Origin of the sequence: Pseudomonas sp. LS1212, assembly GCF_024741815.1 — a bacterium.
Taxonomy (GTDB): Bacteria; Pseudomonadota; Gammaproteobacteria; order Pseudomonadales; family Pseudomonadaceae; genus Aquipseudomonas.
Genome location: NZ_CP102951.1, coordinates 2,999,674 through 3,115,016 on the forward strand (window position 1 = coordinate 2,999,674; position 115,343 = coordinate 3,115,016).

Consider the following 115,343-nt stretch of genomic DNA (forward strand, 5'->3'; position numbering starts at 1 on the left):
GGCGCTCGACGGTGTGGACCTGGCGTGGGTGGTCGGGTTGCTGGTGCCGGCGCTGAGTTACTACGGCTTGATGACCCTGCGCGGTCGGAGTCGTCAGCGCAGCGTGAGTTAAGGTTTCTCTCGCCCCCTCGTTCCCACGCGCCGCAACACTAGTGTCCGGTAAAAATGAGGGGGTGGGAGTGGGATGGTATTGGCACACGGATTTGTGGGCAGATCCGGATGGTGTAGCGGCCTGACTGGCGGGTTCCGCCCTTACGGCGGGTCACTTTTGACTGGGCAAAAGTAACCAAAACCCCTGTCCCTGCATCCGGCCCTACGCTGCGCTTCGGGTCCCTTCACTCCGGCATTGCTCCCGCCGGGGCGCACCGACGGGCCGTCCCTGGCCCTTCGGTGCTTGCTCGGCTCCTGCCTCGCACCCAGCTCCGCAATACCTCCGTTCAGCCTCCTGAAGGGACGTTCGGCGGTGTCTGGACCATCGCGGAAATCAAAAGCACTCGAAGCAAAAGCAGATCCGGACTTTTGCTTTTTGCTTTTTTGCTTTTTGGCTTTGCTTCTAGATGCGCGCACTCGCAGACGACATCGATTGTCCCTTCAGGAGGCCGAGTGGAGTCATTGCGTAGTGGGGTGCGAGGCAGGAAGCCGAGCAAGCGCCGAAGGGCCAGGGGCGGCCCGTCGGCGCGTCCCCACGGGAGCAATGACGGAGCGAGGGAACCCGGAGCGCAGCGCAGGGCCGTATGCAGGGACCGGGGGTTTTGCCTACTTTTGCCCCAACAAAAGTAGGCCGCCGTAAGGGCGGAAGGGGCCAGCAAGACCACTACAGCATCTGGATCTGCCCCACAAAACCAAGTCGCAACGAGCCGAGCAAGACTCAAACCCAGACAGCGCAAGGGATAAAGAGCTTCCCCTACATTTTTAACCGGACACTAGTGACGCGCCGCAAAGGAATGCAGTGTCTGACGCTCCAGCGTCACGACGCGGTGCGTCAGGAAAGGCATTCCCACGCGAGCGTGGGAACGAGCCCCCCTGTCACGCCAATTTGAATCGACTCACCAGCGTTTGCAACTCCCCTCCCAAACGGGCCAGGTCGCTGCTCGCCGCGGAGGTTTCTTCTGTGGCCGCAGCCGACTGCTCGGCGACATCGCGAATACTCGCAACGCTACGATTGATCTCTTCGGCCACCGAACTCTGTTGTTCGGATGCCGTAGCAATCTGCTGATTCATCTGCTGGATGCTCGACACCGCGGCGTTTATCGCCACCAGCACGGCACCTGCCTGCTTGGCCGACTCCACGGTACTGCCCGCTTCGACACGGCTCTTGCCCATCAATTCCACCGCACCTTGCGCGCCACCTTGCAAGGCACCGATCAGGCCTTCGATTTGTGCAGTCGATTCCTGGGTTCGGCGGGCCAATGCACGAACCTCATCGGCAACGACGGCGAACCCACGACCGGCTTCACCGGCGCGCGCAGCTTCAATAGCGGCATTGAGTGCGAGCAGGTTGGTCTGGTCGGCAATGCTTTTGATCACATCCAGTACCGTGCCGATGTTGCTGCTGTCGTGTTTCAGGCGCTCGATGGATTGCGCCGAGTGTTCCACCGACATCGCCAGGCTTTCGATGCGCTCTATGGTCTGCTGAACCACGAAAGTCCCCTGCTGCGCCTGCTGGTCAGCCTGATCGGCCGAGTTGGCGGCGGTTTCGGCGTTGCGCGCCACATCCTGGACGGTGGCGGCCATTTCGTTCATGGCAGTGGCAACCTGTTCGGTTTCCATTCTCTGCTGGGTGATACCCGCACTGTTTTGCTCGGTCACTGCCGACATTTCCTCGGCCGCGGTGGCCAGTTGCTCGATGCTGCCGCTCAAGCGAGTGAGCAGGTTGCGCAGGCTGACGGTCATGGCCTGCATGGCTTGCATCAACATGCCCAGTTCATCCTTGCGGTCGCTACGGATGTCATCCGAGAGATCGCCGTCGGCCACTTTGCGGGCCAGGCCGACGACTCGTTGCAGGGGCGCGACAATCATCTGGGCGATCAGTACGGCCGCGACCAGACCAATCACGAACCCCACCAGTGTCGCCGCACCCAACATGGTTTTGGCTTCGCGGGCTTCGGCTTCGAGGATTTTCATCTGCAGATTCAAGGCCTCGGTAGACGCCGCGGAAACCAGTCCGGCCCGCTCGCTCATTTCATTTTCGGTATTTTTCCGGCTTTGGAAGCTTTGCTGCAGTTCGCCGAAACTCTCCTGGTAGTGTGCCAGCTGCTGGAGCGCCGCATCGATGTCGCTCTGGGCGGCAGGGTCACTGAGGTTGGCACGCAATTGCTGGCCGACCTTGTTCAGTGAGTCGAAGTGGCCGCGCAGGGTGTCGGCATACTGCTGTTCGCCGCGCAGAATGAAGTCTTTTTCGCGACGGCGTGCACTGAGCATTTCCTTGGTCAAGGCACTGGCCTGGTGAGCAAAGTCCAGGGCTCGAATGCTGCTTTCATCACCGTTGGCGCGAATCTGGCTGACCGCTGCGGCATTCAGGCGGGTCTCCAGTTCATCGAATTGTTTCAAGGCCTCCCGTGCCGCTTCTTCCATGGCTTTCTGTGTTACACGGTTTTGCACCGTCGCCTGGCTGAGCTCAACCAGTTTGGCCTGATAGCGGTTGACGTCCTGATCAACCTGCTCCATCAGGACGATGGTTTCCGGGATGCGCATGACTTTCAAGGTATCGGCTGCGATATGCCTGATCTCCTGGATTGTCTGCGTGGCGCTTTGGATGTAGCTGTCATCACCGCTGATAATGAAGTTCTTCTCGTTCTGCCGAACCTGGTAAAGCTTGGTGTCGATGTCATTGACCTTGAGCAGTGTGTCAAAGCGCTGGAGCGTGCTCTCCAGGGCGGTGAAGCTGACCCAGGCAATCAGCAGGCTGATCATCAAGACCAGGCCGAAGCCTGTGAGAAGCTTTTTGCGCACGTTCATATCAAGGAAAAAGCTGGCGAAAGAGGAAGCCATGGTCGAATCCTTTATGGGCACTTTTTTGAGTTCGTGTGTACGCGCAGGTCGCAATCAGGGCGGAGCCAGTTGCTGATAGGGAAAATGTTCAGAGATGGGAGGGAGTTGCGGCATGAGATGCGACGTCCTGTCGAGCTTGTCCTTGACCTCCGGCTGGAGGCCATATGCCACCACACTCTATACGAACAATACCGGACCAGCCATGCATGGGCCGGAAAAATTTAGTTATGATCCTATAACCTCGAGGATCGGCAAAAAGGCCTGAAGTGCGGCCTTCGCCAAGCACGTTCCTCCCCTTTCGTCAAAGCGAGATGACAGCGTCAATGACCTATTCTCCAAGCCGCCGCACCTTGCTGCTGGCCGCCGCTACGGCGCCTTTGGCCCTGGCACTCACGGCCTGCGCTACCGGGCAGGCGCCCGACACCTCGGCACAAGCGCTGTTCGCAACGCTTGAACGTACTGCCGGGGGCCGCCTCGGCGTATCAGCCCTCGACACGGCCAGCGGCATGCACATTCACTATCGGGCCGATGAACGTTTTCCCTTGTGCAGCACATTCAAGGCGATCCTAGCCGGTGCGATCCTCGCGCAGAGCACCCGTGATGCCGGTTTGCTGGAGCGGCGAGTCAGGTACGGGCAGAGTGATCTCGTCAGCTACTCGCCCATCAGCTCCCAACACCTGGATGACGGCATGACGGTTGCCGAGTTGTGCCGTGCCACGGTTCAGTACAGCGACAATACCTCCGCCAACCTGCTGATGAAGATTCTCGGAGGGCCCGCCGCGGTCACCGCGTTTACGCGTTCGATCGGCGACAGCCAATTGCGCCTCGATCGCTGGGAAACAGAACTGAACACGGCCATACCCGGAGATCCGCGCGATACCACGACGCCGGCCGCCATGACCCGCAGCCTGCAATCGCTCGCCATTGGCAATGCCCTGCCGGTGCCCCAACGCGAGCTGTTGCAGGCCTGGCTACGGGGAAACACAACGGGCGCAAAGCGCATTCGTGCCGGACTGCCGGCCGACTGGCAAGTCGGCGACAAGACGGGCACCGGCGATTATGGAACGACGAACGATATCGCCGTGCTCTGGCCGCCGGCACGCGGGCCGATTGTACTGTCGGTCTATTACACGCAACCGCAGGCAGACGCGAAGCCGCGCGATGATGTGATTGCGGCGGCGACTCGAATTGCCGTGAGCGTACTGCGCTGACGTCATGACGCGGAGCGTCGCAGGGTGCATTCCCACGCTGGTGGGAACGAGTTATGCGCAGCAGCGGACCAGGGCGCATGAATTTCAGAGCCGACCAGCCAAGGGATATTCGATCACCAATCGAAGCTGATTGGCATCGAGCTCGGCCTGCGCCTTGTTCCCCCCGATGCACAGCGTGACGGAGCGTGAAGGCCAGGCGCTTCGCCGGCCCGGACTGCACCACGTATCGGGCCTGCAGGTCGCGTTCCCAGTGTTTGCGAGCGCGGGGGAAAACGCGCCCTGCTCCGTCAATCCTGACGATAGAGCCATATCAGTTACTCACGTTATCGAGAATTCAAGAGCGCAAAGGTTACATTATAACAATGCGTTACGCGACAAGTTCGTCCATGAATACGTGGATGACGTTTTCCCGGCTACTCTGCTCAGGCACGCTGCCGATAATCGGTTATCGGCTATCGATAATCGGTAGGGCGCACGGAGAGATCAGCATGACCACCACGGAAATCGAGCGGGTCGATCCCGCCACCTTGAGAAAAGTCATCAGCGCGGCTGCCATCGGCAACTTCGTGGAGTGGTTCGACTTTGCGGTGTATGGCTTTTTAGCCACCACCATCGCCCTGCAATTCTTCCCCAGCGACGATGCCAGCGCCGCCTTGCTGAAAACCTTCGCGGTGTTTGCCGTGGCGTTCGCATTCCGCCCCTTGGGCGGGATCTTTTTTGGCATGCTCGGCGACCGGATCGGGCGCAAGAAGGCCCTGGCCACGACCATTCTATTGATGGCCGGCGCGACGACCTTGATCGGCTTGCTGCCGAGCTACGCAGCCATTGGTGTCATGGCGCCCGTGCTCTTGACCCTGATTCGCTGCGCCCAGGGCTTTTCCGCCGGTGGCGAATACGCCGGGGCCTGCGCCTACCTGATGGAGCATGCCCCGCGCACTCAGCGCGCCTGGTATGGCAGTTTCGTCCCGGTATCGACCTTTTCCGCTTTCGCCTGTGCGGCGGTGGTGGCCTACGCGCTGGAGTCGTCGCTCACGGCCGAGGCAATGAGCAGCTGGGGTTGGCGCGTGCCGTTCCTGGTGGCCGCGCCCCTGGGCATCGTCGGCTTGTACCTGCGCTGGCGGCTGGATGAAACCCCTGCGTTCAAGGCAGTTGCCAAGGAAGACGCCGTTGCCCATTCGCCTTTGCGCGAAACCCTGAGCACCCACGGCGCGGCGATTTGCTGCCTGGGGGCGTTCGTGTCCCTGACCGCCCTGTCCTTCTATATGTTCACCACCTATTTCGCCACCTACCTTCAGGTCGCCGGCGGCTTGAGCCGGGCCAGCGCCCTGTTGATCTCGGTGATCGCCCTGCTGTTCGCCGCGGCCATGTGCCCGCTGGCGGGAGCTTTCTCGGACAAGGTCGGACGCCGCGCGACCGTGGTCACGGCGTGCGTACTGCTGATGGTGGTCGTCTACCCGGCGTTTCTGATGGCCAGCTCCGGGTCGTTCGCGGCCTCGGTCATCGGCGTGTTGCTGTTGGCCGTCGGTGCAGTGCTCTGTGGCGTGGTCACGGCGGCCCTGTTGTCCGAAACATTTCCGACCCGCACGCGTTATACCGCGTCGGCCATTACCTACAACCTGGCCTATACGATCTTCGGTGGCACGGCACCGCTGATGGCGACCTGGCTGATCACCCAGACCGGCAGCAACCTGTCGCCGGCCTTTTACCTGATCGCGGTCTCGCTGTTGGCCCTGGCCGGCGGCCTGGCCTTGCCGGAGACTTCGAAAATTTCCCTGCATGGCGTTGGCGATGCAGAAACCGCCGCCACTGGGCGCGCGGCAGGGTCTACCGCTTGAGTTGAGCTAAGCTGGTGGCTAGATGCGATAGGTGGCAGGAAGCCAGGGGCTGCTTGCGCCATGACGCGTTATCCACCAGCGAGTACCCCCCATGAGCCTTGCATTCGGTTTGGCCAAGTACTTTTCGGACAAGGAAGTCACCGCAACCTCAGTGCAGTTCAATCTGCTGCGATGGTTCTCCTTGGCCAGTTTCCTGATCATCACGCTCGTGGCCCTTGGCCTGGGCTTCATCGCCACCCGCTTTGTGGTCAACGAAAGCATCCAGCGCGACGCGGTGCTGACGGCGCAATTCATTCAGTCCATGGGCGCAGCCGAAGTAGGTCATCACAACCTGCCTGGTTACCAGATGGGGGAGTTGCTCGACCCACGCGACGACATCGGGCTTTCTGCCCAGGAACAGCGCAACCGGCAAGCCGCGCGCAATGAATTTCTCGATCACATCACCCATATTGCCCGGCAGCCCGACTCGCTGTTGATCAGTATCTATGCGCCTGACGACGTCGTTATCTGGTCAAGCAATCCCGAATTGATCGGCCAGAAGTTTGCCGATGACGATGAGCTCGAAGAATCCTTCTCCAGCAAGGAGCGAATCTTTGCCGTCTATCATGAGGTGCAAAATGACCGTGAAGAGCAACAGTTTGTGCGCAGGCCAGAGAATCTCTTTATCGAGAATTACATTCCGATGCTCAATTCGGCCGGCAAGGCCGTGGCGACTGTCGAAATCTACAAGGAACCGTCCGACCTGATTGCCAGGACCCAGCGCGGTTATATGCTGATGTGGCTGGCCACCTCCCTCGGCGGCGCATTGATCTACCTGGGGCTTTACTTGATCGTTCGGCGCGCCGCCGCTCTGCTGGTTTCACAGCAAAAGCAGTTGATCGAGAACGAAACCTTCGTCGCGTTGGGCGAGATGTCCGCCGCGGTGGCCCATAGCCTGCGCAACCCCTTGGCCACGATACGCTCGAGTGCCGAGCTGGCCCAGGAGCTCGCCAATCCTCCTGTGCAGAAGAACATCAGCGACATCATTGGCCAGGTCGATCGCATGTCCAAGTGGGTGCGCGACCTGCTGCAGGCCTCCAGCCCCCATGAGGGAGCGAACGAGGAAGTCGACCCGCTGGAGGCGATTCTCGAAACCCTGCACGCCTTTGAACCGCAGATTCGCAAAGCCAACGTCCTGGTCGAATTCACGGCAACCGCCGCGCCCCCCGTGTTCGGTCAACGCATCCTGCTTTCACAGGTCCTGAACAGCCTGGTTTCCAATGCGCTCGAGGCCATGGCGCAAGGCGGTCGGTTGCGCATCGATATCCAACCCAATGCTCGCAGGACCCGGCTGCATATCACCCTGCACGACACTGGCAAGGGCATGACGGAAAACCAGCAACAAATGTTGTTCAAGCCGTTTTGCACCAGTAAACAGGGCGGGCTTGGCGTCGGGCTGGTCATGGTGAAACGAATCATGGAGCGTTTCGGCGGGCAGATCAGCCTGACCAGTCGTGAAAATGAGGGGACCCAGGTGCGATTGACGTTCCGCATTGCCAAGGGTCGATAGCGCCTGCCGGAGCCTCCCGATAGCCGTCCTGGCGCGTCCGGGCGCTCATTGATTTTGCCTTGGGCGACCAATTTCGACAAAGTGGACTTTCAGGTCAACTTTGTTCTGTCAGAATTCCGCCCTTCGCAGCATCTGGAAGGGCTTCGATATGGCCTAAGCTATCCAAGACCCTAACGACATGGGCGCTCGCGCTCAGAGGATGATCCATGTCCAACCGTGATATTTCCCGTCGCTCCTTTCTTCAGGGCGGGCTGGTCGCAGGCGTCAGCGTGACGCTGGCCCCGCTCGGCAGCCGGGCTTTCGCAGCCTTGATGGAAAACAGCGTGACCGTGCCCGCCGAGCAGTGGCTGGGCAACAATGGCCAGGCGCGCTTTCGTAACGACGCCTTGTCCAAGGTCTGTGGCAACAAGGTGTTTGCCCGCGACATCCGCGCCAGGGACATGCCCGGCTGGCCGCAGCAACAGGGCCACGCCATGTTGCTGAAAACCATTCGCGCCGACCGCCTCTACGAGGGCTACGATCTGTCCTGGCTGGGCGCCGAGCTGCAACCCGATCGCATCGTCACCGCCGAAGATCTGCAAAAGGACGGCATCGTCTTCCCCGAAGAGCACGCGCCCGACCCGCTGCTGCCGACCGGAAAGGTGCCGATGTTCATCGGCCACCCGGTGGCGATCCTGATCTGGAACGATTTCGAGCGTTACCGCCAGGCCAAGACCAGGCTCCAGTTCAACGACAAGGCCATCCGCTACGGTGCCAAGGTGCCCTACTACGAGGGTGAGCCCTATGGCAGCTTCCGCTATGTGCGTGTCGGCGGTCCGACCTCGGCAGACGAAGACGAGTTCGCCAGCCTCAAGGATTCGATCCTGTTCCCGATGATCCGTGAGCGCCGCCCGGTCTGGAACTCGCAGCCCGACCTGCATGGCAACCTGACCGAGCGCGGGCTGTTTTACGCCGAGCGCATGAAGCAGCAACTGGAAACACCACCCGAAGACTGGCTGGTGTTCGATGAACGCTATAAAACGCCCTCCATCGAGCCGGCCGCTCTGGAGCCGGACAACGGTAACGGCTGGTACGACCCGGCGACCAGGTCATTGCACTTCGTCGTGGCTACCCAGTGCCCGGTGGAGGCCGCCACCGAAACGGCGAAGATGATCGCGCCGTCGCGTTTCGGCCTGGCAAAACTCAACATGCACCCCGGCTACACGGTCGGCTACGGCTCCAAGGACCACAACATCTTTGTCTACTACGCCGCCCTGGCGGCGTTGTATGGCGCAGGTGTCCCTGTGCGCCTGGCCAATGACCGTTATGAACAGTTCCAAAGCGGCATCAAGCGCCACCCCTTCGATATCCGCTACCAACTGGCCGTGGACAAGAAGGATCACAGCTTCAAGATCTTCCGCGCCGAGATGAGTGTCGACGGTGGCGGCCGGATCAACTACAGCCCGTCGGTGGCGGCGGTCGGCGCCACAGCGGCGCAGTCGATCTATTACATGCCGCAGAACGATCTACAGGTCACCGCTTACCATTCACGCGGCGTCGAAGCGGGCTCCATGCGCGGTTACGGCACCCTGCAGACCATGGCCTCCACCGAGATGATGGTGGATGAAATTGCCGGTCGCCTGGGCATCGACCCGATCGATCTGCGCAAGAAGAACGTTTTGCTCTCGGGCATGAAGAACACCCAGGGTGCAGTGCCTGCAGGCGCCCTGCGGCTGAACGAGATCCTCGAGAAGGCGGGCGCCCACGACGTTTGGAAAAACCGCGACGCGCGCAAGCAGCAATTCGATGCGCAGGATCCGGACAACTGGTACGGCGTTGGTTTTGCGATCTGCCAGAAAGACTTCGGCACCGGCTCCGAAGCGCCGATGGCCAGCGTCGAGTTCACCGCCGACGGCCATATCACCCTGCGCCACATTGGTATCGAGATCGGTACCGGCATGTCCACCTCCCAGGCCCTGGTGGTTGCCGATTTCCTCGGCAACCCGGCCAATGAAGTGACAACCGGCGTCACCGAGTGGAACGAGCTGCAACTGACCAGCAGCGGCAACCCTTACCTCATGAGCCAGGCCGAGCAGGATGCAGTGCTGCGCAATCCGCGCTGGGTCGGCAAGATCGCTTCGGCATCGTCGGCGACCAACTCGTCGTACTACTTCAGCCACGCTACCCGAGAAGCTGCGCGTGTGCTGTTCAACCACGGCTTGTGGCCGGCGGCCCTGGGAATCTGGCGGCAAGGCCCTTACGGTGGCCAGGCCAACCCCTATGTGGTGCGCCGCGAAGATGCCCACTGGGTCGATGGCAAGCTCACGGCCAATGGCATGGAGCCGCTGCCGTTTGCCGTGCTGGCCAAGCGCGCCCATGAACGCGGTCTGGTGACCGGCGCCAGCGTGCACGGTTTCAACCGCTGGAGCTGGGCCGAGTCCGAGTTCAGTATCGATGGCGTGCGTGAGCGTCTGCCGCTCGATGGCCTGGCGGTCAAGTATGGCGACGGCGCACCGAACGTGAAAAAGGCGCAAATGAGCAGCGCCGGCTTCCATCTGCTTGATCGGCAAACCGTGACCTATCCGGACACGCAGTTGAACAACGCGGCGGTGACCTACTACAGCCCCGTGGCAACGTTGGTCGAGTTGAAGGTGAACAAGGGATCGGGCGAGGTGCAAGTACTCAACCATCACAGCTGGGTCGAGTGTGGCCGGGTGCTGGTGCCTGAGTTGGTCAAGGGCCAGATCGAGGGTGGTGTCGCCATGGGCATCGGCCATGCGCTGCTCGAAGAAATGCCGCTGTATGAAGGCGGCCCGGGGGAAGGCGACTGGAACTTCAACCGTTACCGGTTGCCGCTCGCCAAGGATGTTGCGGTCTGGAAGCAGACGTCGGAGATCCTGCCGCCGCTGTCGCCCAGCGATCCGTCCAAGGGCATCGCCGAGGTGGTGATGATCCCGGTGGTCGGCGCCATCGGCAACGCCGTGGCCCACGCCATCGGCAAGCGAATTCGCGACCTGCCTGTCACCCCCGCGCGCATCAAGGAGGCCCTCAATGGCTAATCGTCCGCTGCAACTGACCCTCAACGGTCAATCCGTCGGTCCAGTGGAGGTCCCCGATGATCTGTCGATGATCGATTACCTCCACGAGTACCGCAACCTCACCGGCTCGCGCCTGGGCTGCGGCCAGGGTATCTGCCATGCCTGCGTGGTGATCGTCGACAACCCCGACGGCACCAGCGAGCAAGTGCGCACCTGCATCACCGGCGCGCACTACTTCGAAGGCAAGAAAGTGCGCACGATCGAAGGCCACGCCAAGGTTGACGAGAGCGGCAAGGTCACCGAACTCAACCCGATCCAGCAGAAGTTCGTCGACCAGTTCAGCTTCCAGTGCAGCTACTGTGCGCCTGGTTTCGTCAATGCGGCCACGGTGCTGGTGGAAAAGCTCCAGCGCCAGCCGATCAGCAAAAGCCAGATGGAACAGGTGATCGAGGAGAGTCTTGGTCACCATATCTGCCGCTGCACCGGCTACGTGCGCTATTACACGGCCACGCGTGATGTGTTGCTCGATCTCGGCCTGGTCAAGGAGGGTTGAGCATGAAGCGACTCATTTCCCGCCTTGCCGTGGCGGTCGGGCTGGCTGTGCCTGCGTTGTTGGCCCAGGCAGCAGATCAACAGCAGATCGAGCGAGGTGAATACCTCGCCCGCGCGGCGGACTGCATGGCCTGCCATACGGCACAAGGTGGCGCGCCCTATGCGGGCGGGCTGCCGATCGTCTCGCCGTTCGGAACCATCTACGGCACCAACATCACCCCCGACAAGGAGCACGGCATTGGCCTGTACAGCGGTGACGAGTTCTTCGCCGCGTTGACCCGGGGCAAACGTCGCGATGGCGCCAACCTGTACCCCGCGATGCCCTACACCTCCTATCACTTGATGCCCCGTGAGGATGCCGACGCCATCCATGCCTACCTGCAGACGGTGGAGCCGATCAACCGTGCCGCGCCCGTCACCAGCCTGAGCTTTCCGTTCAACGTGCGCCTGGGGCTCACCGGCTGGAACATGCTCTACGGCAAAAGCGTGCAACTGGCACCGGCCGATGGCAAGAGCGAAGCCTGGAAGCGCGGCCAGTACATGGTCGATGTGCTCGGTCACTGTGGCGAATGCCATACCCCACGCGGCTTGCCCGGCGCGCCGCAGCAGGACAAGCGAATGACCGGTGGGATACTCAATGGCTACCTGGCGCCGAGCCTGCTGGCCGATGATCTGGCCGCGCGCGGCTGGACCCACCAGGACCTGAGTTCGTTTCTCAAGCACGGCATGAGCGCCCAGGGCACCATGTTCAACGAAATGTTCCCGGTGTTCCATAACAGCACCCAGCGGCTCAACGACCAGGACCTGGCCGCCATGGCGACCTTCCTGCTGGGCGATCAACCGCCGCAGGCAAGGGTCCTGGTCGAGGTGCCGGTGGACAAGCTCAGCGTCAGTGCCCAGCGTGGTCGCCAGCAATACCTGAATGTGTGCGCCGGTTGCCATGGTGCTGGCGGCGAAGGCAAACCGCATATCGCCGTGGCCATGCAAGGCAATACCACCTTGCGTCTGGAAGACCCGCGCAATCTGTTGCGGGTGATCGAGGACGGCATCGGCGAGCAGAAGTTCGCCGGGTTCGAACGCATGCAACCGATGCCGGGCTTTGCCGACAAGCTCAGCAACGAGCAACTGGCCGACCTGCTCAACTACCTGCGCCAGGCTTGGGGCGGTCAACCGACCGAGCTTGCCGTCAGCCAGGTGGAGCAATTGAAAGCCGAGGCTCCCGCCGGGCACGAGGCGCGATGACATGCAGCATCTCGACCTGCAAGTGGTACGGCGGGCGCTGGCCTGGTCCGGCGCCGGCCAGTGTGTCTGGCTCTGTACGGTGCTCTGTACCTATGGTTCGGCGCCTCGTGCGCCGGGCTCGTTGTTGGCGGTGAATGATTCCGGCCAATGGATCGGTTCGTTGTCCGGCGGTTGCGTCGAAGACGACTTCCTCGCACGGGTGGCCGAGGGCGCGTTTGCCGATGCTGTCACCGTGGTGCGCTACGGCGATGGCGACGACCCGCGCTCGCAAGTACGCTTGCCCTGCGGCGGTCTGCTTGATGTGCTGGTTGAAAAGCTTTTACCCGATTGCGAGGTACAAGCGCACCTGCGCGAACTGGAATCCGCCCTGTTGGGTCAGCGCCGGCTGATCCGCGAGGTGGATCTGGCCAGCGGCGCCCGCCGTCTGGTCGCCGACCGCGAACACGGGCCGCGCGTAGAACGCGGGCCGGATCGCGTGCACCTGCGCATCGGTGCCGCCCAGCGTCTGCTGCTCGCCGGCTACTCCAGCGTGGCACAGGCCTGCGCGGAATTCGCGGTGGGCCTGGGTTTCGAGGTGATCCTCTGCGACCCGCGTGACGAAGCGCTCGAAGGCGTAATACTGGACAACGTGGAGATTCGTCGCGAACTGCCGTCGGTGTTCATTGCCCAAGGGGGTTGTCATAGCGATACGGCAGTCGTGGCGCTGACCCACGACCCGCGTATCGATGACCTGGCGATGATGGAAGCGGTGCGCACCGATGCCTTCTATATCGGGGTAATGGGGTCGCTGCAGACATCGAAAAAGCGTTTTGAGCGATTGCGCCGCATCGGCAGTTTGAGCGAGCCGGAACTGGCCCGCATCCATGCACCGATCGGCCTCAACCTGGGCAGCAAGACGCCGGCGGAGATCGCCCTGGCGGTGTTGGCCGATATTTTGCGCGTTCGCAGTGGTATTGCACGCGATCAGCTATGACATTCGGCGTATCACGGTCGGCTACATCGGTTCGCGCACCACGGTCGGCGTAGCCGCTGCCGAAGGCTGCGCTCGCGTGCGCAGCACGCGCAAGATCTCAAGATCGCCGGGGAGCCCCTTCGGGACTCCAGCGCAGCCTTCGGCAGCGGCTACAAGATGGCGAACCTCAGCACACTGTGTTTAACCGCTCACTGGTGACATTTTTTCATCTTCAATTAATAGCATATTTTTATGCTTTAATTGATTTTGTACACTCACTCACGGCAAGAGGATACCGTCATGAACATCAAGATGCTGGCTTTGCTGTTGCTCGCCTTGTGTGCCCAACCGGTCTGGAGCCAGACACCTGCCAGCCCTGCGCAACCCGTCGTGTCTGACTCTGCCGCGCTGAGCACGCGCCTGGCGCTGCGGGATTTGTGGGTGGAGCATATTTTCTGGACAAGAACCTACGCGACTGCCAACCAGTCCGGCAACAGCCAGCAAGCCACGACCGCCAGCGCTGAAGTGGTGGCCAACGCTACAACCATCGCCAACAGCCTCGCCCCGCTCTACGGACAGCCTGCAGCCGACCAGTTGCTGAAATTGCTGGCCGGGCACTGGGGGGCGGTGAAACACTACAGTGACGCCACCGTCGGCAAAAAAGCCGCGGGCAAAGAGGCTGCGGTCTCTGAACTGACCAGCAATGCCAAGGCCATTGCCACGTTCCTGGCCAAAGCCAATCCAAACCTGCCGCAGGCGTCGTTGGTGACAATACTCAGCGCCCACGGCGGCCACCATGTGGTCCAGATCGATGAATTGGCGAAAAAGGATTACGCCGCCGAAGCCAAGACCTGGGAGGCCATGCGCGAGCATATCCTGGTACTGGCCGATACCTTGACCGCGGCGCTGGTCAAGCAATTCCCGGAAAAGTTCTGAGCTGCCGTACAGGGCGCATCGCGCGCCCTGTGCCGCGTGACCGAACCGTAAGGAGATCGAATGCTTCAAGGCATGGGCCAGACCCAGCAGCAATTGTTGAGCGCGCTACTCTATCAGTCGGCGGGCATGAGTATTGATGACCTGGCCGCTGTCCTGGCAGTCACCCGTACCGCTGTGCGCCAGCATCTGGCCGCACTGGAGCGCGATGGCCTGGTCGTGCGCGGCCAGACCCGCCCCACCGGTCGCCGCCCCGAACAGCTCTACCAACTGACGCTTCGCGGCAAAGAGTTGTTTCCCCGGCAGTACCAGCTGTTGGCTGACCTGTTGATCGATGAGGTGGCGAAGATCCTCGGCCACGACGGCCTGACTGCCCTGATGCGCAGCCTGGGGCGCAAGCTGGCGGCCGGCCTGGAACAGCAGACGATCGATGAAGAGAAGATTGTCAGTCATATGAACCATGCAGGCTACGAGGCCGAAGTATTCTTCCGCTCTGGCGGCGAGCGGGAGATAGTGGCGCACAACTGCGTCTTTCATCACCTGGCCCAGGCCCATCCGCAAGTCTGCGAACTGGACCTTGCCCTGATCGGCGCCCTGGGGCACGGCGATGTCGAGCATCGGGAGTGTATGTTGCGTGGCGGCCAGGTCTGTCGCTTTCACCTCACGGCAACGCCGTCCTCGGCCGATGAAAAACCATTGGCGCAAGAAAAGGATAAGTCCGCATAACCTTACAAACGTCGCTTCATTCTTCCTGGCAAAGTTTGTAGCCCAGGCCATGCACGGTGTGAAGCAGCGGCTTGTCAAATGTTTTGTCGATCGTGCGACGCATCATGTGAATATTGCTTCTCAGGCTATCGCTGTTTGGCAAGTCGCGCCCCCACAGTGCCTCTTCGAGTTCACGCCGTTGCACAACGTGAGGGCTTCTGCGCATCGGCATCAAGCGCCTGGGACTGGAGCATGCCGCGATAATATCGCCCGGCGCCGAGCGAAACTGGTGTTACCTGTGAAAGAAGCCGCGTCCATGAAAGTAGGCAGCGAAACAGGCTGATCATTGCCAACGTTGCTTTCAAAGAAATAAAGCCCCTTGGCACCATAAAAAAATCGTCTAAAAAAATAATACCTGTCTACCCTATTTAGCGCTTTCCTAAACCCTGACTTTTTCAGAACACAACGGAGGTGCGACGATGCGCTGCATGGTAATAGTCAAGGCCACTCAGAATTCCGAAGCCGGCGTAATGCCCAGCGAAGCGTTATTGACCGCCATGGGCAAGTACAACGAAGAACTTCTGCAGGCTGGGGTTTTGCTTGCAGGCGAAGGGTTGCACCCTAGCGCCAAGGGTGCCCGTGTGCGCTTTTCCGGCCCGACCCGCAGCGTGAGTCATGGGCCGTTCTCCCCGGCGGAACAACTCGTCGCCGGATTCTGGCTTTTCCAGGTGGATTCGCTGGAACAGGCGATCGATTGGGTCAAACGTTGCCCAAACCCTTTTGAAGAGGAATGCGAGATCGAAATCCGCCCGGTATTCGAGGCCGAGGATTTCGGTGCCGAGTTGACGCCCGAACTGCGTGAACAAGAGGACCGGATGCGGGCAGCACTCGAAGCCAGGAAGCAGTAAACCATCAACCCACTACTCCAAGGAGTTGACCATGCAAATCAATCCCTATCTGATCTTCAACGGCGATTGCGAGGCGGCCTTCAAGTTCTACGAACAATGCTTGCGAGGCAAAATCGAAGCCATGATGCGCTTCGGTGAAACGCCTGCGGGCGACCACGTTCCGAAAGACTGCCACGACAAGATCATCCACACCCGTCTGGAGGTCGGCGATCAAGTCCTCATGGGCTCGGACACCACGCCAGCGCACCCCTACAAGGGCATCAGCGGCTGCTCGGTGTCCCTGAATGTCGACAGCATCGCCGAGGCAGAGCGAGTCTTCGCGGCGCTGGCGGACAAGGGCTCCGTTCAGATGCCACTGGAGAAAACTTTCTGGGCCGCGCGCTTCGGCATGTTGACCGACCGGTTCGGTGTGCCGTGGATGGTCAACTGCGAAAAAGACCAGTGACCTCGACTGGCCTGATCAAAGGCTGAAACATCATTCAGCGCCTTTATCTGTATATCCATACAGATAAAGGTTGCCTGAAGCCGCGCCACTGCGCATGCTGTGCACCCTTGAAAACCAGTAATGATTGATGGTGCCCATGCGGCTGTTTCTGTGCGAAAAACCTTCCCAAGCCAAAGACATTGCCCAGGTGCTCGGCGCCAGGCGCCGCGGTGACGGTTGCTGGGTCGGCTCGGACGTGACGGTGACCTGGTGCATCGGCCATCTGCTCGAAGCCGCACCGCCGGACACCTACGACGCCCGTTACAAACGCTGGGTGCTGGCCGACCTGCCCATCGTTCCGGGGCAATGGAAGATGCTGGTAAAGCCCAGGACGGCCGGCCAGTTCAAGGCGGTCAAGCGCCTGCTCGGCGAAGCCCGCGAACTGGTCATCGCGACCGATGCCGACCGTGAGGGCGAGATGATTGCCCGCGAGCTGGTGGACCATTGCCGGTATCGCGGGCCGATTCAACGGCTCTGGCTCTCGGCGCTGGACGATGCGTCGATCCGCAAGGCACTGGCAGCGCTCAAACCCGGAGCCGAAACCTTCAGCCTTTATCATTCGGCGCTGGGGCGCTCGCGCGCCGACTGGTTGATTGGCATGAACATGAGCCGGCTATTCACCCTGCTTGGGCGCCAGTCCGGCTATCAGGGCGTACTGCCGGTGGGCCGCGTTCAGACGCCGACCCTGCGCCTGGTCGTGGATCGCGACCGCAGCATCGCCGATTTCGTACCGGCCCCGTACTGGGCCATCGAGGTGCAGTTGATCAGCGACGGCACCTCCTTCGCTGCCCAGTGGCGCGCACCGGACGAGCAATGCGACGAACACGGACGCTGCCTGGACCAGGCGCTTGCCCAACAGGCTGCGACAGCCATGGGCAATGCCGCCAGTGCGCGGGTGGTCAAGCTGAGTACCGAGCGCATGCGCGAGTCGCCGCCGTTGCCGTTCGATCTGGGCACCTTGCAGGAGGTGTGTTCGAAAAAGCTGGGCCTTGGCGCCCAGGAAACCCTGGACATTGCCCAGGCGCTTTACGAGACTCATAAAGTCATCACCTACCCGCGCAGCGACTGCGGCTACCTGCCGCTGAGCCAGCACGGTGAAGCACCGGGCATTCTGGCTGCCCTGGGGCGCGCCGATCCTGGCTTGGCCGACCTGCTTGAACATATGCAACCACAGCGACGCTCGCGGGCCTGGAACGATGCCAAGGTCAGTGCCCACCACGGCATCATCCCGACCGCCGCGGCGATGGACCCGAGCCGCCTGTCCAACAAGCAGCGGGCCGTCTATACCCTCATACGCGCGCGCTACCTGGCGCAGTTCCTGCCCATTCACGAATACGATCGCACCCAAGCGGACTTCGACTGCGCCGGGTACTCATTGCGCGCGATGGGCAAACGGATCATCGAACCCGGCTGGCGGCGCGCCCTGCCCGAAGCCTTGACGCCGGCCAAGGGTCGCGAAGCCCCTGCGCCCCAGGCACTCCCGGCCCTGACCGAGGGCCAGGACTGCGCAATCGCAGACCTGAAACTCAAAGACCTCTGGACACAACCGCCAAAGCCCTTCACCGAAGGTGATCTGATCAAGGCCATGAAGAACGTCGCCAAACTGGTAGACGATCCGCGGCTCAAGCAGAAACTCAAGGACACCACCGGTATCGGCACCGAAGCGACGCGCGCCGGGATCATCCAGGGATTGCTCGACCGTGGCTACCTGACCAAGCAGGGCAAGGCCCTGGCCGCCACCCCGGCGGCCTTCAGCCTGATCGACGCCGTGCCCCGGGCCATTGCCGACCCGGGCACTACCGCCATCTGGGAACAGGCCCTGGACATGGTGCAGAGCGGCGAGATAAGCCTTGAGGAATTCGTTGCCAAGCAGTCCGCCTGGATGAGCAAGCAGGTCGAACGTTGCGTCGGCCTGAGCCTGACCATCACCGGGCCGGCAAGCCCGGCCGGTCGTGGCACGGCGCCCTGGAAGAAAAAGCGGACAACCGCCCCGCGCAAACCCGCCTCTCGCAAAACGGCAACCGGCAGCAAGCGCCCGGGCAAACCCACCAGCCGAGCGTGACTCAAGCGCACGCTCGGCATAAGTGTTTCATTTGGACTGCAGCACCACTGGCTGAGCGATGGTATCGATCGGTGTCACCACGTCGCTGAGGTCGATATGCTTGAAGTGTGGCTTCTCGCCCAAGCGGGCGTTGAAGCGGGTATTGAAGGTGAAGTCATCCTGGGTCGGTTGGCTGAGGGGAGTGCCATAGACCGGTTTGATGCCCGCCAGGTCATACCCCAGCAACTGCAGCAAGGTGGGGAAGATGTTGTAGTGACTGGAACGATCCTTGTTAGCCGCAAGCGCCGCCGGCCAGTCGAGGGTCTTAAGGTCAGCCCCCTGGATGACGACCAGAGGTACCAGCCCCTCCTCTGGTACCGGATCGCCCCCGCAGTGAGTGTTCAAGCCCGGGTTACCGCGCTCGTGCAGGTCCTGGCCATGGTCTGAGGTGTAGATCATCACGGCATTGCTCAGGTCTGCCTTGGCGAAGACCCGTGAAAAGAATTCACCGACATTCCACCGCAAGGTGTTCTTGTAGGCATTGCGGTACAGCGTCCAGTCATCCAGCTGCCCGCTGAAGCCGTCGCGGCTGCCGGTATCGATCACATCGTCGTACTTCCCACGCGGTAGCGCCGGCCGGTAGACCATGAAGTCGTCGGGGTATTTGTCGTGCACCGGGAAATGTGCGCCGAGCTTGTTGATGACAATCAATTGTGGCTTGCCATCATTGAGATGCTCGATCAACTGCTGCGCCGCCGCCATGTCGCGGTCGCGCACACGGGTATCGTCGAACTGGATGAACTGGTCGATGTCCTGCTTCTCGGTCTGGGTCATCAGGTTCTGCAGGTTGCCGCCCGTGCGCTGGGCATCGATGTAGACAGTGCTCAAGCCGGCCTTTTTCGCGTACTGCCAGATTGATGGCAGGGTCGAGTTGATGCGCAGGTAATCGCTGCGTGTGCCGCCGTAACGCAAGGTGATGTTGGTGTCGGCGCTGCAACTGGCGATGGAGGCGGCATAGCCGTAGTTATAGATATTCACGCCCGGGTGCGGCTGCATGAGGTTGCTGCGTACTCCATGCTCGGTACTGAGATCCAGGTAGTTGCCGGTAATGCTTTCATCGATGATCAAAACGATATCGTGGCTGACCGGCTCGGTATTGCGCGTCAGGCTGACCGCCTGACGAGGGCCCACGGTGTTATGGGCCGTCTCGTAGGCGAACAGGCTCGAATAGGCCAACGGCGTGTACATGATCGGCAGCCCCCGGGCACCTTCACCGCTACGCAGGAAGAGAATGCCTGACAGCAGCACCACACCAAGCACTGGCGCTGCGACAAGCGCGGCCCCGGGCAGGGGTAAAGACCGTTGCGGCTTGAGGGCGATCCCCACCAGCAGCAACAGCCCGCTGGCAAGTGCGCTCAGGATGATCGATTGGTATTGGTAGAAGGCTTCCTGGATAAAGCCGCCCGAGTAAACCATCGACACAAACGCGCTGTAGCTCAAATAATCGGCCGTCACGCGGGTATAGACGTCAAAAAAGACGGCGGAGGTAAAGAATAGCAACGCGAATATGTAGCGAACTAATGACTGGCGTATATACGCAGTCAACAGTAACGCAATCAGCAGAACCCCGAACAGCCCTATATACACTAGCGCCGAAGCGCTCATGCCTAACCACGATAGACGATCGAGATAATAATCATAGCTTTTGAATATATATAGAAAGATCAACAGTTCCTTCAGATAACGTGTCATCCTTTCCTCTCCTGCCTGGCTGCAGTTTCTTTTTCCGTCACGCTCGAATGCCTGTGCCAGGTACCTGGAGGGTGGACGATGCTGATCGAAACTGCCGTGTCGATGTCACGTTAGCATCACCTTTTCAAAGAGCAAGCCACCTTTTACGGGAAAGTGAAAACGCGGCATTAACAGCAATAACCCGACGTTAAAAAAGCGTCAAAAATTCGTTAAATGAGCGGACAGTTCAACAAACAATCGGTTCAGGCCTGTAACACTTTTTTGATTCGGATGGTGTTCTAAAAGTTGCCACATATACCGTTCATCGCCTCGTTACAATGATGTTCCTGGCCCCTCGTTTCTACGCAACTATCGTTCTAGAGCGGCGGATGGCATAAAGCCAAACCGCCGCATTTCTGACGCGTGAGCGAGTGATGCCGGTTCATTGACACGATGTGCCACTACTGGTCTATACCCTGATGTAACAGTCTCACCGCATTTACGTTTTTCCAATCCTGACGAGGCACGCCAACATGGACGTGAGCGTTTTTGGGACAGGTTACGTCGGCCTGGTACAAGCAGCCGCACTGGCAGATGTCGGTCACAGAGTGATGTGCGTCGACGTCGATCACAAAAAAATCCTGCAGTTACGCAGCGCGGTCTCCCCCATTCATGAACCGGGTTTGTCCGGCATGCTGGAGGACAACATCAAGGAGAACCGCCTGCTGTTCAGCACCCAGGCCAGCGACGCCGTCGCCCATGCCGAACTGATCTTTATCGCCGTAGGCACCCCGCCAGACGAGGACGGTGCGGCCGATCTGTGTCATGTGCTGGGCGTTGCCAGGGAAATCGCCAACCTGATGGAAAGCGATCGCACCCTGATCATCAAATCCACCGTGCCCGTCGGTACCGCCGACGAGGTGTTGGCCACCGCTCGCGAAGAGCTGGAACGTCTCGGCAAGGGGCATCTGCAGGTACGGATAGTCTCCAACCCGGAATTCCTCAAGGAAGGCAACGCGCTGAGCGACTGCATGCGCCCGGACCGAATCATCGTCGGCACCGACGACGAACTGGCGCAAAAGCAACTGGCCGAACTCTATGCGCCGTTCTGCCGCAACCGTGAAAAGCTGATGTTCATGGACAACCGCAGCGCCGAACTGACCAAGTACGCCGCCAACGCCATGCTGGCGACCCGTATCAGTTTCATGAACGAACTCGCCAATTTGACCGAACACCTGGGGGCCGATATCGAGGCCGTACGCAAGGGCATCGGTTCGGACCCGCGTATCGGCTACCACTTCATCTACCCTGGCTGCGGATTTGGTGGTTCGTGCTTCCCCAAGGATCTGCGGGCGCTGCTGCATATGGCGCAATACAGCGGCATGCCGATGCGCCTGTTGCAAAGCGTCAGCGAAGTGAACGACGCGCAACGCCAGATCCTTTTCAGCAAACTCGCGCCGCATTTCCCCGATGGCCTGCGCGGCAGGCACATCGCGATCTGGGGCCTGGCGTTCAAGCCCAACACCGACGACATGCGCGAGGCGCCCAGCCGCTATCTGATGGAAGCGCTGTGGCGCGAAGGCGCGACAGTGCATGCCTACGATCCCGAGGCCATGTCCGAATGTCGGCGCATCTACGGTTACCGCGATGACCTGCAACTGTGCGCCACCCGCGACGACACTCTGGAAAACGCCGATGCCCTGGTGATCTGCACGGAATGGAAGAACTTCCGCGTAGTCGATTTCGAGTACCTGGCCAAGAAGCTGCGTTCGCGCGTGGTCATCGACGGTCGCAACCTCTACAACCCCGAGCAAGTGGCAGGATTCGGGCTGCACTACACCGGCATTGGCCTGCGCCACTTCGCCCCCCAGGTGAGCGCATCATGAAAATCCTGGTCACCGGCGCGGCCGGCTTCATTGGCGCTCATTGCGTCCGGCGATTGCTGCTCGACGGCCATCAGGTCTGCGGGCTGGATAATTTCAACGACTATTACGATCCGGCCCTCAAAGAAGCGCGGGTACGCTGGGTTCAAGCCGAGGCAGGCGACTTCCCCCTCTGGCGCGTGGACCTGGCCGACAATCAAGCGATTGCCGAACTGTTCGCTCGCGAGAAACCGGACGTCGTCGTTCACCTGGCGGCCCAGGCCGGCGTGCGCTACTCGCTGGAGAACCCGCGCGCCTACCTGGACAGCAACCTGACGGGTTTCTTGAATATCCTCGAAGGCTGCCGCCACCACCCGGTGCGTCATCTGCTCTACGCGTCATCGAGCTCGGTGTACGGCGCCAACCAGCGCACGCCCTACTCCGTGCAGGATGGCGTCGACCATCCGCTTTCGTTGTACGCGGCGACCAAGAAGTCCAATGAGCTGATAGCGCACAGTTACAGCCACCTGTTCGCGATTCCCGCCACCGGCCTGCGTTTCTTCACGGTGTACGGGCCATGGGGTCGCCCGGACATGTCGCCGATGCAGTTTGCCCGGGCAATCGCCGAGGGCCGTCCGTTGAAGCTGTTCAACCATGGTCGGCACCAGCGCGACTTTACCTACATCGACGACATCATCGAAAGCCTCACCCGCCTGGTCGACCGCCCGCCCCAGGCAACGCCCGCGTGGGATCGCGAGAACCCGGACCGGGCCACCAGCATGGCCCCATGGCGTATCTACAACATCGGCGGGCATCGCCCCGTCGAGCTCATGGACTACCTCGCCCTGCTCGAGAAGCACCTGGGCCTCAAGGCTGAGGTAGAGCTGTTGCCCCTGCAGCCAGGGGATGTCCTCAACACGTGCGCCGAAGTCTCTCAACTCGAACGAGACACCGGCTTTGTTCCACGGATCGGGCTGGACGAAGGGCTTGGACGCTTTATCGCCTGGTACCGGGATTATTACTACATGCCAGTGGCCCCGGGTCCGATCGCGAATGGACTTTTGCCAACGGCAAAATCTGTAACAAAGTGGAGTGCAATATGACTGGCCCTCAAGAAGGAGCGGTACTGCAATCACTGCGGTTGGACAAGCGCCTGGACCCAGGCCACCGCATGCGCATGGATGCGGCCATCCACATGCAAGGTCGAGGCTGGATCACCGGACGCGCCGGTGGTCGGCCCTGGACCCTGTCGCGGACCAATCGGGTCGTGGCCTGCACCGGCGCGTTGATGTTGCTGGTGCTGCTCTGGCCGGTGCTGCTGGCCCTGGCGGTGATCGTCAAACTGAGTAGCCCGGGCCCTGTGCTGTTCGTGCAGAAGCGCACCGGCTATCGCGGTCGGACGTTCGGCATGTACAAGTTCCGCACCATGGTCGCCAATGCCGAAGCACTCAAGGAGTCGCTCCGGCACCTGAACAAGCACGGCGCCGATGCTATCGACTTCAAGATCGACAAGGACCCGCGCGTGACCAGGATCGGCCAGTTCCTTCGGCGCAGCAGCCTGGATGAGTTGCCCAACCTGATCAACGTAGTGCGCGGCGACATGCGCCTGGTCGGCCCTCGCCCGACTTCCTTCAACGCCTACCGCTACAAGGACCAGCACCTGGCACGACTGAGCATCTACCCGGGCATGACCGGCCTCTGGCAGATTTCCGGGCGCAGCAATATCGACTTCGACAAGCGCGTTGAGCTCGACCTGAGCTACATCGCCGAACAAAGCTTCAGTCTTGATCTGAAAATCCTGCTTAAAACCCCCTTCAAAGTTTTCAGCGGCCAAGGAGCAAGTTGAGATGGACGGTTCTACTAAGAGAAGCTTGACCATCGTGAGCCCGAGCGAGACCAACCTGGCCTCGACCGTGCTCGACCAGGAACAACAGACCCTCTTGTTGACCTCCGCCAATCCCGGCGCGGGCACCAGCACCAGCGCCATGGCTCTGGCCAATCAACTGGCGTCGATGAGCAACGGGCAAGTGTTGCTGGTCGATGCCAGCCAGTCGACGAACAACCTCAGCCAGCAATTGGGGCTGCACAGGCAACGCGGCTTTCGCGATTTGCTGTTCAACCACGACAGCCCGCCGGTGCTGGAGGACTGCATCCTGCACTTGCCCAGCCTGCCCTTCCACATGCTGCCCAATGGCCGTCAGTTGCGCAGCCAGGAACGCCTGAACCCGGAGCGGCTGCGGCCGCTGCTCAAGGAGCTCGCTGATCAATACCGCTTCGTGGTGATCGACGGCGATGCCATCTACTCGGCCAACGACACGCTGGTGCTTGGCACGTTGGTCGATGGGGTGGTGCTGGTGGTGCGCGCCGAAGATACGCGCTGGGAAGTCGCGCAGGCGGCAGCCCAGCGACTGACCCAGGCGGGCGCGAAGATGGTCGGCAGCGTCTTCAATGCGCGCAAGTACTACATGCCCAAATGGCTCTATCGCAACCTCTGAGCAGGCAAGGATGACCCGATGAAAACACAACTGTTCGCCTTGTTGTTGCTGCCACTGGCCGCCTGCACGACTCAGCAGGAAACCCAGCAGATGCCGGTACAGATCCTGACCGCCGCACCTGCCAATGCCCAGGACAGCGAATTCCAGAAGACCGAGCAAGTACTGCGTCCGCAGGATGTGCTCGATGTGATTTTCCATGTCAGCACCAGCGGCCCGCAGACTTACCGGATCCAGCCCGGCGATCAGGTCGGCCTGACCTTCACCTCGGCCAGCACCCTCAATGGCAACCAAGTGGTGCTGCCCGATGGCACCATCGAGTTGCCCGGTGCCAATACCTCGGTCAACATCGCCGGGCTGACCACCGAAGAAGCACGCCTGAAAATTCAACGTACCTACCGCAACAAAAGCCTGTTCCAGCAAAACCGCGACCAGATGTCGGTTCAGGTGCTCACCCCACTGACCAGCGAGCAGAACCTCAAAAGCACCCTCACCCACCCCAGCACCGGCTTGAGCCGGGAAATCACCGTCGGCACCGACGGCCATGCGAGCTTCCCGGAAATCGGCTCGATTCCCTTGCAGGGCATGACCGTCAACCAACTGGAAGACGAACTCAACCGACGCTATGCCGAGCTGCCCGGCCGGATGCGGGTCGATGTGCTGCTCAAGTCCACGGCAGTCAACGAAGTGTATGTACTGGGTGAAGTTGGCCAGCCCGGTGCGTACACCATCCGCCGGCCGATCTCGGTACTCGAGGCACTGACCCTGGCCCGTGGCCCCAACCTCAAGGCGCGGCTCGACTCTGTGGTGATCATGCGGCGCAATGGCAACCTGGTCGAAGCGCACAACTACGACGTCGAGCAGGCATTGAGCGGCAAAGCCCAGAAGATCGCGTTCCTGCAGCCCGAAGACATGCTCTATGTGCCCAAGACCAAGCTGGCCAATGCCGGCGAACTGGCGCGGCAACTGGCTGATGTCGTGCTGTTCCAGGGCTTCGGCTTCAGCTTCGCCTACCGTGTCGACAATAAAGACAGTAACGACTAACCATTGGCGGGTAAACATCCATGAATCCAAAAGAAAACTACCTGCATGAGTTCTTCAGGATCTTCTTCGCCAACAAGCAGTTGGTGAAACGGGTGTTCCTGGTCTTTGCAGTCATCACCTTGTTGCTTCCCCTGGTGCTCAAACAGAGTTTCGACATCACCGCCGAGGTAATCGTCCAATCGAAGAAAATCTCGCAAACCGATGCCGACACGGCGTTGGGCCATGAAACCGACAAGTTCGTTCCACCGACGCTGGCAGACATAGAGACCGAGAGCAATATCCTGCGCTCGCCCGCGCTGATCCGCCAAACCATCAGCCAACTGCGCGTCGAAGGCGACTATGCTCCGAGCCCGGGCATGCTCAAGAGGCTGGTGCTCGAGCCGCTAAGCCACCACCTGATCAACCCGTTGCGCGAGAAGGTGATAAACCCCGTGCGCAGCATGCTTGGCCTGGAAGTCGACCCGGTGCGCGACACGGTCCTGGACAGCCTTACCCAGCAAGCACTCGATGACCTCAAGATCGTGACCCTGCCCGGCTCCAACGTGATCTCGATCATCTACAGCTTCGGTGATCCGGCGGTCGGCACCCGCTTTGTCCAGCGTCTATTGGATAACTACCTGCAGAACCGCCAGAGCCTGCAATCGAACGAGCTGCCGCAGGCCTTCTACGAGCAGAAGAAGTCTCAATACCAGGTGCGTCTCGACGATCTGGAAGGCACCCGCCAGGGACTGCTCGAACAGATCAATTCCTCTGACCCCAGGGAAGAAATCACCTTTCGCCTCAACGCCATCAATACCGAAGAGCAGGCGCTGAACGTGTACCGTGACCGCCTGCTGCAAAGCCAACGCTGGCTCGACTACCTGAAAACCAACCTGCGCGCCGCCAACAGCAAAAGCACCAAATTCGAGGACTACACCTTCCCCTTCACCTTCAGCACCACCGTCGACAGCGTTGCTTTCGAGGATCGGGAGATCAAGCAACTCGGCGAGCAGTTGACCACCAGGGTCGCTCAGTACAGGGCCGACCTGGCGATTTTCCAGCCCGGCAGCGAGCCGATGACAGTGCAGCGTGAGCAGATCGGACGCGCGCGCCAGCAGTTCCTGAAAGTGGTCGACAACCGTATCCGCGAGCGTGCCAACGACCTGGCGGTCATCAGTTCAGTCATCGATCAAAAGACCAAGCGGATCAACAACTACAAAGGACGCATATACGAGCTGCAGCAAACCCAGAGCAAACTGCGCCAACTCGATACCGAGATCGACGCTTTGCACAAGGCGTTCTTCACCTACACCCAACGCTATGAAGAAAGCCGCAGCGCAGGTCTGCTCGACAACGACCTGTCCAACGCCCGCATCCTCAGCCCGCCCTACGAGCCCACCGACGCGGCCTTCCCCAAGCCTCTGCTGATCATCCCGTTTGGGTTGCTCACTGGCTTGCTGCTGGCCATTTCCCTGGTCTACGTCCGCGAGTTCTTCGACCATCGCTTCAAGCACCCGGCGCAAATCAGCCATCAACTCGGCTTGCCGGTGCTGCTCGTGATCAACTCCGAGGAAACGCAGCGGAGCAATCAGCACAGTGCCTGGTTCCTGCCGAAACTCATGCACTGGGTGCGTAATTGAACGCGCAAAACACGCCTGCCCTGCCGATCATTCACTTGATCAGCAGTGGCGGCTTCTATGGCGCCGAGCGGATGCTGCTGGACCATTGCCAGGCAACCCCGGAGCATCACCAGGTGGTGTTCCTCGATGCCCCGCCGGCACTGCTCGCGCGCTTTCGCCAAGCCGGGATCGACTGTATCGGCTGCAATGGTGCCGGGGAAACCCTGCGCCATCTGCGCAGCCGCAGGGGGGAGCGGCCCGTGCTCAACACCCATAATTTCAAGGGACTGTTGTACGGCTGGTTGGGCGCAACGCTGTTGCGCCTGCCGCTGGTCATCACCCAGCACGGTTTCACCCCGCGCAGCCCGAGGCAACGCTTCTATACCTGGCTGAGCCTGCAGCTGTGCCGCACCCCGTCGGTCAGCCGGGTGGTCTGTGTGGCGGAAAGTATCGCCATCCTGCATCGCAAGGCCAATGTACGGGCCGACAAGTTGCAGGTGATCCCCAATGGCCTGCCTGCGGCCGCCCCACCTGCCTCCAGGACGCAGAACAAACCTCGATGGCTAGCCGGCTATGTCGGCCGTTTGAGCAGCGAGAAAGGCCCGGACCTGTTCCTCGACGCATTGATCCCGCTGTGCCGGCAACACGCCGAGTTGCACGCCGTGATGCTCGGCGACGGGCCGGAACGCGAAGTGTTGCAGGCACGGATCGACGCCGCCGGCCTGCATGAGCGCATCAGCTTGCCGGGGTATCAGACCGACATGCAGCGTTGGATGGCAGAGCTGGGTGTGCTGGTGATCAGTTCGCGCACCGAAGGCACACCGATGATTCTGCTCGAGGCCATGCAGGCCGGCCTGCCGGTGGTGGCCTTCGGGGTTGGCGGGATTCCGGATGTCATCGAGCACCAATACAACGGCTTGCTGGCAACACCGGGCGACAGTACCGGTCTGGGCAATCAGATCGACATTCTGCTCGGCAGCCCTGCGCTTGCCCGTACATTGACCGAAAACGCGCGTGTGACCCAGCTCGATCGTTACCATCTGCCGGTGCTTGCCGAGCGCTGGTCAAGGCTCTATCTGAGCGCCACCAGGGAGGCCCGCGCATGATAATTCCACTCTCAGTGGTGAGTTTGTTCGGCCTGGCCTGCCTCGCCTTGCTTGCAAGCCCCTGGCCTTACCTTGCGCCTGGGGTGGTGCTGGGTCTGGTCGGTGTTGCCATCCTCTATAAGCGCCCGGCCTGGGGTTTGCTCGGCATTGTTGCGCTGGTACCGCTGGAGGGCCTGTTCAAGGGCAGCGAATTGTCCGCGGCAAAATTGCTCGGTGCTTCGCTGACAGTGATTATTGCCTTGCAGCTGGTGCTGCGGCAAATCCCCGCCGAACGCCTGCGCAGCAATTTGTGGCGCTTTCTGCGCTGGTTTTTACTGGCCTATTTGCTGAGCATACTGTGCAGCGACAACCTGGCCTTGTCCCTTGGCCATCTGCGCGAACTGAGTGTCGGCCTGCTGCTGTTCGTGATCACCCTGCTGGTTGCCCGCGAGATGAACCTGGACATGTTCTGCCGGCTGGTCAGCCTCAGTGTCGCCCTGACCTGCGCCCTGGCCATGTTTTCCAGCAAGTACCAGGACCAGGGTCGAGCCGCGGGCATGCTCGAAGACCCCAATGCCTTTGCCATGCTGATCGCCTTCGCGATTCCGCTGGCGCTGTTGCAGGTGTTGAAAAGCCCGAGCACTTTCCAGCGCCTGGGCTGGATCGCCTGCAGCCTGCTGCTGATGGCCGGCATGACCAAGACCGAATCGCGTTCGGGCCTGGTCGTACTGCTGATCAGCCTGGGCATAGGCATCTATCACTACCGCGTTCAACTGCAACGGCTGCGCCCACGCCACCTGGGCTTTGCCATGCTGGCCGTGGCTATCCTGGTTCCGACCGCAATCAGTGTGATGCCGCCGGAATATGTCGAGCGGATCAAATCCCTCAGTGTGCTCAAGGGCGGGGTCAATGCTCACAAGGACGAATCGCTCGGTCGGCGCGCTTCCTACATCCTGGTCGGCGGACAGATGATTCGCGAAAACCCGTTGCTGGGCGCAGGCCCGGGGACCTTCCCGATGCATTACTCGACCACCGGCTACGCCAAGGCGTTTTCGGCCAATCGCAAGGCTTCCGACCTGTTCCGCCATGCACACAATACCTACCTGGAAATTTTCAGTGAAGTGGGCATTCCGGGCGGGCTGCTGTTCGTCGCCATGATCGCAGCCAGCCTGTACAACATGCTCAAGGCTCGCCTTGCGTGGTTGAACCGCGGTGAAGGGGTGCAGGCGAACATCGTCACCCATTTGGGCATGGGCTTGTTGTCCTTGTCATTGTTCTTGATGTTCCTGAGCACCCCCAACCAGAAATACGTGTGGATCATGCTGGCGCTGTCCAGCGTGCTGCGCCTGCAGGCAGAACGCAGCCCGCAGGCGCAGACGCAGACGCCTGTGGAGGCGCGCACATGACCGCCATCAGCATTGTCATTCCCATGTACGACGAAGCCCGGCACATTGGCCGCACGCTGCAGGCAGCACGTCAGGCCGCGCTCGCTGCCGGCCTTGAGTGCGAACTGGTGGTGGTCGACAACGGCTCGCACGACCAGGGCCCGCAGATCGCCCGTAGCCTCGGTGCCCGGGTGCTGAGCCTGCCGGGGTTGCACATCGGTGCCCTGCGCAACCGCGGTGCCGCCGCCTCCACCGGCCAATGGCTGGCGTTTCTCGATGCCGACATTGAAGTGCCGCAGAACTGGCTCACCTTGTTGCTCGATCTTGAAGCCCATGGCCAGGCCGATGTATTGGCGCTCGATTGCGACACGCCCCGGGTGGCGCCATGGTTTGCCCGTGCCTGGCAAAGCCGCACCCTGCGCCCAAGCGTGCCAGCGGTGCACAAGGTGCAATGGCTGCCGACGCCGAACCTGTTGATGCGCCGCCCATGGTTCGATCGCGTCGGCGGTTTCGACGAGAACCTGCGCACCGGCGAAGACAAGGACCTGACCCTGCGCATGAGCCAGGCCGGTGCCCGACTTGTCAGCGTCAGCAAGCCCGCCACCCTGCACTGGGGCTACGAAGGCAGTTGGCGCGAGTGGCTGGGCAAGGAAATGTGGCGCCAGGGCAGTCATTTGCAGTTGGCGCACAAGAACGGTTTCAGCCTGCGCATGCTGCGCTTGCCCTTGTTGTCACTGACGGCCTGGCTGCTCGACTTCGTCGCCCTCGGGGCCTTGGCCAGCGGGCAACTGCGCCTGGAGTTGCTCCTGCTGCTCGTGGCGGCCTTGCCGGCGCTGGTGCTGAGCCTGCGCCAGAGCCTGAAGCACCGCAACCCGATACTGACACTGCAACTCTGGGGTCTGCACTGGATACGCCTGCACCTGGTTGGCGTGGTTTTTTTGATGAGCCTGTGTAAATGGAAAGCAAGGAGACCTGCCCGTGGCTGAATTCATTTTCTGGCTGTGCCTGGTGCTGCCGCTCTATGCCTATCTGGGTTACCCGCTGACCCTGGCTGCATTGACTCCGCTGTTTCCCCGGCGTCGGCAACCCCCTGTCACCCCCTTGTCGATCAGCGTCGTCATCGCCGCGTACAACGAAGGCCGCAATATCGGGGAAAAACTGCGGACCGTCCTGGCCCAGGACTATCAGGCGCGCGAACTGCAGATCATCGTCGCCAGCGATGGCTCGAGCGATGACACCGTGACGCGGGCGCAGAGCATCATCGATCCGCGAATCCAGGTGCTCGATTTGCCGCGCATGGGCAAGGCCGGCGCCTTGAACGCCGCCGTCTTGCAGTGCAGCGGCGACATACTGGTGTTCACCGACGCCGATAACCAGTGGGCCGGCAATACCCTCGGGCAATTGCTGGCGCCGCTGGGCGATGAGCAGGTCGGGGCTTGCGCCGGGCACATGGTGATTCCGGTACCGGGCAAGGGCCTGAGCCTGGGCGACAGCCTCTATCGCCATTATGAAGGTTGGCTGCGCCGCCTGGAGAACCGTACCGGCTGCATGGTCTCGGCCGACGGCGCCCTGCTGGCCCTGCGCCGCGAGCTCTATCAACCGATTCCGGCCCACGTCAACGATGATTTCTTTGTCAGCACCTGCGCTCCCGTGGCGGGCAAGCACATTGTTTACGTGGAGTCGGCCCAGGTCATCGACCAGGGCGTCGATGAAGCCGACAAGCAATTCCGCCGCCGCCAACGCGTCACCGTCGGCGGCTTGCAAAGCCTGGCCCAGCGCCGTGAGCTGCTCAACCCTCTGAAGCACGGCCTGTACGCAATCGCCCTGATCAGCCACAAATTGATACGTCGCCTGGCATCGGTCCTGCTGCTGCCGTTGCTGCTCGCCAACTTCTGGCTGTGGGACGCCGGCCCCTTCTACCAGCTCACCCTGCTCGCACAACTGCTCGGTTATGGCGTGGCCATGGCCGGGCTACTGGATGTTCAGCATCGCCTACCCCGCCCGTTCCGCCTGGCGGCCTTTGTACTGGTGACCCTTGCCGGCATGACCGTCGGCCTCTGGCAGTTCCTGCGCGGCCAAAGCTACGCCCAATGGAACCCCGAACAAAATCGATGAGAGCACGCCCATGCCAATCAAACAAATGTTCAAGCGCACCAGTGGCTGGCTTTATCTCAACTCGCCGGTAGGCCGCCGACAACTGCGTGGAGCCGGTGTGATCCTGATGTTGCACCGGATACTGGCCGATGACCGAAGCGCCGAACTGCCCCATCGCAACGAGTTGTGCGTCGGCCCCCAGGCCTTCGAGCAATTGTTGCGCTGGCTGAAACAGCATTTCGAATGCGTACCGTTGATGGATTTGCTGCAACAGGACGCTCCAGGCAAAACGCCTTCGCGGCCAAAAGTGGCGCTGACCTTCGACGACGGCTGGCGTGACAACGCGCTCAATGCCTTTCCGCTGTTGCAGCGCCACCAGGTGCCGGCAAGCATTTTCCTGTCTACCGACTACATTGGCAGTCACCAGCGTTTCTGGTGGGAAAGCATCGGCGAAACCCTGTGGGGGACCCATGGCACAGTGGCTCGCCAGCGCCTGGTCGAGCAACTGAAAAAAATCGGCAGGCCCTTGCCAGCCGCCTATCATATTGCCGACAACGACCAGCGCCGCAGCCTGGCGCTGGCCCATTATCTGCAAAGTTTGAAAACACTGCCGGCACATGCCTTGAGCACGCTGACCAAGCGCTGCCCGGACGAGTCACTGCCGCAAGCGCTGGACTGGCAGCAGGTGCGCGCCCTGGAAGCGTCCGGGTTGATCAGCTTCGGTCCACACGGGGCCAGCCATGCGATACTCACCGGTCTGGACGACTACCACCTGGAGCAGGAGCTCTGCCGCAGCCGTGACGCCCTGGCCAAGGGCTGCCAGCAACCCTTGCCGGTCTATTGCTACCCCAATGGCGATAACGACCTGCGGGTGCGTCAACGCCTCGCCAGCCACCGTTACTCCTATGCCCTGAGCACCCAGGCCGGTATCTGCCGCGGCAATGACGATCCACTGGCCCTGCCGCGCATTGGTGTCAGTCAGCGCAATGCCAAATGCCCTTCGCTGCTGGCCTGGCGTATCAGCCGCGGTGGCCGCGCATGAACCGTGAGCGCTACATTCGTCATCTGGTACTGAGCATGGGTACCCGCGTGGCGATGATTGCCTTGCAGTTGCTGCGAAACGTCTTGCTGGCGCGCATTCTCGGCCCCAGCGAACGCGGCCTGTTCGCCCTGCTCAGCGCCCTGCCCGACCTGATCAGCGCCGTCACCAGCGGCGGCCTGAATTCGGCGGTTGGTTACCAGGCCGCCAAAGAGCGCCCCATGGGCCTGCTGCTCAGCCAGATACTGGTCTTCGGCTGCCTGATCGCAGGTTTGCTGACACCGCTTTGCGTCCTCTTGATGCGTGAGTTCGGGACCGAACTGGATATCACCGTGCAACTCGGCCTGCTGGCCTGGCTATTGCTTCTGGCAGTGCCGTTGGCTGTGCTCAAGAGCGGGCTGTTGACCCTGCACAATGCCTCCGGCGGCGTGGTTGCCTTCAGTGCCTTGCGTCTGCTCGAGTCGCTGGCACCCTTGCTGTTGTTCCTCGGCCTGTTCTGGATGTGGCACAACGCGGCCCTCGAAGCCGCCCTGCTCAGTTGGCTGGCAGGCCTCAGCCTGGTGGTGTTGCTGGGTTTGATCTGGCTGCATCGCAACCACACCGTGAAGCTGTCCTGGGATCGCAGCAGCCAGAAAGAACTGTTGAGCTACAGCGCCAAAAGTCACCCGGAATTGCTGTTCAGGCAAGTCATGTTGCGCGCGGACTATTTGTTCATCGGCGCCATGCTCGGCAGTACCGCCCTGGGCCATTACGCCATGGCCAGCGCCGCCGCCGAACTGCTGCTGATTGTCCCGGAAGCCGTTACCACACCGCTGATGAATCGCCTGCTGCAACAGGACAGTGACATGCAGCGCGTCACCCCGCTGGCCCTGCGCCTGACAGCGACCTTGATGCTGTGCGCCTGCCTGAGCCTGGGCCTGAGCGGTGAGTGGCTGATCGTGGTGCTGTTCGGTGCCGAATACCAGCCGGCCTATCCCGCGCTGGTGGCTTTGCTGCCAGGCTTGTTTGGCCTGTGCTATGTGAGCATCCTGCGCCTGGACCTGCTGGGCAAGAACCGTCCTGGCGCCATTTCCCTGATCATGGGCTTCAGCGCGGCGCTCAACCTGGCACTCATCGTGCTGCTGATCCCTGCCTATGGCATTGTCGGCGCCGCCATTGCATCGTCGATCGCCTACCTGGCGGTGGCCTTGGCGATGCTGGTGCTGTATTGCCGGCTGAGCGGCGTGCCGCTGCTGCAGACCTTGATGATTCTGCCCAGTGATCTGCTGCCATTGCGGCAAATGCTGACAGGCAGGACTGCATGAGGTACGCCGCAGTCGCCGTTGTAGCGATCGGCCTCGCTGGCGTGGTCCAGGCCGCTCCCATGCGCTGGCCCGAGATTCGCGACGGCAGCTTTTACCTGCGCCCGGACAAGGCCGACACCCTCACCGTCAGTTGGGCCCCGGCGTGGCAGGCCGACGCCAACGAAGAGCGTATCTACCTGCTCGACGGCCAGGGGCAATTGCGTGACGAGCGGGTTATCCCGCCTACCGAGCCGCGCGGTCGGCAGGTTTGGCAACTGCCCGTCAGCGCCGCCAGTTATCGTGTGGAGATCCCGGGCTACAGCTTCCGCAACTATCGCCTCGAACATGATGGAAACACGGTCGTGCAGTTCGCCCCGGCCAAGGTGCACTTCAGTGCCAACGTCGCGGACGGCACCGAACTCTACTTCAAGGTCCGGGGCGGCGAGCAGGCCGTGCTCGCCGGCAAATTTCACGACGGCGTCAAGGCCTTGTATGCCGAGCGCCTGGCCGACGGTTTCAAGGTCGCGCTGCCGCTCAAGCCTAATCGAATCTATTGGCAGTTCGATCAGGCAGCCTTGCCTGTCACGGCCCAGGACCAGACCTGGCGACTGACCCTGGAGGGCGACGGCAAGGCCGCCTTCTGGCTGGACGGTACCGCCAATCTGTTTGCCCAGCGGCCGGAACACTTGCAACCGCTGCGTCAGGATCCGGGCCACACGCAATTGAACCTGCACGCCGAAGTGCTCGGCCCGACGCCCAATCTCGGCGTTGCCCTGCCGTATGAACTGCTGCCGCAATCAAGCCACGCGCTATTCGATGTAATCAAGCCACGCGCTGGTGGCTATTACAGTTTCGTCGACATACTGGCCGGCAGGCCACACTACGAAGATCGCTTTCGTCAGCTCTACCAGGACCGCTTCGGCATCTATCAGGACATAACCCTGCTTGCCGGCAGCAAGCGCCAGGCCGATCTCAACCCGGATGCCCAGAGCATGGCTGGCCTGGATGCCTGGCTGGCCAGCACCGTCGCACTGGGTGGCAAAGGGTTGCACTACCTGTCCTTCGCCGACGAACCCAACTACAACTACCGCGACTATGCCACCTACAAACGCTTTTTCGATGCCATGTCCCGCCAGGTCCGCGACTACCCTGGCGCACGAGAGGCGGGTGTACGCATTGCCATGCCTGCCAGTTCTCGACTGATCAATGGGCCGTTCGTTCCTGGCGGTGCCAAACGCCGAGGCATCGATTGGGCGCGACGCATGCTCAATGAGTCCGGTGAACAGATCGATGCCCTGGCCTGGCACGAATGGATGATTCGCGACCTGCTCGCCACGCGGGTTTACCGCGACAACGTGCGCCGCGCCGCGGACCTGGTCGGTCTTCAGCCAAATGGCCGCCCGCGCAAGGCACTGCTGCTGGACCAGACTAATATGTCCAGTGGCTCGAGCCTGAGCCGGTACGAACAGGACAGTCACTATGCTTCGTTGTGGTGGGCTTCGGTCGCGATCAATTCAGCCCAGGATGGACTGCTCGATATGCTCAACTGGTTTCATGCCGCCGATGAACCGGAGTACCCCAAGGGCATGGTGCGAGTGCTGGGCCCCGACCGGTACCAATTGAAACCGGTGGGCCTCGCCCAGCAATTCATCCAGGCCCATTGGCTCGACCAGGTCCAGCGCCTGGACAACAGTGCCTTCGAAGTCGATGCCCTGGCCATGTCCACCGGTCAACAACGCAGTGTGCTGGGTGTCAACAAGGGCGTACGCCTGCAACACATCAGCCTGCAAGGCACTGGCTCCACATGCCCGCTGCCGACTGCAATCCTGACCTTGTTCGGCTCCGACAGCCGTAGCCGTACAGCGCAAATCGGCTGTCAGGATGGCCGCCTGGACTTCGAAATACCTGGCGAGACGTTGTTCGCCCTGACTTGGAGCGCATCATGAGAGAGGTCACCTTCGAGTGGCGGAATTCATTGTGTACCACGGACTTCCCGTGCACGGCCTACGAAGACCTGCGTCAGCGTGTAGCCGGCAGTACACCGTTCAATACCCTGGCGTGGATGTGCGCGGCCGAACGTGCCCTGCCTGCCGGTGAACAATTGCAAGTATTGCTTGGCTGGCGAGCTGGGCAGTTGCAGTTGTGTCTGCCGCTGGTTATCGCCTGCGAGCGCTTCGGCGGCCTGCCGTTCAAGATCGTGCATCACCTCGGTTTCCCGCTCAGCGATCGTATCGCGCTACTGGCCACGCTCGAGCCCAGGCCCACCCGGCAAGCACTCAGGCAGATTCGCCGGCGCATGCCGCATGCCCTGTTGCAACTCAACGAACTGCCAGGTTCCACGGAACCGGAAACGCTGCTCAGCCAATGGGCCAGGTTCAGCTCCACCGTGGAAGACCGCCTCAGCTGCCGGGCGCCGGTGCACCTGATCAGCGACACGGACCGTCAGGAAGTGTCGGGCGACCCACGCTACAAACTGCGTCGCGCGCGCAAACGTATCGCCGCCTGCGGCGCCCAGGTGCGCAGGCTCACCCCGGATGCGACCAGCATGGGGCCGTTGCTCGACGCCATCCGCGAAGTCGAGGCGGTCAGCTGGAAGGGCGACGAAGGCGTGGGCATATTTGCCGACGCCCGCCGCCAGCAGTGGATGCGCGAAGCCTTTATCGCCCTCGCAGGCGAAGGCCGGGTGCGGGTGGTGACCCTGGAACTCGAGGGCCGCTGTATCAGCTATCGCCTCGGGCTGTTCGAGCAAGGCCGGATCTACGACTACAATTTGGCCTTCGTGCCGCAATACGCCGATCTGGGCAGCGGCCGGGTACTGCTCGAGGAGTGGATTCATTGGGGGCTCGACGAGGGCTGGAGCTGGATCGATGCCTCCCGGGTCAGCCTGGAAAACTCCAGCCATCAACTGCACGAACGCATGACCGGGCTGCTCGAACACCGTCGCTGGAGCTTCTATTCCTGGCGCCCCAGCGGCCTGTGCCTGGGCCTGGGCCTGCGCTTGTGGCAGTATCTGAAACCCCGTCTGCAAGCACTTCGGGCCAAACGCGCGGCAGCACGGGCCAGGCTTGCCGTCACTACCGACACACCTCTGGAGGGTCGCGATGCCGTACCAAGTCATAGTCAACGCTGACGATTTCGGCCTCAGTGGCAATGAAAACGCGGTGATCCTGCGGGCCTTTCAAACCGGCATGATCAGTTCGGCCACGATCATGGCCAATATGCCGGCCTTCACCACGGCCTGCGTGTTGGCACAGCAGCCTTTGTTGCAGGGGCGGATCGGCCTGCATTTCAACCTCACCTACGGCCGCCCGTTGAGCGAGGCGATCCTGGCGCAACCACAGTTCTGTAACAGCAACGGCGAATTCGACCTCGACCTGCCCCGCCATCAACTGTGGCTGGGACGAAAGGCTCGCCAGGCCGTGCGCGCAGAACTGCACGCGCAATGGCAACGTTGCCTGGACCACGACCTGCTGCCCAGCCATCTGGACTCCCACCAGCATGTGCACAATATCTGGCCGATCGGCGAGATAGTCGCGCGTTTTGCCGCCGAGAAAGGCGTGGCCGTGCGCCTGGCGCGCAACATCGGCAAGAACATCGGGCCGGCCAAATGGCTGTTCAAGACACTGCTCAATAGAAGGCTGCACCAACTCTGCGGGGCAACAGCCGGGTACGTCTGCACCCCGGCCGACCTGCGCAATCTCGAACCACCGACACAAGGCGTGCTGGAAATCGTTACCCATCCGAGCCGGCTCGGTACCGATTTCGGCGATGCCTACCTGGAGACCGGAGAGTCGCTCAAGACGTTGCTGGACCAGCGACTGTCGAATGTACCGCGGGTGGGTTACCGGGTGCTGGGCAAGGCGCCGGCCTGACGGCACCGTTCGGCGGCCATTTCATTGCTCGGGATTGACTTATCCGAAATACTGTATATATATACATACAACCAATCGCCGAGTCTGCTGTCCATTGATTGGTAAGACCCAACAAGCCAGCAGGGATTTTCATACGGCTTGTACGGTGAGTCATCACCCAAAAAGGAGGATAGGAAAATGGCCGTCAAACCCATACCCGAAGGTCAGCACAGCATCACCCCGTACCTGGGGATCGAAGGTGCCGGCGAAGCCATCGAGTTCTACAAGAAAGCCTTCGGCGCCATCGAAATGTTCAGGCTCCCCACCCCCGACGGCAAGGTCGGGCACGCGGAGTTGAAGATCGGCGACTCCACGATCATGCTCGCCGACCCTTGCGACCAGGGCGTGCTGCGCAGTTCTCAATCGCAAACCAATGGTGCTTCTGTCGCCCTGCATCTGTACGTCAACGATGTGGATGCGCAGTTCGCCCAGGCAATCAAGGCCGGCGGTACCCAGATCGAGCCAGTAAAGGACCAGTTCTACGGTGATCGTACCGGTTCCCTGAGGGATCCCTTCGGCAACGTCTGGTTCCTTGCCACGCACAAGGAAGACCTCTCGGTCGAAGAGATCAACCGGCGTGCGGCCGAGTTGTTCGGTGGTCAAAAAGGCTGATCGAAACCCACGGCCCACCGTGAGCAGCGGCGGGCCGTTTACCGCATTACATCCCGAGTGACTCTTCTCGCCATTTGTCTTACCGTGCCAGTACTCAATCGCAAGGCGTAGTGGCCGGGATCGCCCATGAGAATCATCGAAAAGAACGGCACCCTGGTGCGCACCCTGACCCCCGCCGAGGAAGTCCTGGCCCGTGGCTTTGCCGACGGCAGCCTGGAAGGCCATCGCCTGCTGCAAGTCAATCAGTTGCTGATGAAAATCCGCAGCAACGGCCAGTGGCTGGCCTGCGATTGCCGGCCCGATGTGCTGCCGGTGATGAACGTCACCCTCAACAGCAGTACCGGTACCCTGTTTCTGAAGAACAACCCCGGAACCCCGGAACACGCCGTGGACTGCGTGTTCATCAAGGATGAACGTGAAGCGGGAGCGCCGGGCAGCGATCGGGATGAACCGCCGGCCGCCTGGCTGGCGCCGGACATGCCGTTGAAACTGATCGGGGACTTTCGCAACAGCCCGGACAGCGATACCGAACGCCCTGGCGTGCAGGGCCTGGGCAAAAAGGAGCAGCATCGGCTGCTTTCGCTACTGGTCACCCTGATCGAAGCCAGTGGCCTGAATGTCTACGCCACGCACCTGAAGCAGGACCTGACCCAGCAGTTCGGCGAATTGCGCAGCGTCGCCACCCGTTACCCTTTGGTGGAGCGCGTTCCGGCCAGCAATTACCTGGAAACGCGCATCGACATGAAACACATGATGATGCTCAAGTCGCGCCTGCGTGAGTCCAGTGCGTTCGGCAACCACCGCCGCTATGGGCTTTTGCTCGACTGCATCGGTGACGTCAAGGCACGCAAGTTGTTCAACGACCGCAGCGACAACGGTTTCGATTTCCAGGGCCATCATCTGCTCTGGGGCGGCGCGAAAACCAGCGGCCCCCTGCTCGCCCTGGCCATTTACTCGCCGACCACGGCAGGTAGTCACTTCTACGAGATGATCCACGTCGCGACCCTGCCAGTGTTATCCCGGGCCCACCTGTTCCCGGTGTACCGGGACGAAGAACGCGAGCCGCTGAAAATGCTCGTATCGCTGATCGACTGGATGGCCGGCAAAGGCGTCAAGGTGATCATGCGTCGCCCGGTGATCGGCGGCGCGGTAATGGATGAACTGGTACTGAGCTCGGACCTGGACCGCGTCTTGTCGGTGTCCCTGATGAACGCGCCGCTGGGGCCGGAGCCCAGCTCCGATACCTTCAAGCGCTTTGCCGACTTCAAGAGCCTGGACACCTTCCGCAAATACGTGGCCGGGTTCTTCATGCGCGAGCGGGACTGACACATCCCGCCCGTTCCCGCGCGCGGGAACGAGGAAAGCCCTTATTCCTAACAGTTTTTAACACATGTCCTACACGACTTGGCTGTTATTGGAACCTCGAGTGCCTTAGCATGCCGGGGTCTATTATGGAAGATTCGCATGTCTACTCCCGCCCGACTCTACGCGCTTGCGCCCATCCTTGCGTTGTTCCTCACCGTCGCCGCTTGCGATTCAAAGAGCCCCCCCGAAGAAAAAAGCCCCCCGAGCAAGGTGGCCGTCGAAACCGTAAAGGTGCAGCCACTGGCGATCAGCAGTGAACTGAGCGGGCGCATTCTGGCCCCGCGCATCGCCGAGGTGCGCGCACGGGTGGCCGGCGTGGTGCTGCAGCGGGTGTTTCGCGAAGGCAGCGACGTCAAACAGGGCGATGTCCTGTTTCGCATTGATCCGGCGCCTTTCCAGGCCGATTACGACAGTGCCCGGGCCAGCCTGGCAAAAGCCACGGCCAACCGTTTCCAGGCTCGCCTGCAGGAACAACGCTACAGCGAGCTGATCGGCATCAACGCCGTCAGCCGCCAGGACTACGACAATGCCCGCGCCAGCGCACAACAGGCCGATGCCGACGTGGCCTCGGCCAAGGCCGCGGTGCAAAGGGCTCGCCTGAATCTGGGGTATGCCACCGTCACCGCGCCTATTTCCGGGCGTATCGGGCGGGCGTTGGTGACCGAGGGTGCGCTGGTCGGTCAAAACGAATCCACGCCATTGGCGACCATCCAGCAACTCGATCCGATCCATGCCGACCTGACCCAGTCGACCCGCGAACTCAATGCCTTGCGCCGGGCCTTTCGCGCCGGCGCGTTGCAGCAGGTCGGCCAGGACCAGGCCCGCGCCACATTGATCCAGGACGACGGCACACCCTACCCGCTACCGGGTAAATTGCTGTTCTCCGATATCAGCGTCGAACCGAGCACCGGCCAGATCATTCTGCGCAGCGAGTTCCCTAACCCGGACCTCGACCTGCTGCCGGGCAGTTTCATCCGCGTGCGCCTGGAGCAGGCAGTCAACCAGCAAGGCATCAGCGTGCCGCAACGGGCGGTCCTGCGCGACAGCGCAGGCTTGCCACATGTTCTGCTGGTCGATGGGCAGCAACGCATCAACGAGCGCCCGGTGCAACTGGGCGGCGTCCAGCAGGACCGCTGGATCGTGACCGAGGGCCTGGCGCCCGGTGATCAAGTGGTGGTCGAAGGCGTGCAGCACGTGCGTGTCGGTGACCAGGTGCAGATCGATGATCCGTCCCCGTCCAAGGCAACGCTCCCTATCGTCCAGACCACCGGCCAGTGAGGCCCTGACCCATGCCGCAGTTTTTCATTGACCGCCCGGTCTTCGCCTGGGTGATTGCACTGTTTATCCTGCTTGCCGGCGCCATGTCGATCCCGCAGTTGTCGGTGGAGCAGTACCCCAACGTGGCGCCCCCACAGGTGGAGATCTATGCCACCTACCCTGGCGCCTCCGCGCAGACCCTGGACGAAAGCGTCGTCAGCCTGATCGAACAGGAGCTCAACGGCGCCGACAACCTGTTGTACTTCCAGTCCCAAAGTAGCCTGGGCAGCGCCACCATCACGGCCACCTTCGCCCCTGGTACCCATCCGGACCTGGCTCAGGTCGATGTGCAGAACCGCCTCAAAATGGTCGAGTCGAGATTGCCGCAAGCCGTCATCCAGCAAGGTCTGCAGGTGGAAAAGACCTCTGCCGGGTTCCTCTTGCTGGTGACCTTGACTTCCGAGGACGGTCGTCTCGATGAAGTCAGCCTGAGCGACTACCTGGCGCGCAACGTGATGAACGAGATCAAGCGCCTCAAGGGTGTCGGCAAGGCCCAAGTGTATGGCTCTGAACGCGCCATGCGGATCTGGATCGACCCACAGAAGCTGATTGGCTTCAACCTCACGCCCGGCGACGTGAATGCCGCCATTGCCGCACAGAATGCCCAGGTAGCGGCCGGCAGCATTGGCGACCTGCCAGGCCGCTCGACCCAGGAAATCACCGCCAGCGTGGTGGTCAAGGGCCAGTTGTCGACGCCACAGGAGTTTGCCGACATCGTCCTGCGTGCCAACCTCGATGGCTCGAAAGTGAAGATCGGCGATGTCGCCCGGGTCGAGATCGGTAGCGAGGAATATCAGTACGGTACGCGCCTCAATGGCAAGCCCTCGACCGCCTTCAGCGTGCAACTGGCCCCCGGGGCCAACGCCCTTGAGACTGCAACGCTGATTCGCGTCAAGATGGACGAACTGTCGCGGTATTTCCCGGCCGGGGCCAAATACGACATTCCCTACGACACCGCTCCCTTCGTCAAAGTCTCGATCAGTCAGGTGATCTATACCCTGGCCGAAGCGATGGTGCTGGTGTTCGCGGTGATGTACCTGTTTTTGCAGAACATCCGCTACACCCTGATCCCGACCCTGGTCGTGCCCGTGGCGCTGATGGGTACGTTCGCGGTGATGCTGGCGCTGGGTTTCTCGATCAACGTGCTTACCCTGTTCGGCATGGTTCTGGCCATTGGCATTCTGGTGGACGATGCGATCGTGGTGGTGGAGAACGTCGAACGGATCATGGCCGAGGAAGGCCTGTCGCCCCGCGATGCGACCCGCAAGGCGATGAGCCAGATCAGCGGCGCGATCGTCGGTATCACCCTGGTGCTGGTGGCCGTGTTCATCCCGATGGCCTTCATGCAGGGTTCGGTCGGGGTGATTTACCAGCAGTTCTCGCTGTCGATGGCGACCTCCATCCTGTTTTCGGCATTTCTTGCCCTGACCCTGACGCCTGCCCTGTGCGCCTCGCTGCTCAAGCCGATCACCCCGGGCGAGCATCAGCAAAAGCGCGGCTTCTTCGGCGGGTTCAACCGCCGTTTCGAGGCGTTGACCCAGGGTTATCAGCGCTGGGTGGTGCAAGCGCTCAAGCACAGTGGCCGTTATCTGTTGATTTACGGGGTGCTGCTGATCGGCCTTGGCCTGTGCTTCAGTCGCCTGCCGTCCTCCTTCCTGCCGGTGGAAGACCAGGGCTATACCATCACCGACATCCAGCTCCCGCCAGGCGCAAGCAAGAACCGCACACTCCAGGTCGTCGAGCAGATCGAGGCGCATAATGCGCAGGAAGCGGCGGCAGCGAACAGTACGGTGCTGCTGGGCTTCAGCTTCTCCGGGAGCGGCCAGAATGCAGCGCTGGCCTTCACCACGCTCAAGGACTGGTCCGAACGGGCCACGGAGGACTCGGCCGCCGCTCTGGCTGAACGGGCCAACACAGCTTTTGGCGCCATCAAGGAAGCGATCGCCTACTCGGTCCTGCCGCCTCCGCTCGATGGCCTGGGCACCTCAAGCGGATTCGAGTTCCGCCTGCAGGATCGCGCAGGCCTTGGCCACGCGACCTTGATGGCCTCCCGCGACCAGTTTCTTGCGGCCGCGAAAAAAAGTCAGGTGCTGGTCAATGTGCGTGAAAGCGCCCTGGCCGAAAGCCCGCAAATCCAACTGGAAGTGGACCGCAGCCAAGCCAACGCCCTGGGCGTGGCCTTTGCCGATATCGGTACGGTGCTGTCCACTGCGGTCGGTTCTGCCTACGTCAATGACTTCCCCAACCAGGGCCGTATGCAGCGGGTCATTGTCCAGGCCGAAGGTGACCAGCGCAGCCAGATCGAAGACCTGCTCAAGATCCATGTGCGCAATGACAGTCGCAGGATGGTGCCGATTTCGGCCTTCACCCGGGCACACTGGACTCAAGGCCCGGTACAACTGACCCGCTACAACGGCTACCCGGCCATTGCCGTATCCGGCGAGCCTGCGCCTGGCTACAGTTCGGGCGAGGCGATGAGCGAAATCCAGCGGCTGATCGATCAATTGCCGGTGGGCATGGGCCTGGAATGGACCGGCTTGTCGTTGCAGGAACGCATGTCCGGAGATCAGGCGCCGATGCTGCTGGGCTTGTCGCTGTTGATCGTGTTCCTGTGTCTGGCGGCCCTCTATGAGAGCTGGTCGATACCGACATCGGTGCTGTTGGTGGTTCCGCTCGGCGTGCTGGGTGCGGTATTGGCGGTCACCTTGCGCGGGATGCCCAACGATGTGTTCTTCAAGGTCGGGCTGATTACCCTGATCGGGCTGTCGGCCAAGAACGCGATTCTGATCATCGAGTTCGCCAAAAGCCTGGTCGATGAAGGGCACGATCTGATCGACGCCACTGTCCAGGCTTCGCGCCTGCGCCTGCGGCCGATTGTCATGACCTCCCTGGCATTCATCCTGGGCGTGGTCCCGCTGGCCATCGCCACCGGCGCCAGTTCCGCCAGCCAACAGGCCATCGGTACCGGTGTGGTCGGCGGCATGCTCAGCGCGACCCTGGCAGTGGTGTTCGTACCGGTGTTTTTCGTGGTGGTGATGCGGTTGGCCGGGAAAGGCAAACCGGTGCAGCGCACGGCTGTTGATTCGCTGTAAACACCGCCAGGGGAGCCCTGCGGGACTCCAGCGCAGCCTGGCGGCAGCTGCTACATTTCGCCTTCACCCTGAGCGTGGCGGTGCAGACAGCCGATGTCGGTGTCGCCAGCCTGTTCGACTAAGCTCAACAGGTGTCCCATGCGTTGAAAAAGCCGCAAAAATCCTGTGACGAACGCAACGGGTTTGACTCCGGCCGTCACCTGACCGAAGCTGAGGCCCTTTTCGCGGCTCGGATTCACGCATGCCCAAGGCTCCACGTTATTCGACCATCAGCCTGATACTGCTCGTCATCCTGGGCGTGGGCTGGTATGTCCTGCGCGATGATGCGCCAGAACCACCCCAGACGCTCAAGCACAGTTACACCAAGGCTCTGGAGCAGGCACACAATGGCCTGCCTGGCGCTGCACGCGTGCTGTACCAGCAACTGGCCCGCAGCGATCTTTCGGACGTGCGCCGCGCCAGCCTGCACGCCGAGCTACCCAACTACCCCAGCCCGCAAGCCTTGAAGCTGGCCGATGCGGACTTGCAGCACCCCTCGCCACTGGTCCGCCAGGCTGCGATCGACAGCGTGGTCGGCCTGGTACCAGGACCGCAACGCAGCCTGTTGCTCGGCCCGTTACTGAGCGACGACGACCACAGGATACGCTTTGCCGCCGCCAAGGCCATGCTCGGCCTTGGCCCCGATGAACTCGGGTTGTATTACGGGCCGCTGCAGACGGTGCTGGATGAATATGTTCGAGTCCTCCAGGCCGAGCTCGACGACGGCCCCGCGCAACTGCTGCTGGCGCGGCTGTACCTGCATGACGGTGCCTACCCCGAGGCCCTGGCTGCTCTGCAGCGTTGCCTGACGCTCACGCCTGACGACCTCGATGCAGTGGCGCTCCAGGTCCAGGTCCTGGAACGCCAGGGGCAAACCGACCAGTCGCGGCAAGTATTGGCCGATCAACTGATCCGCCACCCGGACTCGGCGTTCCTGCAACACGAGCTGGGCCTCTGGTTGCTGCGCCACGGGCAAAGCGAGTACGCCTTGCTTGCCTTTGCCAGGGCGCTGGAGCTTGAGCCGGACAACTCCCAGTATCGCTACACCCTGGCTACCAGCCTGCACGACCTGGAACAAGTCGAGGCCGCCCAGAAACAGCTCGAAGCCATCCTTGCGCAACAACCCGCCAACCGCAAGGCACGGCTGCTGCTGATCAGCTATTGGAAGGAAACCGGGCAACTGCAGAATGTGCAGGTACTGCTGGCCCAACTGGAGCAGCAGAACCCTGACGATCCGATCCTGCAACAAGGGCTCTGAATCCGAAGTTGAACCGCCCGCAACGGGCGTGGTCCAGTGATAGAGAGCTGTTTGTTGGCCAATGCCGCCTGTCGTCACCTTTCCCCTGACCCGCGAGGGCGGGCGCTGATGACCGCCAGTGGCAAACAGGCTCAACGGCCGGTTACCAGCCCTGGCGCGCAACTGGGCAATGTGATGCTCCTGGAACGGCCCTTCCCTCCCGCTACGCTGATCAGTCTGGTAGGATTCTCCCGCCGCCAGTCGCTCGACTCAAAACCTGTGGAGCTGAACCCGTTGGTCACGGCCATGGCCGAGTTTCTGCAGGGAAGCCTCAATGAATGCATCGAGCTCCAGCTGGACCTGGGCCAGGATTTGTGGGTAGCCGAAGCCGACCCTCATCAAGTGGAAAGTGCCCTGCTCAACCTAGTGATCAACGCCCGTGACGCCATGCCCAACGGCGGGCAGCTGCGAATCCAGACATGCAATCAATACCTGGACGAGCGCTTACCCGTAACCAACACAACCTGGCGGTCGGTGACTATGTGGTCCTGAGCGTGAGCGACAACGGTTGTGGCATGCCGCAGAGCATCATCAATCGCGCGTTCGACCCATTTTTCACCACCAAGCCCATTGGCCAGGGCACGGGCCTGGGGCTTTCGATGATCTACGGTTTCTGCAAGCAATCGCAGGGGCATGCAGCGATCAAAAGCCAGGTTGGCAAGGGAACCACCGTCAGTGTGTATTTACCGCGCCATAGCGGTCAGCAAGCGATTGCCGAGCCTGCCCTGCCCCACGAGGCGCAGGATCAGGCCAACAGCTTCTGAATCTCTTCTTGCAGGATATCCAGATCAAACGGCTTGGCCAGGATCGGCGCCGTGCGCGCGATCGGGCTGCCAGATTCAAGAATCTCCTGCGGATAACCACTGATGAATATCACCTTCAAGTCCGGGCGTAGCTTCACGGCAGGCTCGGCGATCATCAATCCGGAAATCCCTCCCGGCAAACGATAGTCGGTAATCATCAAATCCAGGTTCGGTTTGCTCGCAAGAATCTCGAACGCTTGCTCACCGTTTTCTGCCTGCAGGACCCGATAGCCCTCGCCTGATAGATAGGCGGCGAGCACCATTAGAATCGCGGGCTCGTCCTCAACGATCAGGACGACATCTTCTGCATCTTCACTCATGGAAAGCCTATGTTGTCTCTATCTGCCCATACGACCATGCCAACTGAAGGAGGTTGCCTGGTCGCGGGACTTTATCAGGCCTAGCTTACAGTATTATTCGACAAGGGCAGGCTGACATGGAACAACGCCCCTTCACCGACCGCACTCTGCACGCTGATGGTTCCGCCATGGGCGGCCACGATCTGCTCGGAAATGTACAGCCCCAACCCCAGCCCGGCACTGATATGACTGGCCGAAACCCGCTCGAACTGCTGGAAAATGCGCTTCTGGTTTTCTACGCTGATGCCAATACCCTGGTCGGATACGTCGACACAGGCCATGCCCTTGTCGACGTAGACCCTGACATGAATCGGGCTCTTGGCACCGTAGCGCAAGGCATTGGTCAGCAGGTTGGCGATAACCTGCTCGATGCGGAACTCGTCCCAGGTTCCGAGCACGGGGTACGGTGCATCCAGGCTCAATGACGCATCGGCATCCGCCACCTGTGGGGCGAAGTTTTCCAGCATTCTGGCGACCAGTTTCGTCAGGTCGAAACCTGTAGGCCGGATCGACAGCTTGCCGGTGCGAATGCGCGAGGCGTCGAGCATGTCTTCGATCAAACGGATCAGGCTCTTGATCTGCCGCTCATCGCGATCGACCATGGCACGCATTTTGTCGAGGGTAAACGCATCGGCGTTGCCCCGATCCAGGTGCAACTTGCGCAACTGGGTTTCCAGGATCAACCCGTTCAGGGGCGTACGCACTTCGTGCGAGACGATGGACATGAAGTCATCGCGCATGCGCACCGCATGCTCGAGTTCTTCCTGGGTCACCTGGAGGCGCTCGAGCAGCACCTCTTGCTCCCGGCGGCTGCATTCCAACGCTTCGACTTGTCGATTGATGGCCTTGCGCTGGCGGTAGAGGTCGACAAACACACTGACCTTGCTCTTGACCGCATGGATATCCAGCGGCTTGTGCAGGAAATCCACCGCGCCGCTTTCATAGCCCTTGAAGGTGTAGTTCATTTCCCGGCCTGCGGCACTGACGAAGACAATGGGAATGCTCTTGGTCTTTGCCGTGCTGCGCATCAGCTCGGCCAATTCAAAGCCGTTCATCCCGGGCATCTGGACATCGAGAATGGCCATGGCGAATTCATGTTGCAGCAGGAGGGAAAGGGCTTCGTCGGCAGACAAGGCCTTGTAGACGGCGCGATCCTCCCCCCTGATCAGCGCCTCCAGCGCCAACAGCTTCTCTGGCAGGTCGTCGACGATCAGCAATTTCGCTTCGATGTTGCTTGGCATGGGGTTTTTTCCAGCTCGGCGAGCAAATGCCCTATGCCGTTCAATGGGAGAATGAAATCAGGCGCATGCAGCTTGAGGGCTGCCCGCGGGCACCGATGACAATCGCTTCGGGCCTGTTCATGATTTGCGGAAGATCCTTTCCTTCCTGGCCAATGCTTCGAACTGATCGGCATAGGCAGAGAAGTCCAGCGTTTCCTTGCTGCCAAGCATCAGAAAACCGCGGTGGCACAACGATTCATGGAACAGGCCGAAGGCCCGGTCCTGCAATTTCTTGTTGAAGTAGATCAGCACGTTGCGGCATGAAATCAGCTGGGTTTCGGAGAACACACTGTCGGTCGCCAGGCTGTGGTCGGCGAACGTCACGTTCTCACGCAGGCGGCTGTCGAAGATCGCGTTGCCATAGGCGGCCGTGTAATAGTCGGCGAACGAGCATCGACCACCGGCTTTCTGGTAATTCCCCGTATAGGCGCGAACGCTGTGCATCGAATAGATTCCTTGCTTGGCCTTTTCCAGTGAGCTCGGATTGATATCGGTAGCATAGATAATGGTGCGATCGAGCAAACCTTCCTCGCGCAACAGGATGGCCATGGAATAGACCTCCTCGCCCGTGCTGCAACCGGCGATCCAGACTTTGATCGAGGGGTAGGTCTTGAGCAGCGGTACCACTTCGCGACGTATCGCCAGGAAGTGCATGGGGTCGCGAAACATCTCGCTGACCGGTATGGTCAGGTACTGCAGCAATTGCCTCAACGTCGTGGGGTCGTGCAGCACCCGCTCCTGCAAGGCCGACACGGTATTGCATTGCAGTTGGTGCAGCGCATACAGGACACGGCGCTTGATCGAGGACCCGCAATAGTCGCGAAAATCGTAGCTGTACTTGAGGTAGATGGCCTCCATCAGCAGATGAATCTCGATATCGGTATTGCGCTCCGTTGCCATGTCCCTAGATTCGCTCCATTTGCGGTAACCACACCCGGATCAAAGAAAACAGCCGGTTCAGGTCGATGGGTTTGGCCAGGTAATCGTTGGCGCCGGCCTGCAGGCAACGCTCCTGGTCGTCCTTCATGGCCTTGGCCTTGGCCGTGACGGCGATGATCGGCAGCTTGCGCCAGCGCGGTTCCAGGCGGATCAGCCGGGTCGCTTCAAAGCCGTCCATTTCCGGCATCATCACATCCATCAGCACCAGATCAATGTCCTCCACTGCATTGAGTTTCTCAATGGCTTCGCGACCGTTGCGACCTATTTCGACAGTCGCCCCCTTATGCTCCAGGGCGCTGGTCAGTGCGAAAATATTGCGCACATCGTCATCGACCAGGAGGATCTTGCGCCCTTCGAAGACCTTGTCACGACTGCGCGCGGTCTTGAGCATTTTCTGGCGTTCGTGGGACAACTTCGATTCGACCTGGTGCAGAAACAGCGTCACTTCATCGAGCAGGCGCTCTGGCGAACGCGCGCCCTTGATGATGATCGAGCGCGAATACTTGAACAGCTCCGCCTCTTCCTCGCGGGTCATGTTGCGACCGGTATAGATGATCACCGGCGGGAACGAACGGATCTCCTCGCTGGACATGCGCTTGAGCAGATCGTTGCCCTGCATGTCCGGCAACTTGAGGTCGATGATCATGCAGTCGTAGACGTTCGCGCGCAGCAGATCGAGTGCTTCCTGGGCCAGGCCTACGGCGGTGATTTCGATGTCCTCGTCGCCGATCAGGCGGGCGATGCTGTCGCGTTGCAGGTCATCGTCCTCCACCAGCAAAATGTGCTTGAGCTTCTGCGTCAGCCTGGCTTCGAGGCGAGAGAAGACTTCCTTGAGTTGTTCGCGGCTGGTCGGTTTCAACGCATAGCCGACGGCCCCCATGTGCATGGCAGCCTCGACACGGTCCTCGACCGAAATTACATGGACCGGGATGTGCCGAGTGGCCGGCAGCTCCTTGAGCCGCTGCAGCACGGTCAGGCCGGAATGGTCCGGCAGGCGCATATCGAGCAGGACTGCGTCGGGAACAAAGCGCTCGGCCAGGTCGAAGCCTTCGTCGGCGGCTTGGGCGACCAGGCAGCTGTAGCCCAGCTCGTGGGCCAGGTCAAAGAGGATCCGGGCAAAATTCGGTTCGTCCTCGATCACCAGGATGCAACGATTGGCAAACGGGGCGAGCCCCCGGTCATCGGGGAACGCGGCGGCCGGCTCGGTCGCCTCGACGCTGTCGGGAACGACATCGAGCGGAGGACTGAGCGACGAAACCGGCGCTTCATCCGCTGGCGCTGGCTGATAATGTTCCGGCAACTCCAGGGTAAAGGTGCTGCCCTGCCCCAGTTCGCTGCTGACGGTGATCCGCCCGCCCAGCAGCAGCGCCAGGTCACGCGAGATCGACAGGCCAAGGCCGGTGCCGCCGTAGCGGCGGTTGGTGGTGCCGTCGGCCTGACGGAAGGCTTCGAAAATGCTCTGTTGTTGATCGTCGGCGATACCAATGCCGCTGTCGTGCACGGCAAAGGCGATGCCACCGGCAGGCAGACGAGAGACGCGCAAGCCGACATTGCCGTGCTCGGTGAACTTATGCGCATTGGACAGCAGGTTCTTGAGAATCTGCTCGACGCGCTGGCGGTCGGTGTAGAGCATTTGCGGGACGTCGGGCTCGATTTCCAGCGTGAACGTCAGCTGTTTTTGCGCCACCAAGGGTTGGAACATGCCGCGCAAGCCTTCGGCCAGGCGCACCACGCTGGTGTTTTCCGGACGCATGTCGAGCTTGCCGGCCTCGACCTTGGAAATATCGAGAATATCGTTGATCAGGTTCAGCAGGTCATTACCGGCCGAATAGATCGACTCGCTGAACCTGACCTGCTCCTCACTGAGGTTGCCCTGTGGGTTCTCGGCCAGCAGTTTGGCCAGGATCAGCGAACTGTTGAGCGGTGTGCGCAGCTCGTGGGACATGTTGGCCAGAAACTCGGACTTGTACTTGCTTGAGCGCTGCAGTTCATCGGCGCGGTCCTGGAGCAGTGCCTGGACCTCCTTCAAGTCGGCATTGCGGCGGTTCAGTGCATCGCGCTGTTCGGCCAGCGCTTCGGTACGCTCGGCCAGTTGCTCGTTGGTCTGCTCCAGTTCCGCCTGCTGCGCTTCCAGGTGCGCCTGGGACTCCTTGAGCACGCATGACTGCTCTTCGAGCTCTTCGTTGGCGGTCTTGAGTTCTTCCTGCTGCACCTGCAACTCTTCATTGAGCTGCTGGGTCTCGGCAAGGACTTCCTGCAGGCGCTGGCGATAGCGCGCTGCCTCGATCGAGGTACCCAGGTTACTGGCCAGCAGCTCCAGCAGTTCGATATCACGCTCGGCCAACTCACGCAAAAAGCCCAGCTCCACCACCCCGTTGATCTGCTCATCGTTGGTGGTCGGCACCACCAGCACACTGCGTGGCGAGCCTTCGCCCAGGCCCGAACTGAACTTGAAGTAGTCGCCCGGCACGTCGTCCAGGCGCAGCAGCCGCGCCTGCTGGACCGCCTGGCCGACGATGCCTTCGCCACTTTGCAGGGTTTGCTCCTGGGCCTCCTGCTCGCCGGAGAAACCATAGGAGGCAACCCTGCGCAGGCCGCCATGCTCATCGCGCACATAGACCGCCGCCACGACGCTGCCCAGGTAGCGGGCAAAAAACTCCAGGATGTTGCGCCCCAGCATCTGCAGGGACAGCTGGCCCAGCACCTGGTCGGCCAGTTCGGTCTGGCCGGTACGTAGCCAGGCTTGTTGTTGCAAGCGCCTGGCACTGTTCTGTTGGGACACCAGGCTGGCTGAGTAGCTATTCGACAGCTCGAGCAGATCCCGTCGGCCGAAAAAGGCCAGCAGGCAGCTGAGAACCACTACAAACAACAGGTACATCGCGCTGGCCAGGACGGTGGTGCGGCTGACATCTTCATTGCGTGCAACCCGCAGTTGCTGCTCCATCGAGACGAACTGATCGTACTCCTTGCGGATTTCATCGGTCAGGCGCTTGCCCTGGCCGGCCCGGACTGCTGCGGGGTAGTCGCCATTGCCACGGCGCAACGCAATCATCTGCCGGGCGAAGCTGTCCCATTCATTCTGCAGGGCCTGCAACCGGGCCACCCGGTCGACCTGCTGCGGGTTGTCCGCCACTCGGTCCCTGAGCGACGACAGCTCGGCAGTGATGCGCGGCCTGGCGACTTCGTAGGGATCGAGAAACTGCTCATCGCCCGTGATCAGGTAACCGCGCATGCCGGTTTCCATGTCGATGGAGAGCTTCAGCGCTTCATTGGCGTTGGTGATGACCCGGTCAGTGTGTTCCACCCATTGGATGACCGAGAGCAAGTAGCTGATGACGGCGGCGAATACCATCGCGCTCAACAGGCCTACCCCCAGGGGCAGGGACACGTTGCGGCTCAGAAGCTTGCGGAAACTGCGCTCATCAATAGCAGGAGGCTGGATCATCTTCAAAGGCCTGGACGATGTGACGATGACTGGAGTGTGCCGCACGCTGGAGCAAAAGGTGTGATGTACCGGCAAATGATCAGCTGTTCCTTACTGATTTTCTGCGGTGTCACTAGGGTTTCTAGAAGGGTATGACACTAATTGCCAGTCATTGGGCCGCAGACCGTGCTAAAAATTCCGTAGCGGTCCTTGTGCAGGCTCCTGCACAGCGCATCAGGATTTCACAAGGCCATGGGAACTTAACGGCCACCCAGGCGTATTGATAATTAACCGCCTGTCCCAGGCGTCACAATTACCTGAGCGGGATACCCAAGATGTCCGACAGCATCATACTCGTCGTCGAAGACGACGCCATTGTGCGCATGCTGATAGTCGACGTGCTTGAGGAGCTTGCGTTCACAGTACTGGAAGCTGACGGCAGTGATTCAGCGCTGAGAATAATCGAGGACCAGGGCCAGGCCATCGATCTGATGATGACGGACGTTGGCCTGCCTGGAATGGATGGCATGGCGTTGGCCACCAGAGCTCGGGAAATTCGTCCACGTCTGCCGGTGCTCTTTGCCAGTGGCTATGCTGAAAATATCGAGGTGCCGCAGGGCATGCACGTGATCGGCAAGCCCTTCTCGATCGACCAGCTGCGCGACAAGGTCAAATCGATATTGGTACCCTGACCCGGCTCAGCTCTTCTTGCGGATCTCGTTGAGACCGCTGGCCACCTTCAGGTGCCGGTAGAGCAAGGTCGACGCCCATTCCCGATCGCCCTGCTCCAGCGCATCGAGTATCTCCAGGTGCTCGCGGCAGGAGGTGCGCACCCGTTCGATATTCGACACCGTATGAAATTCCGTAAGGCGGCGCAGCCGGTTCTGCTGTTGTACGGTCTGCAGGATGAACGAGTTGCCCGAGGCGCTGGCCAGCAACTCATGGAACTCGGCGTTGGCCTCGAAGAAGCTGAGGCTGTCCGGCGTTCCCTCGAGCAGCGCCAGTTGACGCTCACGGCAACGCTGCAAGCGTTCCTTTGGCAGGTGATAAGTCGGCTCAAGCAGCCCGGCGGGCTCCAGCAGCATACGAAAGCGGTAACTCTCGAAACGCTTGGCCGGTGAGCTCAAGGTCGGCAGGAACATCCAGCCGTGGCCATGCTTGCGCTGCATCACTCCTTCGTCGGACAGGCGCAGCAAGCAACGGCGCAACACCGCCTTGCCAACCCCATAGCGCCGCAGCAGATCACTTTCCATGACCTGGTCGGGCAACGCCTGGGCAAGCCGATCATCGATCAGGCGCTGATACAAGTCTTCATCTTCACCTACCGGCAGGCTGACCTTGGCCTGTTCGGCGCTGACCGGCTGGGCGCGCACCCCGTAGCCCTGTGCCGGCAGGGGTTCGATCAAGTCTTGCGAAGCCAGGTAAGCCAGTGCGCCACGCACCGGAGAACGGGACACGCCGAAACGCTCGGCCAGTTCGACTTCCTTGAGATGGCTGCCAGGGGCCAACTCGCCGGACTGGATTGCCGTGAGGATCTCGCTGGCGACTTTAACCTGTAGCGCAGTGGGTTGAATCATTGAAACGAGTCCTTATCGACGCCGGCCTTGGCGTCAGCAGCGGAACGCTAACGCAAGCGCAGGCAAAGTTCCAGTCAATTGGCGCCACAGGCGGCGCCTGCCGGCCTTTAACGACCTTCTGTCGACTCGAAGCAGCACGAACTTGCACAGAGGGCTTGCATACACAATATTATGGTATACCATCATACAGCACGCTTACCCCCACTCTCATATGGAGCAGGTCATGAGTTTCGAAATTCGCAAAATCGTCAGCTATGTCGAAGAAACCTTCATCGAGGGCGGCAAGGCCGCCGACAAGCCCGTGACCATGGTTGGCCTGGCCGTCGTGATCAAGAACCCATGGATAGGCGGCTTCGTCGAAGACCTCAAGCCGCAAATCCGTGAAAACTGCTCAGGCCTGGGTGCCCTGATGGTCGAGCGTCTGGTCGGCATCATCGGCGGCGCCGAGAAGATCGAAGCCTATGGCAAGGCCGCCGTGGTCGGTGCCGATGGCGAGATCGAGCACGCCTCGGCGGTGATCCATACCCTGCGCTTCGGCAACCACTACCGCGAAGCGGTCAAGGCCAAGAGCTACCTGAGCTTTACCAACAAGCGCGGCGGTCCTGGCACCTCGATCCAGATCCCGATGATGCACAAGGATGACGAAGGCCTGCGCTCGCACTACATCACCCTGGAAATGCAGATCGAAGACGCGCCGCGTGCCGACGAAATCGTCGTCGTGCTGGGTTGCGCCGACGGTGGCCGCCTGCACCCGCGCATCGGCAACCGTTACATCGACCTGGAAGAACTGGCTGCAGAAAAAGCCCAACAACAATAATCGGGCGTGTCACCAAGGAGCGACCCATGATTCGGCTCACCGCTGAACGCACCCCGGCCGGCACCAGTTACCTGGCGACCGGCCAAGGCCAACCCGTGGTACTGATCCACGGCGTGGGCTTGAACAAAGAGATGTGGGGCGGCCAGATCGTTGGTCTCGCTGCGCACTACCGCGTCATTGCCTATGACATGCTCGGCCATGGCGCCAGCCCGCGCCCGGCCTCGGGCACCGGGCTGCTCGGCTATGCCGACCAACTGCTCGAATTGCTCGAACACTTGCAGCTGCCCAAGGCAACGGTTATCGGCTTTTCCATGGGCGGCCTGGTGGCACGGGCCTTCGCCCTGCACTACCCGCAGCACCTGGAGGGGCTGGTGGTCTTGAACAGCGTGTTCAACCGCACGCCCGAACAGCGTGCCGGGGTGATCGAGCGTACTGCCCAGGCCGCCGAACATGGCCCGGACGCCAATGCCGAAGCCGCCCTGTCACGCTGGTTCAGCCGCGAATACCAGGCGGCCAACCCGGCGCAGATCGCCGCGATCCGCCAGACCCTGGCCAGCAATGACCCCCAGGGTTACCTGACCACCTATGAGCTGTTCGCAACCCAGGACATGTACCGCGCCGACGACCTGGGCAATATCCAGGCACCAACCCTGATCGCCACCGGCGAACTGGACCCGGGCTCCACCCCGGAAATGGCCCGGCAACTGGCCGAGCGCATTCCCGGTGCGCAGGTTGCCGTGCTCGCCGAACAACGGCACATGATGCCGGTAGAGTCGCCGCGCCTGGTCAACCAGGTGCTGCTGGACTTTCTCAACAACGCACAAACCCTTCAGAACTCAGCAAAGGGGATAGTTGCATGACACTCGCACGTTTCCAGATGTGCATCGACGGCCAATGGGTCGATGCGCTGTCCGGCAAGACCTTCGAAAGCCTCAACCCAGCCCTGGCGCAAGCCTGGGCCGAACTGCCCGATGCCGACGAAGCCGATGTGGAGCGCGCCGTCCAGGCCGCCCAGAAAGCCTTCGAGAACCCGGCCTGGCGTGGCCTCAGCGCCACCGCCCGGGGCAAGCTGTTGCGCCGCCTGGGTGACCTGATCGGTGAGAACAAGGAGCACCTGGCGCAGCTGGAAAGCCGCGACAACGGCAAGCTGATCCGCGAGACCCGTGGCCAGGTCAACTACCTGCCGGAGTTCTTCCACTACACCGCGGGCCTGGCCGACAAGCTCGAAGGCGGCACCTTGCCGCTGGACAAGCCCGACCTGTTCGCCTACACAGTGCACGAGCCGATCGGCGTGGTCGCCGGGATCATCCCCTGGAACAGCCCGCTGTACCTGACCGCGATCAAACTGGCGCCAGCCCTGGCGGCGGGCAACACCATCGTGCTCAAGCCGTCGGAACACGCTTCGGCAACCATTCTCGAGCTGGCGCGCCTGGCCCTGGAAGCCGGCATTCCTCCAGGTGTGGTCAACGTCGTCACCGGTTATGGCCCGAGCACCGGCGCTGCACTCACCCGCCATCCGCTGGTGCGCAAGATCGCCTTCACCGGCGGCGCGGCCACGGCTCGCCATGTGGTGCGCAGCAGCGCCGAGAACTTCGCCAAGCTGTCGCTGGAACTGGGTGGCAAGTCGCCGAACATCATCTTCGCCGACGCCGATCTGGACAGCGCCATCAACGGCGCCGTGGCCGGCATCTACGCCGCCTCCGGGCAGAGCTGCGTATCCGGTTCGCGCCTGCTGGTGCAAGATGAAATCTACGACGAGTTCGTCGAACGCCTGATCGCCCGGGCCAAGCGCATCCGCATCGGCAACCCACAGGACGAAACCAGCGAAATGGGCCCCATGGCCACCGCCCAGCAACTGGCGGTGGTCGAAGGCCTGGTCGCCGACGCGATCGCCGAAGGTGCGCGCCTGCGCCTGGGCGGCAAGCGTCCGCAAATGGACAGCGCGGGCTGGTACTACGAGCCGACCCTGTTCGAATGCGATCACAACTCGATGAAGATCATGCAGGAAGAAGTCTTCGGACCGGTCGCCTCGGTGATCCGCTTCAAGGACGAGGCCGAGGCCCTGGCCATCGCCAACGACTCGCAGTTCGGCCTGGCCGCCGGGATCTGGACTCGCGACCTGGGCCGTGCCCACCGCCTGGCTCGCGATGTGCGCTCCGGGATCATCTGGGTCAACACCTACCGCGCGGTCTCGGCCATGGCGCCGATCGGCGGTTTCAAGAACAGCGGCTACGGTCGCGAGAGCGGCATCGATTCGGTGCTGGCCTATACCGAGCTGAAAACGGTATGGATCAACCTCTCGCAAGCGCCGATGCCCGACCCTTTCGTGATGCGTTAAGAGGTGGCCTGACATGATCGAACCCGGCATTTACAAAGAGGTGATGGGCTCATTCCCATCCGGTGTGACCGTGGTCACCACGCTCGACGCGCAAGGCGAGATTGTCGGCATTACCGCCAGCGCCTTCAGCGCCCTGTCGATCGACCCGGCGCTGGTGCTGTTTTGCCCCAACTACGGCTCCGACACTTACCCGGTGCTGCACCAGAGCAAACAGTTCGCCATTCATTTGCTGTCCGCTGACCAGCAAGCCGAAGCCTACGCCTTTGCCGGCAAGGGCAAGGACAAGGCCGCCGGCATCGAGTGGCACCTGAGCGAGCTGGGCAACCCGCTGCTGAGCAAGGCCACGGCGATCATCGAGTGCGAACTGTGGCGTGAATACGATGGCGGCGACCACGCCATCATCGTCGGCGCGGTGAAGAACCTGATCCTGCCCGAAGCACCGGTGACGCCGATGGTTTACCACAAAGGCAAGCTGGGCGCCTTGCCCACCCTCGCCTGACGCTTTTCTTCAGGGCCGCGCACTACCCCACACTCGGTAGCGGCCCCTTTTTATTCAACACGCCCGGAGCCGGCATGACCCCAGCAGCCTTGCAACTGTTCCGCCAGCAGGCCTATCTCGATGGCCAATGGCGCGATGCGTCCGATGGCACACGCCAGGACATCTTCAACCCCGCCACCGGCCAATGCATCGGCCAGGTGCCGAACCTTGGCGCCGTTGAAGCCCGTGAAGCCATCGCCGCCGCCAACGCCGCCTGGCCCGCCTGGCGCGCACGCACGGCCAAGGAGCGCAGCAGCCTACTCAAGCGCTGGCATGCGCTGATGCTGGAGAACGCCGAGGCCCTGGCCGAAATCCTCACCCTGGAACAAGGCAAGCCGCTGAGTGAGGCCCGTGGCGAGATTCTCTATGCCGCCAGCTTCATCGAATGGTTCGCCGAAGAAGCCAAGCGCATCTATGGCGACACCATCCCCAGCCACAAGCCCGATGCCCGTATCGTGGTCAGCAAGGAGCCGATCGGTGTGGTCGCGGCCATCACCCCGTGGAATTTCCCGGCGGCAATGATCACCCGCAAGGCCGGGCCCGCCCTGGCTGCTGGCTGCCCGGTCATCGTCAAGCCGGCGCCGGAAACGCCGTTCTCGGCCCTGGCCATGGCCGCCCTGGCGGAGCAAGCCGGTATTCCAGCCGGCATTTTCAACGTCATCACCGGCGATGCCGTGGCCATCGGCGGCGAACTGACCGCCAGCCCCGTGGTGCGCAAGCTGTCCTTCACCGGCTCCACCGCCATCGGCAAGTTGCTGATGGCCCAGTGCGCGCCGACCTTGAAGAAAGTCTCGCTGGAACTGGGCGGCAACGCGCCCTTTATCGTCTTCGACGATGCCGACCTGGAGCGCGCCGTCGAAGGCGCGCTGATCGCCAAATTCCGCAACGCCGGCCAGACCTGCGTGTGCGTCAACCGCTTCCTGGTGCAGGACGGCATCCATGACGCCTTCGTCACGCGCCTGGCCGAACGGGTGTGTGAGCTCAACGTCGGCAACGGCTTCGATGAGGGTGTCAGCCAGGGGCCGTTGATCAACGAACGCGCCGTGGCCAAGGTCCAGGAACATGTCGAGGATGCCCTGGAACAAGGCGCACGACTGCTCTGCGGCGGCGAACGGCATGCCCTGGGCCATGGTTTCTTCCAGCCTACCGTGCTGGCCGAGCTCACCACGCAAATGAAGGTCGCCCGCGAGGAAACCTTCGGGCCACTGGCGGCGGTGTTCCGCTTCAGCGACGAAGCCCAGGCCGTGCACATGGCCAACGACACCGAGTTCGGCCTGGCCGCCTACTGCTACACCCGCGACCTGGGCCGGGCCTGGCGCATGAGCGAGGCGCTGGAGTACGGCATGGTCGGGATCAACGAAGGGCTGATTTCCACGGAAGTCGCGCCCTTTGGCGGTATCAAGTCTTCCGGCCTTGGCCGCGAGGGCTCCAGGTACGGCATCGACGATTACCTTGAGATCAAATACACCCTCATGGGTGGACTGTAACGCGGCAGGAGGATCAGCACATGAGCAATGAAAAATACGAAAAGGGCCTGGCCATTCGCACCCAGGTGCTGGGCGAGGCGTACGTGAACAAGTCGATCGAGAATGCCGACGACTTCAACCGCCCTCTGCAGGAGATGGTCACCGAGTACTGCTGGGGCCACGTCTGGGGCCGCGAGGGTTTATCGCTCAAGGAACGCAGCATGATAAACTTGGCGATGATTTCGGCGCTCAATCGCCCCCATGAACTCAAGCTCCATGTACGCGGCGCCTTGCGTAACGGCCTGAGTCGTGAACAAATACGTGAAATTCTGCTTCAGGTCGGTATCTATTGCGGTGTACCCGCGGCCGTAGACAGTTTCCGTCTCGCTCGCGAAGCCTTCGCCGAGGCCGACGCTGAGGCATCCAGTTAACGAATGGCTGTTTGAACATCCGGCAGCATCTGCGACAGCCATTATTAGAGCGGACCCAATGAAACGCCAGCCACTCGACGACAGCTTCAAGGTCAATCGCAACCCCGTCACCCTGCGCGAAATCGTGCTGGACAAGCTGCGCAGCGCCATCATGAGCTTTCAATTGCTCCCGGGCGATCGCCTGGTCGAGCGCGACCTTTGCGACCGTCTGGGCGTGAGCCGGACCTCGGTTCGCGAAGCCCTGCGCCATCTGGAATCCGAAGGGCTGGTGGAATTCGCCGATGCCAAGGGCCCGCGGGTCGCCATCATCACCCTGGAGAATGCCCGGGATATCTACGAGCTGCGTTGCGTGCTCGAAGGCCTGATCGTCCAGCTGTTTACCCTCAACGCCAAGGCCAAGGACATTCGTGCCCTGGAAAAGGCCCTCGAGGAGAACCGCAAGGCCCTCGAGGAGGGCGAACTGCAACAGGTGCTCGAATCGGTGCAGGGTTTCTACGACGTGTTGCTCGAAGGTTCGGGCAATGACGTCGCTGCCCAGCAACTGCGCCAGCTACAGGCACGCATCAGCTACCTGCGCGCCACGTCCGTGTCCCAGGAAAACCGTCGTGGCGCCAGCAACCAGGAAATGGTCCGCATCGTCGAAGCGATCAAGAGCGGCGACCCGCTGGCCGCGCACCAGGCCTCGGTCGACCACGTGCGCTCCGCCGCCAAGGTGGCACTGGAATACCTGCGCCAGAAGCAGAATGAAACCGGCAAGGTGCGCGACATCGCCTTGCCAATCGCCCTCAAAGAACCTCGCATAGGCCACTGATCATGCCCAGCCCGCGCTTTTGTCCGCAATGTGGTGGCGGTGAGCTGGTCAATCGCCAGCCCCAGGGCGATACCCATGAGCGCCTGATGTGCGAAGGCTGTGGCTACATCCATTACATCAACCCGAAGATCATTGCCGGCTGCATCATCGAGCAGGACGGCAAGTACCTCTTGTGCCAGCGCGCCATCCCCCCGCGCCCCGGCACCTGGACGTTGCCGGCAGGCTTCATGGAAAGCGGCGAGAGCACCGAACAGGCGGCCTTGCGCGAGGTCTGGGAAGAAAGCGGCGTACGCGCCGAGATCCTCTCGCCCTACTCCATCTTCAGCGTGCCGAAGATCAGCGAGGTGTACATCATCTTCCGCGCCGTCGCCCTGGAAATCACCGGCCAGTATGGGCCCGAGACCCTGGACTACCGGTTCTTCGCGCCTGAGGAGATTCCCTGGGAGAGCATCTACTACCCGGCGATCCGGCAGATTCTCGAGCGGTATATCGAGGAGCGGCAGGCGGGGGTTTACGGGATTTACATGGGCAATGATGATACCGGGAAGGTGCATTTCATCCGTTAATGTTGTGTTGGATTTACCGGCCTCATCGCGGGCAAGCCCGCTCCCACAGGGACTGCGCCGAACTCTGTGGGAGCGGGCTTGCCCGCGATGAGGCCCGCACAGCCACCATCAGGCCTCAAATCCCTCGACAATGATCACCTCCGCCCGCGCCACCCCCTGCCGATACCGGCACGCCTCCTGATACTCCGCCGACCGATAACACGCCACCGCCTGCTCATACGACTCGAACTCGATCACCACACTGCGCTGTGGCGTAGGCCTGCCTTCCATCGCCTGCGAACGCCCAGCCCGGGCCAGCACCTTACCGCCGTACAGGGCGAACGCGGCCGGTGCACGCTGGGTGTATTGCTGGTATTGCTCGGGGTCGGTGACGTCTACGTGAGCGATCCAGTAAGCCTTCATGTGCAACCTCGCTGATTCGTCGATAATTGGTATTATGGTATACCAAATATCTCGTCTCTCGTCATCAATCTCCGCTGCGCGCCTGCGGTCGCGCACGACCCGGAAGGACCGCCATGGCGGTCCGATCAGAAATTCGCAGGCGTGTTCGCACTGATGATCTCGGCCTCGTCCTGGCCGATATTGCGGAAGCGATGGGGCAAGGTGGTCGGAAAATAGTAACCGTCGCCGGCATTGAGCACGCTGACTTGCCCGTCGACCGTCAGCTCGATGGTCCCGCGCGTCACCAGACCGCACTCCTCGCCTTCGGTATGCACGATGGGTTCCTCGCCGGAGCTGGCGCCCGGTGCGTACTGTTCGCGCAGAAAACGCATCTGCCGGCCCGGTATCGGCGCACCCACGAGCAGCAGGCGCAGGCCATGGCGGCCCAGGTCGGGCTGCTCGTTGGAGCGGAATACGTAGCGATCTTCCCGAGGGGGTTCATCGAAGGTGAAGAAATCCGATAACGACATCGGAAAGCCTTCGAGCAGCTTCTTCAGCGAACTGACTGAAGGGCTCACGCGATTCTGTTCAATCAAGGAGATTGTGGCATTCGTAACGCCGCTACGCCTGGCCAGCTCGCGCTGGGACAGCTTGTAGTTTTCGCGTACGAGTTTGAGACGAGTCCCCGTGTCCATGGCAGCCTTATGTGAAAGATACTTGAAGGAATTGGGAGTGGTTCACAGACGATGACGTCATTGCCCCCCATTTTCCCCGACCCAGTGGCTTGGGCGTCAAGTATTAAATCACGTTTGCTCTCACAGCTGCGCCAATTGCACGAACGAGGGGCAAAAAGAGCGGCGGCCAGCACCAGGCTGGCCGCCAAGTGAGGTAAATCGAATGGATTTAAAGCTTGATCCAGGTCGCCTTGAGCTCAGTGTATTTGTCGAACGCGTGCAACGATTTATCCCGACCGTTGCCCGACTGCTTGAAACCACCGAAGGGTGCGGTCATGTCGCCACCGTCGTATTGGTTGACCCAGACACTGCCTGCACGCAGGCCGCGGGCAAAGGTGTGCGCCTTGCTCAAATCGCGCGTCCAGACGCCGGCAGCCAGACCGAAGATGCTGTCGTTGGCGATTTCCAGCGCTTGTTCAGCCGTGTCGAAGGTGATGACCGAGAGCACCGGGCCAAAGATCTCTTCGCGCGCGATCGTCATCGCATTGGTCACGCCATCGAAAATCGCCGGTTCCACATAGAGGCCACCGGTGTCCTCGAGGGTACGGCTGCCGCCGGCGATCAACTGAGCGCCCTGCTCCTGGCCGACCTGAACGTAACGCAGCACCGATTCGAGCTGGCGGGAATCGACGACGGCACCCACGGTGGTCGCCGGGTCCAGCGCGTGGCCTGGTTTCCAGGCCTTCAGCGCCTCGACCAGCATCGGCATGAACTGATCCTTGACCGAGCGTTCGATCAGCAGGCGCGAACCCGCGGTGCAGACTTCACCCTGGTTGAAGGCAATGGCACCGGCAGCCGCCTGGGCGGCGGCCTGCAAGTCCGGCGCATCGGCGAACACGACGTTGGCGCTCTTGCCGCCCGCCTCCGCCCAAACGCGTTTCATGTTGCTTTGCCCGGCATAGATCATCAGCTGTTTGGCAATAGCGGTCGAACCGGTAAAGGCCAATACATCGACATCGGCATGCAAGGCCAGCGCCTTGCCGACCGTGTGACCAAAACCTGGCAGCACGTTGAAGACGCCTTTCGGGATCCCCGCGTCCAGTGCCAGCTGGGCCAGGCGGATCGCCGTGAGCGGCGACTTTTCAGACGGCTTGAGAATGAACGAGTTACCCACTGCCAGCGCCGGTGCGAATTTCCAGCTGGCCATGATCATCGGGAAGTTCCACGGCACGATGGCCGCGACTACGCCCACCGGTTCGCGGGTGACGAGACCCAGCTGGTCCTGCGGAGTCGGCGCGACTTCGTCGTAGATCTTGTCGATCGCCTCGGCGGTCCAGCGGATCGCATTGGCGGTCGCCGGCACGTCGATGGCCAGCGAGTCGCTGATCGGCTTGCCCATGTCCAGCGTTTCGAGCAGGGCGAGCTCCTCTTTGTGCTCAAGAATCAGATCGGCGAAGGCAATCAGGATGCGCTTGCGCTCTGCCGGGGCAAGGCCGGACCAGACGCCGGAGTTGAACGTCTGGCGGGCGACCTGGACCGCTGCCTCGGCATCGGCAGCATCGGTACTGGCGACCTTGGCAAGCAAGCGTCCGTCGACCGGGCTGATGCAATCGAACGTAGCGCCGTCGGCTGCCGGGCAGTATTGGCCGTCGATGAATGCCCGACCTTCAATTTCGAGGGACTGGAAGCTCTGCTCCCAGTCGTTGCGATTTTTAGCCATGAAATAAACTCAACGCAGGTAATGGGGTCGGTCGTCAGACCGTGTGCAAGTACCAGTTGTACTCAAGGTCCGAAATGGAGTTTTCAAACTCGGCGAGTTCGCTTTCCTTGCAGGCGACAAAGACATCGATGTACTCGGGATCGATATAACGCGCCATGATTTCGCTGTCGTCCAACTCGCGCAGGGCATCGCGCAGGTTGTTCGGCAGGCTCTGCTCATTCTGCTCGTAGGAGTTGCCTTCTACCGGCGCACCAGGCTCGATCTTGTTGGTCAGGCCGTGGTGCACGCCTGCCAGCACCGAAGCCATCAACAGGTACGGGTTGGCATCGGCACCGGCGACGCGGTGTTCGATGCGCACCGAGTCCGCGGAACCGGTCGGCACCCGCACCGCGACGGTACGGTTGTCGATACCCCAGCTCGGCGAGTTGGGCACGTAGAACTGTGCGCCGAAACGGCGGTAGGAGTTGACGTTCGGGCAGAGGAAGGCCATCTGCGCCGGCAGGGTCTCGAGCACACCGCCGATTGCATGGCGCAATGCGGCGTTCTGCTCGGGATCCTCACTGGAGAAGATGTTATTGCCGGCTTTGTCGAGTATCGAGATGTGCACGTGCAGGCCATTGCCGGCCTGGCCCGGGTAAGGCTTGGCCATGAAGGTGGTGTCCATCTCATGGTCGTAGGCGATGTTCTTGATCAGACGCTTGAGCAGTACCGCGTAATCGCAGGCCTTGATCGGGTCGGCAACGTGATGCAGGTTGACTTCGAACTGCGCCGGCGCACTTTCCTTGACGATGGCGTCGGCCGGGATGCCCTGCTCCTTGGCGCCTTCGAGGATGTCTTGCAGGCAGTCGACGTATTCGTCGAGGTCGTCGATCAGGTAGACCTGGGTCGATTGCGGACGCTTGCCGGAGATCGGCGAACGTGGCGACTGCGGACGACCGTTCACGTTGTCCTGGTCGATCAGGTAGAACTCCAGCTCGAAGGCGGCGCAGATGGTCAGGCCCAGCTCATCGAACTTGCTGACCACCCGGCGCAACACTTCGCGCGGGTCGGCAAAGAAAGGGTCACCTTCCAGTTCATGCATGGTCATCAGCAATTGCGCGGTTGGACGTTTTTGCCAGGGTTCCACGCAGAGGGTGGTGGGGATCGGATAACAGATTCGGTCAGCGTCACCGATGTCCAGGCCCAGGCCGGTGCTTTCCACCGTCGAACCGTTGATATCCAGGGCGAATAGGGAGGCCGGCAGGTTAATGCCTTTCTCGTAGACCTTGTGGAGACTGGTGCGCTCGATGCGTTTGCCACGCACCACGCCGTTCATATCCGCAATCAGAAGGTCAACGTACAGAACCTCAGGATGTTTCTTAAGGAATGCGTTCGCTTCGTTAAGCTGAACGGCACGCAGAGGTACCGACATGATGCAACACCTTTGTTGTTAAAAATAATATGCACTGCCCTTTCACTAATTCAGTCAATCCGAAAGCCCTGAGGAAGTCAATAGCGGCCAAAACTGCAATATATTGGATTTTTTTGTCGCATTGAACGGTTTCTTGAAACGCTCAGGTCCTGAGAAGCCCCCGAAGACACCAAGCGCCCCCATCAATCCGTGTAGAATTTTTTACAGGACGGTTGTTAATTAAAATCAACAAGGCTAAGCTCTGAAAAAGCTCGTTCAAGTGTGTTTTCCGAGGTGAATAAAAATGGCAACCAAGCCATTGGTCGGTGTGACTGCGTGCGTTAAAGAAATCGGGGCCAAGGCCTACCATGTGAGCGGAGACAAGTACTTGCGCGCCGTGTGCGAGGCCGCACAAGGACTTCCAGTCATTGTTCCGTCCCTGGCTGAGTTGACTGATATAGATGGGCTTCTCAAGCATTTGGACGGCCTGTTGTTTACCGGTTCGCCCTCCAACGTCGAACCCTTTCATTACCAGGGCCCGGCGAGCGAAACAGGCACTGCGCACGACCCACAGCGAGATCGCACCACCCTTCCCCTACTGCGCGCAGCCGTGGCTGCCGGCGTGCCGGTGCTCGGCATTTGCCGGGGTTTCCAGGAAATGAACGTGGCGTTCGGCGGCAGCCTGCACCAGAAGGTTCACGAAACCGGCACCTTCATGAACCATCGCGAAGCAGACCACCCGAACGTGGAAGTCCAGTTCGCGGCGGCTCATGCGGTCCATGTGCAACCTGGCGGCGTGTTCGCGGCGCTCGAGCTGCCGCCGGTCATCCAGGTCAATTCCATCCATGCTCAAGGCATCGACCGGCTGGCGCCTGGCCTGCGGGCCGAGGCAATCGCCCCTGACGGACTGGTCGAAGCGGTTTCCGTCGAAGGCAGCCAGACATTTGCCGTCGGCGTGCAATGGCACCCGGAATGGCAGGTTCTATCGAACCCCGCTTATTTGAGTATTTTTCAAGCCTTTGGCGACGCCTGCCGACAGCGTGCGGCGCTACATAGCGCACGCTGACAGGCGCCTGCCGGACTCTGGTAACCAAGACAACATTCAAAGTTCCCATCGCTACTGTGCCGTGGCTGCGCGTCAGCGCGTGCCCCACACAGCAGTCTGGGTAATGACGACAACAAGAAGCAGCGTTGGGCGGCAAGGACAGCTGCGCTGGATGAACCCGCCGCAAGCGGGTTTGTAATCAATCTATTAGGTCAGGCCGTATTGGCTCGACTATTAACACCTGTTGGGAGTTTCACATGGCAACCGCCTCCAGCATTTACAGGAAGACCCTCGAAGGCAACCCGCACCCCAAGAAGGTGCTGGTCAAAATCGACCGGGTCACGAAGAAGTTCGACGAGACGATTGCCGTGGACGATGTGTCCCTGGAAATCCATCAGGGTGAAATTTTCGCATTGCTGGGGGGGTCTGGTTCAGGCAAATCCACCCTGCTGCGCATGCTGGCCGGCTTCGAGCGCCCGACCGAAGGCCGAATCCTTCTCGATGGCGTGGACATTACCGATATGCCGCCCTACGAGCGGCCGATCAACATGATGTTCCAGTCCTACGCCTTGTTCCCGCACATGACCGTGGCGCAGAACATTGCCTTCGGCCTCAAGCAGGATCGCCTTCCCGCCAGCGAGATCGAAGCCCGCGTGGAAGAAATGCTCAAGCTGGTTCACATGACCCAGTACGCCAAGCGCAAGCCGCACCAGCTCTCCGGCGGCCAGCGCCAGCGTGTGGCCCTGGCCCGTTCGTTGGCCAAGCGGCCGAAGCTGTTGCTGCTCGACGAGCCGATGGGCGCGCTGGACAAGAAACTGCGCTCGCAAATGCAGCTGGAACTGGTCGAGATCATCGAGCGGGTCGGCGTGACCTGCGTGATGGTGACCCACGACCAGGAAGAGGCCATGACCATGGCCCAGCGCATCGCCATCATGCACCTGGGCTGGATCGCCCAGACCGGCAGCCCGGTCGATATCTACGAGGCACCGGTCAGCCGCCTGGTCTGCGAATTCATCGGCAACGTCAATGCGTTCGAAGGCATGGTGACCGAAGATCAGGAAGGCTACGCGGTAATCCACAGCGAGGACCTGGAACAGCGCATCTATGTCGGCCATGGCGTCAGTACTTCGGTAGAAGACAAATCCGTCACCTATGCCATCCGCCCGGAAAAAATGCTGGTCGCGACCGAACAACCCGACTCGCGCTACAACTGGTCCAGGGGCAAGGTTCACGATATCGCCTACCTGGGCGGTCACTCGGTTTTCCATGTGCAACTGCCGAGCGGGAAGATCGTCCAGTCGTTCATGGCCAACGCCGAACGCCGTGGCACGCGTCCGACCTGGGACGACAGCGTCTATGTGTGGTGGGAGGATGACAGCGGCGTGGTACTGCGCGCATGAAGACTTCCAAGAACCCGATTCTGCGGCTGATCCCGAGCGGTCGTCAGATGGTCATCGGCATTCCCTTCCTGTGGCTGTGCCTGTTTTTCATGCTGCCGTTCTTCATCGTGATGAAGATCAGCTTTTCCGAAGCGGCCCTGGCTATCCCGCCGTATTCGGAAATCTACTCGTACGCCGAGCAGAAGTTCCAGCTGCTCATGAACCTGGGCAACTACGCGCTGCTGGCTGACGACGATCTCTACATCTCCGCGTACCTGGGCTCCTTGAAAGTGGCCTTCTTCAGTACGCTGATGTGCCTGTTGATCGGCTTCCCGATGGCCTATGCCATCTCCAAGGCCCGCAAGGAATCACAGACAGTGCTGTTGCTGTTGATCATGATGCCGACCTGGACGGCCATCCTGATCAGGGTATACGCCTGGATGGGGATCCTGAGCAACAACGGTCTGTTGAATGCATTCTTGCTGTGGACCGGCGTGATCCAGAACCCCATCGAGATCCTGAACACCAATACCGCGGTGTATATCGGCGTGGTCTATGCCTACCTGCCGTTCATGGTGCTGCCGCTGTATGCCAACCTGGTCAAGCATGATCAGAGTCTGCTGGAAGCGGCGTCGGACCTGGGCTCGAGCACCTTCAACAGCTTCTGGAAAATCACCGTGCCACTGGCCAGGAACGGCATCATTGCCGGCTGCATGCTGGTGTTCATCCCGGTGGTCGGCGAGTTCGTCATTCCCGAACTGCTCGGCGGGCCGGAAACCCTGATGATCGGCCGCGTGTTGTGGCAAGAGTTCTTCAACAACCGTGACTGGCCTGTCGCCTCGGCATTGGCCGTGGTCATGCTCGCCATCCTGATCGTGCCTATTTTGCTGTTCAACCGCAGTCAAGCCAAAGAGATGGAGGGACGGGCATGAACCGTTTCGGGTTTTCACGATTGATGCTGATCCTCGGCCTGTTGTTCATCTACTTGCCGATGCTGATCCTGGTCATCTACTCGTTCAACGCCTCCAAGCTGGTGACGGTCTGGGGTGGCTGGTCGTTCAAGTGGTACGCCGGCCTGCTCGACAACAGCCAACTGATGGGCTCGGTGGTTCGCTCGCTGGAAATCGCCTGCTACACGGCCATTGCGGCCGTGGCGCTGGGCACGCTGGCCGCCTTCGTTCTGACCCGGGTGACCCGCTTCAAGGGCCGCACGCTGTTCGGTGGCCTGGTCACCGCGCCCCTGGTCATGCCCGAGGTGATCACCGGTCTGTCGCTGTTGCTGTTGTTCGTGGCCATGGCGCAGATGATCGGCTGGCCGCAGGAGCGCGGCATCGTCACGATCTGGATCGCGCACACCACGTTCTGTGCCGCTTATGTGGCGGTGGTGGTCTCGGCGCGCCTGCGTGAGCTGGACCTGTCCATCGAAGAGGCGGCCATGGATCTCGGCGCACGGCCGTGGAAGGTATTCTTCTTGATCACCATCCCGATGATCGCGCCGTCGCTGGCGGCCGGTGGCATGATGTCCTTTGCCCTGTCGCTGGACGACCTGGTGTTGGCCAGCTTCGTTTCCGGGCCGGGTTCGACCACCTTGCCGATGGAAGTCTTCTCGGCCGTGCGGTTGGGTGTGAAGCCGGAAATCAACGCGGTCGCCAGTTTGATCCTGCTGGCCGTTTCTTTCGTCACCGTTCTGGTCTGGTATGTCGGTCGTCGCGCCGAGGCCAATCGCAAGCGCGCGATCCAGGAAGCCATGGAACAGACCGCTGCCGAATCCTGGAAGCAACCTGCGCCGCAGGCGGCGGGTGCGGCTGCCTAGGCAGCCGCTTCACCACTGCAGCCAGCTATCACAAGTAAATGGAGTTGTACCCAATGAAATCGTTTGGCAGGACCCTCCTTGCCGTGTCCTTTTTGGGCGTGTTCGCTACCTGCGCCCAGGCCAATGACAAGGTGCTGCGTGTCTACAACTGGTCCGACTATATTGCACCGGAAACAGTCAGGAAATTCGAAGACGAAACCGGCATCAACGTCGTCTACGACGTGTTCGACAGCAATGAAACCCTCGAAGCCCGCTTGCTCGCCGGCAAGTCGGGCTACGACATCGTTGTCCCTTCCAACAGCTTCCTGGCCAAGCAGATCAAGGCCGGCGTCTATCAACCGCTGGATAAATCCAGGCTGCCCAACTGGAAGAACCTCAACACGACCCTGCTGGCCAACGTATCAGCCAGCGACCCCGGCAATGCCCATGCCGTCCCATACATGTGGGGCTCGATCGGTATCGGCTTCAACCCGGACAAGGTCAGGGAAGTCCTGGGCGCAGACGCCCCGGTCAACTCCTGGGACCTGCTGTTCAAACCGGAAAACGCGGCAAAGCTGAAATCATGCGGTATCAGCTTTCTGGATTCGGCCACCGAGATGCTGCCCTTGGCACTGCATTACCTCGGCTACCCGGTCAATTCCCAGGACACGCAGCAGCTCGCCGAAGCTCAGGCACTGTTCATGAAGATCCGCCCTTCGGTGGCGTACTTCCATTCGTCCAAGTACATCTCGGACCTGGCCAACGGCAATATTTGCGTGGCCGTGGGTTACTCCGGTGATGTGGTCCAGGCAAAGGCCCGTGCGCTGGAAGCCGGTGGCAGGGTCAAGGTCGATTACAGCATTCCCAAAGAAGGCGCCGGCAGCTTCTATGACATGGTCGCGATCCCCCATGATGCGGCAAACGTCGAAGGCGCGCACCAGTTCATCAACTTCCTGATGCGCCCGGAGATCATGGCCGAGATCACCAACAGCGTGGGTTACAGCAACGCCAACGCAGCTGCTACCCCCCTGGTCGACGAAGCCATTCGCAGCGACCCGGGCTCCTACCCGCCGCAGGCTGTACTGGCGACGCTCTACGCGATACCCGATCAGCCCATCAACATCGGCCGGTTGATGACACGCAGCTGGACCCGGGTAAAACTCGGCAAGTAACGTTCCCCCCTGCTATCGCCTGCCTGCCCCTCCGTTCTCGTTCCCACGCTCGCGTGGGAATGCCTCTCCTGATGCTCTGCGTCTCTTTGCTGCGCGTCTGCCACAGCATTCCTTTGCTCCGCGTGGGAACGAGAAAGCCAATTTGAGTCAATATGTAGTGAGTTAGATTTTTCACTACAAAACTGTTGACGACGCTATCTCGCCCTTGCATGATGCAGACGTCTCCCCGATCGGGAGCGCTGGTTAAAGTGATTCAAGCAGTCTCGACAAGCCGTCGAGTTGTTTTTCGGATGTGTACTGCCCACAAGGCAGATTGATGAAGCTGACCTGCATTGTCGTCCCCAATCGGGCGAGAAGCGCTGGCCAAACGTCCTCATGATGCTTGTGGCTGACCTGGTTATTGTCGGCAGTTGTATCCTGGCGTTCGCTGCCTCTCCTCGTTGTGACGCTACTGTGTAGCAGCTACCTGTCAACGCTACATAAACAGGGTCCGGGACTTCCCCCGGGACTCGACGGGCAACGTTTGTCGCCTGATTGGCGCCATATTTCGGCGAAACAACTAGATCAACGAGTGGTTAAGGAGCTTGAAAATGAATCTGAACGATCAACCTACTATCGACAAACTGGCTCGATTGTTCGCGGTGCACAAGGACACCCACGACAGCCATGTGCTGTGGATCTGCAAGTCGGGTGAAGTCCGTATCGATTGCCTCTCGCCCCACTCGGCGGAAAATGAATTCGAGCAAAACCACCCAAGCATGCTGGCAAGGCTGAAGATGTACCGCAGGGGCCAGGGTTACGTCGGCAAGAAAGCCGCAGCCGACAAGGACTTCATCGGGCGCGTGCTGCAGACCTTGAAACAGGAATGGGACCAGCTGCAAAACCGTTCCGAGGTTCGTATCCTCGACCGCTACTGCTGATTGCTGATCCGCATCGCCGGTAATCCTGGGCAAACTCAGGTTGCCGGCGATGATTGCCCTGCCTCCTCGCTTGAAAAAAAACCGTAACTGTATGGGTTCGAAGCCTGGTCACCCTGTTAAAAAACAAGGGTGAAGCCTCGACCTGCCAGGTACCCCCAATGATAGATATCTCTGCACTGCTGCTGTTCATCCCCGCCTGCTTCGCCCTCAACATGGCGCCAGGCCCGAATAATCTGCTGTCCGTGAGCAATGCCACGCGTTACGGCTTCAAGCGCTCGAGCCTGGCCGGCTTTGGGCGCCTGCTGGCCTTCGCGATCATGATTGCCCTGGCGTCGGCAGGCCTGGCGGCGGTACTGCAGACCTCGGCGATGCTCTTTCAAGGCCTGAAGATCATCGGCGCCGCCTATCTCATCTACCTCGCCATTCAACTCTGGCGAGCCGAACCTGACGCCAGTGCGCAGGCCGGCGATGTGCAGGTCAGCATGCTGCGCCTGGCCTGGCAGGAGTTTCTGGTGGCGGCCGGCAACCCCAAGGCCATCCTGATTTTCAGCGCCTTCCTGCCCCAGTTCGTCGACGTCTCCCGTCCGGTCGCGGGGCAGTTCATGGTGCTTGGCGCGATGTTCCTGTGCCTGGAGGTAATCGCCATTTGCGCCTACGCCGGCATGGGCGTGCACCTGCAGCGCTGGTTCGCCGAACCTCGTGGCAAGCGGCTGTTCAATCGCGGTTGTGCGGTGTTGCTGACGGGTGCGGCATCGATGTTGCTGGTTGCGCGGCGTAGCTGAAAGACCGTGTCGTCTGCATCGCTGGCAAGCCAGCTCCCACAAAAGGCACGCGAATCCTTGTGTGGGAGCTGGCTTGCCAGCGATAGGGCCCTCACAAACAACATAGAAATTACCGCCGGCCACGGTTGGATTACACTGTCACAGCACTCGTTCTCTACCCGGAGACCACTACATGAAAGCCTGCGACGTACTGATCATCGGAGCCGGCCCCACAGGGCTGGTGCTGGCCCTCTGGCTCAGCAAGCTGGGAATCAGCGTGCGAATCCTCGACAAGACGGCTGAACCGGGTACGACTTCGCGAGCCCTGGCCGTCCAGGCGCGCACCCTGGAGCTCTACCGCCAGCTCGACCTGGCGCAGGCGATCGTGCAAAAAGGCCACCAGGTACCGGCGGCCAACCTGTGGGTCAAGGGCGAGCAGGCCGCGCGCCTGCCGTTCGAGACCATCGGCGAAGGTCTTACGCCCTACCCCTTCCTGGAAATCTTCCCGCAGGACCAGCACGAACAATTACTGATCGAACGGCTGGCACTGTTCGGCGTCTTGGTCGAGCGGGAGAGTGAATTACTGGGCTTCCTCGATGACGGCGAGCACATCACCGCGCGCCTGATCAGCGCAGAGGGGCGCCAGGAAACATGCGTGGCCAAGTACATCGCCGGCTGCGACGGCGCCCGCTCGACCGTCCGCAAGACCCTGGATTTCGACTTCTCCGGTGGCACCTACCAGCAAGTATTCTACGTCGCCGACGTGGACGCCGAGGGCCCTGCCCTTAACGGCGAGCTGCACGTGGACCTCGACGAAGCGGACTTCCTCGCCGTCTTCCCGCTGGCCGGCACAGGGCGCGCACGGTTGATCGGCACCGTTCGCGACGAGCGCGCCGAACATGCCGAGACCCTCACGTTCGAAGATGTCAGCAGCCGCGCGATCGATCACCTCAAGGTGCAGGTACACAAGGTGAACTGGTTTTCGAGCTATCGCGTGCACCATCGGGTCGCGGAGTACTTTTACCGGGGGCGGGCATTCCTGCTTGGCGATGCCGCGCATATCCACAGCCCGGCCGGTGGCCAGGGCATGAATACCGGCATTGGCGATGCGATCAATCTGGCCTGGAAACTGGCCGCCGTACTGACCGGCAAGGCCCCCGAGAGCCTGCTGGAGACTTATGAGGCCGAACGCATCGGCTTTGCGCACAAACTGGTCAGTACCACCGACAGGGTCTTCAGCTTTGTCACCGCCGACGGGCCGATTGCCACGCTTGTGCGTACGCGCCTGGCGCCCCTGCTGTTTCCCAAGCTCACTTCACTTGAACCGGTTCGCGAGTTCATGTTCCGCACGATCTCCCAGATCACCCTCAACTACCGCTTGCAGTTCCTGAGCAGCGGCACGGCCGGCCATGTACAAGGCGGCGACCGCTTGCCCTGGGCAGCGGCCAATGGCGTCGACAATTTCGATTCGCTGGCGAACATGAAATGGCAGGTCCATGTGTATGGCACTGCCAGCGAGGCACTGGTCAAATGGTGTAGCGAACGTGGCCTGCCCCTGCAGGTTTTCGACTGGGCGCCCGCGCACGAGGCTGCGGGGCTTGGGTACAACGCTCTCTACCTGCTGCGCCCTGACACCTACGTAGCGCTGGCGGAATCGTCGGGGAACGTACAAGCCCTTGAGCGCTATTTCAGCGAGCGCTCGATTACGCCTTGAACCGGGTGATCATGAAAGCGGATACCCTGAACTACCGATACCCACGCGCCTGCAAATCGAATAACCGGGCATAGCGCCCCGCTGCCGCGATCAGGCTTTCATGGTTACCCCGCTCAAGCACCCTGCCCTGATCCATCACGATAATGTGATCGGCATTGCGCACACTGGAAAAGCGGTGCGAGATAAGCAACGTCATGCGGCCTTTGGCGTATTCGCGAAAGTGCTCGAACACTGCGGCCTCTGCACTCGCATCGAGGGCTGCGGTGGGCTCGTCGAGTATGAGGATGTCGGCATCACGGCGCATGTAGGCCCGCGACAAGGCAATTTTCTGCCATTGCCCGCCGGACAACTCCTGCCCCCCGGCAAACCAGCGCCCCAGCTGCGTGGCATAGCCCTTATCGAGATGCTCGATGAATTGCGCCGCCATGCCCTGGGTCGCCGCTTCGCGCCAGCGCCCGACGTCGCCGAAGGCATCGATGTCGCCAACGCCGAGGTTCTCGCCCACCGTGAACTGATAGCGGATGTAGTCCTGGAAGATCACGCCGATGCGACGGCGCAACGCGTCTTCGTCCCAGTCTTGCAGATCACTGCCATCGAGCAGGATGCGCCCCTCGTCGGGCCGGTAGAGCCGGGTTATCAGCTTGATCAGCGTGGTCTTGCCCGACCCGTTCTCACCTACCAGCGCCACGCTTGTGCCCGGTGCAAGGTGCAGATCGATACCCTCGAGGGCAGCATGACTCGCGCCGGGATAGCGAAAGCCGACACCCTCGCAACGCAAGCCGTCACCCGGCCGCACACCCTCGGTAAGCGTCCCGGTGTCGACAACCACCGGCTGTGCCAGATACTCGTAGAGGTCTGACAGGTACAAGCCGTCTTCGTAAAGACCGCTGATAGCGGCGAGGCTGCTGCTGACCGCCGTCTGTCCCTGCTTGAACAGCACCAGGTACATGGTCATCTGCCCCAGGGTGATGGCGCCGTTGACCGTATCGATCACCACCCAGGCATAAGCCAGGTAAAACGCCGCCGTGCCCAGCAGTCCGAGAGCGAAGCCCCAGCCATCGCGGCGCAGGGCCAATCGACGGTCTTCGGCATAGAGGCGTTCGAAGGTGTTGCGATAGCGCTGCAACAACAACGGCGCGAAACCGAACAGCTTGACCTCTTTGATATGGGCTTCCTGGGAAAGCAATACTTCAAGGTAGTTTTGCTGACGGCTTTCCGGGGCCCTGCGGGTAAACAGCCGGAACGCATCGCCGGAAAAATGCGCTTCAGCAAAAAATACCGGTAGCGCGCCAAACAACAGAATGACCAGCGCCCAAGGCGAAAAATGCACCAGCAATGCCGCGAAGCTGATCAGCGAGATCAGGTTCTGGACCAGGCCGAGCGATTTGGTTACAAACGCCAGTGGACGTGTGGACGCCTCGCGGCGCACCCGGACCAGCTTGTCATAGAACTCCGAATTCTCGAACTGGGTCAGCGACAGCGTCTGAGCCTTTTCCAGGATCAGGGTATTGACCTTCTGCCCAAGCTGCACCCGTAACAACGATTGCTGGACCGAGAGCAAACGCTGACAACCGGCCAATAGTGCAAGCACCCCGGCCTCGAACAGGACGTAGCGCAATACCGGCCACAAGGGTGCACTGCCCTGGCTGGCATGAACCTGCATGGCCGCGACGACCGCGTCGACTATGCGCTGGCCCAGCCAGGCAGCCAACGCAGGAAGTACCCCCGCGGCCAGCGTCGCCAGGACCAACCCGACGAACAAACCGGGCGACGTACTCCAGACCAGTTGCAGCGCACGCCGAGCCTGGTCGAAGAATGAGGCGAAGCGGCTGGGGCGTGTCATCAATGAGTTCCTGGCGGCAACGTTCGCGCACTACAGGGTACGCGTTTTTACTTCTTCGCACGTGCCATGCAGCGTTGACGACGCTCATCGACGCGGTTGGCGAACCAGGCGGTGGTGAGTTTGCGGGTAATCTTCGGGCTTTCCAGGGTGATACCCGGCACCACGGCGCGCGGCAGCCGTTTGCCCTCGAACTTCTCGGCCAGGGCGAACACCCGCTCATAAAGTTCCGTGTCTTCGAACTCGAGGCTATCGCCCTGTTCCAGTTGGCGCCTGATGGCGGTGTTGCTCAGGTCGAGCTTCTTGCCCAGCGTGCGCACCGCAAGCTCGGTCGCACCGGCCGTAAAAGTGCCGTGATTGATCAGGTCACCGTCGCGTGCCAGTGTAATGCCCGTGGCCAGGCTGACGGCGTTCTGGAAGGCGGCGTTACGGCTGGCGTACCAACCGGCGTTGAAATCGACGAAGCGGTAGAGTGATTTGGTGTAATGAGTGGGATAACCCAGCAAATGGGCGATGCCGAAGTACATGCCGCCACGACGACTGAACACTTCGTGGCGAATCGAGCCTTTCACAGGATAGGGATAATCGCGCGCCCGGGTCTCGGCGAAAGCAATGCTGACCTGCATCGGCCCGCCGGTTTGCACCGGATTCAAATTGCCGAACAGGCTCCGCCCCAACGGCGCCATGCCGATGAAGTCATCGAAGATGGCGCTGAGTTCCTTCTCGGTTCGCACGGTGCTCAGGCGCTGGCTGTAGGTCTTGCCGTTGGGTGATTCCAGCCCGAGCCCGGCATTGACCAGCACACCCGGGATATGCAATTTGGCGGCACGGCGGTCAATCTCCTCGCGCGCGATCCTGGCCAGCCCCGGCACCGGCGGGTCGACCTGGAAGGTCGATTCCTGCTCGGAAACCGCCAGCACCGAACACAGGTTCTCGTTGGTCGGCGCAATATCCTGGGCGGCGAATGCGGCATAAATGTCGGTCGCCCAGCCTTCACGGTCGGGGGTTTTGGCTGGCAATAGCCGAACGATCTGCGCCCGCACCTGGGCGGGACTTGGCGGCGGGGGTTCTTGGGTGCGCTGCGTACCGCAGCCGGCCAGCACGACAAGCGCGCCGAGCGACAGAGTATGGAGGGTCGATGAATTCAATCGCATGGCTTCCCGAACAGTGGTGCCCACAGGCGTTGCCACCACTATGCCTGAAGCGGCTGAAAATATTGATACGCCAACAATCAATAACCACTGCTGGACCTTGGAGCAGGCCGGGCGGCGCTGCGCCAGGGCCGGCATCAATAGCGCCGCCAGCACCTGGAAGATGGTCATGAACGCCGGCGTTGATGAACCCGGCATCGGGGGAAGTGCCACACTGTCGATCAGTACTCCACCACACAGCAGGAGAATTTGATGCCTTCGACTATCCAGCTTGCGGCACTGATCTTCGCGCTCGGCACCTGGTCCTTTGCCAACGCCTGCCCGCCCGGCGAGGTCGAAGTCTGCCTGGTGGGCTGCCTGTGCATACCCAACCCGGAGGCCATCAACAAGGAAATCACCCGGGTCGCCGCCCCGGCCCTCGAGCAATGGCTGGTGCAGTCGCGCGATGCCGCCGCCAGCACAGGCACCCAGACCATCCCGCTGGATATAAAAAGCCAACTGCAGCCCTACTACGACGACCGGGTGCTGGATGCGGCCCGCTACAAGGTCGCAGATGGCACCGAGCTGAGTGCCGTAGGCACCATGTTGCAGAACCCGGATACCAACGCTGTCACGCTGATCGATATCATCGTGTTCAGAAACGCCGATGATGCCCAGAGCAACGTGCTGCTCTGGGCGCACGAGCTCAAACACGTGCAACAGTTTCAGGACTGGAGAGTCGCCGAATTCGCGGTCCGCTATACCCGCGACTTCAACACCGTCGAGGCGCCCGCCTATGAAATCCAGGCCGAGGTCGCCCGCGCGCTCAAGGCATCGCGTCAAGGGCTGTAGTGCTATAGTCAAAGGCTTGGGGCAACGCGGGGGGTTCGCGTCGGAGGTTCGCCATGCGAAGCCTCGGTTGGATGGTCCTGGGCATTGCCAGTGGCATGCCAGGCTTGGCCGGCGCCCAATCCTGGGACAACATCATCGGCCAGGATTACTACGGCCAACCCCTGTCTGCCTTCAGCCAGGAGCCCTTATCCTATCGCTCGCCGCCGCCCAAGGCGTATGTGTCGACCTCGCCGCAGACCTTTCTCGTGGTGCCCGAGCCACACGACTTCCATGATTCCCGCTTGCCCGCGGTCGGGGATGTTCGGCCTCGCGTGCTGATCCGGACCTTTGATCCGGAGCTGAGGGTCTATGTCGATACCGAGGTTGGCAGATGACACGGTTCGGCGTACCTCGATCGGCGTAGCCGCTGCCGCAGGCTGTCGCAGTGGCGCACCATCTGGAGTCCCGCAGGGGCTCCCCCGGCGGTCTTGAGATTTTGCGCCCGCTAACGCGCGCGAGCGGCGCAGCGGCGCACCGAGCCTTCGGCAGCGGCTACGAGTGTTCGGCTCACCTCGGTTGGCGTAGCCGCTGCCGCAGGCTGCGCTGGAGTCACGCAGTGGCTCCCGGCGATCCCGGCATCCACCTCGATACCCCTATCTGAAATCCAATGGCTGAGGTAGGGTTTGCATGTTTCGACCACCCTACCCCCACAGGAGCAGCACGATGGCCGGTCACGAGCTACCGCCGGTATCCCTGACCCTCAGGTCCTATAGCGGCGAATGCGAAGCCCACGATCACGACTTCCACCAGATCGTGCTGCCGCAGTCGGGGGCCTTGGACATCGAGGTGGACGGCCTCGGCGGGCGGGTTGACTGGAGCCAGGGCGTGGTCATTCCCTGCGGCGCGCGCCACACCTTCTCGACGCGCACCTCCAACAGTTTCATCGTACTCGATGTGGCAGCGCCCCCGTGCGGCACCACCTTGAGCGACAAGACCTTCTTCCCCATCACGCCCCAGATCCGCCATCTGCTCGACTATGCCGCCCACAACGCGCAAGCCCTGGTGAGCGCTGCGCCGCTGGCCGCTTCATGGAGCACCTTGCTGTTCTCATCCCTTGCGCCTCCCGTGAAGCCACTGGAAAGTCGCAATCAATTGACCCTTGCCCGGGCCCTGGCCTACATCGAACACAACCTGGGCGCGCCCATGACCGTGCGCGATATCGCCCAGGCCTGCGCAACCAGCGAGCGTCGCCTTTACCAATTGTTCGAACAGCAATTGCAACGCTCGCCTTTCGCCTATATCGCCAGCCAGCGTTTGGACAGGGCAGTCGATCTGCTGCGTGAAACCACCCGGCCGATCGTCGATATCGCCCACAGCGTCGGCTATGCCGATCAAAGCGCCCTCACTCACGCCTTGAAGAAATCCAGAAACACGACCCCGGCGTCCATTCGCAAAGCCTCGCGCAATGCCTGAAGCTGCGCAGGCTTGAACAAATTCCTGGCGGTTTTCATCAATACCGATGGCACCACGCTGTTTAGCATTGTCTGATCAAAGACTTCGATCAGGCATTGGATAAATGACAGACACAGCGCAGGCCAACAAGGCCTTTTACCCAACCAGGACTGCAACCTCGGCAACGGCCATCGGCGTCGTCGCCGTCGTACTCTGGTCCTGCCTGGCCTTGCTGACCACGCTCACCGAGGGCATTCCTCCCTTCGAGCTGCTGGCGCTCAGTTTCGGCGTAGCCTTTCTGGCGAGTTTGTTCGTGATCGGGCTTCGCGGCGCTGCCGGCTTTCAGGCCTGGCGCCAGCCGCTGTCGGTGTGGACCGTTGGTTTTGTCGGCATCTTCGCCTATCACGCCCTGTATTTCTTTGCCCTCAAAGCTGCCCCGGCCGCTGAAGCCAGTCTGCTCGCCTATTTGTGGCCCCTGCTGATCGTGCTGCTGTCGGCGTTGTTGGCGGGCAGCCGGCTGCGCTGGCGACAATTGGCAGGCGCATTGCTGGGGCTCGCCGGCACGGCGTTCATCATGCTGCAACGCAGCCAGGCCGAGGTCGCGACGCTGCCGGTGGCTGGTTACCTGGCCGCACTGGGCTGCGCACTGGTGTGGTCGACCTATTCGGTGGTCAATCGCCGTTTCAGTGAGGTGCCCAGCAGTATCATCGGCGGGATCTGTGGCCTGGTCGCATTGGCCGGGATGATTTGTCATCTTGCCTTCGAAGCCACGGTCAGGCCCGATTTGAGCCAGTGGGCGGCGATCGTCGGCCTGGGGCTGGGGCCCGTTGGCCTGGCGTTCTTTGCCTGGGATCACGCTACCAAGCATGGCAGCCTGCCGATGCTTGGTGCCCTTTCCTACCTGGCGCCCTTGATTTCAACAGTGCTGCTGATCGCCGTCGGGAAAAGTCATGCCAGCCCGATGCTGATTCTACCCGCCGTGCTGATCATCGTCGGAGCGGTGATCGCGACCTCGCGATCCCGTTAATCGACGGGGCACCAGTCGGTTGCAATTTGAAATACCGATCGCTAACGTAATGAACGGTGACCTCGGTGAGCAGACCGATGTCGCGCAACCCGGCCTTTGCCCGGCCGTTGCAACAGAGAAGCGCTCTTCTACAACTTACTGGATCGTAAGCAGCACTCCAGCCTCGGTGCCAATGGCGCCATTGCCTGCACCGTCCCTTCTGACCCCATTGGCCCTTCTGATGCGGGAATGGATTGTCGACAAATCGATGTTCGCATTCGCCCATGCCCTTTCAACGCCGGACTAAGATGAGGACATAACGTGCCGACTTTGCTGCCGTCTCCTGCGTTCAGGAGGCGGCCACCCCGGGGGGATCTCATCGCAACGTTTACCTTTGCGCCCGGACGACAGAGAAAATACTCGCTGCGCGCGCCTGCGCTCAGTACTGACCTACTGATGTAACTGGCCTTTTGCTGGCTCGGTGGCATCGAAAAAAGGATATCCAGATGACCCCACGACATGTAATCAACGCTTCGGTAAGCCCCAAAGGCAGCCTGGAAACGCTGTCCCAACGCGAGGTGCAACAACTGAGCGAAGCCGGGTCGGGCAGTATCTATACGCTATTTCGCCAGTGCGCCCTGGCAATCCTCAACACGGGCGCCCACATCGACAACGCCAAGACGATTCTCGATGCCTACCAGGACTTCGAGGTTCGCATCCACCAGCAGGATCGAGGCGTGCGCCTGGAACTGCTCAACGCGCCGGCGGATGCCTTCGTCGACGGCGAGATGATCGCCAGCACCCGCGAGATGCTGTTCAGTGCCCTGCGCGACATCGTTTATACCGAGAACGAGCTGGAAAGCCGGCGCATCGACCTGAGCTGTTCACAGGGCATCACCGACTACGTGTTCCATCTGCTGCGCAACGCCCGCACCCTGCGCCCAGGCGTGGAACCCAAGCTGGTGGTGTGCTGGGGCGGCCATTCGATCAACACCGACGAGTACCAGTACACCAAGAAGGTCGGTCATGAACTGGGGCTGCGCAAGCTGGATATCTGCACCGGTTGCGGGCCCGGCGTGATGAAAGGGCCGATGAAAGGCGCCACCATTGCCCACGCCAAGCAGCGGATGAACGGCGGTCGTTACCTGGGCCTGAGCGAACCGGGAATCATCGCCGCCGAGGCGCCGAACCCTATCGTCAACGAGCTGGTGATCCTTCCGGACATCGAGAAGCGCCTGGAGGCCTTCGTCCGTGTCGGCCACGGCATCATCATCTTTCCCGGCGGCGCCGGCACGGCCGAGGAGTTTCTCTACCTGCTCGGCATCCTGATGCACCCGGATAACCGCGACCTGCCCTTCCCGGTCATCCTGACCGGCCCCAAAGGTTCGGCGCCTTACCTGCAGCAGTTGCATGCGTTCGTCGGCGCGACCCTGGGCGAGGCCGCGCAGCAGCACTACCAGATCATCATCGACGACCCTGCTGAAGTGGCACGGCAAATGACCGAGGCGCTCAAGGTGGTGCGGCAGTTCCGTCGTGAGCGCAATGATGCGTTCCATTTCAACTGGCTGCTCAAGATCGAGGAAGGTTTTCAGCGCCCGTTCGACCCCACCCACCAGAACATGGCCAGCCTCCAGCTGAGCCGCGACCTGCCGCCTCACGAGCTGGCGGCCAATCTCCGGCGCGCTTTTTCCGGTATCGTGGCCGGCAATGTGAAAGACAAGGGAATCCGCCTGATCGAGCAGCACGGGCCCTACGAAATCCATGGCGACGCCGCGGTCATGAAGCCTCTGGATCACTTGCTGCAATCATTCGTCGCGCAACACCGCATGAAGCTGCCGGGCGGGGCGGCCTATGTGCCCTGCTATCGGGTCGTCACGTGAAAGCGTGAATGATCTTCCTGCTGTCTGGAATGCCGCTTGCGTTTTGCAGATTGCAGGAAGGTCCTTCGGGTCGTGCGCGACCCCGGCTTGACGCGTTTGAATGCGACATGCCAGGCCCTGAGCTGTTGGGATGAACGTTGGTCGGTGCTGGTCGGGTTTTGCGCCATGAAAGCCACCACGCCGACTTATTCGGGTTATGCCGAGATAAGGGGAAAATTCACTCACTTCGCTCGTAACTACCTGTTAATAATGACTTTTTATAATTCCCTGCTACATCCCTGCGCGTAGACTATCTTTTCTGGTTCCCCTGAAAGGAGGTCCTATGGCTTCAGTAGAGCGCACGTCGTACCCCACTCTGTCAAAGTCGTATTCGAAGGCTGAGTTACAGCGCGAATTTTCCTTTTCAGATGAGGAGCTTAAGTGGGTACGAAGCAAGTCTAAGGCGCCTTTTCACCTCAATCTCGCCGTCCTACTCAAGACCTTCCAGGTACTTCGATTTTTTCCTGACATTATCGACGTCCCTGAGCAAATCGTGGATTTCATCCGTGGTGAATTAGGTCAACGGCGCAAGGTAAAACCCGCGGAGTACAAGTGGTTTCAGCAGTATCGGCACATGAGCGCCGTCCGAGCGCGGCTCGGGGTTTCCGCATTTTATGGATCAGATGCAATTGACCCCGCTGAGCGCCATGCTAAAGCAATGTCATTCTTGCTTGACCAGCGTGCCGACATCATCAACTCCGTGATCGAGGAGCTGATTCGTCAGAATTATGAGCTCCCGGCGCACTCAACTCTCAATGATCTTGCCGAAAAGGTTCACGCCGAATGTCTGGAGACCATATTCAATCAAGTAGTCAACAGAACCCCCATTGAAGTCATCTATCAGTTGAAAGCGCTTTTGGAGACGGATTTTGGCCGGCGTCAGAGTGATTTCAATGCGTTGAAGCAGACACCACGAAAGCCTTCACGCAAGCATCTAGAGGTGTTGATTGATCACCTAAGTTGGCTTGAAAGGTTCGGTGACTTGGATGTCATCTTCGAAGGCGTAACTGAGCCTAAGATCCGCCATTTCTCCTCGTTAGCTGCTGCCTCTGACGTCTCCGAGCTGCAGGACTGTTCTCTTCCCAAGCGCTATACCCTGATGCTTGCTCTGATCTACAAGATGCGAATTCGAACTCGTGACCATCTCGCGGAGATGTTCATCAAACGGATCTCGACCATCCACAAGCGGGCCAAGGATGAGTTGGAGCAAATCCAGCTACGTCAGCGCAAAAAACTAGAGCTGCTCGTGGCCACCTTGGATGGTGTGATTCAGATCCTCAGCCAAGAACCAAGTAATGAAGAAGCCGGCAGCCTGATTCGCGAGTATCTGTCCCCCGAGGGGAACCTTGATCAGCTTCGTGAGGCCTGCGCTGAAGTCCAGGCGACGGGTGGCAGTAACTATCTTCCGCTACTCTGGAAGCACTTCAAGTCCCATCGCTCACTGCTGTTCCGCCTCAGCCATCTGCTGCAACTGGAGCCGACAACCCAGGATCAATCGCTAATCCAGACGTTACAGCTTGTTCAGGATCATGAGCAGCTGCACCGAGAATGGATTGATGAACACGTTGACCTTTCGTTCGCGTCAGATCGCTGGTTGAAGGTTGTCAGGCGTTCTGCCAGTGAGGGGCCGCCGACCAATCGGCGCTTTCTGGAGGTCTGTGTCTTCTCTTACCTGGCCAGTGAACTCCGCTCCGGGGACCTTTGTGTTCTGGGCTCCGAGTCGTTTGCTGACTACCGCACACAGTTGCTGCCGTGGGATGAGTGTCTGACTCGTCTGCCGGCGTACTGCGAAAAGGTCGGGCTGCCGAGCACCGCCAAAGAGTTTGTCACCAGCTTGAAGGAGCAACTTGAGAACACCGCTCAGCAACTGGATGATAAATTTCCCAGTTGCCGCAGCGATGTCTCGATCAACGATGCGGGAGAACCCGTGCTCAGGCGCGTTATGGCCCGCGATATTCCGCCCTCGGCAATCTCCCTACAAACGGCGATCACTCAACGTATGCCAGCCAGGCATGTGCTCGACATCATGGCAACATCGAGCACTGGATTCAGTTCACCCGCCATTTCGGACCGATGTCCGGTAGCGATCCCAAGCTCAAGGAGCCGGCCGAGCGCTACCTGATGACGATCTTCGCCATGGGCTGCAACCTGGGGCCGAACCAGGCGGCTCGCCATCTGGCGGGCAATGTCACTCCGCACATGCTGTCCTACAACAATCGCCGGCACCTGCCGCTCGAAAAGCTTGACAAGGCCAACCGGGAGTTGGTCGAACTCTATCTCCAGCTCGATCTGCCCAAGCTCTGGGGCGACGGCAAAGCGGTCGCCGCCGACGGAACTCAATTCGACTTCTACGATGAAAACTTGTTGGCGGGCTACCACTTCCGCTACCGCAAGATGGGCGCAGTCGCCTACCGGCATGTGTCGAATAACTACATCGCGGTGTTCCAGCACTTCATCCCGCCAGGTATCTGGGAAGCCATCTATGTCATTGAGGGCTTGCTGAAGGCAGATCTCAGCGTCGAAGCCGATACGGTCTATTCCGACACTCAAGGCCAGTCCGCTACGGTGTTCGCCTTCACCCATTTGCTGGGCATCAATTTAATGCCGCGCATCCGCAACTGGCGCGACCTGATCATGTATCGGCCCGATCGCTCGGCCAAGTACAAGCACATCAACAGCCTCTTCACCGATACCGTCGACTGGAGCCAGATCGAGACCCATTGGCAGGATCTGATGCAAGTGGCGCTATCGATTCAGGCCGGCAAGATTTCCTCTCCCATGCTGCTCAGGAAGCTGGGCTCCTATAGCCGGAGGAACAAGCTCTACCATGCCGCTCAAGAGCTGGGATGCGTGGTCCGGACGATTTTCCTGCTCAACTGGATCGGCAACCGCGAACTGCGCCAGGAAGTGACGGCCAACACCAACAAGATTGAGTCCTACAACGGCTTCTCGAAGTGGTTGTCCTTCGGCGGCGATGTGATTGCCGAGAACGATCCGGATGAGCAACAGAAGCGCCTGCGCTACAACGACATGGTCGCCTCTTCGGTGATTCTGCAGAACACCGTGGACATGATGCGCATCCTGCATAAGCTCGCCCGTGATGGCTGGCAGTTTACCGATGAGGACGTATCGTTTCTTAGTCCCTACCTGACCAGCAACGTCAAACGCTTTGGGGAGTTCAATCTGAAACTCAAGCGCCCACCTGGCTCGGCGCTGTGATGAATCATGTGAAAACGCCACAGCCTTCGCACTCGGTGACTGATTCGATGCATGGCATATAGAGGTCATGCCGATATAAGGCGGAAATCAGGACATTTACTCTGTAAATCCTTGAATTATCGAAAGCTTGAGTCGTCAGCATTGGGCTGGTTACCCAGTCGACAGACCAGCCTCGATCCTCTCTGTGCAGACTCGTTGCCACTTGACATTGCTTCGGTGGCAAGGTCCAACCTTGGCATTGTGAAGAAATGCCTCAGGAGGTTGGTGATGACCAGCGCGCTCCCCGATACCACCGCTGCCATGCCCGCAGGTCCGGTCCAGCAATGGACCTTCGGCGTGGCCGGCATGACCTGCGCGTCCTGCGTGACGCGTGTCGAGAAGGCCTTGCTGAAGGTGCCGGGCGTTGCCGCCGCCAGTGTCAACTTGGTCAGCGAGGCGGCGACGGTCGAGGTGAAGGCCGAAGTTGCGCTGGCGCCCCTGCTCCAGGCGGTAGTAGGCGCGGGCTATCGCGTGAAGGAAGACGAACTGGACTTGGCCATCGCCGGCATGAGCTGCGCCTCGTGCGTTGGTCGCGTCGAGAAGGCCCTGTTGAAGGTTCCGGGCGTGTTGTTGGCCACGGTGAATCTGGCCAGCGAAGGGGCGCGGGTCCGGGTGGTGTCCGGCGCGGTCTCGCTGGCGGCGCTGATCCAGGCGGTAGTGGCAGCCGGCTATGAGGCCAGCGTGCCGGCAGCCAAAGAGGCCACTGCCGCGCCGCCGCGTCGCGACTGGTGGCCGGTGGCGCTGGCTGCCGGACTTTCCCTGCCGCTGGTGGTGCAGATGCTCGCCGCGTTGCTGGGTGTGCGTTGGAGCGTGCCGGGCTGGGTGCAACTGGTACTGGCCACGCCGGTGCAGTTCTGGCTGGGCGCGCGTTTCTATCGGGACGGCTGGCGGGCCTTGCGCGTCGGCAGCGGCAATATGGACCTCCTGGTGGCACTGGGCACCAGTGCGGGCTACGGACTGTCGGTCTACCTGCTGGCGACGCATGCCGGCCCCGGCGACCCGCCCCTCTATTTCGAGGCTTCCGCGGTAGTGATCACCCTGGTGCTGCTCGGCAAGTGGCTTGAGGCACGCGCCAAGCGCCACACGGGCGACGCCATTCGCGCGTTACAGGCCCTGCGACCGGACACCGCCCGCGTGCGCCGCGACGGGGTGGAGTACGAGGTGCCGGCGAATGCGCTGATCGTCGGTGACCTAGCAGTGGTGCGGCCGGGCGAGCGTGTGCCGGCCGACGGTGTAGTGCGCGACGGGCGCAGCCATCTCGACGAGTCATTGTTGACCGGCGAGAGTCTGCCGGTCGCCAAGGGCGTGGGTGATTCGGTCACCGGCGGGGCGATCAACGGCGAGGGGCTGTTGCTGATCGTGACCACGGCGGTCGGCGCGGAAAGCACGCTGGCCCGGATCATCCGCCTGGTCGAAAACGCTCAGGCGGCCAAGGCGCCGATCCAGCGTTTGGTGGATCGGGTCAGCGCCGCTTTCGTACCGGTGGTGCTGGTGGTCGCGGCCATGGCCCTGCTGATCGGCTGCTGGCTGACCGGCGAGGTGGCCGGCCCGCTGATCAACGCGGTGGCGGTGCTGGTGATCGCCTGCCCCTGTGCGCTGGGCCTCGCCACACCGACCGTGATCATGGCCGGTACCGGGGTCGGCGCGCGCCACGGCATTCTGATCAAGGATGCGGAAGCCTTGGAGATCGCGCACCGGGTGAGCGTAGTGGCCTTCGACAAGACCGGCACGCTGACCTTGGGCAAACCCCAAGTGACGGCGCTGGAGGTGGCGGACGGCGATATCGCGCGCCTGCTGCAACTGGCCGCGTCGGCGCAGGTCGGCAGCGAGCACCCGCTGGCGCAGGCGTTGCTGGACAAGGCCGAGCATGAGGGCGTGGCTTTATTGCCAGCGTCCGAGATCGCGGCATTGCCGGGGCGCGGCCTGGCGGCCTCGGTAGCAGGGCGTGCGCTGCGCCTGGGCAGCACGCGGTTGATGCAGGAACTCGGCGTGGACCTGTCGCCGCTCGCACCTTCCGCGGCGGCGTTGGCCCAGGCCGGCAATAGCGTGTCCTGGCTTGCCGACCTGTCCGAGCAGCCGCAGTTGTTGGGCCTGATCGCCTTCGGCGATGCGGTGAAGCCGACCGCACGGCAGGCTGTGGCGCGCTTGCACAAACTGGGTATCCGCACCGTGATGATCACCGGCGATAACCGCGGTGCGGCCGCCAGCGTGGCCGCGCTGCTCGGCCTCGACGAGGTGCGCGCCGAGGTGCTGCCCGGCGACAAGGCGGCCGTGGTGCAAGCGCTGAAGGCCGATGGCGCGGTAGTGGCTATGGTCGGTGACGGCATCAACGACGCGCCGGCGCTGGCGGCGGCCGATGTCGGTATTGCCATGTCGACCGGCACCGACGTGGCGATGCACACCGCTGGCATCACCCTGATGCGCGGTGATCCGGCGCTGGTGGCGGATGCCTTGGCACTGTCCCGCCACACCTACGGGCGGATTCTGAAGAGCCTGTTCTGGGCCTTCGTCTACAACCTGGTCGGCATTCCGCTGGCCGCATTCGGTCTATTGAACCCGGTGGTGGCCGGCGCGGCGATGGCGTTGTCCAGCGTCTCGGTGGTCACTTACGCCCTGTTGCTGAAGCGTTGGCGGCCGGCACTGGTAGAGCGGGACTGACTCGGTGGCTCGCCGAGGAGGATAAATTAATGAACATTGGCGAAGCAGCGAGTGAAAGCGGTTTGTCCGCCAAGATGATCCGTTACTACGAACGCATTGACCTGATCCCGGCCTCACGGCGCACGCAAGCAGGCTATCGTGTCTACCGCGAGAACGACGTACAGGTTTTGCGCTTCATTCACCATGCGCGGGATCTGGGGTTCTCGATCGAGCAGGTCCGTACCTTGCTGGAGTTATGGCGGGACCGTAATCGCCCCGACGGCGAGGTTCAGGGCATCGCCCGGACCTACATCGATGTGTTGAACGCGCGTATTGCCGCGCTGCTGGCCATGCACGATGCCCTGTCATACCTGGCCGAGCATTGCGACGACTCTGAACAACCACCTGGGCCGTTCCTGGATGACCTGCCCCCACTACCTGCCTGAAAGGAGAGCATCATGATTAGCAATAAATCCACAATGGTTCGGCTGGGCATCGGTGCTGCCATTACCCTGGTGGCTGCCTATGTCTTGTTCCCGGCTTTTCAAACTTGGATCGTGACGAACGCGCTGATCTTGCTGTTACTGCTCTGTCCGCTGGCGATGGTGTTTTGTATGCGCGGCATGCACAAGGATGCGCCCGCTGCCGACGACACCCGGAAGGCTAAGCCGACTGAGCGCAACCCAAACGACACGCCGTGATCCGTAACGGCTTTCATGGCCCACACGTTGCCTGAGGGCATAAGCGCACCTTTATGCCTGCATTCGCTTGAGGCGAGGACGATCTCTTGGCCAACGAACACATCCGCACAGGTTCTTTCTTACGGATCAGTAATTGTACGGTCCGTTACCAGCGACTAAACTCCTTCGCATGAAACGCTGCGGCTATGCCTCACCTTCCTGATTAGCCTGGCGCTTCCCCTGAGCGGGATTGCGGGCATCGAGGCAGCGACAGAACCTTGCCCGATGAAAACGGCGGGCATGGCGATGATGGGGGATGTGGAGCAGGACTGTTGCCAGGATATGGGCAGTCCCTCCGAGCATGGCAAACCCTGCAAGCCCGGCCAGGAATGCAAGACCGGCGGCATGCTGCAAGTATCGATCGTCAAGCCTCCCGTCACCTTGTCCAGCCCCTCTGCGGCTCCCTTCTCCAGCGATTTCCTGCCTGCCCAGGCCCCTTCCGGGGTATGGCGACCTCCGCGCGTTTGATTCCTGTACCACACTAAGTTTCATCCCGCACCGACGGGATGGCTTGCCTGCGCGCACGTTCGAGCGGCGCGCAGCGGATCATCACAGGAATCGTGAACATGAACTCCAAACGCTATTGCACAGGGTGGCCCGTCGCGGCTGCCCTGGCGGCAACCGTGCTGGCATTACCGAGCCTAGCTGCACCCCTGACACTCGATGAAGCCTTGCGGTTGGCCGAAGACAATGCCCCTTCGTTGACCGCCCAGGCGGCCAAATTGGAGGCGGCCAGTAGCGCCGCCATCCCGGCCGGCGAATTACCCGATCCGAAGTTACTGCTGGGCGTGCAGAACTTCCCCGTTGGTGGTCCCGATCGCTGGAGCATCGACCAGGACTTCATGACCATGCAGATGGTCGGAGTCATGCAGGAGGTGCCCAATCGTGACAAGCGCCGGGCACGCATCGAGGTGGCCGAGGCGGCCGTCGATCGAGCCATGGCCGAAAGCCGGGTCGAGCGTCTGAAAGTCCGTCAGGCCACCGCTCTGGCCTGGATCAGCAGCTACTCGGTGGAGCGCAAACAGGCGCTGTTCCAGGATTTCTTCCGCGAGAATCGCCTGCTGGGCGATACCGTCCGCGCGCAGATCGCCGGCGGTCGTGGGCAGACCGCCGATGCCGTGACACCGAAACAGGAGGCGGCCCTGTTGGCTGAGCAACAGGACGAATTGATCCGGCTGCGCGCGCAAGCGCGTGCCGCCCTGCGGCGCTGGATCGGCCCTGCCGCCAATGAGCCGCTGGCCGGTCGCTTGCCGGAGTGGCCGATCGCAGCCGAGGGCTATGCCCATAAGCTGCAATATAACCCTGCGTTGGCGGCCTTCGCGCCGATCACCCGCGAAGCGCAGGCCAAGGTACGTGAAGCGCAAGCGGAAAAGCAATCCGACTGGAGCTGGGAACTCGACTACCAGCGCCGCGGCCGTGAGTTCGGCGACATGCTGAGCGTGCAGTTCAGCTTCGACCTGCCGCTGTTTCCCGGCTCCCGGCAGAACCCCATGATCGCCGCCCGGCACGCCGAACTGAATCAGTTGGAGGCCGAGCGCGAAGTCCTCGCACGCGAGCATGCCCAGCAACTGGAAGAGGACCTGGCCGAATACGAGCGCCTGAACCGCGCCGTGCGCCGCAGCCAGGACAGCCTGTTGCCCCTGGCCAAGGAAAAGGTGGAGCTGACCATGGCCAGCTACCGCGCCGGCAAAGGCGACTTGGCGCCCGTCATCGCCGCCAGGCGCGAACTGATCGAGGCGCGCCTCAAACATATCGACTTTGAAGAGCTGCGAGCCCTGACCAGCGCCCGCCTGTATTTCACTTACGGGGAGAATCACCAATGACTGCGCGAATCTGGCAAGGGGCTTTGTTGACAGGCCTGTCGGTCGCCCTCGGCGTTGCCGGTGGCTACTGGTTCGCTCAGCAGCGCCCGAGCGGCATGCCGCAGTTGGCCGCCGAATCGGCGGCAACGGCGACGGACGAACGTAAGGCGCTGTATTGGTACGACCCCATGTACCCGCAGCAGAAGTTCGACAAGCCGGGAAAATCGCCCTTTATGGACATGCAACTGGTACCTCAGTACGCCGATGCAGCGGCGGACAGCGCGGCCATCAGCATCGACCCCAGCCTGACCCAGAACATCGGTCTGCGCCTGGCCCCGGTCAGCCGCGGGGCCCTCGCCAGCAGTCTGGAGGTGGTCGGCGTATTGGCGTTCAACGAACGGGATATCGCGGTGGTGCAGGCGCGTACCGCTGGCTTTGTCGAGCGCGTCTATGCCCGCGCGCCTGGCGATGTGCTCAAGGCTAATGCAGCGCTGGCCGACCTGTTGGTGCCGGAATGGGCCGCTGCCCAGGAGGAGTTCCTCGCGCTCAAGCGCAATGGCGACGCCGGCTTGCTGGCGGCGGCACGTCAACGCCTGCGCCTCACCGGCATGCCGGCGGCGCTGATTGCCCAAGTGGAACGCAGCGGCAAGACCCAGCCAACCCTGACCCTCACCAGCCCGATTGGCGGTGTGTTGCAGGAGCTGGATGTGCGTGCGGGGATGACCGTGGCGGCTGGCGACACCCTGGCCCGCGTCAACGGCTTGAGTAGCGTCTGGCTCGCGGTGGCCGTTCCGGAGGCCGAGGTTGGAGCGATTGCCGTTGGCCAGGCGGTCGAGGCACGCCTGCCGGCCTTCCCAGGGGAAGTACTTGGCGGCACGGTCAGCGCCGTTCTGCCTGAGACGAATCCGGATAGCCGCACGGTTCGCGTGCGTGTCGAACTGCCCAATCCCGACGGCCGCCTGCGGCCAGGCTTGACCGCGCAGGTGCGCCTGAACCGGTCGACTGAACAAAGCCTGTTGTGGGTGCCGAGCGAGGCGGTCATCCGCACCGGCCGGCGTGCCCTGGTGATGCTCGCCGAAGACGGTGGGCGCTACCGCCCGGTCGAAGTACAGCTCGGACGCGAAAACGAAGGCAAAACGGTGGTGCTGCAAGGTCTCGAGGAAGGCCAGCAGGTGGTCGCCTCCGGACAATTCCTGCTCGATTCCGAGGCCAGCCTCAAGGGCATAGTCGCGAGTACTGCGCAAATGCCGGAGCCTGCCACAGCAGCCCCCGTCCTGCATGAGGCCGAGGGGCAAATCGTCGAGATCACTAACCAGGGCGTGACCCTCGCCCATGGTCCGTTCAAGACGCTGGGCATGCCTGGCATGACCATGACCTTCCCCCTGGCCGACCCCGCCCTGACGCAGGGGTTCAAGGTGGGTGACAAGGTACGTGTGGCGGTGCTCCAAACCGACGATGGGCTGTTGATTGAGCGCCTGCAGAAGCTGGGAGGCCAGCCATGATCGCCGCCCTGATTCGCTGGTCGGTGGCCAACCGCTTCCTGGTGTTGCTGGCGACGCTGTTCGTAACGGCCTGGGGTGTCTGGTCGGTGCAGAGCACCCCCATCGATGCGCTGCCGGACCTCTCCGATGTTCAGGTGATCATCCGCACCCCTTATCCGGGGCAGGCGCCGCAGATAGTCGAGAATCAGGTCACCTATCCGCTGGCCACCACCATGCTCTCGGTGCCGGGGGCGAAGACCGTGCGCGGCTTCTCCTTCTTCGGCGACAGCTTCGTCTATGTCATCTTCGAGGACGGTACCGACCTCTACTGGGCCCGCTCGCGGGTGCTGGAGTACCTCAGCCAGATTCAAAGTCGCCTGCCGGCCAGCGCCAAGCCGGCGTTAGGACCGGATGCTACGGGGGTGGGCTGGATCTACCAGTACGCTCTGGTGGATCGCAGCGGCGGGCACGACCTGGCGCAACTGCGCGCGCTGCAAGACTGGTTCCTCAAGTTCGAGTTGAAGACCCTGGCGAATGTCGCGGAAGTGGCAACCGTCGGCGGCATGGTCAAGCAGTACCAAGTGCTGCTCGATCCGCTCATGCTGGCCAGTCTGGCTATCACCCAGGCCGAAGTGATCGAGGCCATAGGCCGGGCCAACCAGGAAACCGGTGGTGCCGTGCTGGAGATGGCGGAGGCCGAGTTCATGGTGCGCGCTTCCGGCTACCTGAAGACGTTGAATGACTTCCGCGCGATTCCCCTCAAGCTCGGTGCCGGCGGCGTGCCGGTGACCCTCGGCGACGTGGCGACTATTCATCACCCTGTCATTTATCCCGGTGTTCACCCTGGAAGCCCAGGAGGGCCGCCTGTTCGGCCCGCTGGCCTTCACCAAAACCTATGCCATGGCGGCGGCGGCCGGCCTCTCGGTGACCCTGGTGCCGGTGCTGATGGGCTACTGGATTCGCGGACGGATTCCCAATGAAGAACAGAACCCGCTGAACCGTTGGTTGATCAGGATCTACCAACCGGCCCTCGATGCGGTGCTACGCCGGCCCAAGGTCACCCTGCTGGTCGCGGCGCTGGTCTTTCTCAGCGCGCTGTGGCCAATCTCCCAGTTGGGTGGCGAGTTCCTCCCGCCACTGGATGAGGGCGACCTGCTCTACATGCCTTCGGCCTTGCCGGGTTTGTCGGCACAGAAGGCGGCGCAGTTGCTGCAGCAGACCGACCGCCTGATCAAGACGGTACCGGAAGTCGAGCATGTGTTCGGCAAAGCCGGACGCGCCGAAACCGCCACCGACCCGGCGCCGCTGGAGATGTTCGAAACCACCATCCAGTTCAAGCCCCGCGAGCAGTGGCGCCCCGGGATGACCCAGGAGCAGCTGGTGGAGGAGCTGGATCGGGTGGTGCGAGTGCCGGGGCTGACCAACATCTGGATACCGCCGATCCGCAACCGCATCGATATGCTCGCCACCGGGATCAAGAGCCCGATCGGGGTGAAGGTCGCCGGCACCAACCTGATGGAAATCGACGCGGCCACCCAGGCGGTCGAGCGCGCGGCCAAGAGTGTGCCCGGCGTCAGTTCGGCCCTGGCCGAGCGTTTGACCGGCGGGCGCTATATCGATGTGGATATCGACCGCCAGGCCGCCGCGCGTTACGGGCTGAATATCGCCGATGTGCAGTCGATCGTGGCCAGCGCCATCGGTGGCGAAAACGTCGGGGAGACCATCGAAGGGCTAGCACGCTTCCCGATCAACGTGCGCTATCCCCGTGAGTGGCGCGACTCGCTCGGTGCCCTGGAGCAACTGCCGATCTACACCCCGCAGGGCAGCCAGATCACCCTGGGCACGGTGGCGCGAGTCAAGGTCAGCGATGGGCCACCCATGCTGAAGAGCGAGAACGCCCGGCCTTCCGGCTGGGTGTATATCGACGTACGCGGCCGGGATATCGCCTCGGTGGTCGCCGATCTGCGCCGGGCCGTCGGCGAGCAGGTCAAGCTGCAGCCGGGCACGAGCCTGAGTTACTCGGGGCAGTTCGAGTTTCTCGAACGGGCCAATGCCCGGCTCAAACTGGTGGTGCCGGCGACCCTGCTGATCATCTTCGTGCTGCTCTACCTGACCTTCGCCCGCTTCGACGAGGCCTTCTTGATCATGGCCACCCTGCCGTTCGCCCTCACCGGCGGGGCCTGGTTCCTCTACCTGCTGGGCTTCAACCTGTCGGTGGCCACCGGCGTCGGCTTCATCGCACTGGCCGGGGTGGCGGCCGAGTTCGGCGTGATCATGCTGCTCTACCTGAAGAACGCTTGGGCCGAGCGTGAAAACGGCGGCCTATGCAGCGAAGGTGCGCTACTCGAGGCAATTCGCGAAGGCGCCGTGCAGCGCGTGCGGCCCAAGGCGATGACGGTGGCGGTGATCATCGCCGGCCTGCTACCGATCCTCTTGGACAGCGGCACCGGCAGCGAGGTGATGAGCCGGATCGCCGCGCCCATGGTCGGTGGCATGGTCACCGCGCCCTTGCTTTCCCTGTTCGTCATTCCGGCGGCCTATCGCTTGATGCGCCGTCGGCACCTCCCCGCTGCATCCACCAACCGTCAAGGAAAAGCTGTATGAAGCAAGCCCTGAACGCAGTTGCAAGCGTAGTTGTTGCGCTATCCCTTCCCGTCCTGGCCGAGGACATGCCGGGAATGAAGATGGACGACATGCCCATGGCGGGCATGCAGATGCAGCAGGAAGCGCAGCAGGCCCCAACCGCCAAGGCCAGTGGTACGGTCAAGGCAATCGACACCGAGAAAAACACCGTCACCCTCGCGCATGGCGCCGTGCCGGCATTGCAGTGGCCAGCTATGACCATGGGCTTCAGCGCAACTGCGGAGCAACTGGCGGGCCTGAAGGTGGGTGATCGAGCGGAGTTCGAGTTTCGCGCCGAGGGAATGGCAGCCTCCATCGCGTCCATCAAGACTCTGAACTAACAATGGCATGGATGCCTGGTTCGACATTCAGTAGCTGACATCGGGCCAGCCATCCGCCACTGATAGGCCGCATTGGCCAGTAAAAGGCTTGCTGCCATGCTTGCCGTGCAATGAAGAGTTGATTGCTCCGCCATCCTCTTGTTTTGCTCCTTTGGTCCTTTGGTTTGGAGGATGGTTTTAGGCGCCTGAGTTAGGCGCCTTTTTTTCGGCTGAGTAGTCCGTGTCGCTCTTTTTAGCGATGACGTTGATCGTCACGGAAAGGAAAAATGCTGGGTGTCACCAGGCTATTTCTGATAGGCAAAGAGCAGTGAGCGGAGAAACTCACGCCAGTCCTCTCGGCGCGGAAAGAACATCGGCAAGCGTTGCCGATAGGCCTGATAAACTTCGCCGAAGCGCTCGGCCAGCGCCGATTCCTCCCGCTTGGCCAGCCGAACATAGGCGTAGATGATCACGGGGAACAGCAGCAAAGTGACGACCGTCGGCCAGTGAATGATCTGCCCGAAGACGGCCAGCATGATCCCGGTGTATTGCGGGTGTCGGATCAGACCGTAGACTCCCTCTGTGGCCAGTCGGCCCTCCAGATTGGCGCGGTAGACCTGGACCCAGCCTCGGATCAGCAGCACCAGACCAACCACGATAAATACTCCGCCCAACAGCATTTCCAGCATGGCCCCGGTGCTGCCGTAGCCCAGCAGGGTAGCCCAGAGATGGCCGGAGAAGCCCGTCAGCGGAAGATCAATGCCCAGAAAACCAGTCAGCAGATAAATAGTCAGCGGGAAGCCGTACATCTCGGCGTATAACGCGATGATGAACGCTTGCACCAAGCCGGCGCCCATCCACTCACGCCAACTGCGTGGGGCGACGAAACGGTAGAGGAGCCATGATGCGATCAGCACCATGATGAGCACCCAACTCCAGTGTCCATAGTGCATGGCAAAGTCGTTCATGGTCGGCTCCTTCTAGATCAGCAGAGGATCGGCATTCAGCATCTGAGTAGCGGCACTGCTAGTGCGGTACCGCTACCCAGAGCTTATTTCTTATGTCTCTACCTGAGAGGTGCAGAGACTGGCGACAAGAGATCTGACCTCTATTGCGCCTTACTGTCGCCTTGAGGTGCCTTATCTCCCATATTCATCATGCTCATACTCTGCATCATTTTGCTGCAGTCCTTCATCATTGAGGACATCTCCTGCATCATGTCCATCATCGGCATTTTATTGCCTTCCATCATGTGCATATCCTGTCCTTTCATCATGCTGTCCTTTGCAATGTCCTTTGACTGCTCGGCAAAGCCCGTGGAAACGGCTCCAAGAGTTATGAGGGCAGCGAGTATAGCTGTGCAAATTTTAGAGTTACGCATGGCAGTTCTCCTGATCAACGACCTTGGTTTCTGACAGGCTCCGGGCAAGTAACGGTTGATCCGGAGTTTTTTGCTCACAGGCGGTTTCCCCGACCATATTTTTCAGGCAGAGCCCGATCATTAACAGGCAAAGCAGAACAGGCAGAGTTGCTGCTGCAAACCGACTGTGTAAGTTAAAGAACAAAGTGAACGTTATTGCAACAGCAAGTCCCGCAAGCAGCGGGTAACGTTGCAATAAACCTTTTACGTACAGCGCCATGTTCTTGGTCATGGTGTAATCCTCAAAGTTTATTCAGGCATTTATTGCCTTCCATATTTCAGTCGCCGAGCTATCGGTCAGCACATGGGTCATGTAGAGCCAGGCTTTAGCTCCGTCAAAGGCGTAAATTTCAAACGGTTTCTGTTGAGTACCGTTCATGCCGGGCGAGCCCGCAGGCATACCTGCCAGGGCGATACCGCGAATTGCTGGACGCTCCGTCAACAATTTATTGACGGCCGCAAGTGGAACGTGACCGCCAACGACATAGCCATCAACCGTCATGGCATGGCAGCCTGCCAAGGATGGGGGGACGCCAGACGCCTTACTGACGCGCTGAAACTGTGCGGAATCCGCGATAACCGACACCTTGAAGCCACCTTCGCGTAGGTACTCGGCATATTTATCGCAGCACTTGCAGCTTGGATTCTTATAAAGAACGGTTTCTCCAGGAGCAGCAAGGGCGATCGGCATCGCAAGGGAGGCGAATGCCAGTAACACACCACCCAAAAGCGTGAATGACTTGTTCATGGTGAATACCCAATCCTTTTCCATTGACGACAGTTAGTTGCAGGCACCATGCTTGTATCTCGATGTTCTTTTGGCTGTTTTAGCTGGAAGAGCAAGCGAGCATACTCAGGTCCTGATCAGGACAGTGATCTTGGGTGGGAAAGGCTCAGGAGCAACCGCCATGCGGCCAAGGAAGGGTGTATAGCAGAAGTTCTGAGGAGAAATTAAGGTTAGAGAGGATTCAGTAGGATATGCGATAGGCCCTGCGTAAGGAATTGCACAGTTCATCGAGCACGCTACTTGGCTCTGGATGTTTGGGCAACAGGTATCGGCCTGGCTGTATTCGGCCTGCATGCTCTGCGCAGCAACACAATCGAGGGAACCAATCGATGACTCGGATTTAAACATCAAGACTCCACTTTGTGCGACCACTAAAAATAGCAGCAGCACCATAAGAAGCTTGATCAGCTTTTTGTTCAACTTTCGAGTCATCACAGGACATCGCTCCTTCAACTCTTGAAGAGCACTCCTTGAGGCTAGCTCAAAAGCTCGTCCGTGTCACAGTCGGAGCATGACTTTTCGGCGCATGACTCGATTACAGCAGTGCGCAGCTTCTCAGGGAAGCGATGAGCTGGTCGTAGACGCATGAATAAGCTCCTCAAGACTAACGGCAAGCGCGGAGCCAGTGACACCAATTACTCTGCAGGGTCATAGCGGTACCGCTGAAACTGCCGCTACAACCCACGAAGCGATCAGATAGCAACAACAAAGTGGGACACCTACTTAGTGCATACAACCATTTGCCCGGGACGCTGGTCGGGCTGCACCTGCTCAGCTTGCAGCATCACGGTTCCGACCGTATCGCGTTGCGCAGCGTGGCGCGCCAAAGCTCGGTCACTGCCGCCTTCGGCCCACGCCATGGACGACAGCAGGATCGAACCCATCAGAAGTACAGGTTTCAGAAGTTTCATGAGACACCTCCTCATACAGATTACCCGGCACTCTGGGGATAGCGCTCGGTGGCCGGGTGGAACGCTAGTGCAGCGCTCCTGATGTCAAACTAGACACTCATCCCTGACAGGTAGCTGAGGCCGAAATTACATTTGCGTCAGCTCGTATTGAGTATCCGTCCGGCCAAGTCATCTACCCAGCCCTGCAAAGCCAAGACATGGTGTGCACTTAAATTTAAGTGGGCACCAGTTCGAGCCTTTCAAGCGGGTATTTCATGCAACCACAACGCCGTTCCTACTCCAAATCCTTCAAAGTCCAAGTCATTCAAGAGTGCGCCCAGCCCGGCGCCTCGATTGCCAGCGTCGCGCTGAGCCATAGACTCAACGCGAACCTCGTCCACAAGTGGATTCGAGGGCAAAAGCAAAAAAACACGGAGCTGCAACCTGCTTTTATTCCGTTCCCCATGCAGCTAGCCGGAGCAAATTCGCAAACTGCATCATCGAATATCTGCGTTGAAATCCAGCACCCGCGTGGCACTGTCAAAGTGAACTGGCCGACCGAAAGCGCGGCTGCCTGCGCCACCTTTCTGCGAGATCTGTTGCGATGATCCGCATGAGGGTTGGCCGGGATTCGCGCTAAATTCGCCAAAATACAGTTAAGTTACTGATTTAAAGGCTGAAACTGAATTTTGTAATCGATTGGCTTGATCTTGCGGTCGAGGTCCAAGGTGTAGTCGCCGAAACGATTGATATGACTCGTCCGATACGGCGACAGTGCCTTTAGCACCGCCTCATCCACTGGGTGCCCCTGCCGCTGCAGATCCTTGAGTACCCGCGACATTTCCTGCACGTTGTGCAGGATCACCAGGTTCGATACTAAGTGGTTGTACTTGATGACCTTGCGCTGCTCATGCCGCACGTTCTCGGCAATAATGCCCTCTCCACCGAAGAACAGCCACTTGGTGAAATTATTGAATTCCTCGCTCTTGTTGGTGGCCGCGTGGATGTTTCGCCGAAGCTCGATATCGTTGATGTAATTCAGCAGGAACATTGTGCGCACTACACGGCCGAGCTCGCGGAAGGCGAAGTACAGCTTGTTCTTTCGGCTGTAGGTTCCCAGCCGGCGCAGGATCATCGAGGGCGTGATCTTGCCGGCTTTGATCGAGATGGCTACCCGTAGCATGTCAGGGACGTGGCGCTCAATCAGCGCCCAGTCGATGGAAGCTCTGAACAGGCTGTTGATATGGCGATAGTGGCTCCCCTTCTCCGGTTTGAAGAAAACGAGTTCCTTGATATTGCGAATTCTCGGCATCAGCTGGATGCCGAGCAAATGCGCCAGACCAAACACTGGGGCATTCTGGGCCTGAGTATCACCATGCACGGTGTCCGGTTGAATATCCGAGTCGTTTTTGACCAGACCGTCCAGGATGTAGACCGCCTCGTAGACCCCGCAGGGAATGAAGCGGCTGAACAGGGCGATATACATGTCTGAAACATGGTAGTAGCCGATGCCGCCGTAACCGCCGTAGCGAATGTGGTACTCGGAAAGCAGATTCTGTTCGTAGACATTCCACTTGGTACCGTCCGCGGAGGCGGCTTTCCCAGTCCCCCAATAACGCGGCAAGGCAAAGCGGTTGTAGGCGTTGATAGCCGCCACGATGGCCTTGTCGAGTCGCTCCTCGGTGACGTGTTTGAGATTAAGCCATGCCACTTGTTTTCGACTGAAGCCTTTCACTGATCGCGCGGTTTGGGACGGCCCTAGGTTGCAGCCATAGCAGAACAGCGTGGTAATGAAACGCTTACGTGGCTCATCGAGCTTGGCCTCGAAGCCAGAGAGCGGGCCAAACAGTCGGTGCAAGTCAAGCCAGCGCTCTGTTTCTGTCAGTATGTCCAAGATGCTTTTGGGTTCAGCGTTTGCCGTGATGGCTTGATCGATGATGGGTAGCTGGGGCGGCGGCTCCCGTCGCTCGGTTCGCCGAATCAGCAGCCCGGATTCGGTCAGATCCACATGCTCGTTATCCGGGAAACGGTCGTCGACCTTTTGCCCGAGCGCGGTTAACTGGTCGCGCAGACCTTGGGTAAACGCAGCCGGATCAACGTCCATGCCCACTAGTTCGCCGTAGCCCAGCACTTCCTTCTGGTACTCGTCCCAGCTCACCAGGTGCTCGCGGTAATCGTCGTATTGATCACTGTGCTCAACGTAGAGGTCGCCGGATTTCAGCTCCTGCATAACTTGAGAGAAGATGCAGAGCTCAAAATACTTACGGTGAATCAACGTCTGACTGTTGGCGGTGTCGCTCTTAGTGAAGATCAGTTTTCGCCACTTCTCGGGCAGCCCCGTCAGGGCCATGTCGGCAAACTCGTCCGCGCTGAGCGTGAGGTATTCGCGGTGACTGTTGCGATGCTGCTGCAGCCAGTCAACCGCCAGTAGCAGCGCGTCGTCCTGCGAGCTGGACTTGAGTGCAAGCACGTCCAGGCACTGAAACAGTAGCGAGCGCTTGCTGCGGTATGGCTGCAGCATGAACGGATAATAGTTATTGCCGGCGAAGGCCATGTGCTCATCGCACTGGGCAATCCAGGAGGCAGGATTGCCCTCAAGGGTTTCGTCGACCTGTGCAAGTCGCTCATCCGGTGGCAGAGGTGCTTCTAGGGCAGTCAGTACCTCCCGGAATTGACCGATCAGTCGATCCACCTGCTGGACATGGGTCAGGTGGTACTGCTGCAAGCGTTCTTCGGCAATCCGGTGCAGGCTGCGCAGGGTTTTGATGAAGATTTCGGCCACGTCATCCATGGCCTTCTGCAGTTGCGACTGCACCATGAGTACGGCCAAGGTGTAGCGCTTGTGGGGTTTCATCGCCCGCATTTCGGCGATATCGAGCGCTCGCGCCTCCAGCACCATCTGGGTGCGCTTGCTGATCGCGATATTCGCCAGCAAGGGAAGTCCATCGGCCAGTTCAATCAGTCCGTTGATATGCTTGAGGAAGCTTGCCACCTCACGAGCGCCGGGACGCTTGGGTTCGCGCTTGAGGCCATCCCAAGCACTGCGCCCCTGGGGTTCCAATAGTTGATCCAGCCGTTCCGTGGCAGAGGCTGACAGCGCATTGGCGACACTCTGATAAATCGACTCGTTGACGCTGACACGGGCCTGCTGTGCCAGGCGGCTGAGCCGTGTAAAGCCCGGGAGTTCATAACGGCGGCGAACCAGCTCTTCAATGAGGATGTTGATGATGTCAGGCAGTTCCTGCTTCGAGCTGGCGGCTAGATGAGCCACCTCATCCAGCCACTGATCTCCCTCGGCATCCAGCATCTGAATGCCCAGATGCACGCGAAGCCGCTGCTGGTGGCGTGGTTTGCTGCCGGACTGGTCGTAACGCTGCAGGGCGACCTTAGCGGGAACACGCAATCCTGCCCGGCGGCAGACATGTTCAATGATTGCTGGTGGCGTGGCTGTGAGTGGCAAGAAATAGCCGAGCCGTTGCAGGAGCTTCAGTTGGATCAGGAGGCAGACTCGCGTAGGTGCTTGCCGATACCAGCCAAAGATCAAGGCTTTCTCTTGAGGGCTGGGTGTATAAATCGCGCCGAGTTCTTGTGAGCTGAACTCTGTTTTGAGGCGCGGATAGGCGGTTTCTTCCAGTCGACTCATGGATCTTGCTTACGCCGTAATAGCGAGCCTGCCGCGTTTTCTTCGAAGGCGCCGGCCTCCTCGATATAGCCGTGTACGGTGCCATCATGCCGCCAGCCACCCTGGCGCTTGATCTCGAGAAAGTCTGCGCCGGCGCGATGAGCGCTGGTTGCCAGCCCACGGCGGAGACTATGGCTGCTCATCTCTGGGGCATGCGATAGACCCGCTTCCTTGGCGCGGGCAGCCAGGATGGCATTGACGCTACCCACGTTCAGCGCGGCTTCGCCTACTACACCCCAGCGGCTGATACGCCGGAACAGCGGGCCTTGCTCGATCTGGGCGGCGTCCAGCCAGCAGCGCAAAGCCTTGGCTGGGCAGCAGATGCTGTCGCCGTACGGGATCGCCTTGTCCAAGCCCTGGCCTTCCTGGTCAGTTTTGGAGCGCGGTAGCGTGATCCGCAGGCCTTCCTGCTCCCAATGCAGGTATCGAACTTCCAGCGTGACCAATTCGTTACGACGGAACGCCCCGAAATACCCCACCTGAATCAGTGCGCTGTCACGCAATGCAGCGAGCCCTGCCGTCGCGCTCAAGTGCGTCACGATGCGATCCAAATCTTCCAAGAGTAGCGCCTTCGCTTTTTGCCGCGGGCGCCCGTGGACACGCTCAATGCCGCGCAAGGTCTTGCGCACGGTGGCGGTGGCCGCAGGATCAGGAAAACCCTGATAACGGTGCCATTGCGCCAGAGCCGTCAGGCGCAGGGCCAGCGTACGGGGGTTCAACGCTTCCGCGAAGGTCAGCAGGTAACGAATCGCCGTGGCCTCATCGCACGGCAGCACGCCGCCCCAGGCCTGAAAGTGGCGAATGGCCGAGCGGTAGGTGCGGCGGGTGTTGTCGGAGGTGGCAGCCGCGAGAAAGCGCTGATGTTGCAGGGCCAACTGTTCGGGCGTGGCGAGCGTACCCGGGGTACGCAACAGCGTAATCGGTTCGTCGAGCGGGATTGGAGGGACACTTTCGTTGTTATTACTGGCCGTCATCACGAAACGCCTGTTTAGGCCGTGTGTACCGCAGATTATAGGTGCGAATGTCGATCGTGACGATCTAACTCACGATAGTCGCGCTTATCGTGGGTTAACTGGTAGCTTCGCAGGGTTTAACTATTCTGTACTTAATCCGAGATATTACGTTGTCCATAATACGGTACAGAAAAATCCGAGGTAGCCATGGCCCGTTCCGGCGTCCTTTATGTCCATGTCGCCCAGGCAGCGGCCCGGCTCGTGGCCGCTGGCCACAACCCGACGATCGACAGCATCCGCGCCGCCCTGGGTGGGACTGGCAGCAAAAGCACGCTGGCGCCGTTGTTAAAACGCTGGAAAGCCGCGCATCCCGGTACGCTGGCGCAGGCCGAACTGGGATTGCCCGCGGAGCTCGTCCTGGCGCTGAAGGGACTGTACGAAAAAGTTCAGGCGGAGGCGGCCATTCAACTCCAGCAGGCCGTAGAGTCTCACCAGACAGAGGCCGCCGCATTGCAGGAGCAGTTGCAGCAAGCGTTCGTCGAGCGCGACGCCTTGCTCAGCGTTCAGGCGCAGCAGACCCTAGCACTGGCCACCGCCACTACCCGCAGCCAAGAGCTGGCTGACACCGTGCAGCGTCAGGAGATCGTCCTGGCCGGTCTGAGCAGTGAAAAGCTCGGGCTCGAACAGCGCCTGGCTGACCGCGCCGCCGAAGTCGTCTCGCTGACCCAGCAATTGCAACAAGCACGGGTGCAGTTCGAGCACTACCAAGCGTCGGTCGCGCAACAACGCAGCGACGAGCGCCAGGCCGCTGAGCAACGCCAACAGCGCCTTGAACACGAACTGGCAGCGCTCCGGCAGCATCTGCTCGCGCAGCAAACCCATCTGGGTGAACTGCAGGCCCGGGAACAACGCCTGGTGCAAGACCATGATCTGCTTAAGGATACCCTGCGCACGACCCAGGAGGCGTTCACCCAGAGTCGCAGCGCCCTTGAGCAGGTGGCATTGCAATTCGCCGAGTTGAAACAGGCGCATCAGACACTGGAACAGCGTCATGGCCAAGGCGAGCAGTGGTTGGCTGAAACGCGGACGCACTTGGCCGTGAGCGAGCGGGAGCGGAGCCTGCTGGCGGAACGCTTAACCCGGGCTGAAAGCCAGTTGACCGCGTTGGCCACCGAAAAGCAGCGCCTCCTGCAGGAGAAAGCGGTGCTCTCCAGTCAACTCGCAGAGTTCAGGGCCGAGCGTGGCCAGCCCTGAATATGGCCATTGGGGCATTCGGCCTCAACTGACTGCGTAACTGCACGGACTTGCTGAACACCCAATTGCAAACTGGACCACCTGCTTGCATTGCCAATTACCAACCATTTGCGCTCTAATCTGGCCACAACATTCCATTCGCTCAGGGAACGGTGCAGAGCACATGCAGATTAACTCTATACTGTGCCCACTTCCATCTCTGGACTTAAGGTTCCTAGCCAAGCGACTAGACACACTATGATTATTGCTACTGAGAACTCTAGCGCCATGCTGCGCCGTAAAGCATTAACCGCCCCAGTGCATTCTCCGTTCTGGATCGACCGTTCTAACAGTGGACTCAAGTGAAAACGATTCAGCGTGGCCAACACGAGCATCGCTGCAAACAGTAATATTTTCAAACAAAGCAGCACGCCATAAGTGCTAAACGTTATATTTTCTACTGTTGGACCTACGATGAAAAGATAATTTACTATGCCGGTAGCACTTAGGCTAACCACGATCAATGCACCCGCTGATTCGAACCCGGTGAGTACTCGGGAGAGAATGCGCACCTCTTGCTTACCATTGAGTATTTTCGTACGCAGCAATAAAGCAAATGCCGCCAGAGCGCCGAGCCATCCTCCCGCGGCCAAAAGGTGGACGATGTCGCTGGCGAAATGCACGTAACGCCGGTTACCTTCGTTGATAGCGCCATGCCCTGTCCAAGCTAAGGTGGCTAGCGCGGTTGCACCGCACAAAGTAACCACCCAGAGGCTCAGGGTTGGAAAGCGTTTGTTCACTGTCAGCGCTACACCTGCTAGAACAAGAGCAGCAACCCGAACCATCCATGTCAGTCCGACATCGGTACCCATAAGCAGCATTTCGAAGATATGGCGTTGAAGCTCCATAAGTTCTGCAACGCCACTCATTGCCTTGGCAAGTAACAACATAGCAGCCAGAGACAGCAGTACGCCAACAACAACTGTGCCGAAAAGCAGCGACCCAAAGTTCAAGACAGCACCAGAGACTCGCTCTTTTCCCCTAAGGCTGTACAAACCAAAAATGGCCAATCCAAACAGCAGCATGAGGTCCATATAAAGAACGAAGCGAACGGCGATGTTGACTGAGTCGCTCATGGATTACTTCACTTTAAAAACAAGGTTGCCTGTTATGGGGTGCGTGTCGGAAGAGACTGCTCGCCATTCGACCTTGTAAGTACCAGTGGTTAGAGGAGCGGCAGGCGTGATGACCATCGTTTTCGGATCGTCGCTGCCTGAGACACTTGCCTTAACAGCCATTGGGGAATGCGACATGCCTGGCATGTCGGTCATGATCAGTTTTGCACCGGAGAACTGAGTTGTGAGGTTCTCAGAGAAATGCAGCTCAATCTTGGAAGGTGCTGCGGAGGTCGAGCCTTCCGAAGGAGTGGAGGACACCAATTTTGGATGGGCTTGGGCGATAGCGCTCAAAAGCAAACCAGCGGTAAGTGCGACAGCAACGGTCGTAGTTTTAAAGAGTGACATGCAGGGCTCCTCACAGCGCAAGCTGTTGGTTCGAGGTTTTGTAGGGAAGTTCTAGTTTTACTTCTCGATGTGGGTTGAAAACCACTGACGAATACCAAGCGTATGCCGCGCCCTGGTACGGACTGAACCCCGGTAGTGGGTCAGGAGAGCCGCGTCAAAGAGCCAGGACACGATGACACATGACCGCAAACCGTTCGATTACAATTCAGTAAGCTTGGTGGGCGCTCTCTGGCCCAGCGTTGAGGTAGGCATCATGGCTTTTCACGTTAAGGGCCTGCGTTGACTTGTCTTCGTCCGGACCTCCCAGGGGCCTGGACTTGCCCCTAAAAAACCGGACACCAACTCCCCGTTAAATTGATGCTGCGGCCAAGCGCCTGAACTCCCTCGGCGAGCGATAGTTCAAGGCGCTGTGCGGATGCTGCTCGTTGTAATGCTCGAAGGCAATGGCCAGGTTGCGTAGCGCCGTTTCTCGATCCGGCTTGGGCATATGCGCCACGTAATCACGCTTGATCGTCTTCACGAAGCTCTCAGCCATGCCGTTGCTCTGCGGGCTGCGTACTGGCGTGGTCACCGGTTGCAAACCGATCTGCCGAGCAAACAGGCGCGTCTGTTCGGCGGTATAGGCCGAACCGTTATCGCTTAGCCATTGCACCGGCGTGGCGGGCAGTTGGTCGCCAAAGCGCTTTTCCACGCTCTCCAGCATCAAGTCACGGATATCATCACCGCTGTATCCCGTTGGACTGGCGACCCAGCCGATGGCTTCGCGATCACAGCAGTCCAGGGCGAAGGTCACGCTCAGTTTGGCGCCGTCCTCGCAACGGAACTCAAAGCCGTCCGAGCACCAACGCGTATCACTGGTTTTCACGGCAATACGGCCTTCGTGTCGACGTGGCACGCCGGGCTGTTTGAGTCGACGCTCAAGCAGCAGATTGTGATCACGCATGACCCGGTAAACCCGCTTCACGTTGATCGCGGGCAGCAACTGGGTTTCACGTGCGCGACGCAGTAATCCCCAGACACGACGGTAGCCATAGCTGGGCAGCTCGCTGACCTGTTGCTGGATTTCAACCACCAGTTCAGCGTCGTCCACGGGCCTGTTTCGTCGTACCTTGGGCAAGGCTGATTGCTTGATTCGAACCGTTAATTGCGAGCGCGCCACACCGAGACATTCGCTGACCAGCTTCACTGGTCGTCCCCCGGCAACAAGGGTGAGTGCGCAATCCATTTTCGCGACCGGGCGATCTCCACGGCCTCTTTGAGGATTTCTGCTTCCATCGTTTTCTTGCCCAGCATCCGTTGCAGTTCACGGATCTGCTTGAGCGCATCACTCAGCTCGGAGGCCGGCACCACGGCTTCGCCAGCACTGACCGCCGACAAGCTGCCGTCCTGGTACAGCTTGCGCCACAGGAACAGCTGGTTGGCGTTGATGCCGTTACGCCGAGCCACCACCGAAACGCTTTGCCCTGGCTCAAGACTCTCGCGAACCATGGCCAGTTTTTGCTCTGGGCTCCAGCGGCGCCGCCGCTCCTGGCCCAAAAGCTCCCCACTCTTATCGTTGCTGTTAGTCATAAACATAACCGTTTGCCTATCCCTTATCGTAAGGGGGAAACAGTGTCCTGTCTTTCATGGGGCTCGTTCAGGGCCCTACACCGGTCACTCAGTCTAGGAAGCAAGGGGGAATGCAATTGGGTGTGCAAACGAATGGAATTACACAACTGACAAAAAAACAGGAGGAACCGCTTGGCGCGTTAGAAATGCAGGTCAATATCTTCGGAGTAGCCCCTCAAGTTGCCGGGAACTCCAGGTGGAAGGTTGTCCAGTTGTTGGCAGAGGTACACCAGATCTTGCCTTGATGAGCCTCAACGATGGATCGGGTAATAGCCAGGCCAAGCCCCGCATTGCTCGGGTTACCTTCGCGGCGAGCGGGATCGACGCGATAGAAGCGGTCGAAGAGTTTACCTAGGTGCTCAGGCTTGATGGTCTTGCCAGGGTTCTCAACAGTTAAGGTGACGGCGTTGCCAGTCTGACGGATCGTTACTGAGATCGTTTTCCCTTCTGGGGTATAGCGCAGCGCATTGGACAGCAGATTCGAGATCGCACGATCCAGCATCAGCTTGTCACCCAGAACGCAGCCTGAGCCCGATACCATGAGGTGGATGCCGCGCTCGTCCGCCAGTAGGTGGTAATACTCGAACAGTTTGGCGACCACCTCGCTGAGCTCGATACGCGTCAGCTCCGGAATGATCAAGCCGTTGTCCGATTTAGCCAGGAACAGCATTTCGTCGATTATCCGCGACATGCGCTTCAGGTCTTCCAGGTTCGAGTAGAGGTTCTCTTCATAGGCGTCGACACCGCGTTTCTTGGTAAGCACCACCTCTGTGTGTGTCATCAGGTTGCTCACTGGAGTACGCAGTTCATGAGCGATATCGGCAGAGAAATTCGAAAGCCGAACAAACGCATCATCTAGCCTGGCAAGCATCGCATTGAACGAGGTGACCAACTGCTGCAACTCAAGGGGGACTGGCTCCAGTGGGATACGCTCTTTCAGTGACCTTGCGGACATCGACGTAGCCACCTGGGTCACTTGTCGTAAAGGTCTCAGCCCACTGCGAGCGACAACCCATCCTAATGCGGCACTTATCAGTGCGCTAATGATCAGCCCGATCCAGAACCATCGCAGCAGTGTCTCAAAGAAGTGCATGTGATTAGTGACGTCGAGGATCAGCAAGGTTGTGAGGGGCTCGGGTTGATAAGGGCCAGACACCTGCGCTGTCATCCCGCGGTACATGTGCCCGCCTTCTTGCCATTCCCACATGTCGTGGTCAGGGTGGAGTTGATATTTCTCGGGGACATTGAAAGGCTTCGGCTCGGCGAAAAGCACTGTGCCATCATTTGCGAGGATGATCGCCGCTAGGTCTTCATGCGCCCCCAGCAGGGCATTAAGCTGAGGCTGCACCTCAATGAAATCTGCGCGACCACGTGTGCTGCTCAAAATTTTCTGAGTCGATTCGAGCTTTTCAATCAGCGTTTGCCGATCAAGCATTCTGAAGTGATGCCGACTGAGTTCATTGAAGCTCAGGCCTGCTACTGTGAGGACGGCGATCACCGCAAGCATGAACATCAAGCTCATGCGCGCTGTCAGTGACAGATGGTTCATTCCGACTCCGGGGCATCAAGCATATAGCCCATACCTCGGGCGGTATGGATCAATTTCAGTTCGAAATCATCGTCAATTTTCGCTCGCAAACGCCGAACAGCAACTTCGATCACATTGGTATCGCTATCGAAATTCATGTCCCAGACCTGGGAAGCGATTAAAGACTTCGGAAGCACTTCGCCGCGCCGGCGCAGCAGTAGTTCGAGCAACGAGAATTCCTTCGCCGTCAGGTCAATCCGCTTTCCACTGCGGATGGCACGACGTTTCAGCAGATCGACCTCAAGATCTGCTATTTTCATGGTGGTCTGCGTGGGCGAGCTATTGCCCCGGCGGAGCAGCGTCCTGACCCGGGCTAACAATTCGGAAAAGGCGAATGGCTTGACCAGGTAGTCGTCGGCACCCAGCTCCAATCCTTTGACGCGATCTTCGACGCCGTCACGTGCCGTCAGGAACAGCACCGGGACATCCTTCCCCGCTGCTCGCACCATCCGCAGTACGTCCCAGCCGTTCAGGCCCGGCATCATTACGTCCAGAATCAACAGGTCATACGCTTCGCTCAGTGCATGCTGAAGTGCATCCGTTCCCGTCATGACGCGGTCGACATTGAACCCAGCCTCGGTGAGGCCCTGCTGCAGGTAAGTGCCTGTTTTTGGCTCATCTTCAGCTACCAGAAGTTTCATGTGAGCGGTTTCCAAAATTTAGAGTGACCTGAGTGTGCAGCCAAATGGCACTCCCAACCAGAAGCTTACGAAAATGTAATCCTAGCTTCAGGCCTCTGTCAGGGAGTTTTGTCTAGGGTGCAAGCATGAGCACTAGGTTGTGCTCTCGGCCCTCGCATCAACAACCAGAGGTGCCGGCCACAGCTTCTTGTGAGGAGACTGTCTTATGAAACTGCTTAAACCTCTGTTTCTGGTTGTTTCGCTCCTGCTGTCCTCAGCTGTCTGGGCAGAAAGCGGGGGTGATCGCACCTTCGAGCGCATTCAAAAAATGCGGGATAAGGCCGAAGCCGTATTGATCCAGGCGGAGAAGGCTCCCCCTGGCCAGCGCCATGTGCACATGAAGGAGCACATGAAGATGCTCGAAGAGATGATGAGCCAGCTTCACAACGAACACCCAGCTCCCGGTGTGTCTGTGCAAGAGCATCTTGCTTGGATGGAGCAGCACGACAAATTGGTGGATGACGCCCTCGGGCAGATGATGCGGGAGCACAAGCTAATGATGGCTGACAAAGAGTGCCATCCATAAGAAATCCCCTTTAAGGCCTTCCGTGATTGCTCCTTTGGCCTAGCGGCGCCACAACGGCGCCGCGTTTTTTCAAGCTGACTAATTTGTAGTTTTGGGGTAAGCCTCCCGGCAGGAACCGGGGAATAGCATGAGATTTCCAACCACCTCAGTGAGGTTTCATCATGAAACGTTCACGTCTCCAACTGTTGATCGCCGCACTTCTCTTCGGAGCTGCAACTCCAGCCTTTGCACAAACTCCTGGCAATGAAACCAGCATTGGTCGACAGGCCCAAGCAACCCCTGCTACGCGTACCGTTTTCGTCAAGATGGATGACATCAGCTACGGCCAGAAGTCGATCGATGTGAAGCCTGGCGAGACCGTCCGCTTCGTGTTGAAGAACGAAGGGGCGCTGATGCACGAATTCAATATCGGCAAAGCCGTATCGCAGCTGGAACATCAACGCGAGATGGCGGCGCTATTCAAAGACGGCACGCTGACGCCGACGGGCAAGGCGAAGTCGATCGTCTGGCGGGAGCACTTCACTGCCCCTAGCGATTCCGATCCTCCGGGATATCCAGAGGTCATTGAGGCAAAACATGACGATCCTAACGCCATCCTCGTTGAGCCTGGGACGACGAAGGAATTCGTCTGGACATTCGCCGATGCGTCCAACCTGAACTTTGCCTGCACCCTTCCGGGACATTACCAGGCTGGGATGGTGGGTGAGTTCGTAATGCGTTGAATCGACGAACAGGTGTCCCGGCGTTGTGTGCCGGGCCACCTGATCTCAGCTAACTCTGCCTATGTAATTTTTGCGTAAGTAAGCTGGCAGCTCAGCCTGACTAGCATCAAAGGCGTTTTAAGCCACTCCGTCCTGCGAGGTTCACCATGAAAGCTAAGCCCGCTTTCCTGCTTCTCGTTTCCAGCCTTATGTTTTCCGCGTCTGCAGCCATCGCCAGCCCGAACTACGTAAATGTAGACATCGGTCAGCCAGGCAATGCCCAAAAGGTTGATCGCACCATCGAATTGAAGATGGGCGATAGCTTCTTCGAGCCAAAGAGCATTGATGTCAAACCGGGCGAAACAATCCGCTTCGTGCTCAAAAACGAGGGCGCGCTGCTACACGAATTCAGCTTGGGCATGGCAGCCGCTCATGCCGCCCACCAGAAGGTAATGGCGGCCATGTTTCAGAAGGGAACGCTTTCTCCGACTGGCACACACGACATGAACAACACGGGGCATGCCATGGGTGGGGAAGTCAGCAAGGAACACGACAATCCGAACAGCGTCTTGATCGAGCCGGGAGCCACCGAAGAATTGGTGTGGACCTTCGCCAAAGCAACCGGCCTTGAGTTCGCTTGCAACCTCCCCGGTCATTACCAATCAGGTATGGTCGGCAAAGTGAACATTCGTTGAGTTTGGATTGATAGGCGTTCAAGCAACTAGCTATCAGCAGAGCCTATCTATCTCACTGTGCCAAAGGATATCGCCTCAACCAACCGAAGATTCGAATCATGGATCACTCCCATTACCATTCCAGCGCTGAACCGCCATTCTGGAAAAGTAAGAGTGGCATCGCGCTGATCATGCTGGCCGTAATCGGGGTGTTTTATGTGGCCCGCGAACATTACGGCCACATGCATATGTTCGGCCATAACCATGGTGGGCACGCTCATCAGAGTGATGCTGATGCTCCCAAGGACGAGAACAGGAAATAAGCCCTATGCACACCTCCTCCAGCCATCACGACCATGACCTTGCGAAACATCAGGAAGACCAACAAGGGAGACAGCACGATCCGGTATGTGGTATGGCCGTCAAGCCCGGCAGTCAGTTCAGTGAAAGCTACCAAGGGCAGAGTTACCGCTTCTGCAGCGCGAAGTGCCAGGATAAGTTCCGGGGCGACCCTCTCAGTTATGTGAGCCAACCCCCTCAAGGTGGTCACGGACAACATGCAGCTCCGCCGGCCACACCTGACGCGGCTGAGTACACCTGCCCGATGCACCCGGAAATACGTCAGCCAGAACCTGATAATTGTCCCATCTGCGGCATGACCTTGGAGCCAGTGATCCCTGAGTTGGAGAAAGAGGAGAATCTGGAGCTCAAGGATTTCTCTCGGCGCTTCTGGCGGACACTTCCACTCACGATCATCGTGACCGTTTTGGCCATGGCCGGCCATACGTTGCAGCTGTTCCATGGCGCGACGCAGAACTGGGTTGAGCTTGTCTTGGCGACCCCTGTGACGCTCTGGGGCGGCTGGGTGTTCTTCAACCGCGGTATCGACTCGATCCGCCATCGCAGCCCGAACATGTGGACATTGATTGGTCTGGGTACAGCGGCAGCCTACCTGTACAGCGTCGCCGCGACGCTGGCTCCACAACTCTTCCCACAAGTCTTCTTTCAGGATGGGCGCATTGGCGTCTACTTTGAGGCTGCGGCGGTGATCATCTCCCTGACACTGTTGGGTCAGATGCTCGAACTCAAGGCGCGCTCGCAAACCTCTGCAGCCATAAAGTCGCTGTTGGGCCTGGCACCGAAAACCGCTCGGCGCATCAATCCTGACGGCCAGGAAGAAGACATCCCTCTGACCCATGTGCATCAAGGAGATCATCTACGGGTACGTCCGGGCGAAAAAGTCCCGGTGGATGGCACCGTGCTCGAAGGTGACAGCGCTGTCGACGAGTCCATGCTGACTGGTGAACCGGTACCGGTGACCAAGCGAATTGGTGATGCACTGATCGGCGCAACCATGAATACCCACGGTAGCCTAGTGATGCAGGCGCAGAAGGTTGGTGCCGAGACCATGTTGTCCCAGATCGTGCAGATGGTTGCCCGGGCTCAGCGCTCCAAGGCCCCCATGCAACGTATGGCCGATGCGGTAGCTGGCTACTTCGTGGTCGGGGTAATCGCAATCGCGATCCTCACGTTCTTCGGTTGGGGCTTGTTCGGTCCGGAGTCTGGCTGGGTATTCGGTGTTATCAATGCGGTTGCCGTACTGATCATCGCCTGTCCCTGCGCCCTGGGTTTGGCCACCCCTATGTCGGTTATGGTTTCGACTGGCAAGGCTGCCAGCAGTGGCGTTTTGTTCCGCGATGCGAGCGCCATAGAGAACCTCTGCAAGATCAATACGCTGATCGTTGACAAGACCGGTACGCTGACCGAGGGACGGCCTGTATTCCACAGTGCAGAGGGAGCCGGTCCGTTCGACTCGAACGAGGTGCTGCGATTGGCTGCAAGCCTCGACCAAGGCAGTGAGCATCCGCTGGCCCATGCGATCGTTGATTACGCCCGCGCTCAGGGAGTTGAGTTGGCCAAACCGGAATCCTTCGAGTCAGGCTCAGGCATCGGCGTTCGCGGTCAAGTGGAAGGCCGACAGCTCCAACTGGGTAATACAGCCTTGATGGAAGAAGCGGGAGTACGTACCGTTTCGCTGAGGAGTCGTGCCGAGCAGCTTCGCTTGGAGGGCATCAGCATCATTTACCTGGCAGTCGATGGTTCTCTGGCGGGCCTTCTGGCTGTCTCAGATCCGATCAAACCTACCTCCAAGCAAGCAGTCACCCAGCTACAGGATGTGGATGTGAAGGTGATCATGGCCACCGGTGATGGGCTTACCACCGCTCGGGCCGTGGCAAAGGAGCTGGGGATCGAGGAAGTCCATGGAGAGGTCAAACCCCAGGACAAGGAAAATCTGGTGGCCGATCTGCAAAGCTATGGTCGTCGGGTGGCTATGGCCGGGGACGGCATAAACGATGCGCCGGCACTGGCTCGTGCGGATGTAAGTATCGCGATGGGAACCGGCACCGATGTGGCCATGAACAGTGCTCAAGTAACCCTGGTTAAAGGTGACTTGATGGGCATCTTACGGGCAAGAACCTTGTCCGTGGCCACGGTAAAAAACATGCGACAGAACCTGGCCTTCGCCTTCATCTACAACGCGATGGGAATTCCGCTCGCGGCAGGGCTACTTTATCCCCTGACAGGTCACTTGCTGTCGCCCATGATTGCGGCGCTGGCCATGAGCGTTAGTTCGGCCTCGGTCGTATTCAATGCGCTGAGACTGCGGAAAACCCGTATCGACTGAGATTGGGGCAAACTCGCTGGCGAGGGCCAGCGAGTCTGTAGTCATGATCCAGCTTCACATGATGCTCACGATAAAAGGGCCGCTGCGGGCAACGCAGTAACCTCCTTTGACGATTAAGCATTCAATGCTGGGCTGCCCGCATAGAACGTGCTTTCTCGCTTCTCCAAACGTCCAGCCCGCACGATTCGCTCCTCGAAGCCGAACTCACTTCGCCCCATCCTTCTCGAACCACTCCATCTCGTCTGTACGCAGCAACAGGCCTTCGCTGACCCATTGTTTCAGCCAGGTGGCTGCTCGCAGAGGAGCTTGTTCACGATGTTCGTCCAAAAGCGTTTCGCACAACTCGGCGAATGAACCCCCGTCCCTCATAAACTCTAGGGCGTTGGCCTCGGGTCGCTCCAAGGTGCGGTATCGACACACCAACTGGTGGCGCCAAACCAGGCAATCCAGTGGAGATGATAACCAATAGGTTTCAGGGATTTCGGTCTCGGCCTTCGCAGCTTTCCATATCTCAATGGTGTTGCGTTGTAGCGGCAACCATTCCACCGAAGGGTTAAGGCAAATCCTCAGACTAGTCCAATCCTTTGCTGAAAAGCGGCTCATCGCTTCTAGGGACAGTGGCTGCGCATCCGGAGCATCGAAGGCCAGGGTGAAAGCCCACTCCAGGCCAGCGAGCTCACGCATCGGAGAAAGCTGTGGCTCGGGGACATAGTGGCTGATGAACTCCGGCAGCGTTTCGCCCAACCAGCGCAAACTGAAATGCCTGGGTGGCCACGCAGTGATGTAAGCAAGGGCCAACTGTTCGAATGATTCGCCACCCATCCAGTGATGCAACGCCGGAAAGTCTTCCCTCATGACCGAAAGTAGCCTGGCGCGGTAGGCGTTGTGGTAGATCATTAGGCCATCTGAGGCGGGCAGCGCAGTGCTGCCTTGGATTTGCTCCAGAAGCTCGGGAGTGGCCGCGCTTTCGCCTGTGGTCAGATAAGCTTCCAGCGCCTCCTGCAGGGCATTCAGGCGCATGGTGTGACCCCCGTTAGCGCTCCGGCGGCGATAGCACGTGCCTGAGCCAATTCGGTTAGCAGTTCGTCGAGGGGCGGGAAATGATCGTCCCGTTCGATCAGGGTAGCGGTTGGCCCCAAGTAGCTCAGCGCCTTGCCATACAAAGCCCACACTGGGTCGGCGATCGGTTGGTCGTGGGTATCGATGAGATAGTGACCATAATCGCTGTGGCCGGCCAGGTGGATTTGGCGAATCCGGTCATGCGGCAGCTCCATGATGAACTGCCAAGGGTCGAATCCCTGGTTTCGCGAACTGACGTATACGTTATTCACATCGAGCAGCAGCTCGCAGCCGGTCAGATTGCTCAGCTCGGCCAGGAATTGGGACTCGTT

98 protein-coding genes and 6 pseudogenes (2 of these 104 only partly in view) are annotated in these 115,343 nt (G+C 60.4%); 72 read left to right on the forward strand and 32 right to left on the reverse strand.

Annotated elements, in window-relative coordinates; translation table 11 throughout:
- A protein-coding gene (locus tag NVV94_RS13960) for a cytosine permease (RefSeq protein ID WP_258442995.1) crosses the window boundary here: on the forward strand, window positions 1–112 show its 3' end. Its footprint begins 1,247 nt before the window's first position; 112 of the gene's 1,359 nt are visible here — the last part of the coding sequence; the start codon falls outside the window, past its left edge; the stop codon is at window positions 110–112.
- Window positions 113–1,026: 914 nt separating this feature from the next.
- Here NVV94_RS13960 and NVV94_RS26915 read toward each other — a convergent pair.
- Both NVV94_RS26915 and NVV94_RS26920 read right to left on the reverse strand, forming a co-directional pair.
- The gene (locus NVV94_RS26915; protein ID WP_408733507.1) at window positions 1,027–1,917 is read right to left on the reverse strand and encodes a methyl-accepting chemotaxis protein; all 891 of its coding nucleotides are present in this window, start codon (window positions 1,915–1,917) and stop codon (window positions 1,027–1,029) included.
- Between the two features lie 18 nt (window positions 1,918–1,935).
- Window positions 1,936–2,991, reverse strand: a pseudogene (locus NVV94_RS26920) (methyl-accepting chemotaxis protein); the annotation flags it as partial.
- Window positions 2,992–3,314: 323 nt separating this feature from the next.
- Between NVV94_RS26920 and bla the strand changes: the two are divergent.
- Window positions 3,315–4,202: a class A beta-lactamase gene (bla, locus tag NVV94_RS13970; RefSeq protein WP_258442997.1), complete on the forward strand. Its 888-nt coding sequence runs from the start codon at window positions 3,315–3,317 to the stop codon at window positions 4,200–4,202.
- 84 nt (window positions 4,203–4,286) lie between these two features.
- Here bla and NVV94_RS13975 read toward each other — a convergent pair.
- Window positions 4,287–4,458 (reverse strand): annotated as a pseudogene (locus tag NVV94_RS13975) (OprD family outer membrane porin); the annotation flags it as partial.
- Window positions 4,459–4,690: 232 nt separating this feature from the next.
- On the opposite strand from NVV94_RS13975, the gene NVV94_RS13980 reads away from it, so the two are divergent.
- The 8 genes from NVV94_RS13980 to NVV94_RS14015 all read left to right on the forward strand — a co-directional run bounded on the left by NVV94_RS13980 (window position 4,691) and on the right by NVV94_RS14015 (window position 15,008).
- Window positions 4,691–6,037 (forward strand): MFS transporter, encoded by a 1,347-nt coding sequence (locus NVV94_RS13980; RefSeq protein ID WP_258442998.1) that lies wholly within the window; start codon window positions 4,691–4,693, stop codon window positions 6,035–6,037.
- Window positions 6,038–6,128: 91 nt separating this feature from the next.
- Complete coding sequence (locus tag NVV94_RS13985; protein WP_258442999.1) at window positions 6,129–7,586, forward strand: sensor histidine kinase; 1,458 nt, start codon at window positions 6,129–6,131, stop codon at window positions 7,584–7,586.
- A gap of 206 nt (window positions 7,587–7,792) precedes the next feature.
- Window positions 7,793–10,624 (forward strand): xanthine dehydrogenase family protein molybdopterin-binding subunit, encoded by a 2,832-nt coding sequence (locus NVV94_RS13990; RefSeq protein WP_258443000.1) that lies wholly within the window; start codon window positions 7,793–7,795, stop codon window positions 10,622–10,624.
- Window positions 10,617–11,156, forward strand: a complete 540-nt coding sequence (locus NVV94_RS13995; RefSeq protein ID WP_258443001.1) for a (2Fe-2S)-binding protein — start codon at window positions 10,617–10,619, stop codon at window positions 11,154–11,156. The genes NVV94_RS13990 and NVV94_RS13995 overlap by 8 nt, the downstream gene beginning before the upstream one ends.
- A gap of 2 nt (window positions 11,157–11,158) precedes the next feature.
- The gene (locus NVV94_RS14000) at window positions 11,159–12,397 is read left to right on the forward strand and encodes a cytochrome c (protein WP_258443002.1); all 1,239 of its coding nucleotides are present in this window, start codon (window positions 11,159–11,161) and stop codon (window positions 12,395–12,397) included.
- Between the two features lies 1 nt (window position 12,398).
- Complete coding sequence (locus NVV94_RS14005) at window positions 12,399–13,370, forward strand: XdhC family protein (RefSeq protein ID WP_258443003.1); 972 nt, start codon at window positions 12,399–12,401, stop codon at window positions 13,368–13,370.
- A gap of 279 nt (window positions 13,371–13,649) precedes the next feature.
- Window positions 13,650–14,285 carry a hypothetical protein gene (locus NVV94_RS14010; protein ID WP_258443004.1) on the forward strand — a complete coding sequence of 212 codons (636 nt, stop codon included), beginning with the start codon at window positions 13,650–13,652 and terminating at the stop codon, window positions 14,283–14,285.
- Window positions 14,286–14,345: 60 nt separating this feature from the next.
- Complete coding sequence (locus NVV94_RS14015; RefSeq protein ID WP_258443005.1) at window positions 14,346–15,008, forward strand: metalloregulator ArsR/SmtB family transcription factor; 663 nt, start codon at window positions 14,346–14,348, stop codon at window positions 15,006–15,008.
- A 16-nt stretch (window positions 15,009–15,024) separates the two neighbouring features.
- Here NVV94_RS14015 and NVV94_RS14020 read toward each other — a convergent pair.
- Window positions 15,025–15,213, reverse strand: a pseudogene (locus NVV94_RS14020) (helix-turn-helix domain-containing protein); the annotation flags it as partial.
- 253 nt (window positions 15,214–15,466) lie between these two features.
- On the opposite strand from NVV94_RS14020, the gene NVV94_RS14025 reads away from it, so the two are divergent.
- The 3 genes from NVV94_RS14025 to NVV94_RS14035 all read left to right on the forward strand — a co-directional run bounded on the left by NVV94_RS14025 (window position 15,467) and on the right by NVV94_RS14035 (window position 18,441).
- A complete protein-coding gene (locus NVV94_RS14025) occupies window positions 15,467–15,895 on the forward strand; it encodes a YciI family protein (RefSeq protein ID WP_258443006.1) in 429 nt (142 codons plus the stop codon).
- A gap of 31 nt (window positions 15,896–15,926) precedes the next feature.
- The gene (locus NVV94_RS14030; RefSeq protein ID WP_258443007.1) at window positions 15,927–16,340 is read left to right on the forward strand and encodes a VOC family protein; all 414 of its coding nucleotides are present in this window, start codon (window positions 15,927–15,929) and stop codon (window positions 16,338–16,340) included.
- A gap of 136 nt (window positions 16,341–16,476) precedes the next feature.
- Window positions 16,477–18,441 (forward strand): DNA topoisomerase III, encoded by a 1,965-nt coding sequence (locus NVV94_RS14035; RefSeq protein ID WP_258443008.1) that lies wholly within the window; start codon window positions 16,477–16,479, stop codon window positions 18,439–18,441.
- A 27-nt stretch (window positions 18,442–18,468) separates the two neighbouring features.
- On the opposite strand, the gene NVV94_RS14040 is transcribed toward NVV94_RS14035, so the two are convergent.
- Window positions 18,469–20,172, reverse strand: coding sequence for a sulfatase-like hydrolase/transferase (locus NVV94_RS14040; protein WP_258443009.1), 1,704 nt, complete (start codon window positions 20,170–20,172; stop codon window positions 18,469–18,471).
- A gap of 512 nt (window positions 20,173–20,684) precedes the next feature.
- Between NVV94_RS14040 and NVV94_RS14045 the strand changes: the two genes are divergently transcribed.
- The 19 genes from NVV94_RS14045 (at window position 20,685) to NVV94_RS14135 (ending at window position 44,330) form a co-directional block, all read left to right on the forward strand.
- On the forward strand, window positions 20,685–22,037 hold the full coding sequence (locus tag NVV94_RS14045) for a UDP-glucose/GDP-mannose dehydrogenase family protein (RefSeq protein WP_258443010.1): 1,353 nt from the start codon (window positions 20,685–20,687) through the stop codon (window positions 22,035–22,037).
- On the forward strand, window positions 22,034–23,116 hold the full coding sequence (locus tag NVV94_RS14050; protein ID WP_258443011.1) for an NAD-dependent epimerase: 1,083 nt from the start codon (window positions 22,034–22,036) through the stop codon (window positions 23,114–23,116). Before NVV94_RS14045 ends, NVV94_RS14050 begins: the two co-directional genes overlap by 4 nt.
- Window positions 23,113–23,859, forward strand: coding sequence for a sugar transferase (locus NVV94_RS14055; RefSeq protein WP_258443012.1), 747 nt, complete (start codon window positions 23,113–23,115; stop codon window positions 23,857–23,859). The genes NVV94_RS14050 and NVV94_RS14055 overlap by 4 nt, the downstream gene beginning before the upstream one ends.
- A gap of 1 nt (window position 23,860) precedes the next feature.
- Complete coding sequence (locus NVV94_RS14060) at window positions 23,861–24,508, forward strand: CpsD/CapB family tyrosine-protein kinase (RefSeq protein ID WP_258443013.1); 648 nt, start codon at window positions 23,861–23,863, stop codon at window positions 24,506–24,508.
- Window positions 24,509–24,526: 18 nt separating this feature from the next.
- A complete protein-coding gene (locus NVV94_RS14065; RefSeq protein ID WP_258443014.1) occupies window positions 24,527–25,549 on the forward strand; it encodes a polysaccharide biosynthesis/export family protein in 1,023 nt (340 codons plus the stop codon).
- A 20-nt stretch (window positions 25,550–25,569) separates the two neighbouring features.
- Window positions 25,570–27,168: a lipopolysaccharide biosynthesis protein gene (locus NVV94_RS14070; protein WP_258443015.1), complete on the forward strand. Its 1,599-nt coding sequence runs from the start codon at window positions 25,570–25,572 to the stop codon at window positions 27,166–27,168.
- Window positions 27,165–28,253: a glycosyltransferase family 4 protein gene (locus tag NVV94_RS14075; RefSeq protein WP_258443016.1), complete on the forward strand. Its 1,089-nt coding sequence runs from the start codon at window positions 27,165–27,167 to the stop codon at window positions 28,251–28,253. Before NVV94_RS14070 ends, NVV94_RS14075 begins: the two co-directional genes overlap by 4 nt.
- A complete protein-coding gene (locus NVV94_RS14080) occupies window positions 28,250–29,638 on the forward strand; it encodes an O-antigen ligase (RefSeq protein ID WP_258443017.1) in 1,389 nt (462 codons plus the stop codon). Before NVV94_RS14075 ends, NVV94_RS14080 begins: the two co-directional genes overlap by 4 nt.
- Window positions 29,635–30,603, forward strand: a complete 969-nt coding sequence (locus NVV94_RS14085; RefSeq protein ID WP_258443018.1) for a glycosyltransferase — start codon at window positions 29,635–29,637, stop codon at window positions 30,601–30,603. The genes NVV94_RS14080 and NVV94_RS14085 overlap by 4 nt, the downstream gene beginning before the upstream one ends.
- Window positions 30,596–31,732: a glycosyltransferase gene (locus tag NVV94_RS14090; RefSeq protein ID WP_258443020.1), complete on the forward strand. Its 1,137-nt coding sequence runs from the start codon at window positions 30,596–30,598 to the stop codon at window positions 31,730–31,732. The genes NVV94_RS14085 and NVV94_RS14090 overlap by 8 nt, the downstream gene beginning before the upstream one ends.
- Before the next feature lie 10 nt (window positions 31,733–31,742).
- Entirely contained in the window at window positions 31,743–32,753 is a 1,011-nt protein-coding gene (locus tag NVV94_RS14095; RefSeq protein ID WP_258443021.1) for a polysaccharide deacetylase family protein, read from the forward strand.
- Window positions 32,750–34,054 carry an oligosaccharide flippase family protein gene (locus NVV94_RS14100; protein ID WP_258443022.1) on the forward strand — a complete coding sequence of 435 codons (1,305 nt, stop codon included), beginning with the start codon at window positions 32,750–32,752 and terminating at the stop codon, window positions 34,052–34,054. Before NVV94_RS14095 ends, NVV94_RS14100 begins: the two co-directional genes overlap by 4 nt.
- Window positions 34,051–35,979: a hypothetical protein gene (locus tag NVV94_RS14105; RefSeq protein WP_258443023.1), complete on the forward strand. Its 1,929-nt coding sequence runs from the start codon at window positions 34,051–34,053 to the stop codon at window positions 35,977–35,979. Before NVV94_RS14100 ends, NVV94_RS14105 begins: the two co-directional genes overlap by 4 nt.
- Window positions 35,976–37,163, forward strand: coding sequence for a GNAT family N-acetyltransferase (locus tag NVV94_RS14110; RefSeq protein WP_258443025.1), 1,188 nt, complete (start codon window positions 35,976–35,978; stop codon window positions 37,161–37,163). The genes NVV94_RS14105 and NVV94_RS14110 overlap by 4 nt, the downstream gene beginning before the upstream one ends.
- Window positions 37,135–37,905 (forward strand): carbohydrate deacetylase, encoded by a 771-nt coding sequence (locus NVV94_RS14115; RefSeq protein ID WP_258443026.1) that lies wholly within the window; start codon window positions 37,135–37,137, stop codon window positions 37,903–37,905. Before NVV94_RS14110 ends, NVV94_RS14115 begins: the two co-directional genes overlap by 29 nt.
- 177 nt (window positions 37,906–38,082) lie before the next feature.
- Entirely contained in the window at window positions 38,083–38,556 is a 474-nt protein-coding gene (locus NVV94_RS14120; protein WP_258443027.1) for a VOC family protein, read from the forward strand.
- A gap of 126 nt (window positions 38,557–38,682) precedes the next feature.
- On the forward strand, window positions 38,683–39,882 hold the full coding sequence (locus NVV94_RS14125; RefSeq protein ID WP_258443028.1) for a hypothetical protein: 1,200 nt from the start codon (window positions 38,683–38,685) through the stop codon (window positions 39,880–39,882).
- A gap of 138 nt (window positions 39,883–40,020) precedes the next feature.
- Window positions 40,021–41,199 (forward strand): efflux RND transporter periplasmic adaptor subunit, encoded by a 1,179-nt coding sequence (locus NVV94_RS14130; RefSeq protein ID WP_258443029.1) that lies wholly within the window; start codon window positions 40,021–40,023, stop codon window positions 41,197–41,199.
- Window positions 41,200–41,210: 11 nt separating this feature from the next.
- Window positions 41,211–44,330: an efflux RND transporter permease subunit gene (locus NVV94_RS14135; RefSeq protein ID WP_258443030.1), complete on the forward strand. Its 3,120-nt coding sequence runs from the start codon at window positions 41,211–41,213 to the stop codon at window positions 44,328–44,330.
- A gap of 50 nt (window positions 44,331–44,380) precedes the next feature.
- Here NVV94_RS14135 and NVV94_RS14140 read toward each other — a convergent pair whose 3' ends face one another.
- A complete protein-coding gene (locus tag NVV94_RS14140) occupies window positions 44,381–44,569 on the reverse strand; it encodes a hypothetical protein (protein ID WP_258443031.1) in 189 nt (62 codons plus the stop codon).
- Between the two features lie 2 nt (window positions 44,570–44,571).
- Here NVV94_RS14140 and NVV94_RS14145 point away from each other — a divergent pair, with 2 nt between their 5' ends.
- Both NVV94_RS14145 and NVV94_RS14150 read left to right on the forward strand, forming a co-directional pair.
- Window positions 44,572–45,627 (forward strand): tetratricopeptide repeat protein, encoded by a 1,056-nt coding sequence (locus NVV94_RS14145; RefSeq protein ID WP_258443032.1) that lies wholly within the window; start codon window positions 44,572–44,574, stop codon window positions 45,625–45,627.
- A gap of 216 nt (window positions 45,628–45,843) precedes the next feature.
- Window positions 45,844–46,406, forward strand: a pseudogene (locus NVV94_RS14150) (ATP-binding protein); the annotation flags it as partial.
- A 5-nt stretch (window positions 46,407–46,411) separates the two neighbouring features.
- Here the strand turns inward: NVV94_RS14150 and NVV94_RS14155 are convergent.
- The 4 genes from NVV94_RS14155 to NVV94_RS14175 all read right to left on the reverse strand — a co-directional run bounded on the left by NVV94_RS14155 (window position 46,412) and on the right by NVV94_RS14175 (window position 52,492).
- Window positions 46,412–46,789: a response regulator gene (locus tag NVV94_RS14155; RefSeq protein ID WP_258443033.1), complete on the reverse strand. Its 378-nt coding sequence runs from the start codon at window positions 46,787–46,789 to the stop codon at window positions 46,412–46,414.
- A gap of 80 nt (window positions 46,790–46,869) precedes the next feature.
- Window positions 46,870–48,069: a hybrid sensor histidine kinase/response regulator gene (locus NVV94_RS14160; RefSeq protein WP_258443034.1), complete on the reverse strand. Its 1,200-nt coding sequence runs from the start codon at window positions 48,067–48,069 to the stop codon at window positions 46,870–46,872.
- A 117-nt stretch (window positions 48,070–48,186) separates the two neighbouring features.
- On the reverse strand, window positions 48,187–49,008 hold the full coding sequence (locus tag NVV94_RS14170; protein ID WP_258443035.1) for a protein-glutamate O-methyltransferase CheR: 822 nt from the start codon (window positions 49,006–49,008) through the stop codon (window positions 48,187–48,189).
- 4 nt (window positions 49,009–49,012) lie between these two features.
- A complete protein-coding gene (locus tag NVV94_RS14175; protein ID WP_258443036.1) occupies window positions 49,013–52,492 on the reverse strand; it encodes a response regulator in 3,480 nt (1,159 codons plus the stop codon).
- A 314-nt stretch (window positions 52,493–52,806) separates the two neighbouring features.
- Between NVV94_RS14175 and NVV94_RS14180 the strand changes: the two genes are divergently transcribed.
- Window positions 52,807–53,163 carry a response regulator gene (locus NVV94_RS14180; protein ID WP_258443037.1) on the forward strand — a complete coding sequence of 119 codons (357 nt, stop codon included), beginning with the start codon at window positions 52,807–52,809 and terminating at the stop codon, window positions 53,161–53,163.
- A 6-nt stretch (window positions 53,164–53,169) separates the two neighbouring features.
- On the opposite strand, the gene NVV94_RS26705 is transcribed toward NVV94_RS14180, so the two are convergent.
- Complete coding sequence (locus NVV94_RS26705; RefSeq protein WP_309304246.1) at window positions 53,170–54,048, reverse strand: GntR family transcriptional regulator; 879 nt, start codon at window positions 54,046–54,048, stop codon at window positions 53,170–53,172.
- Window positions 54,049–54,271: 223 nt separating this feature from the next.
- On the opposite strand from NVV94_RS26705, the gene NVV94_RS14195 reads away from it, so the two are divergent.
- From NVV94_RS14195 to NVV94_RS14230, 8 genes are all read left to right on the forward strand, one after another.
- On the forward strand, window positions 54,272–54,865 hold the full coding sequence (locus tag NVV94_RS14195) for an amino acid synthesis family protein (RefSeq protein WP_258443038.1): 594 nt from the start codon (window positions 54,272–54,274) through the stop codon (window positions 54,863–54,865).
- A gap of 26 nt (window positions 54,866–54,891) precedes the next feature.
- A complete protein-coding gene (locus NVV94_RS14200) occupies window positions 54,892–55,725 on the forward strand; it encodes an alpha/beta fold hydrolase (protein ID WP_258443039.1) in 834 nt (277 codons plus the stop codon).
- Complete coding sequence (locus tag NVV94_RS14205; protein ID WP_258443040.1) at window positions 55,722–57,203, forward strand: aldehyde dehydrogenase; 1,482 nt, start codon at window positions 55,722–55,724, stop codon at window positions 57,201–57,203. Before NVV94_RS14200 ends, NVV94_RS14205 begins: the two co-directional genes overlap by 4 nt.
- Window positions 57,204–57,216: 13 nt before the next feature.
- The gene (locus tag NVV94_RS14210; RefSeq protein WP_258443041.1) at window positions 57,217–57,702 is read left to right on the forward strand and encodes a flavin reductase family protein; all 486 of its coding nucleotides are present in this window, start codon (window positions 57,217–57,219) and stop codon (window positions 57,700–57,702) included.
- 74 nt (window positions 57,703–57,776) lie between these two features.
- On the forward strand, window positions 57,777–59,228 hold the full coding sequence (locus NVV94_RS14215; protein ID WP_258443042.1) for an NAD-dependent succinate-semialdehyde dehydrogenase: 1,452 nt from the start codon (window positions 57,777–57,779) through the stop codon (window positions 59,226–59,228).
- A 20-nt stretch (window positions 59,229–59,248) separates the two neighbouring features.
- Window positions 59,249–59,638, forward strand: coding sequence for a carboxymuconolactone decarboxylase family protein (locus tag NVV94_RS14220; RefSeq protein ID WP_258443044.1), 390 nt, complete (start codon window positions 59,249–59,251; stop codon window positions 59,636–59,638).
- A gap of 58 nt (window positions 59,639–59,696) precedes the next feature.
- Window positions 59,697–60,449, forward strand: a complete 753-nt coding sequence (locus NVV94_RS14225; protein WP_258443045.1) for a GntR family transcriptional regulator — start codon at window positions 59,697–59,699, stop codon at window positions 60,447–60,449.
- Window positions 60,450–60,451: 2 nt separating this feature from the next.
- Window positions 60,452–61,015 carry an NUDIX hydrolase gene (locus NVV94_RS14230; RefSeq protein ID WP_258443046.1) on the forward strand — a complete coding sequence of 188 codons (564 nt, stop codon included), beginning with the start codon at window positions 60,452–60,454 and terminating at the stop codon, window positions 61,013–61,015.
- A gap of 108 nt (window positions 61,016–61,123) precedes the next feature.
- Here the strand turns inward: NVV94_RS14230 and NVV94_RS14235 are convergent, their stop codons facing one another.
- The 4 genes from NVV94_RS14235 to NVV94_RS14250 all read right to left on the reverse strand — a co-directional run bounded on the left by NVV94_RS14235 (window position 61,124) and on the right by NVV94_RS14250 (window position 65,201).
- A complete protein-coding gene (locus NVV94_RS14235) occupies window positions 61,124–61,417 on the reverse strand; it encodes a DUF1330 domain-containing protein (RefSeq protein ID WP_258443047.1) in 294 nt (97 codons plus the stop codon).
- 125 nt (window positions 61,418–61,542) lie between these two features.
- The gene (locus tag NVV94_RS14240; protein WP_258443048.1) at window positions 61,543–62,091 is read right to left on the reverse strand and encodes a cupin domain-containing protein; all 549 of its coding nucleotides are present in this window, start codon (window positions 62,089–62,091) and stop codon (window positions 61,543–61,545) included.
- A 208-nt stretch (window positions 62,092–62,299) separates the two neighbouring features.
- The gene (locus tag NVV94_RS14245; RefSeq protein WP_258443049.1) at window positions 62,300–63,790 is read right to left on the reverse strand and encodes an aldehyde dehydrogenase; all 1,491 of its coding nucleotides are present in this window, start codon (window positions 63,788–63,790) and stop codon (window positions 62,300–62,302) included.
- 34 nt (window positions 63,791–63,824) lie between these two features.
- A complete protein-coding gene (locus tag NVV94_RS14250) occupies window positions 63,825–65,201 on the reverse strand; it encodes a glutamine synthetase family protein (protein WP_258443050.1) in 1,377 nt (458 codons plus the stop codon).
- Window positions 65,202–65,484: 283 nt separating this feature from the next.
- On the opposite strand from NVV94_RS14250, the gene NVV94_RS14255 reads away from it, so the two are divergent.
- From NVV94_RS14255 to NVV94_RS14290, 8 genes are all read left to right on the forward strand, one after another.
- Window positions 65,485–66,246, forward strand: a complete 762-nt coding sequence (locus NVV94_RS14255) for a gamma-glutamyl-gamma-aminobutyrate hydrolase family protein (protein WP_258443051.1) — start codon at window positions 65,485–65,487, stop codon at window positions 66,244–66,246.
- Window positions 66,247–66,482: 236 nt separating this feature from the next.
- A complete protein-coding gene (potA, locus tag NVV94_RS14260; RefSeq protein WP_258443053.1) occupies window positions 66,483–67,625 on the forward strand; it encodes a polyamine ABC transporter ATP-binding protein in 1,143 nt (380 codons plus the stop codon).
- Window positions 67,626–67,654: 29 nt separating this feature from the next.
- Entirely contained in the window at window positions 67,655–68,536 is an 882-nt protein-coding gene (locus NVV94_RS14265; RefSeq protein WP_258447701.1) for an ABC transporter permease subunit, read from the forward strand.
- Complete coding sequence (locus tag NVV94_RS14270) at window positions 68,533–69,417, forward strand: ABC transporter permease subunit (RefSeq protein ID WP_258443054.1); 885 nt, start codon at window positions 68,533–68,535, stop codon at window positions 69,415–69,417. Before NVV94_RS14265 ends, NVV94_RS14270 begins: the two co-directional genes overlap by 4 nt.
- A 53-nt stretch (window positions 69,418–69,470) precedes the next feature.
- Window positions 69,471–70,568 carry a polyamine ABC transporter substrate-binding protein gene (locus tag NVV94_RS14275; RefSeq protein ID WP_258443055.1) on the forward strand — a complete coding sequence of 366 codons (1,098 nt, stop codon included), beginning with the start codon at window positions 69,471–69,473 and terminating at the stop codon, window positions 70,566–70,568.
- 590 nt (window positions 70,569–71,158) lie between these two features.
- Window positions 71,159–71,488, forward strand: a complete 330-nt coding sequence (locus NVV94_RS14280) for a hypothetical protein (RefSeq protein WP_258443056.1) — start codon at window positions 71,159–71,161, stop codon at window positions 71,486–71,488.
- A gap of 161 nt (window positions 71,489–71,649) precedes the next feature.
- A complete protein-coding gene (locus NVV94_RS14285; RefSeq protein WP_258447702.1) occupies window positions 71,650–72,270 on the forward strand; it encodes a LysE family translocator in 621 nt (206 codons plus the stop codon).
- Window positions 72,271–72,442: 172 nt separating this feature from the next.
- Window positions 72,443–73,963 carry an FAD-dependent oxidoreductase gene (locus NVV94_RS14290; protein ID WP_258443057.1) on the forward strand — a complete coding sequence of 507 codons (1,521 nt, stop codon included), beginning with the start codon at window positions 72,443–72,445 and terminating at the stop codon, window positions 73,961–73,963.
- 31 nt (window positions 73,964–73,994) lie between these two features.
- Here NVV94_RS14290 and NVV94_RS14295 read toward each other — a convergent pair whose 3' ends face one another.
- Both NVV94_RS14295 and NVV94_RS14300 read right to left on the reverse strand, forming a co-directional pair.
- Window positions 73,995–75,806: an ABC transporter ATP-binding protein gene (locus NVV94_RS14295; RefSeq protein ID WP_258443058.1), complete on the reverse strand. Its 1,812-nt coding sequence runs from the start codon at window positions 75,804–75,806 to the stop codon at window positions 73,995–73,997.
- 47 nt (window positions 75,807–75,853) lie between these two features.
- Window positions 75,854–76,957, reverse strand: a complete 1,104-nt coding sequence (locus NVV94_RS14300) for a DUF1615 domain-containing protein (RefSeq protein WP_258447703.1) — start codon at window positions 76,955–76,957, stop codon at window positions 75,854–75,856.
- Between the two features lie 249 nt (window positions 76,958–77,206).
- Here NVV94_RS14300 and NVV94_RS14305 point away from each other — a divergent pair, with 249 nt between their 5' ends.
- The 14 genes and pseudogenes from NVV94_RS14305 (at window position 77,207) to NVV94_RS14370 (ending at window position 95,022) form a co-directional block, all read left to right on the forward strand.
- The gene (locus NVV94_RS14305) at window positions 77,207–77,785 is read left to right on the forward strand and encodes a DUF4157 domain-containing protein (protein WP_258443059.1); all 579 of its coding nucleotides are present in this window, start codon (window positions 77,207–77,209) and stop codon (window positions 77,783–77,785) included.
- Window positions 77,786–77,838: 53 nt separating this feature from the next.
- Complete coding sequence (locus NVV94_RS14310; protein ID WP_258443060.1) at window positions 77,839–78,159, forward strand: hypothetical protein; 321 nt, start codon at window positions 77,839–77,841, stop codon at window positions 78,157–78,159.
- Window positions 78,160–78,487: 328 nt separating this feature from the next.
- On the forward strand, window positions 78,488–79,237 hold the full coding sequence (locus NVV94_RS14315; RefSeq protein ID WP_258443061.1) for an AraC family transcriptional regulator: 750 nt from the start codon (window positions 78,488–78,490) through the stop codon (window positions 79,235–79,237).
- 103 nt (window positions 79,238–79,340) lie between these two features.
- The gene (locus NVV94_RS14320) at window positions 79,341–80,243 is read left to right on the forward strand and encodes a DMT family transporter (RefSeq protein ID WP_258443062.1); all 903 of its coding nucleotides are present in this window, start codon (window positions 79,341–79,343) and stop codon (window positions 80,241–80,243) included.
- 485 nt (window positions 80,244–80,728) lie between these two features.
- Window positions 80,729–82,102, forward strand: a complete 1,374-nt coding sequence (gene ppnN / locus NVV94_RS14325) for a nucleotide 5'-monophosphate nucleosidase PpnN (protein ID WP_258443063.1) — start codon at window positions 80,729–80,731, stop codon at window positions 82,100–82,102.
- A gap of 322 nt (window positions 82,103–82,424) precedes the next feature.
- A pseudogene (locus NVV94_RS14330) lies at window positions 82,425–85,345 on the forward strand (Tn3 family transposase); the annotation flags it as partial.
- A 315-nt stretch (window positions 85,346–85,660) separates the two neighbouring features.
- Window positions 85,661–88,057 carry a heavy metal translocating P-type ATPase gene (locus tag NVV94_RS14335; protein ID WP_258447704.1) on the forward strand — a complete coding sequence of 799 codons (2,397 nt, stop codon included), beginning with the start codon at window positions 85,661–85,663 and terminating at the stop codon, window positions 88,055–88,057.
- Between the two features lie 29 nt (window positions 88,058–88,086).
- Entirely contained in the window at window positions 88,087–88,482 is a 396-nt protein-coding gene (locus NVV94_RS14340; protein ID WP_258443064.1) for a MerR family transcriptional regulator, read from the forward strand.
- Window positions 88,483–88,494: 12 nt separating this feature from the next.
- Complete coding sequence (locus tag NVV94_RS14345) at window positions 88,495–88,737, forward strand: DUF2933 domain-containing protein (protein WP_258443066.1); 243 nt, start codon at window positions 88,495–88,497, stop codon at window positions 88,735–88,737.
- A gap of 177 nt (window positions 88,738–88,914) precedes the next feature.
- Window positions 88,915–89,244, forward strand: a complete 330-nt coding sequence (locus NVV94_RS14350; RefSeq protein ID WP_258447705.1) for a hypothetical protein — start codon at window positions 88,915–88,917, stop codon at window positions 89,242–89,244.
- Window positions 89,245–89,342: 98 nt separating this feature from the next.
- The gene (locus NVV94_RS14355) at window positions 89,343–90,599 is read left to right on the forward strand and encodes a TolC family protein (protein WP_258443067.1); all 1,257 of its coding nucleotides are present in this window, start codon (window positions 89,343–89,345) and stop codon (window positions 90,597–90,599) included.
- Window positions 90,596–92,080, forward strand: coding sequence for an efflux RND transporter periplasmic adaptor subunit (locus NVV94_RS14360; protein WP_258443068.1), 1,485 nt, complete (start codon window positions 90,596–90,598; stop codon window positions 92,078–92,080). Before NVV94_RS14355 ends, NVV94_RS14360 begins: the two co-directional genes overlap by 4 nt.
- Window positions 92,077–94,663, forward strand: a pseudogene (locus tag NVV94_RS14365) (efflux RND transporter permease subunit). Before NVV94_RS14360 ends, NVV94_RS14365 begins: the two are co-directional and overlap by 4 nt.
- The gene (locus NVV94_RS14370) at window positions 94,660–95,022 is read left to right on the forward strand and encodes a copper-binding protein (RefSeq protein WP_258443069.1); all 363 of its coding nucleotides are present in this window, start codon (window positions 94,660–94,662) and stop codon (window positions 95,020–95,022) included. The pseudogene NVV94_RS14365 and the gene NVV94_RS14370 overlap by 4 nt, the downstream one beginning before the upstream one ends.
- A 284-nt stretch (window positions 95,023–95,306) precedes the next feature.
- On the opposite strand, the gene NVV94_RS14375 is transcribed toward NVV94_RS14370, so the two are convergent.
- The 6 genes from NVV94_RS14375 to NVV94_RS14400 all read right to left on the reverse strand — a co-directional run bounded on the left by NVV94_RS14375 (window position 95,307) and on the right by NVV94_RS14400 (window position 98,119).
- Window positions 95,307–95,969 carry an isoprenylcysteine carboxylmethyltransferase family protein gene (locus tag NVV94_RS14375; RefSeq protein ID WP_258443070.1) on the reverse strand — a complete coding sequence of 221 codons (663 nt, stop codon included), beginning with the start codon at window positions 95,967–95,969 and terminating at the stop codon, window positions 95,307–95,309.
- 140 nt (window positions 95,970–96,109) lie between these two features.
- On the reverse strand, window positions 96,110–96,382 hold the full coding sequence (locus NVV94_RS14380) for a hypothetical protein (RefSeq protein ID WP_258443071.1): 273 nt from the start codon (window positions 96,380–96,382) through the stop codon (window positions 96,110–96,112).
- Window positions 96,375–96,653: a hypothetical protein gene (locus NVV94_RS14385; protein WP_258443072.1), complete on the reverse strand. Its 279-nt coding sequence runs from the start codon at window positions 96,651–96,653 to the stop codon at window positions 96,375–96,377. The genes NVV94_RS14380 and NVV94_RS14385 overlap by 8 nt, the downstream gene beginning before the upstream one ends.
- Window positions 96,654–96,674: 21 nt before the next feature.
- Window positions 96,675–97,169, reverse strand: a complete 495-nt coding sequence (locus NVV94_RS14390; RefSeq protein ID WP_258443074.1) for a DUF411 domain-containing protein — start codon at window positions 97,167–97,169, stop codon at window positions 96,675–96,677.
- Window positions 97,170–97,274: 105 nt separating this feature from the next.
- Window positions 97,275–97,640: a hypothetical protein gene (locus NVV94_RS14395; RefSeq protein ID WP_258443075.1), complete on the reverse strand. Its 366-nt coding sequence runs from the start codon at window positions 97,638–97,640 to the stop codon at window positions 97,275–97,277.
- A gap of 287 nt (window positions 97,641–97,927) precedes the next feature.
- Complete coding sequence (locus NVV94_RS14400; protein WP_258443076.1) at window positions 97,928–98,119, reverse strand: co-regulatory protein PtrA N-terminal domain-containing protein; 192 nt, start codon at window positions 98,117–98,119, stop codon at window positions 97,928–97,930.
- A 254-nt stretch (window positions 98,120–98,373) separates the two neighbouring features.
- Between NVV94_RS14400 and tnpA the strand changes: the two genes are divergently transcribed.
- Window positions 98,374–98,706 carry an IS66-like element accessory protein TnpA gene (tnpA, locus tag NVV94_RS14405; RefSeq protein ID WP_258443077.1) on the forward strand — a complete coding sequence of 111 codons (333 nt, stop codon included), beginning with the start codon at window positions 98,374–98,376 and terminating at the stop codon, window positions 98,704–98,706.
- Between the two features lie 53 nt (window positions 98,707–98,759).
- Here the strand turns inward: tnpA and NVV94_RS14410 are convergent, their stop codons facing one another.
- A complete protein-coding gene (locus NVV94_RS14410) occupies window positions 98,760–101,741 on the reverse strand; it encodes a Tn3 family transposase (protein WP_258443079.1) in 2,982 nt (993 codons plus the stop codon).
- A complete protein-coding gene (locus tag NVV94_RS14415; RefSeq protein ID WP_258443081.1) occupies window positions 101,738–102,754 on the reverse strand; it encodes a site-specific integrase in 1,017 nt (338 codons plus the stop codon). The genes NVV94_RS14410 and NVV94_RS14415 overlap by 4 nt, the downstream gene beginning before the upstream one ends.
- A gap of 186 nt (window positions 102,755–102,940) precedes the next feature.
- Here NVV94_RS14415 and NVV94_RS14420 point away from each other — a divergent pair, with 186 nt between their 5' ends.
- Window positions 102,941–103,987: a DNA-binding protein gene (locus tag NVV94_RS14420; protein ID WP_258443082.1), complete on the forward strand. Its 1,047-nt coding sequence runs from the start codon at window positions 102,941–102,943 to the stop codon at window positions 103,985–103,987.
- A 176-nt stretch (window positions 103,988–104,163) separates the two neighbouring features.
- On the opposite strand, the gene copD is transcribed toward NVV94_RS14420, so the two are convergent.
- The 5 genes from copD to NVV94_RS14445 all read right to left on the reverse strand — a co-directional run bounded on the left by copD (window position 104,164) and on the right by NVV94_RS14445 (window position 109,326).
- Window positions 104,164–105,102: a copper homeostasis membrane protein CopD gene (gene copD / locus NVV94_RS14425; RefSeq protein ID WP_258443083.1), complete on the reverse strand. Its 939-nt coding sequence runs from the start codon at window positions 105,100–105,102 to the stop codon at window positions 104,164–104,166.
- 3 nt (window positions 105,103–105,105) lie between these two features.
- Window positions 105,106–105,489: a copper homeostasis periplasmic binding protein CopC gene (copC, locus tag NVV94_RS14430; RefSeq protein ID WP_258443085.1), complete on the reverse strand. Its 384-nt coding sequence runs from the start codon at window positions 105,487–105,489 to the stop codon at window positions 105,106–105,108.
- 349 nt (window positions 105,490–105,838) lie between these two features.
- Window positions 105,839–107,058, reverse strand: a protein-coding gene (locus NVV94_RS14435; protein ID WP_408733403.1) for an IS3 family transposase whose coding sequence is annotated in 2 segments (ribosomal slippage) — window positions 105,839–106,713 and window positions 106,713–107,058 — 1,221 coding nt in all. Because the reading frame shifts where the segments join, the coding sequence is not laid out codon by codon here.
- A 214-nt stretch (window positions 107,059–107,272) separates the two neighbouring features.
- The gene (locus NVV94_RS14440; RefSeq protein ID WP_258443088.1) at window positions 107,273–108,646 is read right to left on the reverse strand and encodes a heavy metal sensor histidine kinase; all 1,374 of its coding nucleotides are present in this window, start codon (window positions 108,644–108,646) and stop codon (window positions 107,273–107,275) included.
- Window positions 108,643–109,326, reverse strand: coding sequence for a heavy metal response regulator transcription factor (locus NVV94_RS14445; protein ID WP_258443089.1), 684 nt, complete (start codon window positions 109,324–109,326; stop codon window positions 108,643–108,645). The genes NVV94_RS14440 and NVV94_RS14445 overlap by 4 nt, the downstream gene beginning before the upstream one ends.
- A 205-nt stretch (window positions 109,327–109,531) precedes the next feature.
- On the opposite strand from NVV94_RS14445, the gene NVV94_RS14450 reads away from it, so the two are divergent.
- From NVV94_RS14450 to NVV94_RS14470, 5 genes are all read left to right on the forward strand, one after another.
- Window positions 109,532–109,891 carry a co-regulatory protein PtrA N-terminal domain-containing protein gene (locus NVV94_RS14450; RefSeq protein WP_258443090.1) on the forward strand — a complete coding sequence of 120 codons (360 nt, stop codon included), beginning with the start codon at window positions 109,532–109,534 and terminating at the stop codon, window positions 109,889–109,891.
- Window positions 109,892–110,052: 161 nt separating this feature from the next.
- A complete protein-coding gene (locus tag NVV94_RS14455; RefSeq protein WP_258443091.1) occupies window positions 110,053–110,613 on the forward strand; it encodes a plastocyanin/azurin family copper-binding protein in 561 nt (186 codons plus the stop codon).
- A 146-nt stretch (window positions 110,614–110,759) separates the two neighbouring features.
- Window positions 110,760–111,287 (forward strand): plastocyanin/azurin family copper-binding protein, encoded by a 528-nt coding sequence (locus tag NVV94_RS14460; protein ID WP_258443092.1) that lies wholly within the window; start codon window positions 110,760–110,762, stop codon window positions 111,285–111,287.
- A 98-nt stretch (window positions 111,288–111,385) separates the two neighbouring features.
- Window positions 111,386–111,589 carry a hypothetical protein gene (locus tag NVV94_RS14465; protein ID WP_258443093.1) on the forward strand — a complete coding sequence of 68 codons (204 nt, stop codon included), beginning with the start codon at window positions 111,386–111,388 and terminating at the stop codon, window positions 111,587–111,589.
- Window positions 111,590–111,594: 5 nt separating this feature from the next.
- The gene (locus tag NVV94_RS14470; protein ID WP_258443094.1) at window positions 111,595–113,952 is read left to right on the forward strand and encodes a heavy metal translocating P-type ATPase; all 2,358 of its coding nucleotides are present in this window, start codon (window positions 111,595–111,597) and stop codon (window positions 113,950–113,952) included.
- A gap of 204 nt (window positions 113,953–114,156) precedes the next feature.
- Here the strand turns inward: NVV94_RS14470 and NVV94_RS14475 are convergent, their stop codons facing one another.
- Both NVV94_RS14475 and NVV94_RS14480 read right to left on the reverse strand, forming a co-directional pair.
- Complete coding sequence (locus tag NVV94_RS14475) at window positions 114,157–114,972, reverse strand: DNA-binding domain-containing protein (protein ID WP_258443095.1); 816 nt, start codon at window positions 114,970–114,972, stop codon at window positions 114,157–114,159.
- A protein-coding gene (locus tag NVV94_RS14480; protein WP_258443096.1) for a DUF692 domain-containing protein crosses the window boundary here: on the reverse strand, window positions 114,963–115,343 show its final stretch. It continues 462 nt past the right edge of the window; only the last 381 of its 843 coding nucleotides appear in the window; its start codon lies off the right edge, out of view; the stop codon is at window positions 114,963–114,965. The genes NVV94_RS14475 and NVV94_RS14480 overlap by 10 nt, the downstream gene beginning before the upstream one ends.

Coding starts and splice junctions, on each gene's coding strand:
- NVV94_RS14160 (WP_258443034.1), bottom strand. CDS start 48,069: ATGCCAAGCAACATCGAAGCGAAATTGCTGATCGTCGACGACCTGCCA.
- NVV94_RS14300 (WP_258447703.1), bottom strand. CDS start 76,957: ATGCGATTGAATTCATCGACCCTCCATACTCTGTCGCTCGGCGCGCTT.
- NVV94_RS14225 (WP_258443045.1), top strand. CDS start 59,697: ATGAAACGCCAGCCACTCGACGACAGCTTCAAGGTCAATCGCAACCCC.
- NVV94_RS14315 (WP_258443061.1), top strand. CDS start 78,488: ATGGCCGGTCACGAGCTACCGCCGGTATCCCTGACCCTCAGGTCCTAT.
- potA (WP_258443053.1), top strand. CDS start 66,483: ATGGCAACCGCCTCCAGCATTTACAGGAAGACCCTCGAAGGCAACCCG.
- NVV94_RS26915 (WP_408733507.1), bottom strand. CDS start 1,917: ATGTTGATGCAAGCCATGCAGGCCATGACCGTCAGCCTGCGCAACCTG.
- NVV94_RS14470 (WP_258443094.1), top strand. CDS start 111,595: ATGCACACCTCCTCCAGCCATCACGACCATGACCTTGCGAAACATCAG.
- NVV94_RS14115 (WP_258443026.1), top strand. CDS start 37,135: ATGCCGTACCAAGTCATAGTCAACGCTGACGATTTCGGCCTCAGTGGC.
- NVV94_RS14335 (WP_258447704.1), top strand. CDS start 85,661: ATGCCCGCAGGTCCGGTCCAGCAATGGACCTTCGGCGTGGCCGGCATG.
- NVV94_RS14040 (WP_258443009.1), bottom strand. CDS start 20,172: ATGACACGTTATCTGAAGGAACTGTTGATCTTTCTATATATATTCAAA.
- NVV94_RS14170 (WP_258443035.1), bottom strand. CDS start 49,008: ATGGCAACGGAGCGCAATACCGATATCGAGATTCATCTGCTGATGGAG.
- NVV94_RS14045 (WP_258443010.1), top strand. CDS start 20,685: ATGGACGTGAGCGTTTTTGGGACAGGTTACGTCGGCCTGGTACAAGCA.
- NVV94_RS14445 (WP_258443089.1), bottom strand. CDS start 109,326: ATGAAACTTCTGGTAGCTGAAGATGAGCCAAAAACAGGCACTTACCTG.
- NVV94_RS14355 (WP_258443067.1), top strand. CDS start 89,343: ATGAACTCCAAACGCTATTGCACAGGGTGGCCCGTCGCGGCTGCCCTG.
- NVV94_RS14005 (WP_258443003.1), top strand. CDS start 12,399: ATGCAGCATCTCGACCTGCAAGTGGTACGGCGGGCGCTGGCCTGGTCC.
- NVV94_RS14275 (WP_258443055.1), top strand. CDS start 69,471: ATGAAATCGTTTGGCAGGACCCTCCTTGCCGTGTCCTTTTTGGGCGTG.
- NVV94_RS14035 (WP_258443008.1), top strand. CDS start 16,477: ATGCGGCTGTTTCTGTGCGAAAAACCTTCCCAAGCCAAAGACATTGCC.
- NVV94_RS14235 (WP_258443047.1), bottom strand. CDS start 61,417: ATGAAGGCTTACTGGATCGCTCACGTAGACGTCACCGACCCCGAGCAA.
- NVV94_RS14320 (WP_258443062.1), top strand. CDS start 79,341: ATGACAGACACAGCGCAGGCCAACAAGGCCTTTTACCCAACCAGGACT.
- NVV94_RS14375 (WP_258443070.1), bottom strand. CDS start 95,969: ATGAACGACTTTGCCATGCACTATGGACACTGGAGTTGGGTGCTCATC.
- NVV94_RS14200 (WP_258443039.1), top strand. CDS start 54,892: ATGATTCGGCTCACCGCTGAACGCACCCCGGCCGGCACCAGTTACCTG.
- NVV94_RS14305 (WP_258443059.1), top strand. CDS start 77,207: ATGCCTTCGACTATCCAGCTTGCGGCACTGATCTTCGCGCTCGGCACC.
- NVV94_RS14105 (WP_258443023.1), top strand. CDS start 34,051: ATGAGGTACGCCGCAGTCGCCGTTGTAGCGATCGGCCTCGCTGGCGTG.
- NVV94_RS14155 (WP_258443033.1), bottom strand. CDS start 46,789: ATGAGTGAAGATGCAGAAGATGTCGTCCTGATCGTTGAGGACGAGCCC.
- NVV94_RS14340 (WP_258443064.1), top strand. CDS start 88,087: ATGAACATTGGCGAAGCAGCGAGTGAAAGCGGTTTGTCCGCCAAGATG.
- NVV94_RS14360 (WP_258443068.1), top strand. CDS start 90,596: ATGACTGCGCGAATCTGGCAAGGGGCTTTGTTGACAGGCCTGTCGGTC.
- NVV94_RS14180 (WP_258443037.1), top strand. CDS start 52,807: ATGTCCGACAGCATCATACTCGTCGTCGAAGACGACGCCATTGTGCGC.
- NVV94_RS14410 (WP_258443079.1), bottom strand. CDS start 101,741: ATGAGTCGACTGGAAGAAACCGCCTATCCGCGCCTCAAAACAGAGTTC.
- NVV94_RS14120 (WP_258443027.1), top strand. CDS start 38,083: ATGGCCGTCAAACCCATACCCGAAGGTCAGCACAGCATCACCCCGTAC.
- NVV94_RS14135 (WP_258443030.1), top strand. CDS start 41,211: ATGCCGCAGTTTTTCATTGACCGCCCGGTCTTCGCCTGGGTGATTGCA.
- NVV94_RS14440 (WP_258443088.1), bottom strand. CDS start 108,646: ATGAACCATCTGTCACTGACAGCGCGCATGAGCTTGATGTTCATGCTT.
- copD (WP_258443083.1), bottom strand. CDS start 105,102: ATGAGCGACTCAGTCAACATCGCCGTTCGCTTCGTTCTTTATATGGAC.
- NVV94_RS14230 (WP_258443046.1), top strand. CDS start 60,452: ATGCCCAGCCCGCGCTTTTGTCCGCAATGTGGTGGCGGTGAGCTGGTC.
- NVV94_RS14055 (WP_258443012.1), top strand. CDS start 23,113: ATGACTGGCCCTCAAGAAGGAGCGGTACTGCAATCACTGCGGTTGGAC.
- NVV94_RS14460 (WP_258443092.1), top strand. CDS start 110,760: ATGAAAGCTAAGCCCGCTTTCCTGCTTCTCGTTTCCAGCCTTATGTTT.
- NVV94_RS14050 (WP_258443011.1), top strand. CDS start 22,034: ATGAAAATCCTGGTCACCGGCGCGGCCGGCTTCATTGGCGCTCATTGC.
- NVV94_RS14195 (WP_258443038.1), top strand. CDS start 54,272: ATGAGTTTCGAAATTCGCAAAATCGTCAGCTATGTCGAAGAAACCTTC.
- NVV94_RS14290 (WP_258443057.1), top strand. CDS start 72,443: ATGAAAGCCTGCGACGTACTGATCATCGGAGCCGGCCCCACAGGGCTG.
- NVV94_RS14475 (WP_258443095.1), bottom strand. CDS start 114,972: ATGCGCCTGAATGCCCTGCAGGAGGCGCTGGAAGCTTATCTGACCACA.
- ppnN (WP_258443063.1), top strand. CDS start 80,729: ATGACCCCACGACATGTAATCAACGCTTCGGTAAGCCCCAAAGGCAGC.
- NVV94_RS14390 (WP_258443074.1), bottom strand. CDS start 97,169: ATGAACAAGTCATTCACGCTTTTGGGTGGTGTGTTACTGGCATTCGCC.
- NVV94_RS14100 (WP_258443022.1), top strand. CDS start 32,750: ATGAACCGTGAGCGCTACATTCGTCATCTGGTACTGAGCATGGGTACC.
- bla (WP_258442997.1), top strand. CDS start 3,315: ATGACCTATTCTCCAAGCCGCCGCACCTTGCTGCTGGCCGCCGCTACG.
- NVV94_RS14245 (WP_258443049.1), bottom strand. CDS start 63,790: ATGGCTAAAAATCGCAACGACTGGGAGCAGAGCTTCCAGTCCCTCGAA.
- NVV94_RS14395 (WP_258443075.1), bottom strand. CDS start 97,640: ATGACTCGAAAGTTGAACAAAAAGCTGATCAAGCTTCTTATGGTGCTG.
- NVV94_RS14450 (WP_258443090.1), top strand. CDS start 109,532: ATGAAACTGCTTAAACCTCTGTTTCTGGTTGTTTCGCTCCTGCTGTCC.
- NVV94_RS13995 (WP_258443001.1), top strand. CDS start 10,617: ATGGCTAATCGTCCGCTGCAACTGACCCTCAACGGTCAATCCGTCGGT.
- NVV94_RS14095 (WP_258443021.1), top strand. CDS start 31,743: ATGCCAATCAAACAAATGTTCAAGCGCACCAGTGGCTGGCTTTATCTC.
- NVV94_RS14345 (WP_258443066.1), top strand. CDS start 88,495: ATGATTAGCAATAAATCCACAATGGTTCGGCTGGGCATCGGTGCTGCC.
- copC (WP_258443085.1), bottom strand. CDS start 105,489: ATGTCACTCTTTAAAACTACGACCGTTGCTGTCGCACTTACCGCTGGT.
- NVV94_RS14465 (WP_258443093.1), top strand. CDS start 111,386: ATGGATCACTCCCATTACCATTCCAGCGCTGAACCGCCATTCTGGAAA.
- NVV94_RS14385 (WP_258443072.1), bottom strand. CDS start 96,653: ATGACCAAGAACATGGCGCTGTACGTAAAAGGTTTATTGCAACGTTAC.
- NVV94_RS14010 (WP_258443004.1), top strand. CDS start 13,650: ATGAACATCAAGATGCTGGCTTTGCTGTTGCTCGCCTTGTGTGCCCAA.
- NVV94_RS14370 (WP_258443069.1), top strand. CDS start 94,660: ATGAAGCAAGCCCTGAACGCAGTTGCAAGCGTAGTTGTTGCGCTATCC.
- NVV94_RS14210 (WP_258443041.1), top strand. CDS start 57,217: ATGATCGAACCCGGCATTTACAAAGAGGTGATGGGCTCATTCCCATCC.
- NVV94_RS14380 (WP_258443071.1), bottom strand. CDS start 96,382: ATGCGTAACTCTAAAATTTGCACAGCTATACTCGCTGCCCTCATAACT.
- NVV94_RS14145 (WP_258443032.1), top strand. CDS start 44,572: ATGCCCAAGGCTCCACGTTATTCGACCATCAGCCTGATACTGCTCGTC.
- NVV94_RS14240 (WP_258443048.1), bottom strand. CDS start 62,091: ATGGACACGGGGACTCGTCTCAAACTCGTACGCGAAAACTACAAGCTG.
- NVV94_RS14085 (WP_258443018.1), top strand. CDS start 29,635: ATGACCGCCATCAGCATTGTCATTCCCATGTACGACGAAGCCCGGCAC.
- NVV94_RS14270 (WP_258443054.1), top strand. CDS start 68,533: ATGAACCGTTTCGGGTTTTCACGATTGATGCTGATCCTCGGCCTGTTG.
- NVV94_RS26705 (WP_309304246.1), bottom strand. CDS start 54,048: ATGATTCAACCCACTGCGCTACAGGTTAAAGTCGCCAGCGAGATCCTC.
- NVV94_RS14060 (WP_258443013.1), top strand. CDS start 23,861: ATGGACGGTTCTACTAAGAGAAGCTTGACCATCGTGAGCCCGAGCGAG.
- NVV94_RS14255 (WP_258443051.1), top strand. CDS start 65,485: ATGGCAACCAAGCCATTGGTCGGTGTGACTGCGTGCGTTAAAGAAATC.
- NVV94_RS14065 (WP_258443014.1), top strand. CDS start 24,527: ATGAAAACACAACTGTTCGCCTTGTTGTTGCTGCCACTGGCCGCCTGC.
- NVV94_RS14030 (WP_258443007.1), top strand. CDS start 15,927: ATGCAAATCAATCCCTATCTGATCTTCAACGGCGATTGCGAGGCGGCC.
- NVV94_RS14220 (WP_258443044.1), top strand. CDS start 59,249: ATGAGCAATGAAAAATACGAAAAGGGCCTGGCCATTCGCACCCAGGTG.
- NVV94_RS13990 (WP_258443000.1), top strand. CDS start 7,793: ATGTCCAACCGTGATATTTCCCGTCGCTCCTTTCTTCAGGGCGGGCTG.
- NVV94_RS14280 (WP_258443056.1), top strand. CDS start 71,159: ATGAATCTGAACGATCAACCTACTATCGACAAACTGGCTCGATTGTTC.
- tnpA (WP_258443077.1), top strand. CDS start 98,374: ATGCAACCACAACGCCGTTCCTACTCCAAATCCTTCAAAGTCCAAGTC.
- NVV94_RS14250 (WP_258443050.1), bottom strand. CDS start 65,201: ATGTCGGTACCTCTGCGTGCCGTTCAGCTTAACGAAGCGAACGCATTC.
- NVV94_RS14205 (WP_258443040.1), top strand. CDS start 55,722: ATGACACTCGCACGTTTCCAGATGTGCATCGACGGCCAATGGGTCGAT.
- NVV94_RS13985 (WP_258442999.1), top strand. CDS start 6,129: ATGAGCCTTGCATTCGGTTTGGCCAAGTACTTTTCGGACAAGGAAGTC.
- NVV94_RS14420 (WP_258443082.1), top strand. CDS start 102,941: ATGGCCCGTTCCGGCGTCCTTTATGTCCATGTCGCCCAGGCAGCGGCC.
- NVV94_RS14175 (WP_258443036.1), bottom strand. CDS start 52,492: ATGATCCAGCCTCCTGCTATTGATGAGCGCAGTTTCCGCAAGCTTCTG.
- NVV94_RS14400 (WP_258443076.1), bottom strand. CDS start 98,119: ATGAAACTTCTGAAACCTGTACTTCTGATGGGTTCGATCCTGCTGTCG.
- NVV94_RS14070 (WP_258443015.1), top strand. CDS start 25,570: ATGAATCCAAAAGAAAACTACCTGCATGAGTTCTTCAGGATCTTCTTC.
- NVV94_RS14110 (WP_258443025.1), top strand. CDS start 35,976: ATGAGAGAGGTCACCTTCGAGTGGCGGAATTCATTGTGTACCACGGAC.
- NVV94_RS14000 (WP_258443002.1), top strand. CDS start 11,159: ATGAAGCGACTCATTTCCCGCCTTGCCGTGGCGGTCGGGCTGGCTGTG.
- NVV94_RS14015 (WP_258443005.1), top strand. CDS start 14,346: ATGCTTCAAGGCATGGGCCAGACCCAGCAGCAATTGTTGAGCGCGCTA.
- NVV94_RS14125 (WP_258443028.1), top strand. CDS start 38,683: ATGAGAATCATCGAAAAGAACGGCACCCTGGTGCGCACCCTGACCCCC.
- NVV94_RS14215 (WP_258443042.1), top strand. CDS start 57,777: ATGACCCCAGCAGCCTTGCAACTGTTCCGCCAGCAGGCCTATCTCGAT.
- NVV94_RS14295 (WP_258443058.1), bottom strand. CDS start 75,806: ATGACACGCCCCAGCCGCTTCGCCTCATTCTTCGACCAGGCTCGGCGT.
- NVV94_RS14130 (WP_258443029.1), top strand. CDS start 40,021: ATGTCTACTCCCGCCCGACTCTACGCGCTTGCGCCCATCCTTGCGTTG.
- NVV94_RS14025 (WP_258443006.1), top strand. CDS start 15,467: ATGCGCTGCATGGTAATAGTCAAGGCCACTCAGAATTCCGAAGCCGGC.
- NVV94_RS14415 (WP_258443081.1), bottom strand. CDS start 102,754: ATGACGGCCAGTAATAACAACGAAAGTGTCCCTCCAATCCCGCTCGAC.
- NVV94_RS14455 (WP_258443091.1), top strand. CDS start 110,053: ATGAAACGTTCACGTCTCCAACTGTTGATCGCCGCACTTCTCTTCGGA.
- NVV94_RS14310 (WP_258443060.1), top strand. CDS start 77,839: ATGCGAAGCCTCGGTTGGATGGTCCTGGGCATTGCCAGTGGCATGCCA.
- NVV94_RS14080 (WP_258443017.1), top strand. CDS start 28,250: ATGATAATTCCACTCTCAGTGGTGAGTTTGTTCGGCCTGGCCTGCCTC.
- NVV94_RS13980 (WP_258442998.1), top strand. CDS start 4,691: ATGACCACCACGGAAATCGAGCGGGTCGATCCCGCCACCTTGAGAAAA.